Here is a 114,298-nt window from a genome sequence, read left to right on the forward strand (position 1 = left end):
GGATCGAGTCCCTGGGTGCCTTCCAGGGTTGCCGCGTGATTGTCACGTCCAAGATGGACGGAGAAAACACTTCGCTCTACCGCACGGGCATGCACGCCCGGAGCCTGGACAGCCGCCATCATCCAAGCCGTGACTGGCTCAAGGGATTCTGGGGCGCGATGCGCACGGATATTCCGCAGGGTTGGCGAGTCTGTGGCGAGAACCTGTTCGCCACGCATTCGATCCGTTACCGGGAACTGGCTTCGTTCTTCCTCGGGTTCTCGATCTGGAACGCGCGCAATGTATGCCTCGGTTGGGATGAAACGCTGGAGTGGTTTGCGCTGCTCGGTATCGAACCGGTGCCGGTGCTCTACGACGGCGTGTTCGACGCCGCGGCGATCCAGGCCCTGTGGAGCGAACGTGAGCGCGAGCGGATGGAGGGCTATGTGGTCCGGATCGCGGGCGAGTTCCCCTATGCCGGTTTCAAGCGCTGCGTGGCGAAGTTCGTGCGCACCGGGCATGTGCAGACGGACGCGCACTGGATGCACAACCACGCGTTCGAGCAGAACCACATGCGTGAACACGCAGGAGAGCCGCAATGGAAATGACCGAACTGTTGACCGCAGCGAACCTGCAATCGCTGCGCACGGCATCCGTGTTGCGGGCGCCTGCCTACGCGAGCCTGATGGCACTCGTGCCTGCCCCGGGCGTGGACCCGGACTGGCAGGCCTTGATGGCGGCACTCCCATGCCTGGAGCCGTTGCGCCGCACGCCGCAGGATCCGCGCTATCACGCGGAGGGCGACGTCTGGACCCATACAAAACTGGTGGTCCAGTCCCTGGTGGGGCTGGATGACTATGCGGCGGCCACGCCCGAGCGCCGCTTTGTCCTGTTTCATGCGGCGCTGCTGCACGACATCGCAAAGCCCGCCACCACGCGGGTAGACCCGCAAACCGGGGCGATCGGCCAGCCGGGCCACTCTGCGCGCGGCGCGGTCGATGCGCGCGTGCTGTTGTGGCGCAGCGGCGTGCCCTTTGCCTTGCGCGAAGCGGTTTGCCGGCTGATCCACGTGCATCAGCTGCCGTTCTATGCCATCCGGGGAAGCCGGTCCGGCGAGTCCGCGGAGATGGTGGTGCGGCGCCTGTCGCTGGAACTCGACGTCAGCGAGCTGGCGGCGCTGGCCGAGGCCGACATGCGTGGGCGGGTATGCGCAGACAGCGAAGACGTGCTGGTCGACATCGCGCTGTTTCGCGAGTTAGCGCGCGAGGAGGGATGCTATGGCCAGCCACGCGCCTTCGCGGACCGCTGGACTCGGATGCGCTACCTCCGGGGCGAAGACGTACATCCGGACTATGCTTACCACCGCGAGGCGGGCTCCACCGTGACGGTCCTGAGCGGCCTGCCAGCCACAGGCAAGAGCACCTGGATCAAGACATGCTGCGCCGGTCTGCCGGTTGTGGGGTTTGACGACGCACGCGAGGCCCTTGGGCTGAAGTACGGGAAGAACGAGGGCGCGGCGATGCACTTTGCCGTCGACCAGGCAAAAGCGCTGCTGCGCGAGGGCATGCCGTTCGTCTGGAACGCGACGCACCTGAGCCGGCAGATGCGCGCGAAAACCCTCGACTTGCTGTTCGCGTACGGCGCTGAAGTCAATGTCGTCTATCTGGAGGCCGCGGAGCAGACCATCCTGTCGCGCAACCGCAAGCGCGACACCACGCTGACGAATGCGGCCATCGAGAGAATGCTCCACAGGTGGGAGGTGGTGTCGCCAGTTGAGGCGCACTCGGTCACCTATCACATTGTCAATTGAACCGGATGCCGGACCGTGCCATCCGGCACGGGTGCATCAAGGCTCAGGAACCCGCCGCGGGCGCCGCCGCCTTGCGTCCAGACATGTGATGCAGATACGCCAGCAAGTCCTTCAGATCAGCGTCGGACAGCGTTTTTTCGTCGATCGCCGACATGCGCGCGTTGGGCCACCAGCGCAGCGACTGCGGGTCGCGGATCAGCGTGGCCAGCTTGTCGTCGCCCAGATAGTCGACGGCGCTGTGCGGCACATTCAGGTCGGGGCCAAGGTGCGCGTCGCCGACCCGGTTGAGGGAGTGGCACGAGAAGCAAACGCGCTGGAATGTCGCAAAGCCGCGCATGACCGCGCCGTCCGCCGGCAGGCCGGGGGCGGGCCGGATGGCCGCAAAGCGCTCCGCCGGCGGCGCGGTGATGTCGATGCGCACGATGCTGTACGTCCAGAGGCTCTCGTTGACAAGGGAAGCGGCGCGGCCCGCCGGCACTGTCCAGATCAGGCGGAACGGCCCGATGTCCTGGCCCTTGAGCGTCGGCCACGGCGCGGCAGGATTTTCCACCGCGAGCCAGGCGCGCGGCTCGTCGGCGCTTTCGGCCAGCAACAGGCGCGTCGGCAGGTGAGAGACATAGCCATCGCTGGCTGCGGTCGTCGCGCTCGCGTCGGCCGTCACCGGCATGCCGCGCAGCAAGGCGGCCAAGGGGATCGCCTTGAATGTCAGGCGGCGTTTCAGGTTGTCGTCGTCCACCGTCACATCGGTCAGGCGGCGGTCTTTCAGCAGCGCATCCCGCGTGTAGTTGCGCTGTTGCGCACCGGCCGCAATGGTCAGCGTCGCCGTGTCCGCGGCGCAAGCCGGACCCGCCAGGAACGCCATTGCGCAGCCAAGCGCGCCAACGGCCATTGCGATCCAGGCTTTCATGGGTCTTCCTCCAGAGCGAGCGAACATGGTGCGGCGGTCGTAGGCGCTCATTCTAGCCGTTGCAAGCGCGTGTCGGCTTTATCGCCGGCGTGGCGACCGGCGCGGTTGTTTGCATGATCGTTCGTCATTTCTGCGCATCGGCGCGCCTGGCGCCGAGCGCTTCGAGCAGTGGCTTCAGTGCATCGAGTTCGGCGCCAAAGCCGCCCCAGTCGCCTGCCTTCAATCGCTCCATGGCGCGGTCATAGTGGGCGAGTGCCTCGCGGGCGCGGCCATCTGGCGCGCCACCGGGCGCGGCCGCCACCGGGGCCGCTTCCTTGAAGAGCGCCGCCAGGGCCGCGCCCAAGGATTCCTCCATCACCACATGGTCGCCATAGGCGGCGATCACCCGTTTCAACTCTGGCAACTGGCCGGACTCCGCGCGCAAGTAGAGCGGCGAGACGTAGAGAATCGCGTTGTCGATGGGCACGACCTGGAGGTGGCCGCGGATGACGCGCGAACCCATCTGGTTCCATAGCGAAATCTGCTGCGAGATCTCGGTGTTTTGCTGGATGCGCGCCTCGATCTGGAATGGCCCATAGACCAGCTTGTCCTTGGGAAAGGCATAGACGACGAGCTTGCCGTAGTCAGGCGGATCGCAACGCGCCGCCAGCCACGCAATCATGTTCTCGCGCTGGCTGGGCACCATCGGCAGCATCAGCACGAATTCGGCGCGCGGCTGCGCCGGTAGCCGCACGATCATGTAGTAGGGCGTCATGGGCGAGCCAGGGCCGGTGCCCGCGTCGATGTCGGCCTGTTTGCGCGGGAACTGCCAGAGATCCTCTCTGTTGTAGAAGACTTCCGGCGTTTCCATGTGATAGGCGCGGTAGACCTGGGCCTGGATCAGGAACAGGTCTTCGGGGTAGCGGATATGCAGCTGCAGGTCTTGCGGCATCGCGCCCAGCGGCTTGAACAGGCCCGGGAAAATGCGCTGGTACGTCCGCACGACGGGATCAGCCGGATCGCTGATGTAGAAATCGGCAGTCCCGTTGTACGCATCGATCACCACCTTGACCGCATTGCGGATGTAATTGTCGCCGTCACCGGTGCCTGGCTGGGAGTACGGGAACCAGCGGCTGGTGGTGTAGGCATCCTGGATCCAGAAAAGCCGCCCGCCGCTCACGACGATGTAGGGGTCACGGTCGAGGCTGAGGAACGGGGCGATCGTGCGTACCCGGTCCTGGATATTGCGATGGAGCAGGATTCGGCTCGCGGGCGTGATGTAGCTGGTCACCAGGATGTTGGGATCGTCGAATTGCCAGGCGAAGAGGGCCTGCAGCGCCACGCTGCCGATCGCGACGCCGTCGCGCCCGTGGTAGGTCGTATAGACGTTCTCATCGCCTTTGGGGTAATCGAATTCGGGGGTGTTGCCGTTGACGATCACATAGCCCTTGCCGCCTTCACCAAAGTACAGGCGCGGCTCAACCATGCGCGGGCCGCCGTTGGAGACGGGCGGAATATCCTTCAGGTAAAGCGTAGGCAGGCCTTCCGTGGATTTCTCCGTGACCGGCGACATCACGACGCCATTGCCGTGGGTAAACAGCAGATGCAGGTTGACCCAGGTCTGGGCATTGGCAGGAAGCAGCGACGGTTCCAGCTCCCGCGCCGAGAGCATCACCTGCTGGTAACGGGCGTCGAACCGGTAGCGGTCGATGTCTGTCGCCAGGAATTTGTAATAGGTCCTGATCTCCTGCAACTGCGCGTAGGTATCCCGCAACGGCTGCAGATCCCACAGGCGGATATTGTCGATGGTTGGGCGATTGGCCTGCAGCGCGGCGAGATCCAGGTTCTGGTCGGCGGGAAACGGCTTTACCGCTATCTGCGCCAGGCCATAGGCGTCGCGCGTCAGCGCAATATTGTGGGCGATATAGGGCGTCTCCAGCTGCAATTCGTTCGGCTTGACATAGAAACGCTGGAACAGCGCCGGGTAGATCAGCACCAGTACGAATGCGCTGCCGAACACGGCCAGCGCCGAGGCGGCAGGAATGCGATAGCCCCGCCAGCGCATATTGGCCCATGAAGCGGCTGCGGCCGCGGTGGCCAGGCCGATCAGCGGCCACAGGACTGGCAGGCCCACATGGATATCGGTATAGCTGGCGCCCACCACCACGCCGTTGTCCCCATAGAGCAGCAGAAAGCGGTCGAGCCAGTAGGACCAGGCCTGCAGCAGGAAGAACAAGCCCAGCAGGGCCGAGCCGTGGACGGCGGCCGCAGGCGAAAGCCCGCGCGGCGAGCGCATGCAGGCGATGTCGCCGCGCATCCCGTACACCACGGCGGCGGCGGCTGCGCTGCAGCACAGCAGCAGTAACAGCCAGTTCCTCAGTGCAAGATAGGCAGGCAGCGAGAAGAGATAGAAGCCGATGTCCTTGCCGAAGATCGGATCGGCCTTGCCAAAGGGCACCTGGTTGAAGTAGCGAAGCACGAGGTCCCAGTCCGGGATTCCGCTGGTGGCGAGGAGCAGGCCCAGGAGGACGGCGGCACCGGCGATGGCGGCATGCCAGGGCAGGTGCGGCGCGACTTCGCCGACCAGCTCGCTCAAGACCTCCGCCTTCCAGGAGCCAGGCGGGCTCGCATAGCGGTGCGCCAGCGATCCCGATACCCAGATCGCGCCCGCCGACGCAGCGAAGACGGCGGCAAACAGAAGCACCTTGGTGACAAGGACCGTCCAGAAAACGCTGACATAGCCGATGGAGGAAAACCACAGCCAGTCGATCAGCATGCCGGTGAGGCGGCCGATGACGATCAGGCCGATGATGCCAACCGCAACCCTGGCGGCAATGCGCCTCAGGCGCAGGCCGGATATCCCTGGCGAGCGCATCGATCATGCTCCTTTGCCGGACCGTCATCCGTGGCCTGCGGCTGCCCGCAACAAGGCAAAGGTCCAAGCCAGCCCCGCCCGACAATTCATTGTAGGTGGGGAATCATCCGGCGGCTGATGGACATTGACGGGCTGTTTATGCCCGGCTGATAGCTTTCTACGCCTTTTGCATGGGCGAGTTCTTAACCTGTGGGCTGTCCAATCCGGTGAGCAACATGATGCCGCACAGCCGCAATGCACCACGCACAGGCCAACCTCATCACGGTGGCGGGTACTACCTGAAACTGACCGGATGCCTGCTGGCCCTCGGTTTGTTGTACGCCTTGTCATCGTGAATCCAGCCTGCGCCGGCTGCGCAACGCCATGCGCTGAAGCCTGGGATGAAGCTTGAGATGAAGCGCCGGCGGGCTGTCAGCCTGCTGCCTTTTGTTCCAGGTAGTCCACCAGCAGTCTTGCCGCTGGCGAGAGGCTTGCCTCGTCGCGCAAGCAGATCGCGAAGCGGCGCTGCGCCCAGCGATCGGTGAGCGGGATCACCCGTACGCCAAAGCTGGCGTAAATGGGCTCAACCACCTCGCGGGGCACGATGGCAAGACCCAGATTCGCGCGCACGCAGCGCAGGGACGCATCGAACGAGGAAACCACCACGCGGTACGCCATCGGCTTGCCGATGATGGCCGCGGCGCGTGCAAGCATGGTGTGCACAGCCGTCTGCCCGGGCAGCCCGATGTGGTCGAACTCCAGCGTTTGCTCGAACGTGCAATCCGCCTGGCTAGCGAGCGGGTGCTCGGGATGCACGATGGCCGCCAGGGCATCGCTGCGATAGGGCCGGGTCTGGAATCCTTCCAGATCCGCGGCATCCCAGCAGATACCCAACGATGCGGATCCTTCACGCAACGAGCGGACGAGATCGCGGCTGAGGCTTTCCTCGACGGTGACGCGGATGTCCCGATGCGCGGGCACCTGCAGGAAGCTCGCGATATCGTCGGGCAGCGACTCGGCCATGCACGATACGGTGGCCAGCAAGCGGACCTGCCCCTTGATGCCGGTGCCGTAGTCGGCCATGTCGCGCTCCACGCGATCAGCCGCGGCCAGCATGGCGCGAGCGTGCTCAAGCAGGATCTCACCCGCCGCGGTCGGGATCACGCCGCGCCGGCGCCGCTCGAACAGCGTGACGCCCACCGTGTCTTCCAGCTGCGCCAGCCGCTTGCTGATGGCCGAAGCCACGATGTGCTGCTGTTCGCCGGCGCGCGCCATGTTGCGCGTCTCGCAAACCGCAACAAACAGGCGCAGGGAGGTGAGGTCTAGATCACGCATCGAGAGCCTTCAACAGAGGATTTCCAATCTGGAAATTTAGTGCGGCTATCTTAACGTTTTTTGTCACAACCGGAAATTCCCCGGGCTGGACGCAAGCGGCGGCACTTGGCACCTCGTGCGCGGCAGCTGGTGGGCCGCTGGCTTGGGCACGCATCGGGATGATTCGCTTAGAAGTTCCAATCCGGAATGCTGGCGCTTCTTGATTACCGCTTCTGGCTCAGGCCGGAACAACATAGAGTGCATAGGCCAGACCGAGGCACCAACCTCCGAGGGAACACAGATCCAATGACAACGCACACTCCATCGGCACCGCGCCAAGCCGTGATCCGCGAGGTTGGGCTGCGTGACGGGCTGCAAAGCATCGCCACCATCCTGCCGACTTCCGCCAAGCGCGAGTGGATCCAGGCGGCCTACGCGGCAGGCCAGCGCGAGATCGAGGTGGGCTCCTTCGTCCCGGCGAAGCTGTTGCCGCAACTTGCCGATACCGCGGAACTCGTGGACTTTGCCAAGTCGCTGCCGGGGCTGTTCGTCTCGGTCCTGGTGCCGAACCTGCGAGGCGCGGAGAACGCCATCGCCAGCGGCGCGGACCTGATGCTGATGCCGCTCTCCGCCAGCCATGCGCATAGCCTGGCCAACTTGCGCAAGACACCCGACGACGTGGTGGCCGAGGTCGCCAGGATCCGTGCCGCTCGTGACGCGGCCGGCTCCAAGACGTTAATCGAAGGTGGCGTGGGCACGGCCTTCGGCTGCACGATCCAGGGCCATGTGCATCCGGACGAGGTGCTGCGCCTGATGCAGGCCCTGCTGGATGCCGGCGCGGATCGCGTTAGCCTGGCCGACACGGTGGGCTATGCCGACCCCGCCATGGTGCGCAGCCTGTTCGAACGCGCCACGGCAATTGCCGGCGACCGCTTCTGGTGCGGCCACTTCCATGACACGCGCGGGCTTGGCCTGGCCAATGTCTATGCTGCCCTGGAAGCCGGGGTGACCCGTTTCGATGCCTGCCTCGCCGGCATCGGCGGCTGCCCGCACGCGCCCGGCGCCAGCGGCAATGTCGCCACGGAAGACCTGGCATTCCTGCTAGGCAGCATGGGCTTCGAAACCGGCATCGACATCGGCCGCTTGCTGTCGCTGCGCGCGCGCGTAGCTGGCTGGCTGGCCACTGAAACCCTGCACGGCACACTGTGGCGCGCCGGCTTGCCCAAGACATTTCCTGCATCGATTGCCGATGCGGCTTTCCGCCTGAGAGTCGATCATGAACACTGATAATGCCTCCTTGCCGCTCGCCGGCGTCCGCGTGGTTGAGTTCACGCATATGGTGATGGGCCCGACCTGCGGCATGATCCTCGCGGACCTGGGCGCCGAAGTCATCAAGGTCGAGCCGCCCGGTGGCGACAAGACGCGCAACCTGCCCGGCCTTGGCATTGGTTTCTTCCGCTCGTTCAACCGCAACAAGAAGAGCGTCGTCATCGATATCACCACCCCGCAAGGGCAGGCCAYGGCAGCGGAGCTAATTGGCCAGTGCGACGTGCTGCTGGAGAACTTCCGCCCGGGGCTGATGGCGAAATGCGGGCTGGACTACGCCACGCTGTCCGCCAGGTTTCCCAAGCTGATCTACGTCTCGCACAAGGGCTTCCTGCCCGGGCCCTATGAACACCGCCTGGCGCTTGACGAAGTCGTGCAGATGATGGGCGGCCTGTCCTACATGACCGGGCCCAAGGGCCGCCCGCTGCGCGCCGGCACCTCGGTCAACGACATCATGGGCGGCATGTTCGGCGCCATCGGCGTGATGGCTGCCCTGCGGGAGCGCGACCGCACCGGCAAGGGACAGGAAGTGCAGAGCGCCCTGTTCGAGAATTGCGTGTTCCTGTCGTCCCAGCACATGCAGCAGTTCTCGATGACCGGCGCGCCGCCGCCGCCGATGCCGTCGCGCGTCTCCGCCTGGAGCGTCTACGACGTGTTCACGCTAGCCGAAGGCGAGCAATTGTTTATCGGTGCCGTCAGCGACAAGCAGTTCAACACCTTGTGCGACGTGCTGCAACGCCCCGACCTGGCAGCCGATCCGGCACTTGCCACCAACGCCATGCGCGTTGCTGTACGCCCGGCATTGCTGGAGCGGCTGGGCGAGATTCTCAAGGACCATCGCGTGGAGGCGCTTTCGCCGAAGCTCGAAGCCGCGGGCATTCCCTACGCGCCCATCATGCGTCCGGAGCAACTGCTGGAGGATCCGCACCTCAAGGCAAGCGGAGGCCTGGTGCCGATGCAGACCGAGGACGGCGGCACCACGGACGTTGTGCTGCTGCCGCTATTGATGGGCGGACGCAGGCCTGGCGTGCGCATGCCGTTGCCGGGCATTGGCGAGCACAACGACGAGATCCTGGCCGGCCTCGGCGCGCATATCCCGGACTGAAGCTTCGCACTTTGCCACGTGGCTTCGGACGGCCACGCGGACTAGAACGATAAACATACGGAGACAGACATGGCATTCCCCCTTTCGCGCCGGGCAGCACTCGGCATGGCCGCTTCGGCGATGGCACTCACGCTTGCCTTGCTGGCAGGCACCGTGCTGGCCCAAGGCTCGGGCCGGCCGGTGCGCCTGATCCTGCCGATCAGCGCTGGCTCGGGCGTGGACGCGATCGCACGCGCTGCCGGGCCTTCGCTGGGCAAGAGCCTGGGCCAGCCGGTGGTGATCGAGAATCTTCCCGGCGCCGGCGGCATGACCGGCGCGGCGGCGGTGGCCAAGGCGCCACCCGATGGCACCACGCTGGGGCTGTTCTCCAACAACCACGTGATCAACCCGAGCGTGTACAAGAAGATGCCGTTCGACGCGATCAAGGACTTCACGCCCATCAGCGTGATCGGCTCCACGCCGCTGGTCCTGGTGGTCAACCCCAAGGTTCCCGCCAGGAACGTGCAGGAACTCATTGCCTTGCTCAAGGCCAAGCCCGATTCGCTCAACTATGCATCGTCGGGCAACGGCACCATCATCCAGCTCGCCGCTGAGATGTTCCTCGATGAAGCGCACGTCAAAGCCCGCCACGTGCCCTACAAAGGCACCGGCCCGATGTTGACCGACCTGATCGCTGGCCAGGTGGAGATGGGCGTGGTAGCGCTGAATGCCGTGGCGCCGCATCTGAAGAGCGGATCCCTGCGCGCGATCGGCCTGTGTGGCGCGACGCGCTCGCCGGCCGCACCGGATATTCCCACCATCGCAGAACAAGGCTTGCCCAACTACGCGGTCGAGGGCTGGTTTGCCGTGGTAGGCCCGGCAGGGCTGCCGCCGGCCGAGGTCAAGCGCCTCAACACGTTGTTTGCCAAGGCATTCACCAGCCCGGACGTGCTGGAAGCGATGAAGAAGCAGGGCAACACGATCAATCCCGGCACGCCGGAGGCAGCCGCCAGGTTCTTCCAGAGCGAAGCGGCGCGCTATGCTGCCCTGGTCAAGAAGGCCAATGTGACCCTGGAGTAAGGGTAGAGGCTGCATAGCGCATCGCATTGTTCGGTGCATTGAGGCAAGCCGTGCGGTAGACGTCGGCCCACGCCGTGGCGTTCACCGCCTCTCCGGCTTCATCGAACGTTGCCGCTGCCCGTGCAGCCCGCTTGGCGTGGGGAGGCGCCGATGTCATGATGGCGAGGTGCGAGCGAGCGGCATTTCCGGCCGGCGAGCCGGCATTGCACCTACGGTATCCTTGGGTCGGCACGGTAGGTGCGACCAAGATCGCCGCGCCCTGCCGGCTCGGGACATCGAGGGGCTGCCCCGGCCAAGCGCTGGCGGCGCGGGCATCAATGCAATGACAATGAGGAGACATGGATATGCAAGGCAGGCAAACGCAGGGGATGTCCGGCGAGCGGCTTGGGCGGGTCGAACGTTTCATCGACGACGCCTATATCGCGACCGGCAAGTTGCCCGGCAGCCTCATCCAGGTGTGGCGGCGCGGCGAGTTGGTCCTGAACTCGGTGCTGGGCCTGGCTGACCGCGAGCGCCAGGTGCCCTTGGCCGAGGATTCGATCTTCCGCATCTACTCGATGAGCAAGCCCATCACCTCGGTGGCGGTCATGATGCTGGTCGAGGAATGCAAGATCGCCCTGGACGATCCGGTCAGCAAGTACATCCCGGCATGGGAAAACCTGGGTGTCTACGCCGGGGGCTTCATGGAGAGCTTCCAGACGCGCCCGGCTGCGCGCCCGATGCTGGTGGTCGACCTGCTGCGCCACACGTCCGGCCTGACCTATGGTTTCCAGCAGAACACCAACGTCGACGCCGCTTACCGCAAGCAGATGCTGGGCGAACTCGCCACCGGCGGCACGCTGGACGACATGATCGAGAAGCTGGCCAAGCTGCCGCTGGAGTTCTCGCCGGGCGAGGCCTGGAACTACTCGGTCGCCACCGACGTGCTGGGCTACCTTGTCGGCAAGATCAGCGGAATTCCTTTCGAGACCTTCCTGAAGGAGCGCATATTCGATCCGCTGGGCATGGTTGACACTGCCTTCCACGTGCCGGAAGACAAGGCCTCGCGCTTTTGCGCCTGCTACGCCGTCGGCTCGCTCGGTTCGAAGGTGGTATCCGCGCGCGCGCCGGTCCTGCAGGACGATCCCCGCACCAGCCCCTACCTGAAGCCGCCCAGCTTCCTCTCCGGCGGTGGCGGCCTGGTGTCCACCGCGGCTGACTACATGCGCTTCGCACGCATGCTGTTGCAAGGCGGCGAGCTGGATGGGGTGCGCCTGCTGGGGCCGAAGACCCTGGCGCTGATGACCGCCAACCATCTGCCGGGCGGGGTGGACCTGCCGCGCATGTCGCGCTCCATGTTCAGCGAAGCCACCTATGATGGCGTTGGCTTCGGGCTCGGCTTCGCCACCACGGTGACGCCGGCGACCACGTTGATTCCAGGCAGCGCCGGCGACTTCTTCTGGGGCGGCGCGGCCAGCACCTTCTTCTGGGTCGATCCGCAGGAGGACCTGATCGGACTGTTCCTGACCCAGCTCTTGCCCTCGTCCGCCTACCCGGTGCGCCGCCAGCTGCGCACGCTGGTCTACAGCGCTATCACCGAGCCGGGTGCCGCGGCACGCTAAGCGCCTGGCGAGCCGCAACACGGGACGTGGAGCCTGAGTCGGGACGTCCAGGCTCGGGCAAGGTCAACCGCACGCGGCGCGCAACGATGGCATTTGACCTGCCTCGGATAGCCCGCGTCATGCGTGGATGGCGGCGCCGGCGCAACCGCGCCCGGACCGCCTCAAGCCTTCCACTCCGTGGCCTCCCGAACGCTGCCCAGCACGTCCCCCTGCCCAACGTCGCAACCCTCCCATTTGAAGAACTGCAGCTCTTCCGAGCTGGCCAGGCCATTGGCCAGTACCTGCATGCCGAGCGTGTGCGCCAGCGCGATCACGGCACGCGCGATGGCAGCGCGCTTGGCATCGGTTGCCACGTTACGCACGTAGCCCTGGGGAATCTGCAGCCGGTCAGGCAGCAAGCGCTGCAGGTTGGCCAGCGAGATGGGCGTGTTGCCAACGTCGGCCAGCGTGACGGACGCGCCTTGCTCCTGGATACGGGCGCAGGCCAGGCGGGCGGCTTCCGTGGCGGTGCCCAGCAGGATGCCCGGCAATTGCAGGTCGAGCACGTTGCCGGCTTGGGCGGTCTCGCGCAGGTATTGGCGGAGCAGTTCCGGCAACGCCAGCAGTTCGGACTCCTCGGCGCCGGCCATGAGCGGCAGCAGGATGGGGACGCTGACGCGGGCCGGGCTGGATAGGGCGGCTTGCGGATCCGTGTGCCAGGCTAGCGCGAGTTCGCAGGCGCGGCGCAGCAGCGCGGCATTGATCGCGCCAATGAGGCTTGGGCTGCGCACGTGGTCGGCGATCTCGGCATGCGGCATCCAGCCGGTGGGGCCCGGCCACGCCGGCAGCAGTGCGATGGCCGTGATGGCGGCGGAGCCCAGGTCGAACTGGGAGACGGCTTGCAGCCGGTACTGGCCGCTGTGCAGCGCTTGTTCTATGGCAGCTTCGATCTGCGCGCCGCTACCTGCCTCGGAGGCTGGGCGCCCGGGCGCGCACGGCGCGCCTTGCGTGTGCGGGGCCGGCTGGGGCAGGGCATGGGCTTGCTGCAAGGCCTTCACGTACTGGTACGCGCGCAGGCCGCCGATGACGACGGAGGTCAGCTTTTGCGCGGTCATCTCCGTTTTGAGGAAGTAGCCATTGATCTCGTAGCCGGTCACCACCTCGCGCTCCGGCGCCATGCCGGGATGCCCGGTGCGCAGCACGATCTGGAGGTCGGGGTTGCGCAGTTGCTCGCGGATGTAGCGCACCGTGGCCAGGCCGGCATCGTCGGTTTCCATCACGACATCGAGCAGCACGAGCGCCGTATCGGGGTGAGCGGCGAGGTGGGCCCGGCAGGCTTCGCCGGAATAGACGCTGTGGAACTGGATCTTGCGCCCGGAGAAGGTCAGGTCCATCAGCACCAGGCGCGTGATCTCGTGCACGTCGGGGTCGTCATCGACCAGCAGGACCTGCCACGCGGGCATCGACAAGGAGGCGTTCATGGCAGAGTCCTGGCGGATACGATCGGGATGGTGGCCTTCGCCGAGGGCGTGATGCGGGGCATGCGCAGGGTGAAGACGGTGCCGCCGCCCTCCGCACGCCCCGCATGGCCCACGGCGATGGTGCCACCCAGGCGCTGGGTCACCAGGTTGTAGACCAGATGCAGGCCCAGGCCGCTGCCACCCTTGCCGCGGCGCGAGGTAAAGAAGGGCTCGAAGATCTTCTCATGCAGGGCATCTGGAATGCCGCTGCCGTCGTCGGCGTAGCGGATCACGACTTCGTCACCGGCGGCGAGCCGGGCGGCGATGCGGATGGTGCCGCGCACAGGGCCTGTGTCGCCGCTGCCGAACGCGTGCACCAGCGAGTTCATGACCAGGTTGGTGAGGATCTGCGCGATCGCGCCGGGGTAGCCGTTCATGGCGATGCCGGCTGGGCAGTCGATCAGTAATTGCACGTGCGTGTCGCGCAGGCGCGGGTCGAGGCTGACCACGGTCTCGCGGATATAGTCGCCGAGGTCGAAGCCGCGCCGTTTTTCGCTGGTCTGGTCGACCGCCATCTGCTTGAAGCTCTGCACCAGCTCCGCAGCGCGGTTGGCGTTGGACAGCAGCAAACGGGCGGATTGCGCGGCATCCGACAGGTAGCGCTGCAGCGCCTCTGGTGCCAGCCCGTTGCTTGCCACCAGCGCCTGCGTGGCGCTGGTGCGGTCCTGCAGGTAGGAGGCGGCGCTGACGGCGATGCCCACCGGCGTGTTGATCTCGTGCGCCACACCCGCGACCAGTCCGCCGAGAGAGGCCATCTTTTCCGCGTCCACCAGGTGCTTGCGCGCGGACTCGAGATGGCGCAGCGACTCCATCAGTTCCGCCTGCGCCAGCTCGCGGCTTTCGTGTGACAGCACGATCCACCACGCACCGAAAGCCAGCAGCGGCAGGGTGGCCGAGTACACGCGCAGCAGCAGGCCGCCGATGCCGTCGGCGTGGGCGGCATGGCCTTCGCCGATCAGCCGGTAGGCGAGCAGGAACACGGCGCCCATGGCCGCCGCGGCAATCACGAACAGGCCAAGGAAGCGCGCCAGCCTGCGCAGGAAATGCGGCGGCAGTATCCGCAGGAAACTGCTTTGCCACGGCGCCGCCTGCATTTGCGCGGCGGTGCCGGGCGCCTTGCAGGCATCGTGGCAATGGTTGTCCAGGCCGCAGCACAGCGAGCAGATCGGCCCCGCATAGAAGGGGCAGTGCGCCATGTCCGGCGCTTCGTAGTCGCGCTCGCAGATGCAGCAGCGGATCGGCTCGTCAGTGTGCTCGTCGAGGGGATGCGGGTCCTCCCGCGCGATGTAGTACTGGCCGCGGGTCGCATAGGCGATCAGGATGGCGCTGGCGAACGAAGCGCCCAGCGCGATAAAGGCGCAATAGGCTTGCGCCAGCGCACCAAGCAAGCCGGAGTAAGCGCCGATGCCGGCGAGCGAGGCGATCAGCATGGCGCCGCAGCCCACCGGGTTGAACGCATACAGGTAGGCCCGGCGGAACTCGATGTGCCGCGGGCTGATGCCCAGCGGCTTGAGCACGACAAGGTCAGCGGCCAGGGCGCCGAGCCAGGCGATCACCAGGTTGGAATACACGCTCAGCACGGCCTCCAGCGTGCTGAAGATGCCCAGCAGGGTGAGCAACAGCGCGATCAGCACGTTGAACACCAGCCAAACCACGCGGCCCGGATGGTAGTGCGCCAGCCGCACGAACACATTGGACCAGGCCAGTGAGCCCGCATAGGCATTGGTCACGTTGATCTTGATCTGCGACACGAGCACGAACAGYATCGCCACCGCGAGCACCACCTCGGGCCGATCGAATACCTGCCCGTATGCCCACACGTACATGTGGATCGGCTCCATCGCGCGACTGGCGGGCACGCCGGCTTGCAGCGCGAGCACCGCCAGCAGGCTGCCCGCCAGCACCTTGAGGCCGCCGATCACGATCCAGCCCGGGCCGGCCAGCAGCAGCGCGCTCCACCAGCTCCAGCGGTTCTGCGGCGTGCGCTCGGGCAGGAAGCGCAGGTAGTCCACCTGCTCGCCGATCTGGCCCATCAGCGAGAACAGCACGCCGGTGGCGGCGCCAAACGCGAGCACATTGAACGCCGGCGAGGCCGCGTCGCGCCCGGTGAATGCCGCCCATTGCGCCAGCACGCCGGGATCGTGGCGCAGGATGTAGGCGAAGGGCAGCACCAGCAGCACCGCCCACAGCGGCTGTGTCCACATCTGCAGCTTGTTGATCAGCGTGACGCCGAAGAACACCATCGGCACGATCACCAGCGAGCAGACCAGGTAGCCCACTGTCAGGTTCAGGCCGGTGGCAATGGCGAGCGCCTGGGCCAGGATGGCCGACTCCAGCGCGAAGAAGATAAAGGTGAAGGACGCGTAGATCAGCGAGGTGATGGTGGACCCGGCATAGCCGAAGCCCGCGCCGCGCGTGAGCAGGTCGATGTCCACGTTGGCCACGCTGGCGTGGTATGCCACCGGCAGCCCGATCAGGAAGATCAGCGCGCAGACCAGCAGGATGGCCGGGAACGCGTTCTGGAAGCCAAAGCTGAGCGTGACGCTGGCGCCGATGGCTTCCAGCGCCAGGAAGGACACGCCGCCGATGGCCGTGTTGGCCAGCGTGAACGGCGACCAGCGCCGGTAAGAGCGTGCCGCATAGCGCAGCGCGTAATCCTCCAGCGTTTCGTTCGCGACCCAGGATTGATATTCTCGTTTGATGCGCATGGCGTGGTGGCGTCGGGTGCGATGCGGCTCCGGGAGGGGGGGGCGATCCGGGTCGGGATGGCTGGCAGCGGGCGCTCCGATTATTGTCTGAATCCGCCCCTCGCGCAATGACATGCGCGCTGCGCTGGAAGGGGCCGAAGCGCGCCGCAACCCGCCGCGGAGATGCTGCGCGGCAGCATGGCGCGGCGCCTTGACATTTAGGGTGCCAGCGCAAACACTGGCCGGCAGTCCTCATATCGAAGAGGCCGGGAGCCGCCGGCATCGCGCTCGCTGTTGCCCGAATCCGCTGTGCCCGATGCCAAGGAGAATGCGCGGTTGCCCGCCCAGAATACCGATAGCGCCGATAGCGCCGATAGCGCCGATAGCCCCAATAGCCCCAATAGCCCCAATAGCCAGGCCGGGGAACTGATCTACCGTATCCACGCCGCGCGCGACGACGATGGCTGGCGTGGCGTGGTTGCGCTGGTGCGCGATCAGTTCGCCGCGGGCACGGCCGTGCTGGCGCGGCGGCACCTGGCCGGCGGCCAGGGCGCGGTGCTGCACGGCGCACCAGAGGATCCGGCGTTTTTTCGCACCTTTGCGCAGTACTCCGCGCGCAACCCGTGGTTCCTCTCCAGCACGGCCTACCAGCCCCTGCAGGTGATCAGCGGCGACGACATGCTGGGCAGCGGCGACCTGGTTCGCACGGACTACTACCAGGCGTTGCTGCGGCCCCATCGCTATCTGCATCGCTTGTGCGGGGTGGTGGCGCGCGAGGCGGATGTCGTCTACTACCTTGAGCTGTACCGGCGTGAAGACCAGCGGCGCTTTGCCAGCAAGGAGAAGGCGGAGTTCCGCGGCCTGCTCGCGCATATGGCGCTGTCGCTGGAAAACCGCTGGCACCGCCACAGCGCCGCCGACCTGAGCCAGGCGCTGATGTGCGTCATCGACGGCCATCCTAACGCGACCTTCCTGGTCGAGCAGGATGGGCGCATCGTCTACTGCAACCGCAGCGCGCAGGCGCTGTGCGGGCAGGGCAGCGGCCTGTACCGGGATGGCGAGTATCTTGCCGCGGTGATGCCGACCGACCACCGCACCTTGCACGAGATGCTGGCCACGCTGGCCGGGGCTGCCCAAGGACTTCCCCCCAAGGCCGGCGACACGCGCGACGCCCACCCGGGCCAGGCCGCGCTGGTGCCCACGCAGGTGCTGTCGGTTTCCGCGCCCGGCTTTGCCTTGCCCACGACGCTCACGCTGCAGCCCGCCGGCGCATCCATGCGCAACGGGCTGGGCGAGGAGCGCGCGCTGGTGGTGGTCAGCGCGCGCCGGCAGGGCGCGGAGCATGCGCACCACGATTGCCTGTTCGCGCGCCAGTTCAAGCTGAGCGAGGCCCAGGCGCGGGTCAACGCGCTGGTCTTCGCCGGCCACTCCATTGCCAGCCTGGCACAGGTCCTGCACGTGTCCGAGAACACGGTGCGCAGCCACCTCAAGCAGATCTTCCAGAAGACCAACACCCATGGCCAGATGGAATTGGTGCGCCTGCACGCGCAGCATTGCCCGCCGGCCTGAACATCCCTCACCTGGCCATCGCGCTGCCGCCTTATCCGTCGGCTCATCCAATTGGGTGAGGCCGCCTCACCCAGCCGCATGACGCGCGGAATCCTCGCCGTGAAGGATTCGCATCCGCGCGGGCCTGCTTATAGTTGACCCGTCGCCACGCGGTGCCGCGAGGCAGCCGGCGCCAACAGAAAAAGAACAACCAGAATCCGTCGCGGAGGAGATACGCCATGCTAGGCCTGACGTTGCTTTACGTAGGAGCCGTGCTGTGCCTGAACGGCTTGTGGCTGCTGGGCAAGATTGGCGACCGCGAGATCTGGGTCGTCAATATCTTTGCCGGCGGGGTGACGATGCTGGTGTCGCTGCGGCTGATCTTCGGCGGCGAGGCGGATAGCGCATCCATCAAGGCCGGTGCGCTGACGCTGCTGTTTACCTTCACCTACCTGTGGGTTGCGCTCAACCGCTTCAACGGTGCGGACGGGCGTGGCCTGGGCTGGTTCAGCCTGTTCGTGTCGGTCACGGTGATTCCCGTCGCCATTGATGCGCTGCGCCATGCCAACTCCGTCTGGGATACCTGGTTCGCCTGGTGCTGGGTCGGCTGGGGCGTGCTGTGGTTCCTGTACTTCCTGTTGCTGGCGATGCAGCGCCCGATCCTCAAGTTCACCGGCGTTGCCACTGTGCTGGCAGGCATCGCCACCGGCTGGCTGCCAGGCTATCTGCTGCTGAGCGAATCATTCAGATAGACCCCAAAGACAGCCCTCAAAGACAGCCCTCAAAGATAGACCGCAACGCGGCGGCGGGCAGCCGCACGCGACCAACGCTGATCCAGGCATGCAGCCAAGGCGGCTGCATCGTTTCACGGCCGCAATCCGGCGATTGACCGGACACACACCAAGGAGACAGGCACATGGCAGATACCCTGATCAAGGTCGATCTCGCGCAATCGGCGTACGAGAACGAACAGGTCCACAACCGCTGGCACCCGGACATTCCCATGGCCTGCTGGGTCAATCCCGGCGACGAGTTCATCCTGGAAACCTATGACTGGACCGGAGGCTTCATCAAGAACAACGAGTCGGCGGATGACGTGCGGGACATCGACCTGTCCATCGTCCACTTTCTCTCCGGGCCGGTGGGCGTGCACGGCGTCAAGCCGGGCGACCTGCTGGTGGTCGACCTGCTGGACGTAGGCGCCAAGGCAGAAAGCCAGTGGGGCTTCAACGGCTTCTTCTCGAAGAGGAACGGCGGCGGGTTCCTGACGGACCATTTCCCGCTGGCGCAGAAGTCCATCTGGGACTTCCATGGTGTCTACACCACTTCGCGCCATGTGCCCGGCGTGGAGTTCGCCGGGCTGATCCATCCCGGGCTGATCGGCTGCCTGCCCGACCCCAAGCTGCTCCATACCTGGAACGAACGCGAAACAGGGCTGATCAAGACCGACCCCGATCGCGTGCCGCCGCTGGCCAACCCGCCGTTTGCCGCGACCGCCCATATGGGCAAGCTCGTTGGGGACGCCGGCAGGCGGGCGGCAGCCGAGGGCGCGCGTACCGTGCCGCCGCGCGAGCATGGCGGCAACTGCGACATCAAGGACCTGTCACGTGGCTCCAAGGTGTACTTCCCGGTGTATGTGGATGGGGCGGGGCTGTCGGTCGGCGATCTGCACTTCAGCCAGGGCGACGGCGAGATTACCTTCTGCGGTGCCATCGAGATGGCGGGGTGGGTGCACATGCGGGTGAACGTGATCAAGGACGGCATGGCGAAGTACGGCATCAAGAACCCCATCTTCAAGCCCAGCCCGATCACGCCGACCTACAACGACTACCTGATCTTCGAGGGTATCTCGGTGGATGAACAAGGCAAGCAGCACTACCTCGATGTGAACGTCGCCTACCGCCAGGCTTGCTTGAACGCGATCGAATACCTGACCAAGTTCGGCTACTCGCGCGCGCAGGCCTACGCCATCCTGGGCACGGCGCCGGTGCAGGGGCATATCAGCGGCGTCGTGGACATCCCCAACTCCTGCGCCACGCTCTGGATACCGACGCAGATCTTCGACTTCGATATCCGGCCGCAGGCCAGTGGGCCCACTGTGCATATCAAGGGCGGTGCCGACGTCCTGCTTTCGCAGGATGTGGCCTGAATGCCGATCTGAGCGCCAGCCAGAGACGTGAAGTCACGGCGGGCGCGGGCTCCCGCTTTCCTCCTCCTTCCCCAAGGGGGCCCGCGCTTGCCACTTTCCACCGAGCGGAGAGACCTGTATGCCAATGTATGAATACGCCTGCGAGGCGTGCGGCAGCTTTACCGCGGTGCGCCGCATCGACGAGCGCGACGCGCCGCAGCCATGCCCCGGCTGCGGCCACGCAGCCCGGCGCCAGGTCACCGCGACCATGCTGGCCCTGATGCCATCGTCCCGCCGCGCCGCGCATGCGGGCAACGAGCGCAGCGCCCACGCGCCATTGAGTTCCCAGGGGCACCGCCATGGGCCAGGTTGTGGCTGTTCGGGCGGCAGCGTCGGCCTGGCCGGCAAGCCCGGCGCGGCCAAGTCCTTTCCTGGCACGCGGCCCTGGATGATCAGCCACTAGGGGACCAGCCCGATGGGAGCCGGGACGATCGCCATCCAGGCTATTCGCCAACGACGATCGAGCCGCGCACCCGGTCCAGCAGCGGCAGCCATGCGCCGCGCGCCGTGTCGCGGCACGAGAGGATGAGCAGCAGTTCCTGGTCCGGCGTATAGATGTCGAAATGCTGGACGAAGATCGTGCCTTGCGCGCCGGTGCGCACGTAGTTGATCGCAATCGCCGGCCAGCCACCGATTTTTTCGATGCGGGGCTCGTCGATGGAGAGCATCTCCCTGCCCGATGTCTTCAGGGAGTCGCGCATCCTGCGTTCGAAGCTCGCGCCATATGCCAGGAGCAGTGACCTGTCGAACCGGCGGACCTGCTCGGGCGTGACCGGCGCTTGCGCCATCGAGTTGACGATCACAGCTGCGTACGGATTCTGCACATTGGAAACGGCATGCAGGAGGTTGACCGTTTGGCCCGGCGGCGCCGGGACGATGGAGACGCCCCCCACCGCGTCCGCGATGGTGCCGTGGGTCCGGCCCTGGGCGCCGGACAGGATGGTCCAGTCCTTGGGAACCTGAACGGCAATCTGCCTGGCGAGCCTGATTTGCACGAAAGGCGCTTGCTCGCCCCCACCGGCCTGGGCGAAGCACGGCGCGAAATTCAGGGCCAGGCCCAGCGCGCAGGCAGCCGCTGCCGCCAGCACAAGCCTGCAGCATTGCGCACGCATGCTCCCTCCGTCGTGATCCCGAACAGAAACAATATAGACGCGAAGCGGCTATCCGGCACGGATCCGGGCGTCGCACCAGCGCCATCGTAGTTGTCCGGCCAGATGTCGGCGTGCACCCGAGTGGCCGCCGCGGCTGGCGGGTCCCATGCGCATGGGACAGGGCAGGGTAGGGCAGGACTCAGCCCGCCACCACATTGCGCGGCGAGCCGGCCGCGAACGCCGCGATATTGTCGATCAGCTGGTCCGCCAGCGCCTGGATGGCCTCCCGGCTCGCCCAGGCCACGTGCGGCGTGAGCAGGAAGGCGGGATGGTCGCGCAGCGCGTGGAACGGGTGGCCGGGGCCGGGCGGCTCCTCGGTGGCTACGTTGAAACCGGCCCCGGACACCTGTCCTTGCCGCAGCGCCTGGACCAGCGCCGCCTCGTCGACCAGCCCGCCACGCGCGGTGTTGATCAGCAGCGGGCGGCGCGTCATCTGCGCGAACTCCTCGCGGCCGATCAGCCCCACGTTGGCGGGGGTCAGCGGGCAGTGCAGCGTGATGATGTCGCTCAGGCGCAGCATGTCCGCGAAGGGCGTGTGTTGCGCGTCGGCGCTGTGCTGGCCCTTGCGGGCGGCGTACAGCACCTTGAGCCCCAGCAGCCGGGCGATCTCGCCCACCGCGCGGCCCAGGGTGCCGCCGCCGACGATGCCGATGGTCGAGCCGGCCAGGTCGTGGATCGGGTAGTCGTGCAAGCAGAACTGCCCCGAGGCCTGCCAGCGGCCCGCGCGCACCGCGTCGCAATAGGCATGCAGGCTGCGGCGCAGCGCGAAGATCAGCGCGAAGGTGTGCTCGGGCACGGTATGCACGGCATAGTTGCGCACGTTCGACACACAGATGCCCCGGGCGGCGCAGGCGTGCAGGTCGACGTGGTCGGTGCCGGTGGCCGCGATCGCTACCAGGCGCAGGCTGGCGGCCTGGCGCAGCACCTCGGCTGGCAGCTTGACCTTGTTGGTGATCACGATCTGCGCGCCGGCGATGCGCGCGGCCACTTCATGCGGCGCGGTGGCGTCAAAGACCGTCAGACGGTGCGCGAACGGCAACGCGCGCAGCACGGTCTCGGGGGCCAGCGTGCCGCGGTCCAGGAAAACGACTTCCGGCGTGGTCTGGGATGGGTTCATGGTGTTTGCCTGTCGGTAAGCCTGTCGGTAAGCCTGGGTGGTGAATGCGCCATGCCGCCGGCCATCGGGCGGCGCGCGCGGACCGGCCATGGTGGCCCCGGGCGCCCAAATTGACAATGCCGTTCTCGTCCACTAGCCTTTCCCGATTCTCAAACCTCGGGGCATGGCTGGATGGCCCTGGCCATCCAGCCGCCATCGATGCCGCCGCCCACCGGACGCTTTCGCGTGATCAATCCCGCCCATCTCGACCTGCAGTCCCTGCGCCTGTTCCTGGTGGTGGCGCAGAGCGGCAGCTTTACCAAGGCCGCCGAGCGCACCCACATGACGCTGTCGGCGCTCAGCCGCCGCGTTGCCGACCTGGAAAAGACCACCGATTGCGCCTTGTTCGTGCGGCTGCCGCGCGGGCTTGAGCTCACCCCGGCCGGCTTTGGGCTGGTCGGCCATGCGCGGGCCGTGCTGGATACCGTGAATCGCCTGGCGGGCGACATGAGCGATTTCGCCATCGGCGTGCGGGGGCATGTGCGCGTGTGGGCCAACACCTCGGCCATCATCCAGTTCATGCCGCGGGACCTGGGCGTGTTCCTGCACGCGCAGCCGCTGATCCGCGTCAGCCTGGAGGAGCGCATGAGCGGCGAGGTGATCGCGGCGGTGGCGGGCGGGCAGGCGGATATCGGTGTGTTTGCCGACAACGTCGCGGCCGGCGCGCTGGAAAAATTCGAGTACCGCCGCGACCGCCTGGTGGTGCTGGTGCCGCCGGATCATCCGTTGGCGGCGCGCGCCGAGGTGGCCTTCGCCGACGCGCTCGAATACGATTTCGTCGGCCTCAACCCGGGCAGCTCGCTGCTGCAGCGGCTGGCCGACGCCTCGGCCGCGCTGGAGCGCGTGCTCAAGCTGCGCGTGCAGGTCAGCAGCTTCGATGCGATCTGCCGCATGATCGAGGCGGGCCTTGGCATCGGGGTCTTGCCAGAGGGCGCCGTGCGCGCCGAGATCCTTGGCGCCGGGTTGCGCGCCATCCGCCTTGCTGATCCGTGGGCCTCGCGCACGCTGTGGCTTGGCGTGAAATCGGCCGCGGCGCTGCAGCCCGAGGCGCGCAAGCTGTTCGATCACCTGCTGGCGCCGCGCTGAGGCGGCCGCTTCAGCCTTGCGCTTTCGGAAAGGGTGCTGACGCATTCCGACATGTTCATCTGCTTGCGCGACTGCCATGATGGCTTCCGGCTAAACCGCAGAGAGAGCAAGCGCGACATGATTGACCACCTCGACCACCTGGTGCTGACCAGCACCGATGCCGGCGCCACCATCGATTTTTATACGCGCGTGCTCGGCATGCAGATGGAGACCTTTGGTGAGAACCGCGTGGCGTTCCGCTTCGGCAACCAGAAGATCAACCTGCACGTGCGCGGCGCGGAGTTCGAGCCGAAGGCGCACCTGCCGGTGCCCGGCGCGTTGGACCTGTGCTTCATCGCGTCGATCCCGCTCGATGCGGTGATCGAGCGGCTGCGCGCCGCCGGCTGGCCCATCGTTGCGGGTCCGGTCGCGCGGACCGGCGCCACGCAGAAGATCCGCTCCGTCTACTTGCGCGATCCGGACCTGAACCTGATCGAGATCTCCGAGCTGGCCGCGCCGTGACCAGCGCGACGGCGTTGAATAACGTGCCGGCGCGAGCGCTGCGCGTGCTGCTCGCGCCCGATTCGTTCAAGGGCAGCCTGGACGCGCCGGCGGTGGCCCGGCATATGGCCGAGGGCATCCGCCATGCGCTGCCGCACGCCGTGGTCACGCAGGTACCGATTGCCGATGGCGGCGAAGGCACGGCCGCCGTGGTGGCCGCGGCATGCGGCGGGCGCTGGCATGCGGTGGACGTGACGGATGCCAACGGCCAGCCGGTGCGCATGCCGTTTGCCGCCTGCGAGAGCGCAGCGCTTGGCGCCTTCGCGATCTTCGATGTGGCGGCGGTGGCCGGCCTCCCCGACGCCGCGGCGGCGCCCGGCGCGCGCACCACGCGCGGGGTGGGGCAGGCCATACGCGGGATTGCCGCGCGAGGTTTCGCCACCATCGTCATTGGCCTGGGCGGCTCCTCGACCAACGATGCCGGCGCCGGCATGCTCTCGGCGCTGGCGTTCGACTTCCTCGATGCCGCGGGCGAGCGCATCGACCCGGTGCCCGACAATCTTGCGTCGATCCGCAGCCTGCGCCCTCGCGTCGATGCGGACCTGCTGCAAGGGCTGCGCCTGGTGGCGCTCACCGATGTCGCCAGCCCGTTGTGCGGGCCGCATGGCGCCAGCATGATGTTTGGCGGGCAAAAAGGCGTGGCGGACCTCGCGCAAGCGGACGAGGTAATCGGCGAGTTCGCGGCCCGTTGCGAGCTGACGCTCGGTTGCCACGCAGCGCAAGCGCAGGGCGCGGGCGCCGCGGGCGGGCTGGGCTTTGCCATGCGGCTGCTTGGCGCGCCATTGCTGCCGGGAGGCCGCTTTATTCTCGATACCGCCGGGTTGGCGACGGTGGACGGGTACGACTGGATCCTGACCGGCGAAGGCCGCTCCGATCGCCAGACCTTGCTTGGCAAAGGCCCGGCGCTAATCGCGGCGCTGGGACGCCGGCACGGCGTGCCCGTGACCTTGCTATCGGGAGCGATTGCCGATGGCGCGCTGCTGCGCGAGGCATTCGATGGCTGCTTCTCGGTGCAGGCCGGCCCTGCGTCGCTGGCCTGGTCGATCGCGCAGGGCGGGGCGCTGCTGGAAGCCGCCGCCGCGCAGCTGGCGCGGCTCTACGCGGCCGCGCGGCGTTCCGCTTAGAAGGACGACCAGTCGGACGCCGAGGCCGGCGCCGCAACAGCACGCGGCGCCACCTGTGCCACCGGTGCGGCGCGGCGCGGCGACGATGCCGCGGGCCGGCTTGCGGCTCGCACGGCATGGGGCACAGCCGCACTCGCCGCACTCGCCGTGCCGGCTACGCCCTGGTTGCCCAGCCGGAACACCGCCACCGTGTCTTTCAGCTTGGCGGCTTGCTCTTCCAGCGATTGCGCCGCCGCCGCCGCTTCCTCCACCAGCGACGCGTTCTGCTGCGTCACTTCATCCATCTGGCTCACCGCGTGCGCGACCTGGTCGATGCCGGCGGTCTGCTCGACGGACGCGGCGGAGATCTCGCCCATGATGTCGGAGACGCGCTGGATGTCGCGGATGATCTCGGTCATGGTCGAGCCCGCCTGGTCCACCAGCGCGGTGCCGGTCGTCACGCGCGCCGAGGATTTGTCGATGAGGTCCTTGATCTCCTTGGCGGCGCTGGAGGAGCGCTGCGCGAGCGAGCGCACCTCGCCGGCGACGACCGCGAAGCCCCGGCCTTGCTCACCGGCGCGCGCCGCTTCCACGGCCGCATTCAGCGCCAGGATGTTGGTCTGGAAGGCGATGCCCTCGATGATGCTGATGATGTCGGCAATGCGGGTTGAGCTCTCGTTGATCTCGCTCATGGTCGCGACCACGTCGCGGATCACCTCGCCGCCGTGATTGGCGGTTTCCGATGCCGTGGCAGACAGCACCGCAGCCTGGCGCGCGTTGTCCGCGTTCTGCTTGACGGTGGTGGTGAGCTCTTCCATGCTGGCCGCGGTTTCTTCGAGCGACGCGGCTTGCTGTTCGGTACGCGACGACAGGTCGATGTTGCCGGCGGCAATCTGCCTGGTGGCCGCCGCGATCGTTTCGCTGCCCGTGCGCACGGACAAGACGGTTTGCGCCAGGCCGTCCTGCATCTTCGCGATGCCCGACAGCAACTGGCCCATTTCATCCTGCGAGTGGATTTCAACGGGGCGGCTCAGGTCGCCCGCGGTGATGTGGCCGAAGTGCGCGAGCGCCGCGTCGAGCGGGCGCGCAATGGCGCGGCGCAGGGCCACCCAGCTATAGATGGCCAGCGCCAGCCCCGCCAGCAGCGCGGCAATGGTGATCGCCCTGAAGGTGGCATAAGACGCCTCGGCGGCCTCATAGCTGCGCTTGGCCAGGGCCGACTGGAACTGGCTGAGCGTTTCGCCGCTGGCTTGCAGCGCGGCGTAATACGGCGTTTGCGCGACCCCCGCCTCGACGATCTTCTGGTGGTCGGCCGACTTGACGGCGGCGGTGAAGGCATCGAGCGCAACGTACAGCGCCTTGCGCTTGGCGATGACATCCTGGGCCAGCCGCTCTTCTTCCGCGTCGCGCGGCAGGGACAGGTAACGCTGCCAGGCGGACTCTGACTGCGCCAGGAATTTCTCCGTGCGGGTCAGCAGTTCGGCAGCGTGGGGAGATTCCGGCTCCATGCCGGCGCTGAACAGCGCCGTGCGGACCCGGCCCAGCCAGATATCGGCCTGCGCGATCGCCATGGCGCTCGGCATCTGGTTGGCATACGTGGCGTGGTTCGCCGCGTTGCTGCGCGACATGCCGAGCAAGCCCAGCGCACCGACGACAAGCAGCAAGACGGAAAGCACGAGCATCGCAATGGCGAGCCGTGCCTTGATGGTTAAGTTGGGGAGCATTGTTTAATCCATGGATTGAGAGGGATCTCAATGCTCGTTTACGGCGACGCCATTTGAAGTTGAAGCAAGGCTTCGATACGCGGGATGTCTGCTACAACCACGAACGCGCGGAGCCAATCGGGCGCGCGCGTGGTGGGTAGCCCCCGGGCAGGCAGGCGGGCGAAGCTGTAGGCCAAACTTGTCTACCAGGGCGAACAGAGATTCCCGCTGCCTGGACAATGACGGCCTCGCGGCTGCCCGCTCGGAACGTGCGGCGAAGCCCGAGGAAGGACGCAGGGGAAACCGCCACGCATGCCTTCAACGGCGCATGCCTTCAACGGCGCATGGCGCGCGTTGGTGCGATTGGCGTAGCCGCCACCATCTCGCGCACCATCGCGCGAAAGCGCATCACGGCTGCCGGCAGCACGCCTTGGCGCATCGCGAGGTGCAGGGGCGCGCTCAGCGGCGGGCTATCGCCCAGCGGGCGATAGACGATATCCTCGCCACCCAGGCGGTGCATGGACGCGGGCACCACGGACACGCCAAGGCCTGCTGCCACCAGGCTCAGCGTGGCCGGCAGGCGCGGTGCTTCCTGCGCCACCAGCGGACTGAAGCCCGCGGCGCGGCAGGCGGTCAGGATCGCGTCATACAAGCCGGGCCCGGCAGGGCGGCGATAGAGAATGAACGGCTCGCGCGCCAGCGCTGACAGCGGCAGCGCGCCGGCCTGCGCCGCCAGCGGATGCCCGGCCGGCAACGCCGCCAGCATCGGCTCGTCCAGCACGGCATCGAGCACCAGCCCGGCGGTGCTGCCCACCGGCGAGCGGACGAACGCGGCGTCCAGCCGCTCGTGCAGGATCGCCTCCACCAGCTCGCTGGTGCCGGCTTCCTCCAGCGTCACGGCAACGCCCGGCACGCTTTCGCGAAACCGGCGCAGCACGGCGGGCACGAAGGGGTGCAGGGCGGCGGAGCTGGTAAAGCCCACCGCCAGCCGCCCTTGCTCCCCGGCCGCGGCGCGGCGCACCACATCGGCCACGCCTTCGGCGCGGGCCAGCACGGCGCGGGCCTCTTCCAGCAACGCCAGGCCGGCCTCTGTCGGGCGCACGCCGCGCGGCAGGCGGCGCATCAGCAAAACACCAAGCTCCTCCTCCAGCCCGCGCAACAGGCGCGTGAGCGGCGGCTGCTGCATGCCCAGGCGCTCGGCGGCGCGGGTGACGTGGCCTTCCTCGGCCAGGACGACGAAGGCGCGCAGCCGGCGTAGCTCAATCATTGCCATACTCTCAGGGTATTGAAAACGTGCTCAATATGCATTGGAAATCATAGCAGTTCGGCTCTATCCTGACGGCATGCATCGGGCATCCACGGAGCACGGCCATGCAAGAACAAGATCTGGGCAAGGACGACGACAAGGACAACGACAAGGACGCCGATCTTCCCGCGTCGTCGCACCCGGGCAACCTGCTTGCGTTCCTGGCGTGGCTAGACGCCACGCCGCGCACCTTCGCCGACACCATGGAGGCATGGCGCACGTCCTGCCCACGCCTGTCCGCGTGGGAGGATGCGACGACGGCCGGCCTGGTGGGCATGGCGTCCCGGCCCGGCGTGCCGCGCGCGCAGGCCATCGTCGCGCTGACCGCCAAGGGCAGGGCCGCGTTGCGGCAAACCAGGCAGGCTGCGGCGCCAAATGCTCCAGATGCACTAGATGCGCTAGATGCGCTAGATGCGCCAGAGGCGCCCGATCTTCCGAGGCACCAGAACCGAACCCGCAAAGGAGCAGCAATGACTTGGTCAGCCAAGCAATACGTGAAATTCGAGAACGAACGTACCCGCCCGGTGCGCGACCTGCTGGCCGCGGTGCCGGGGCGCGAGCCGCGCGTCGCGGTGGACATCGGCTGCGGTCCGGGCAACTCGACCGAAGTGCTGGCCGCCTGCTTTCCCGGCGCGAGCGTGACCGGGCTGGACAGCTCGGCCGACATGGTCGAAGCCGCGCGCAAGCGGTTGCCTGGATTGCGGTTCGAGGTAAGCCGCATCGAAACCTGGTACGACCCGGGCCCCTACGACGTGATCCTCGCCAACGCCGTGCTGCAATGGCTGCCCGACCACGGCCGCCTGCTGCCCGCGCTTGCCGCGAAGCTGGCGCCCGGCGGCAGCCTCGCAATCCAGGTGCCCGACACGCTGGACACGCCCGCGCACCGCCTGATGCGCGAAGTCGCCGCCGACGGCCCGTGGGCCGGTAAGCTGGCCGCCGCTTCGCAGGCGCGTACCGGGCTGCAGGGCGCTGGCTGGTACTACGAACTGCTGCGCACGCATTGCGCAGCGGTCGATGTCTGGCACACCACCTACCACCACGCGCTGGCCGGTGGCCCGGCGGCGATTGTCGAGTGGTTCAAGGGCACCGGCCTGCGCCCCTTCCTGGACCCGCTGGATGAAGCCGAGCGCGCGGCTTACCTGGTGCGCTACACCGCGGAAGTGGCGCGCGCCTATCCGCCGATGGCGGACGGCACGGTGCTGCTGCCGTTCCCGCGGTTCTTCATCGTGGCCACGCGCTGACGGGCGGGGCCGGGGATTGTTTCAGGCGCTGGCTGTGAGCGCGCTGACGTCCATCACGTACATCTGCCGTTCGCCGTCATGGATCGAGTCAATGCAGGCGTGGCGGCCGTCGCGGCTCCAGCGCGGATGCAGGTCGCAGCGGTTCTCTTTCTTCAGGCCCGGGTCCGTGTAGAAGCTGCCCAGGTCGTGGCGCAGGCCGGTGGCCACGTCGTAGAGAAAGAGGATCCGCTCGTTGGTGGCACTGTCTGGATAGGTGTCGCTGAGCAACCAGTTGCGCGCCACCGGCGAGAACGTCATGTGGCCGTTTTCGGTCAGCACGCCCTTACCGACGACCTGCACCTCGCCGCCCACGCTGTCGTGATAGAGGTGGTAATGGATGCTGCCGGCGTGCGGCCCCCACACGATGATGTGTTCGTCATCCCGCCACAGCGGATGCGAGATCTGGTACTCGGACTTCTCGTAGTCGAACGTGCCGACCGCGTTGGGATCGAAATCCTCCGCGAGCTGCGGCAGCGGATGGTCGGAGCACTCCAGCAGGCGCAGGTCGGAGCCGTCCGGATTGACCGTGATGAGCCGGTGCAGGAAGCACGTCTCGTCCTTGACGCGCTCGGTCCAGCGGTGCAGCAGCAGCACGCGCGACGAGCCCGGATTGATCTCGATATGGCTGACCCAGTGGATGGCCTTGTCCATCGAGGCCTTCGGGTGGAAGTTGCGCAGGTCCTGGTAGCTCAGCACCAGGCGCGTCTCGCCGGTACGCAGGTCCATGTAGTGGATGCCGTCGTTTGCCGGCGCGTTGGGCAGAGGCGGTTGTGGCGTCGCGTCGCTGTAGCCGATGGTCTGGTGCGTCATGTACAGGCGGCGGTAATTCACGCAAAGGCTGTACTCGCTGCTCGGCGCGACCACATACACGGGCATGGGCAGCGTCTTGTCTTCGCCCGTCTCCACGTTGTGCAACGTTGCGCCTAAGTGCGGATAAATGGCCGACGCGTCGTCCGTCCGGCAGTTGTAGATGAGCTGCCTGCCGGGCGCGCCATCCAGCCACTGCAGTTGCGCTCCCATCTGCCAGTTCCAGGCGGTGGTCTGGCCTACGCGGTGGAAGCGGTCGCCGTCCTGCAGGTCGAAGAAGCCGATCTCGGCCACCAGGTCCGGTGTCAGTTCGGCGTCGGCCATCGGCACGCGCTGCGCCAGCACGTAGCGCTGGCTGCGGTCCCAGGTGCTCTTGTTGTAGTAGCCGAAGAAATGGTGGAGGCCGTCCGCGCCCAGCCGCCGGTAGGGCTGCGGGCTGGCAATGATGCGTGAGGAATGCATGAGGCTGGGTTTCCGTTGAGACTGGGTGTGCTGGTGCAAGGCGGGTTTGCCGCCTTGGTATTGCGCGGCTTTACTCCGTGTTATTCCGCGCTGATCTTGCCCTTGGCGATGACCTGGTCCCAGCGCGCTTTTTCCGTCGCGATAAAGCGCTGCGCGGCGTCGCGGGTGTTGGCCACGGGGGTCATGCCTTGCTCCTGCAGACCCTGGCGGAACTCGGGCGTGGCGACGATCTGCCGGATATCGGCGTTGAGCTTGTCGGCGATCGCGTCCGGCACCTTGGCGCTGACGGCCACCGTGGTCCAGGACGTTGCCACGAAGCCGGGATAGCCGGACTCCGCCGCCGTCGGCACGCCGGGCAGCGCGGGCGAGCGCACCTTGCCGGTCACGGCCAGCGCCTTGAGCTTGCCCGAGCGGATGTAGGACAGCGTGGTCGGCGGGTTCTCGAACATCATGTCGATCTGGCCGCCCAGCAGGTCGGTCATGGCCGCCGCGCTGCCTTTGTAAGGCACATGGACCAGCGGCGCGCCGGCGTTGAGCTTGAAGAGCTCGCCCATCATATGGACCGAGGACCCGACACCCGCCGAGCCGAATGTCATCGTGTCCGGGCGCTGGCGCGCGGCCGCTGCCAGCTGCTGCAGGTTGCTGGCGGGCACCTTCGGGTTCACCACGACCACGTGCGGCATCTCAGCCAGCACGGTGACGATCTTCAGGTCCGTGGCCGGGTTGTAGTTGAGCTTCTTGTAGGTGTTGTATGTGGCGTGCAGGCCGATGGAGCCAAGCAGCAGGGTGTAGCCGTCGGCAGGTGCATCGACCACGGCCTTGCCGCCGATATGGCCTCCCGCGCCCGGGCGGTTTTCCACCACCACGGATTGTTTGTAGAGCCGGCCCAGGCGGTCTGCCAGCATGCGGCCCTGCATGTCGGAGCTGCCGCCAGCGCTGAACGGCACGATGATGCGAATGGTCCTGTCGGGGTATCCCTGCTGGGCGAACGCGCTGCCCGCGAAGGTGGCGCCTAGGACGGCCGCGGCTACGCAGGATTTCCAGCCATGCTTGAACAGCAACTTTCGCAATTTCCGCTTCATCGGTGTGTTCTCCCTCATTTTTGACCACCAGGCCCGGCTATCGGCGGCGGCGTTCGTCTTGATCGTGCGGCGAGTGTAGGGGGGCGACCTTATTCTGAATAATGCTTTATCGGGAGGGGGCTATGCAGCCGTGATATATCCTCCCGATCTGATCGATCGTGACGTTTCCCATGCCCAGACCCCTGAATTTCCGTGAAATCGAAGCCTTCCGGGCGGTGATGCTCACCGGCACCACCACCGCCGCCGCCGTGATGCTGCACACGACCCAGCCGTCGGTGAGCCGGCTGCTGGCCCAGATGCAGGCCGCGGCGGAGCTCAAGCTGTTCGATATACAGAAGGGGCGGCTACGCCCCACGCAGGAAGCGCGCCGCTTGTTTGAGACGGTGCAGCATCACTTCATGGGGCTGGCAAGGATCGAGCAGGACGTGGCGGTGCTGCGTAAGTCGGGCACCGGCGTACTGCGCATCGGCTGTACACCATCTCTCGGGCTGGGCGTGATGCCGCAAGTGGTCGGCGAGTTCTCGCGCCGCCACGCCGATGTGCATGTCAACCTGCAGACGGTAGGCGGGCACCATCTGCGCGAGGGCCTGCTCAATGGTCAGTATGACCTGGTGCTGTCCACCAGCCATCTCGACGATCCCCACTTCGATGTGCGGGTCATGCATCGCACCAGCGCCGTTTGCGTCATGCATCCCGGTCACGCGCTGGCCGGGCGCGGCACGATTCACGTGCGCGACCTGCAGGGCCAGTTCCTGCTCACCCTGAACGCCGATGACGAACTACACGTGGCGTTTCTGCGCGGCATGCGGCAGTGGCAGGTGGAGCCATCGGCCACCATCGAGACCACTTACTCCGGCACGATCTGCAGCATGGCGGCTGAGGGGGCCGGCATCGGCATCGTGAACCCGTACGTGGCCGAGGTATTCGCGCATGGGCTGCGCGTGCTGCCGCTGCTGCCGGCTTGCCCGGTGGAAGTGCGCATGGCGCTGTCCAGCCAGTCGGCCAGCTCCGCAATTACCGAGGAATTCGCCGCGCTGCTGGAGACTCGCTTTGCAGCGCGCGACGCGCGCTGATCCGGCCAGGCTCAGGCCTTGCGCAGGTAGCAGGCCTTGAGCATGAAGCTGCCGGCGTCCATCTTGCAATCGACCTCGTGGTCGCCGCCCACCAGCCGGATGCTCTTGACCTTGGTGCCCATCTTCAGCGTGATGGATGAGCCCTTGACCTTCAGGTCCTTGATCAGCACCACGGCGTCGCCGTCGTTCAGCACGGCGCCGTTGGCATCTTTCACCACGGCCTGGGCGCTGTCATCGTCCTGCGCGGCGGCCACCATGGCCCACTCATGGCCGCAGTCGGCGCAGACGTAGTTGTCGCCGTCGGGGTAGGTGTTTTCCAGGGCGCATTGGGGGCAGGCGGGGATGGTGGGCATGACGGCTTCCGGTTGCTTGAGGCTTGAGATTTTTGGGGGCTAGAGTATAGCGGGCGGGGCGGCGTTGCCGCCCAAAGCCGCTTAGCCTTTCCAGCGGCCGTGTTACTCCGGCGCGCCGCGAGGCGCGACGCGCAGGACGTTCGTGCGCCAGGCCGGCCTAGTTGCCGTGGCTGGCGTCCTTCGCATCGCGCAATGCCAGAGCCTGGCGGTTGCGTGCGCTGCCGCCGCGCCGACGGTCCGCCAGCGGCAGGCCGCCGCGCGCGGCCATCTGCCGGGAGCGCTGCTCCAGCCGCATCAGCATGTCATCCAGTTGCGCGACTTCCTTGTCCTCGAGTGCATCCAGCAGTTCAAGGTTGACCTGTTTCGTCAGCGGGAAGATCTCGGCGTACAGGGCCTCGCCCGCAGCGGTCGGCGCCAGCGTGACCTGCCGTGCATCACCGGGCCGCGCCACCCGGCTGATCAGCTTCTTGTCCACCAACACCGTGATCGTGCGCGAGGCGCGGGGACGGTCCAGGTGGGCCAGTTGCGCCAGCTCGGACGAGCTCATCGCACCGTGCGCGGCGAGCAGCGCCAGCAGGCGCCATTCCCTGCGGGTGATGCCGAATTGCCCTTCGCAATAGCGGATCACGATGCCACCGGCATCCGCCAGCAGGCAGCTCAGCCGGTAGAGGAAGAGGTCTTCGATCGATTGTGGCTGGTTCAGGCGATCTACGGCTGGATTGGAAGCTGGCATGGGGGCGGCCCAGATGAATCGAATCATAGGTTCGTGATCGCGCGGCCTGGCAAGGAGGCGCGCGGGAAGCTGCATTACAGGCCTGCGGCGTCACGGCGTCAAGAAATGCAATGAATGCGGCGCGCTGCGCAAGGGCCTGACGGTGCAGCCGGTCATGGCATAGGCCTTGGAAACGCCGTTCATCGTCAGCGTGCGCGCCGCCAGGCGCGGCTCGACCGCGGCGATGGTATGGACGCGCGCGCCGTCAAACATCAGGTGCTCGTCGATGTCATCCGACAGGATCAGCACGTGCGGGTGCGCCAGCCGCATCTCGGCAAGCGCCGCCAGCTCGCCGTGCGTGTAGACCGCGCCTGTGAGGTTGGATGGCGAATTCAGGATGAGCCAGTGCGTCCTCGGGCCGATTACCCTGGGGAGGGCGGCCGGCGATGGGGGCGCTCATCGGACAGACCCGCGCGGGCCGTATCGAGAAGGATCGTGCCTGGCTTGCGCGGCGCGAGGCATCGCGTCCAACCTGTCCATCCGGGCGTGGCCGGTTGGCCGCGATGGACTGGCGATGGGGCCGGAAATGATTGAAATGATTGATTAGAACAATCGACGGCATGGCAAGTAGAGTTGTCCGGCATGACGGCGCCGTGAGGCGCCGCAGTGCGAGTGCATGCATAACAAAACAACGGAGACCACGCCATGTTCCATCGCCTTGCCGCCCCATTGCGGGCCGCAACCCTTGCGCTCCTGCTCTGCGCGCCGGGACTCGCCGCGCACGCCCAGGAGCGCTATCCGGCCAAGCCGGTGCGCTTCGTCAACTCGTTTCCGCCCGGCGGCCCGTCAGATTTGCTGGCCCGTTCAGTGGCCGAGGTGCTGCAGGGCGAGCTTAAGCAGGCCTTTGTGGTCGAGAACAAGCCGGGGGCGGGCGGCAACCTGGGCGCAGGCGCGGTGGCCAAGAGCCCGGCCGATGGCTACGCGGTGCTGTTCGGCATCGATACCACCTTTACCGTCAATCCGCATATCTACAGCACCATGCCGTTCCGGCCCGGCGAGCTCAAGCCCTTGATGATACTGGCCAGTTCGGGTTTGCTGGTAGGCGCGTCGCCGTCGTCGGGCATCGCTTCCTTGCCGGACCTGGTCAAGCAGGCCAAGGAGAAGCGCCTGAACTTCAGCTCCGGCGGCAGCGGCAGTCCGGGCCACCTGGCCATCGAGGAGTTCCAGCGTGCCACCGGCCTCAAGCTGAACCATGTGCCTTACAAGGGAAGCACGCCGGCGGTGACCGCGGTGGTGGGCAGCGAGGTGGATGGCGGCATCCTGGCCACGCCCAGCATGCTGCCCTTCGTCAATGCGGGCAAGGTGACGGCGCTGGCGGTGACCAGCCACCAGCGCTCGCGGCTGGCGCCGGGCATTGCAACCGTGGCAGAACTCGGCATGAAGGCGCTGGAGCATGAGGTACTGTATGTGGCGATGGTGCCGGCGGCCACGCCGGAGGCGGTGGTGCGCGTGCTCGAGCGCGCCATCGCCGCCGCGCTGGTGCGGCCCGATGTGCAGGCTCGCATGCAGGCGCTGGACCTGCAGCCCGAAGGCATCACCGGCGCGGCGGCAGCGCGGCGGTTGTCGGACCTGTCCGAGCGATATCGTCAACTCATCGTTGCCACCGGCATGAAAGTCGAATGAAAGCGAACCTGATCTATATCGTCGCCGACGATCTCGGCTATGCGGACCTGGGCTGCTATGGCGGACGCGAGCCGGTGTCGCCGGTGCTCGACAGCCTGGCCGCCAACGGCCTGATGCTGACGCAGGGCTATGCCAACTCGCCGGTGTGCTCTCCCACGCGTTTTGCACTGATGACGGCGCGTTACCAGTACCGGCTGCGCGGCGCGGCCGAGGAGCCGATCAACAGCAAAAGCCGTGGCAGCAACACGCTGGGCTTGCCGCCGGCGCATCCCACCTTGCCCTCGCTGCTGCGGGCGCAGGGCTACCGCACGGCGCTGATCGGCAAATGGCACCTGGGCTTCGCGCCGGCGTTCGGGCCGCTGCTGTCGGGCTATCAGGCGTTTTTTGGCCCCATGGCGGGCGGTGTCGATTACTTCACGCATTGCGATTCCAGCGGCCGTCACGATCTGTGGCACAACGAGGTGGAACACCAGGAACCCGGCTACCTGACTGATCTGCTGTCGCGGCGCGCGGTGGATTACGTGACGCGCATGAGTGGGGAGGGCGCGCCGTTTTTCCTGAGCCTGCATTACACCGCGCCGCACTGGCCGTGGGAAACCCGCGACGACGCCGCGCTGRCGCAGCAGGTCAGCAACAACCTGTTCCATCTCGACGGCGGCAACATCCACACCTACCGGCGGATGATCAGCCACATGGACGAGGGCATCGGCTGGCTGGTGGAAGCGCTGCGCCAGCTCGGTCAGCTCGATAACACGCTGATCGTCTTCACCAGCGACAACGGCGGTGAGCGCTTCTCGGACAACTGGCCGCTGGTGGGCGGCAAGATGGACCTGACCGAGGGCGGCATCCGCGTGCCATGGATCGCGCACTGGCCCGCGATGATCGCGCCGGGCGGCACCAGCGCGCAGCACTGCATGACGATGGACTGGTCGGCCACGATGCTGGATGCGGCGGGTGTGCAGGCCGATCCTGGCTACCCGCTGGACGGCGTGTCTCTGATGCCGTTGCTGCGCGATGCGGCGCACCGCTTCCACCGCCCGTTGCACTGGCGCATGAACCACCGCGACCAGCGCGCGCTGCGCGACGGCGACTGGAAGTATCTGCAGGTGGACGGACACGAGTACCTGTTCGATCTCAGCCGCGATGAGCGCGAGCGCGCCAACCTGGCAAAACGCGAGCCCCAGCGGCTGGCGGCGATGCGCGAGGCTTGGCTGGCGTGGAATGCGGGCATGCCGCCGATTCCGGAGGATGCCACAGTCAGCCTGGGGTATTCGGCGACGGATATGCCGCAGCGGTAACGACCCGGCCGAGGCCCCGATCCACACCTTGGCGCCTTGGTGTATCGTTGAAGATTGCGCGAAACGCGGCAATCTTCAACGGGAATACATCGAATGCTGACGATCTGGGGCCGTGCGAATTCGGTCAATGTGCAAAAGGTACTGTGGGGTTGCGAAGAACTTGGCGTGCCGTTCCGGCGGATCGACGCCGGCATGCAGTTCGGCGGCAACAACGAGCCCGACTATCTCGCCATGAATCCCAACGGGCGCATCCCGACGATCATCGATGGCGATTTTGTGCTGTGGGAGTCGAATTCCATCCTGCGCTACCTCGCCATGGAGTACGGCAAGGCAGGTGCGCTGTACCCGGCGGGGCCTAAGGCGCGTGCCAGCGTGGACCGCTGGCTGGACTGGGCACTGTCGACCTTGCAGCCGGCGGAACGGCCGGTCTTCTGGGGCTTTGTGCGCACGCCCGCCGCCGAACGCGATGTGGCTCGCCTGACCGCTGACGCCGGCGTGGTGGCAGGGTTGTGGCGTTTGCTCGACCAGCACCTGGAAGGCCGCGACTATATGGAAGGCGGCGTCTTCACGCTGGCCGACCTGGTGCTGGGCGCCTACGCACGCCGCTGGTTCGGCCTGGACGCCCGGATCGATCGCCCCGCGCTGCCCAATCTCGAACGCTGGTATGCGCGTGTGGGCGAGCGCGCCGGTTTCCGCCAGTACGTTGCAGCGCCCTTGAGCTGAGCCTGGATCCCCTCATCACGAACCGATATCCATGACTATCACCCTGCACACCTGGAACACGCCGAACGGGCGCAAGATCAGCGTCGCGCTCGAGGAAATGGCGCTGCCTTATGCTGTCAAGACGGTCAATATCACCAAGGGCGAGCAGCACCAGCCGGATTTCCTGCGCATCAGCCCCAACAACCGGATTCCGGCCATCGTCGATGCGGATGGCCCCGATGGACAGCCGATCAGCGTCTTCGAATCCGGCGCGATCCTGCTTTACCTAGCCGAGAAGACCGGCAAGTTCCTGCCCGCCAGCCTGCGTGACCGCGTGCCGGTGCTGGAGTGGCTGATGTGGCAGATGGGTGGCTTCGGGCCCATGCCGGGCCAGGTGCATCACTTCCGCACGGTCGAGGCGGAGGCCGACCGGCACTATGGGCTCAAGCGCTATTCGGAAGAAACGCGGCGCCTTTACGGCGTGCTGGACCGGCGCCTGGCGGAGGTGGAATACGTGGCCGGCGAGCTGTCCGTGGCGGATTTCGCGATCCTGGGCTGGGCCTGGCGCCACGAGCGCCATCAGGTCTCGCTGGAGCAGTTTCCGAATGTCAGGCGCTGGTACGACGCCCTGTTCGCGCGTCCCGGCGTGCAGCGCGGCTTTGCGGTCAAGCTGGATGACCTGGCTTGACGCTGGCAAATCCCTACAAGCGCCATACATCGGCCGCCCACCTTTGCACTACCTTCGCACTACCTTTGCACAAACCGGACGCCCATTTGACATGGGTCAAGAACCAAAATGGTGCCGCCCGCTAATATGATTTCCGTCATGGAGATGCGGGGGCGCTCTTCATGACTTGTCTACCCGTTTCCAGAATACGGAAACTTGGCCCGCGCCACGCAAGTGGGGCGGGCTTTTTTCTTGTCGCTTGTCCGCCCGGCGCTATCGTTTCCTATCGGCCCGGCTCACCCGCTTGTGCGCAGCGGCCAGCGCGTGGCAACTGCTAATATGCCAGACGGTCCCCGCAGACGGGCCAGCGACCCGCAAGTACATCTGGAGGACTCGAATGCCTCAGACAGACGCCCCTTCGCCGCATGACGCCGCCGTGCAAGACCGCGTGTTCCAGGAAGGCCGCCTCTCGCTTGGCCTGACCTTGCCGATGCTGCAATCCGGCCAGGTAGTCGCGGATTTCCGCGAGCAGGTGGCGCTGGCCAAGCTCGCCGACGCGCTCGGATTCCGCGCGCTGTGGGTGCGCGACGTGCCGCTGAACAGCGCCGACTACCCGGACCCGGTCGGGCATCTCGATCCCTGGGTGTTCCTTGGCGCGCTGGCCAGCCAGACCGAGCGCATCGCGCTGGTGAGCGGTGCCATCGTGTTGACGCTGCGGCATCCGCTGCATGTCGCCAAAGGGGCCATTTCAGTCAGCGCGTTGTCGCAGGGCCGCTTCGTGCTTGGCCTGGGCTCTGGCGACCGTCCTGCCGAGTACGCTGCGTTTGGGCAGGCTACGGCCGCACGGCGCGATCTGTACCTGCGTCACTGGGAGACGGTGGCGGCGGCGGTGGGAGGGCCTTCCCGGGTGATCCCGGATCAGTTCCATGACGACACGCCCGAGTTTTTCGTGCTCCCCAGGCTCCCCGCGCCCGTTCCCTTGCTGGCCGTGGGCTCGGGCGGGCAGAGCGTTGACTGGATCGCGCGCCATGCCATCGGCTGGATGACCTATCACCGCGAGCCTGCGGTGCAGCGGGAGCGCTATCGCATGTGGCGCGCGGCGGTTGAGCGTGCCGCGCCCGGGCAGTTCCGCGCCTTTGGCGTGGCGATGCAACTGGACCTGAGCGCCGATGCCGGCGAGCCGCCTACCGCAATCTCGCTTGGCTATCGCACCGGGCGAAATGGGCTGAGGGAGTTGCTGCGGGACATGCGCGGCAGCGGCACGCATCATGTTTCGCTCAACCTGCAGGCATCCGAACGTGCGCCGCGAGAGGTGATGGAAGAACTGGCCGCCGACGTCCTGCCGGCATTTCACGCGGACTAGGTTTTTCTCTTCGCTAAGCGATGTCGCGGCGCAGTGCCGCTTCCACGAACGCGACAAAAGCCTTGACCTTCGCGCTGGCCATGCGGCCGCTCGGAAATACCGCCCAGAGGTCGACCGGTGCCAGCGTCCATTCGGCGAGCACCTGCCTGACTTCGCCGCTGGCGCGCGGCAGGTGCGGCTGCGTCCCCTGGTGCCGCAAGGAGAGCACCGCTGGCCCTGGACTCCAGGTTGCGGCAGGAATCTAGCCCGGCTGGCGCTTCTTCAACAGGTAGCGCTGTGTGCCTTCCATCACGAGCACTGCAGACTGGTTATGCACCGTGGAACGCATGGTCAGCACGCCGGTGCTGCAAAGTCGGGTCGGGTCATGCTTCACTGCTCCTTGATATCGGCCGCCTGCGCGACGGTCCGCCATTTGGCGATCTCGCTGTCCACGTGCGCGGCGAGTGCCTGCGGCGTTGGCTCGGCCTCGAGAACCAGGCCCATCTCGAAGGCTCGCCTCTTCAGGCCGGGGTCGGCAAGCGCACGGCGCAACGCACCGTTCAGCGTGGTGATTACTGCCGCAGGCGTCCCCGCGGGGACGAAGGCGCCATTCCACGTATAGGCTTCGTAGCCGGGTACCGCTTCGGCGATGGCCGGCGTGTCCGGTGTCTGTGCAAGGCGCGCTTGCATCGACGTGGCAATCAGCCGCACTGTTCCCGCGCGGACCTGCGCGAGTCCCGTCGGCGCGCTGTCGATCATGAAGCCGATCTGCCCGCCGATCAGGTCGGTCATGGCGGGCCCGGTGCCGCGATACGGGATGTGCGTGGTTTTCAGCGCGGCTTTGAGGTTCAGCAGCTCGGTCGCGACATGAGGTGCGCTGCCATTGCCGGCGGACCCATAGTTGATCTGCCTAGGATGCGCTTTGACGTACGCCAGGAATTCGGGGAGATTCCTGGCTGGGAAGTTCTTGTTCACCAGCAGGACCAGGGGCGCCATGGCCGCCAGTCCGACCGGCGCGAAGTCCTGCGTGGTGCGGTAGGGCAAACGGGGCACGATACTCTCGTTGACCGCGTGCGCCACGGTCGTCAACAGGACCACATAGCCATCCGGCTTGGCCTTGGCCACATAGTCGGTGCCAACCACCGTGCCGGCGCCTGTGCGGTTCTCCACGATCATCGGCTCGCCCAGCTGCTTGCCCCATTGCTCAGCCAGCACGCGCGCAAAGGCATCGGTCGGTCCGCCGGCCGCATACGGCACCACGAGCCTCACGGCTTGGGCTGGCCATGCATCCTTCGCGCTGGCGCCACCTGGTTGCGCCGCGAGCAGCGCAAGGATGACGGGGGCGCTCCGGTGCAGGGTGTTCAGGAATCGCATGCGTTCACTCCGCTTCCGTTGAGGGCGATTGTTGGATGATTGTTGAAGCCGGCACGATCAGACTTGCCAGGATGGCTTGCGCTTTTCCACGAACGCGGCGATGCCTTCCTTCGCATCGTCCGTCGCCACCACATTGCCGAAGCTCTCCACCGCCGCGGCGACGCCGCGCCGGTAGTCGTTGTCATTGGCGCGCATGAAGGCCTTGCGTCCCATCTTGACGACGACCGGAGATTTTGCGCACAAGGTCTGGGCAAGTGCTCTGGCCTCGCGCATGACGTCCTGCACGGGCACCACGCGGCTGACCAGTCCGAGGGACATGGCTTCGGCGGCGTCGAACGCGCGTCCGGTGAAAAGCAGGTCGAAGGCCCGGTGACGGCCAATCACGCGCGGCAGGTGCGTGTAGTGGATGGCGGGCGTCAGCCCGACGTCGATTTCCGGATAGCCAAAGGTGGCCGTGTCGGCGGCGACGATCATGTCGCAGGAGATCGCGAGCGTCATGCCTCCGCCGCGGGCGGTGCCGTTCACGGCGGCAATGGATGGCTTGCCCAGGTTGAATTGCGCGTCGCACAGTTCGTTGTACAGCTTGTCGACCAGGCTATAGATCCGGGCCTGCGGCGCCCCATGCAGCGCATCCAGCCGCAACCCGGCGCAAAAGCGCCGGGGCAGGGCGCTGCCCAGGATGACGGCCCTGACCGAATCGTCCTGTGCCGCGCGCCGCAGCGCCGCCAGCATTTCGTCGATCATCGCCTCGCTCAAGGCATTGACCGGCGCGCTATCCAGGAGGATTTCCGCGACCCTGTCGCGCACTTCATATCTGACTGAGGGCATGGTGACTCCTGATCTCATGCGGCCGTGCAAAGGCCACCGGGTTTGCTGGCATCGGCGCTGGCAATCACGCCGCGCGCCTTGAATCGTTCAATGGACTCGGGCGTATAGCCTGTCTGCAACAGGATTTCGTCGGTGTGCTGGCCCAGCAAAGGCGGCGCGCGGCGCGCTTGCCGGCTGCCGCCGCGAAAGCGCACGGGCAAGCCCATGTTCCTCACCTTGCCCAGCACCGGATGCTCAGACTCGGCGATCAGCGCGCGCTCGGCCACTTGCGGATGCGCCAGCGCCTGGTCCAGCGTGTGGATCGGGGAGCAGGCCACGCCAGCCTTGCGCAGCGCGTCGAGCCAGTAGGCAACCGGCTGGGTCCGAATACGCGCCTGGACCATCTCGACGGTTTCGGTGAAGTGCGCGACACGGGCCGCATTGGTGGCGAACCGCGGCGCGTCGGCCACATCCTGCAACCCGGCGACCGGGCAGAAGCGCCGCCACTGCGCGTCGTTGCCGACGCCGATCATCACTGGCCCGTCGGCTGCGTCGAACACCTGGTAGGGCGCCATGGCCGGATGCGCGGTGCCCATGGCCCGCGGCACCTTGCCGCTGAGCCAATAGTTCTGGGCGAGATAGCCCATGAAGCCCATCGCGGTATCCAGCAGGGACACCTCCAGGTGCATGCCTCGGCCTGTCTTCTGCCGCTCGATCAGTGCGGCCAGGATGCCACTGAATGCATGCATGCCGGTGCCCAGGTCCACCGGCGAAAAGCTGGCGCGCGCATGCTGGCCACCGGCCTGGCCCATCGTGCTGATCATGCCGCTGAAGGCCTGCAGCATGACGTCGTAGCCGGGTTCCTGGCCCAGGGGGCCCGTGCGTCCGTAGCCAGAGATCTCGCAGTAGATCAGCGCCGGGTTCAACGCGCACAGCGTGTCGTAGTCCACACCGAGCCTGGCGGCGGCGCCACTGCCGAAGCCTTGCAGCACGACGTCCGCCTTGGCCGCCAGCCTCTGGACGATCTGCCTGCCCTCGCTGGTCTTGAGGTCAACGGCGAGACTGCGCTTGTTGTGATTGACGGCGAGAAAGGTGGCGGACTGCCCGCGCTCCTGCGGCAGCCAGGCGCGCGTATCGTCGCCGCCGCCGACCGGCTCGACCTTGATGACTTCGGCGCCAAGTTCGCCCAGATACTGCCCGCACAAGGGGCCGGCAAGCACCTTGCTCAAGTCGAGGACGCGAATGCCCTGCAATGCAATCATGGATGTGTCTCCGAAGCGGATCGGCGGCGGACGCCGCCCGGGATTGCGGGCGCGGGTCCGGCGTCGTATTGTGGCTATGGGATGCCGGTGAGTCGGGGCGGCTACTCGGGCTTGATATCGATGGAGCGGGCCAGGGCCATCCATCGCGCGGTGTCGCGATTCACATAGGCCTGCACATCGGCGGGCGCCATGTGGAACGGCTCGGCTCCCCGCGCAATCAGCGCATGGCCATAGCCTGGATCGCCAGCGCTTTGCGCCACGGCCTGGCGCAGCATCTCGACGATGGCGGGCGGCGTCTTCGCGCAAGCTTGCAGCGACAGCCAGAACTTCAGGTCCAGCGCCGGATAGCCGGCTTCCTGCAGCGTCGGCACATCCGGCAGCAGGGGCGAACGCGCAGCCGAAGTGATCGCCAGGGCCTTGAGCTTGCCGCCCTGTATCTGGCCGATGGAGGTGGTCATGCTGTCGAAGAGGAAATCCACATTCCCGGCCATGACGTCAGTGCTTGCTGGCGCGCTGCCCTTGTAGGGCACGGCCACCGCGGTGAAGCCCGCGGCCTTCTGCAGCAGCGCGCCATAGATATGCGGGGAGCTTCCCGCGCCGAAGGTGGCGTAGGTGAGATTGTCCGGCCGCTGTTTGCCGGCACGGACCAGCTCCGCCAGGGAGCTGACCCCCAGCTTGGTTGGATGCACCACCAGCACGTTCGGCACCGTCGCAACCACGCCGATGGCCACCAGGTCGCGTTGCGGGCGAAACCGCAAGTCGGGAAACAAAAGCGGGTTGACGGCATGCATGCCGACCGTGTTCAGCAGCAGCGTATAGCCATCGGCGTTGGCGTCGAGCACATTCTGCGTGCCGAGATTGCCGCCGGCGCCGGGCTTGTTCTCGATCACCACGGGCTGGCCGAGCCGGTTGCCCAGCGGTATGGCAATCAGGCGTGCCACGAAGTCACCGGGGCCACCCGCCGCGAACGGGACAACAAGCTTGATCGGCCGCGACGGCCATTGCCCGGCATGGAGCGACGGGGCGAGCAACGATGCGGCTGCGCCCGTCAGGAAAGTACGGCGGCTGAGTCCCATTGAGTCTCCGTGGATGATCTGTCTTGGCATTCCGCGTGCGTTGCGTGGAAGCTGGCGTCACTATGGGCTTCGGTACCGCTATATGTCCAAGATAGATTTTTGATATTGAGTATATTTTTATGCTATACCCAGCTGGAACTTGCCGCCATCGTGCCGCCGCCCGGCCGGCCCCGTGGTGTCACATGCGGAGACTTGCTTATGTCGATCGATGTACGTGGACTCAGATGCTTTCTGGCGGTGGTGTCGGCGGGATCGATCTCCCGGGCCGCGGAGAACATGCATCTCGCGCAACCGGCGCTGAGCCTTCAGATCAAGCACATCGAGCAGGATCTTGGCGTGGCCCTCTTCATGCGCAGCCACAAGGGCGTCGTCCTGACTGCCGCCGGGCAGAGATTCGAGAGCCACGCCAGGGATATCCTCAAGCGGCTCGACGTCGCCTGCGAGGACGTGCGCGACCTGGTAACCGATCCCGCGGGCAGGGTTGCGATCGGCCTGCCGCAATCCATGGCGAAGATACTGACCGTGCCGCTGGTGCGCGAAGCCATCCGGCGCTGGCCTAAGGTCCAGTTGCAGGTGGTCGAGCTCAGCACCGGGTACATCCCCGACCAACTGCTGAGCGGGCGCATCGATATTGGCCTGACCTTCCAGGCGGACGCTGGCTCCGGCCTGCTGTTCGAACACGTGGTCGACGAGGATCTGGTCTTGCTGGCGCCCCCGGGGCAGTTCGCCGATGCCCGCAAGCGCGGAGCCGATCTGACGAAGACGGTGCGGTTCAAGGACCTGCATCGCTTCCCCATGATCCTGCCCGCCGGCGAGCATGGCCTGCGCGCGTTGATCGATGGGTATCTGCGCGCTCATCAGGTCGTGCTCCCGGTGCTGGCGGAGGTGAATGCCATACCGCAACTCATCAATCTCGCCGCGGCGGGCGTGGGGTGCACGATCCTCTCCTACGCATCGGTCTGCGAGGAGTTGCACGATGGCTTGCTGTCCGCGGCGCGGATCACCCATCCGAGCATGTCGCGCCCGGTCTATCTGTGCCGCTCCGCCACCATGCCGCTGTCGATCGCGGTCTCGGCGGTGCTGGATCTGCTGATGGAAACGGTTCGCGCGCTGATCGCCGATGGGCAGTGGCCGGCCCGCGTGAACAGCGCCGGCCGCTGACCGCAAGGGCGGGGCGCGCAAGGCGTTCGGCACAGCGAGCGCCTCTCCCACCCCCTCCGGCATGTTCATATTTCCGTCGAATCTTATGCGGAAAACGTGCAAGGATCGGCGAAACCATTCGTTCCTTTCAGATAGGCCCCTCGGTAGTCTTCATCCCTGACGCAAGCCTTCCCACACAAGGAGGGCCATGAAACGCGGCGCGCACGCGCCATTTCACGACGAGAATACGGGAGCAGGACACATGATTCGCAAGCTGGCCATCGGACTCGCGGCACTGGCCGTCATCGGTTCCACCCAGACCGCCTGGGCCAACACCGCCCTCTTGAACGTTTCGTACGATCCCACGCGGGAGCTGTACGTGGACGTGAATGCCGCCTTCGCCAAGGCGTGGAAGGCCAAGGGCGGCGACGCGCTGACCATCCGCCAGTCGCACGGCGGCTCGGGCAAGCAGGCGCGTTCGGTGATCGATGGGCTGGATGCGGATGTGGTCACGCTGGCGCTGGGCTATGACATCGACGCCATCGCCGAGAAGGGCTTGCTCAAGCCGGACTGGCAAAAGCGCCTGCCRCASAAYKCGKCGCCCTAYACCTCGACCATCGTGTTCCTGGTGCGCAAGGGCAACCCCAAGGGTATCAAGGACTGGAACGACCTGGTCAAGCCGGGCGTGCAGGTGATCACGCCTAACCCGAAGACCTCGGGCGGCGCGCGCTGGAACTACCTGGCGGCCTGGGGCTACGCGCTGCGCCAGCCGGGCGGCAACGAGCAAAAGGCCAAGGAGTTCGTCGGCCAGTTGCTCAAGAACGTGCCGGTGCTSGATTCCGGCGCSCGCGGCGCCACCACCACCTTTGTCGAGCGCGGCCTGGGCGATGTGCTGATTGCCTGGGAAAACGAGGCTATCCTGGCGATCAAGGAACTGGGCCCGGACAAATTCGACATCGTCGCGCCGTCGATCTCCATCCTGGCCGAGCCGCCGGTGGCGGTGGTGGACAAGGTGGTGGACAAGAAGGGCACGCGCAAGGTGGCCGAAGCTTACCTGCAGTTCCTGTACACCGACGAGGGCCAGGAAATCGCGGCCAAGAATTACTACCGCCCGATCTCGGAGAAGATTGCCGCCAAGTATGCGAGCAACTTCCCCAAGGTCAAGCTGTTCACCATCGATGAGGCCTTTGGCGGCTGGCAGAAAGCGCAGAAGGCGCACTTCGCCGACGGTGGCTCGTTCGACCAGGTCTACCAGCCTGGCAAGAAGTAAGACGTAGCCGGCGGCGGGCGCGTGCCCGCCGCGCAACTTCCGTGCCTTATCCCCGCTTCCTATTTTTATTCCCATGCCGATCCGAGCCGGCGCCCCGCTGCGCCCTGCCAGGCATGTACTGCTGGTGGCGCTAGTCACCGGCGCACTGGGCGCTGCCTTGCTGGCGATCGGCCTGGTTGCGGCAGGCGAGGGCCGGACGGCCACGATCCACAAACAGCGCTGAAGAGGCACGGACATGCAGGTCTTCTGGTTTATCCCCACGCACGGCGACAGCCGCTACCTCGGTACCTCGGAAGGGGCGCGCGAGGTCAATATCGATTACCTGAAGCAGATCGCCACCGCGGCCGATACGCTTGGCTACGAGGGCGTGCTGATTCCCACCGGCCGCTCCTGCGAGGATCCGTGGGTGGTGGCCTCCACGCTGGCCGCGGTCACCACCCGGCTGCGCTTCCTGGTGGCGGTACGCCCCGGGCTGATGGCGCCCACGCTGGCCGCGCGCATGGCGGCGACATTCGACCGCCTGTCGGGCGGACGCCTGCTGGTGAACCTGGTGACCGGCGGCGATGTATCGGAGCTGGAGGGCGATGGCCTGTTCCTGGACCATGCCGAGCGCTACGAAGCCTCGGCCGAGTTCATCCGCATCTGGCGTGAGGTGTTGGCCGCCAGCCATGAAGGCGCCGAGCTCGACTATGAGGGCAAGCATCTCAAGGTCAAGGGCGCGAAGGTGTTGTTCCCGCCGCTGCAGCGCCCGCATCCGCCGGTGTACTTCGGCGGCTCCTCGGCCGCCGCGCATGAGCTCGCGGCCGAGCAGGTGGATACCTACCTGACCTGGGGCGAGCCGCCGGCGGAGGTCGCCAGGAAGCTCGCCGACGTGCGCCAGCGCGCGGCGCGCCATGGGCGTAGCGTGAAGTTCGGCATCCGCCTGCACGTGATCGTGCGCGAGACCGAGGACGAGGCATGGGCCGCGGCCGACCAGCTGATCAGCAAGCTCGACGATGCGACGGTGGCGCGCGCGCAGGCGGTGATCGGCAAGATGGATTCCGAAGGGCAGCGCCGCATGGCCGCGCTGCACGCAGGTGGCGGCGGACGCAGCCGCGCGGAGCTGGAGATCAGCCCCAACCTGTGGGCCGGCGTGGGCCTGGTGCGCAGCGGCGCGGGCACGGCACTGGTGGGCGACCCGCACATCGTGGCGGCGCGCATCAAGGAGTACGCGGCGCTGGGCATCGATACCCTGGTGCTGTCCGGCTACCCGCATCTGGAAGAAGCCTATCGCTTCGCCGAACTGGTCTTTCCGCTGCTGCCGCGCTCGGTGCGCGACCAGCTGCAGGGCAAGGTGCTGTCCGGCCCTTTCGGCGAAGTCATGGCAACCGGCATCGTGCCGCGCGCGGCGCGCGGGTAGGAGGCAACCATGTCCGCTCCCTTGACCTTGCCCGCGCGCAACCCTGACTGGCTGCGCCATGCCGCTCGCTCGGCCGCGCCCTGGATCGTGCCGGTGCTGCTGGTGGCGGCGTGGCAACTGGCCTCGCAGCTGGGCTGGCTGTCCAACCGCATCCTGCCGGCGCCGTTCGACGTGGTGAAGGCCGCCTGGGGCCTGTCCGTGACCGGCGAGCTGTGGCGCCACGTGTGGGTCAGTACCTGGCGCGCCGTGCTCGGCTTCACCATCGGCGGCGGCTTCGGGCTGGCGCTGGGCCTGCTGACGGGCACCTTCCGGCCGGCCGCGACCCTGCTCGACAGCACCTTGCAGATGGTGCGCAACATTCCGCCGCTGGCGCTGATCCCGCTGGTGATCCTGTGGTTCGGCATCGACGAGACCGCCAAGCTGTTCCTGGTTTCGCTGGGCGTGTTTTTCCCGATCTACCTGAACACGTACCACGGCATCCGCGCGGTCGACCCCGGGCTGATCGAGATGGCGAAGAGCTACGGCCTGTCGGGCTGGCGCCTTTACCGCGAGGTGATCCTGCCGGGCGCCTTGCCCAACATCCTGGTCGGCGTGCGTTTCTCGCTCGGCCTGATGTGGGTGATCCTGATCGTGGCCGAGACCATCTCGGCGCAGTCGGGCATCGGCTACATGACCATGAATGCGCGCGAGTTCCTGCAGACCGACGTAGTGCTGGTGGGCATCCTGCTCTACGCGCTGCTGGGCAAGCTGGCGGATTTGCTGTCACGCGGGCTGGAGCGGTTCTGGCTGCGCTGGCACCCCGGCTACCAGGCGCACTGAGCGCGGCCGGCCAAGGAGAACCCGATATGCAAAGCAACCCGATCGAGCAGGCCGCGCTGGCCGATGTGCCCGCCAGCCAGGATGGCAAGGGCCTCGCGCTGCGCGTGCAGCAGGTGGTGAAGCGCTACGGCGGGCGCGAGGTGCTGCACGGCATCGACCTGCAGGCCGCGCCCGGCGAGTTTCTCGCCATCGTGGGCCGCAGCGGTTGCGGCAAGAGTACCTTGCTGCGGCTGGTGGCCGGCCTGGAAGACAGCGACGGCGGTGGCGTGACGCTGGACGGCGCGCCTGGCAACAAGCAGTGCGAGGCGGTCCGGGTGATGTTCCAGGATGCTCGCCTGCTGCCGTGGAAGACGGTGCTGGACAACGTGGCGCTGGGGCTGGCGCGCGCGCAGCAGGCCGATGCGGCCAGGGTGCTGGGCCAGGTCGGCGTGGCCGAGCGCGCGGGGGAGTGGCCGGCGCGCCTGTCGGGCGGGCAGCGCCAGCGCGTGGCACTGGCGCGCGCGCTGGTGCATCACCCGCGCTTGCTGCTGCTGGACGAGCCACTGGGCGCGCTGGATGCGCTGACCCGCATCGAGATGCAGGGCTTGATCGAAACCTTGTGGCAGCGCCTTGGCTTCACGGCGCTGCTGGTCACCCACGATGTATCGGAGGCGGTAGCGCTGGCCGACCGCGTGGTGCTGATCGAAGACGGCCGCATCGCGCTGGACCAGAGGGTGGCGCTGCCGCGTCCGCGCCAGCGCGGCTCGGCGGCGTTCGCGCAACTGGAGGACGCGGTGCTGCGCCGGGTGATGCGGCGTGACGGCGCGCCGGCTGCCGATGAGAGCCAGCACGGGCAAGCATTGTTGCCCGCAGTGGACTGGTCGGTGGCGCGCACGTTCGATTCAGTGCGCTGGGCAATCTAGGGACGCAAGCAGGGATGCAAGCAGCGGCGCAGGCAAGCCCGCCGAGGAAGCAGCAAACAAGAATGAAGCAAAGGACGCGCGGCCAGCCTTGAGCGAAGCCGGCGCAACCCGCGCAAGCGGTGGCAGCCCTGGGTGAGCGGGCAACGTCACTCACCCGCGCGGGGGCCATCCGCTAAACCAGAGTTTTACGCAATTGTCATTTTCACTCACGCAAAGGAGCTTCTATCATGAGCATTCAGGCGATCAACGTACGTAACCAGTTCCGCGGCAAGGTTGCCGCCATCATCGAAGGCCCTGTGGTCTCGGAGGTCGACGTCGAGACGCCGGCCGGCATCGTCACCTCGGTCATCACCACCCGCTCGGTCAAGGATCTCGGCCTTGCCATCGGCAGCGAAGTCGTTGCCCTGGTCAAGGCTACCGAGGTCTCCCTGGCCAAGCTTTGAAGCCTCGCCCGAGGCGCAAGCGCAACGCAAAGGAAATCGCAATGGCAAGCGCGAACGAAGCAGGCGCGGCACCGACGGCGCTTACCCACTACCTGGAAGGGCTGCCGCGCCGCCCCGAGCGCGATCGCCAGCTGTGGCGCGACGAGCGTGGGCAGGTGCAGGGCCAGTTCTATCACTGCTCGCTGACCAGCGCGTTCGAGCCGCTTATCACCCTGTCCAGCCGCGACGTGGTGGCGCACGAAGGCACGCTGCGAACATACGCCGGCGATGGCGTCGGCCTGACCGCTTGGAAGCTGTTTGCGATGGCGGCGGACGATGCCTCGCTGGTCTCGCTCGACCGGCTCTCGCGCCTGGTGCATGCCATCAATTATTTCGCGGCCGATGGCGATCGCAAGCTGGTGCTCAACGTGCACAACCGGCTGCTGGCCGCCGTGGCCGACGATCACGGCGCGGCCTTCCGGCGCGCGCTGCAGTCGCTCGGCCTGCCGCTGGACCGGTTCGTGATCCAGGTGCCGGCCAGCGCCAACGACGACCTGCCGCTACTGCTGCATGTGGTGGGCAACTACCGCCGCAACGGCTTTGCGGTGAGCCTGCAGGCATCGGATCCCGCGGAGGCCGGCGCGCTGATGGCGCACGCGTTGCCCGACTGGCTCAAGCTGGACATGCGCCGCAATTGGACCGACCGCCAACTGGCGGGGCTGCAGGCCAGTGCCGATAGCGCCGGCGTGACGCTGATCGGTCGCCGGCTGGAGAACGCCGAAAACGCCGAGCGGCTGCAGGCGGCCGGCATCGTACTGGGGCAGGGCAGCTTCACCGGCGCGGCGGTGAGCGCACGCCACCTGCGTGAAGTGGCCGGCGAGGCTGGCATTCAGGAGTTCAAGGGCGGGGCGCCACGGAGCGGATCCGGCGGCATCCCGATGGCGTTGACCAAGGAGCCGATATGACGCAGACGAAGAGGCCGGCCGCGCGGGAGCAGCGCGGCGGCCAGGCGGGCGCAAGCACGCGACCCGCCGACGTACGGTTGAAGGTGCCCAAGGGCTTGCAGATCCTGACGGTGCCCGGGTTGCATGGCAGTGGCCCGGGCCACTGGCAGAGCCGTTGGGAGCAGCGCTTTCCGGACTGGCAGCGCGTGGAGCAGCACGACTGGTCGCGCCCGAGCCTGCCGCTGTGGGCCGAGCGCGTGTCGGAGAGCGTCATGCGGGCGCAGCGCGTGGCCCCGCGCGGGGCCATCCTGGTGGCGCACAGCTTCGGCTGCCTGGCCACCTTGCGCCAGGCAGCGCTCGACCCCGAGGGCATCGCGGGCGCGGTGCTGGTGGCGCCGGCCGATCCCGACAAGTTTGGCGTGGCCGGGCTGCTGCCCGCGTACCGGCTGCCGTTTCCCACCATCCTGGTGGCCAGCCGCAATGATCCCTGGATGCAGCAGCGCACCGCGTTCAGCTGGGGCACGCTGTGGGGCAGCGAGCTCCATGACGCGGGCATGCTGGGTCACATTAACGCCGAATCCGGCCTTGACCAGTGGCCCGAAGGGCTTGCCTTGCTCGATGCCTTGATCCAGCGGATCGAGGCGGACGGCAGCGCCGGCCCGTCCGGAGACTGCGCCGGGCCTTGGGAAGGCGGGCTGGAAGTGTCGTCCACGTTCCCTTATATCTAAAACGCCTAAGAACATACGCAAAGATTCGTTCTGTTTATAAGGCGGTATCTGCAGAATTTGTCTCGTAGGCCGGTGCGTTATGCGCCGGCGTCATAAAGAAGCCGCCCCCGCTGCTTCGGTTTCCGGCGAACTCCGCCCGGAAGCCATTCTCCGGAGGCGGATACGACAGTGACGGCACAGACGAGACAACATGCCACCCTCGATTTCCCTGGCGGACAATCCGCCCCCGGCGAGGCCGGATGCCCCCCAAGCGCGCAAGAGCGCGCCGCCCAAGCCAGGCAAGCAGCGCTTTACCGTGCTGCCAGGCTTTGGCCTCTCTCTGGGCTTCACGCTGTTCTACCTGACGCTGATCGTCCTGATCCCGCTGTCGGCCACCTTCCTCAAGACCTTCACCATGACCTGGGAGGCCTTCTGGGCCGCGGTGAGCTCGCCCCGGGTGGTTGCCTCCCTGCAACTGAGCTTCGGCGCCTCGCTGATCGCCGCCATCGTCAATACGGTGTTCGGGCTGGTCGTGGCCTGGGTGCTGGTGCGCTACCGCTTTCCCGGCAAGCGCCTGGTCGATGCGCTGGTCGATCTGCCCTTTGCCCTGCCCACCGCGGTGGCCGGCATTGCGCTGACCGCGCTGTTCGCCGGCAACGGCTGGATCGGCCGCTACCTGGAGCCGCTGGGCATCAAGGTGGCCTTCACCCCGCTGGGCGTGGTGGTGGCGCTGACCTTTATCGGGCTGCCGTTCGTGGTGCGCACGGTGCAGCCGGTGCTCGAAGACGCGGAGCAGGAGCTGGAAGAAGCCGCGGCCAGCCTGGGCGCCACGCGCCTGCAGACCTTTGTCCGCGTGATCCTGCCGACCATCCTGCCGGCGCTGCTGACCGGGTTTGCGCTGTCGTTCGCGCGGGGCACCGGCGAGTACGGCTCGGTGGTATTCATCTCCGGCAACATGCCGATGGTCTCCGAGATCGCGCCGCTGATGATCTATTCCAAGCTGGAGCAATACGACTACGCGGGCGCAACCGCGGTGGCGGTGGTGATGCTGGTGATCTCCTTCGCGCTGCTGCTGTTGATCAACCTGCTGCAAGCGTGGACGCGCCGTCACCACCAGGCCGTGCGTGCGTCCGTCTCGCCGGACAAGGAGAGCTGAAATGGCTGGCGTCGTTACCAAGGGCCTGGGCGGCCGTGCTGCCCCCGCCGCCACGCGTTTCCGGGATGCCACGGGTGAAGCGCCGTGGGTGCGCTACACCCTGATCGCGATTGCGGTGCTGTTCCTCGCGCTGTTCCTGTTCATTCCGCTGGCTTCGGTATTTTATGAAGCGCTGCGCAAAGGCGTGCAGACTTATTTCGATTCGCTGGTGGAGCCCGATGCCGTGGCCGCGATCCAGCTCACCTTGCTGGTGGCCGCCATCGCGGTGCCGCTGAATGTGGTGTTTGGCGTGGCGGCGTCCTGGGCCATCGCCAAGTTCGAATTCCGCGGCAAGAGCCTGCTGACCACGCTGATCGACCTGCCGTTCTCGGTGTCTCCGGTGATCTCCGGCCTGGTCTATGTGCTGCTGTTCGGCGCGCAGGGCTGGCTCGGGCCGTGGCTGGAGGCGCACGACATCAAGATCATGTTCGCGGTGCCGGGCATCGTGCTGGCCACCATCTTCGTCACCTTTCCGTTTGTGGCGCGCGAGTTGATCCCGCTGATGCAGGCGCAGGGCAGCGAGGAGGAAGAGGCCGCCATTGTGCTGGGCGCCTCGGGCTGGCAGACCTTCCGCCGCATCACGCTGCCCAACATCCGCTGGGGCCTGCTGTATGGCGTGATCCTGTGCAATGCGCGGGCGATGGGCGAGTTCGGCGCGGTCTCGGTGGTGTCGGGCCATATCCGCGGCCTGACCAACACCATGCCGCTGCACGTGGAGATTCTCTACAACGAATACAACTTCGCGGCCGCCTTTGCGGTGGCGTCGCTGCTCACACTGCTGGCCCTGGTCACGCTTGGCATCAAGACGCTGGTGGAGTACCGGGCGAGCCGCGAGCACAGGGAAGACGAGAACGTTGCGCCGGAGAACCCGAGCGCTGGCAAATTGCAAGGACAGGCATCATGAGCATCCAGGTCAAGAATGTGCAGAAGCGCTTCGGCAATTTCGTTGCGCTCGACGACGTCACCCTCGATTTCGACGAAGGCCAGCTGACGGCGTTGCTGGGGCCCTCGGGCTGCGGCAAGACCACGCTGCTGCGGATCATCGCCGGCCTGGAACGCGCCGACGCTGGCCAGATCCTGCTGGAAGGGCGCGATGCCTCGCACCAGCACGTGCGCCAGCGCCAGGTTGGATTTGTGTTTCAGCATTACGCGCTGTTCAAGCACATGACGGTGTTCGAGAACGTGGCCTTCGGCCTGCGCGTCAAGCCGCGCGCCGAGCGCCCCGGCGAGGCGCAGATCCGCGACAAGGTGCGCGCATTGCTGGAACTGGTGCAGCTCGACTGGCTGGCCGACCGCTATCCGCCGCAGTTGTCCGGCGGGCAGCGCCAGCGTATCGCGCTGGCCCGCGCGCTGGCGGTGGAGCCGCGCGTGCTGCTGCTCGACGAGCCCTTCGGCGCGCTCGACGCCAAGGTGCGCAAGGAACTGCGCCGCTGGCTGCGCCGCCTGCACGACGAGCTCCATGTCACCAGCGTGTTTGTCACCCACGACCAGGAAGAGGCGCTCGAAGTGGCCGACCAGGTGGTGCTGATGAACCGCGGCCATGTGGAGCAGGCGGGCACGCCGGAGGCGGTCTACAACCATCCGGCCACGCCGTTCGTGTTCGGCTTTCTCGGTAACGTCAACCTGTTCCACGGCCGGCTTGAGGTCGGGGAGCGGGGCGGCCTGCTGCATACCGGCGACTCGATCCTGCCGGTGATCGGCAGCGGCCATGAGACCGCCGGCGACGCCGTGGCCTATGTCCGCCCGCACGATCTCGACCTCGAGCGCTATTCGCCCGGCACCGACGGTATTGCCGTGACGCTGCGCCGCGCGCTCACCCTGGGCCCCGTGGCCCAGCTCGAACTGGAACGTGAAGACACCCAGGAAGTCATCGAAGTGGCGCTGCCGCTCGAGCGCTTCCGCCACCAGGGCTTCCGCGAGGGCGAGCTGCTCGCCGTGCGGCCGCGCCGGCTGCGTGTCTTCGTCCAACCCCATTCATCCGCCCCGGCTAGCGCCAGGGGCACGCCGGCAGGAGCCGCACAATGAACTTCCAGCAACTACGTTCCATCCGCGAGGCGGTGCGCCGCCAATTCAACCTGACCGAGGTGGCCAATGCGCTCTACACCTCGCAGCCCGGTGTCTCGCGCCAGATCCGCGAGCTGGAGGAAGAGCTCGGCGTCGAGATCTTCGAGCGCTACGGCAAGCGCCTGACCGGCCTGACCGAGCCCGGGCGCGAAATCGTGCGGATCGTCGAGCGCCTGCTGCTCGAGGCCGAGAACCTGCGCCAGGCGGGCGACGAATTCGCCGGGCGCCATACCGGCCGCCTGACGGTGGCCACCACCCACACCCAGGCGCGTTATGCCTTGCCCAAGGTGGTGCAGAGCTTCCGCCGCGCTTACCCCCATGTGACGCTTGCGCTGCAAGAAGCCTCGCCCGCGCACATTGTGGAGCTGGTGCTGAGCGGCCAGGCCGATATCGGCATCGCCACCGAGGCGGTGGCCAGCGAGGCCGGGCTGACCTCGTTCGAGGCTTATACCTGGCGCCACGTGCTGGTGGTTTCGCCGGATCACCCGCTGACGCACCTGCCGGAGCCGACGCTGGAAGACATCGCCGGCTTCCCGATCATTACCTACGATGCCGGCTTCACCGGGCGCCGCAAGATCGACGGCGCCTTTGCCGCCGCCGGCCTGCAGCCGGAGATCGTGCTGACCGCGATGGACGCGGACGTCATCAAGACCTACGCGGAGCTGGAGCTGGGCGTGGGCATCATCGCCTCGATGGCCTACGACGAGCGCAAGGACGCCGGGCTGGTGCGGATCGCGGCCGACCATCTGTTCGAGCCCAACACCACCAGCGTGGCCGTGCGCCGCGGCGCCTACCTGCGCGGCTACGCGCATGCCTTCATCAACATGTTCGCGCCGCACCTCTCGCGCGATACCGTCAGCAGCGCGCTGTCCGAGCCGGCGGGCGGGCAGGTGGTCGAGGCCTGACAACCTGGGCTAGCGGCACCTGGGCAGGCCCGGTGCCGATCGCGCCGCATCCTCGCGATTCGCGCCATCCGCATTCCATTCGTCGCACGCCACTTTCGTAGCGACCGGTGTCCGCGTAAAGTCGCTACTGTCCGTGGCGGAATACGTTGATACCGTCACATGGCTTGATGCACCGCAATATCGACGGTGCGCGGGTCCGCACGAGAGGAGAGCGCGATGAAGCAAGGCCGTGGCGGCAAGGGGCTGATCGCCCCGATCATCCTGATTGCATTGGGCGCGGTGTTCCTCGCGCAAAACGGCGGCCTGCTGCCAGCCTACCTGGTGCGGGATGGCTGGCCCGTGCTGCTGATCGCCCTGGGCGCCATCGTGCTTGTGCGCCGCCTGGCCTGGCGGCGCGTCGACCAGCGCGGCCCCAAGCCATGAGCGCGCGCCCTGAAGGGCTGCTGAGCTGGCAATGGCGCGGCTACGCCCGCAACCACAATCACCCTCGCAGCCTGTTGCTGCACATTGTCGCGGTGCCGATGTTCATGGCCGGCAATGTGCTGCTGGTCTATGGCGTGCTGTTGCTATCCGTGCCCGCGGTAGGGCTTGGCGTGCTGTGCATGGCCTTGTCGATGATGCTGCAAGGGCGGGGGCACCGGCTTGAGGCGGTCAGGCCCGAGCCGTTTGCCGGCCCGCTCGACATCGCCCGGCGGATCCTGGCCGAGCAATGGATCACGTTTCCGCGCTATGTGCTGTCGGGGCAGTGGTGGGCCGCGTTGCACGGCCACGGTGCCAATCCCGCGATGGATGACGCCAACGTGGTGCCGCGTGCCCGCGAGCCGGGCGACGGCTGTCAGCGCCTGTGATCGGCCTTTACAATAACCAATAACGCTCAGTCATCCTCGACCTTGCCCCTATGAAAGCGCTGGATCGCTGTCCCGCCGCCATCCCCTCCAGGATCTCGATCCTCGGGCGCGACCTGGTGTTCGTGCTGTGCGCGAACACCATCATCGCCGTCAGCCTGAACTACGGTTTCCGCACGGGCGGCTCGCTGTGGCACAACTTCGTCTACAGTCAGCTTATCGGCCTGTCGATCTGGCTGCTGATCGATATCGCCCGCGTACTGATCTGGTGGAATGATCGTCCCACGCGCTGGCCCTTCCTGTGCCTGACTGCCGTTGCCGTGCCGCTGGGCGTGATCATGGGCAGCTGGACCACACGCGTGGTACTGAACGAGCCGGCGAAGTCCTTCGAGGAAGCTACCGATATGCTGCGCATGTGCCTGGTAGTGGGCATGCTTGCATCGGCCAGCATGATTTACTTCTACTGGTCGCGCGAGAAGCTCGCCCATCTCGAGCGGCAGGCCGCGCTCGACGCGCTGCAGCGCGAAGAGGCCGAAAAGCAACTGGTGCGCGCGCAGCTGATGGCCCTGCAGGCGCAGATCGAGCCGCATTTCCTGTTCAACTCCCTGGCCAACCTGGACTGCCTGATTGCCACCGACCAGCAGGCCGCAAGGCGCCTGCTGCAGCGGCTGATCGGATTCCTGCGCATGTCGCTGTCGCACACGCGCGCCGAGCAATGCACGCTGCGCCAGGAGTTCGAGTTGCTGCGCAGCTACCTGGACATCCAGGCCCTGCGTTTCGGCACGCGCCTGGCCTATGAGATCGAGCTTCCGCCCGAGCTGGCGGAGGTCGAGATCCCGCCCATGCTGATCCAGCCGCTGGTGGAGAACGCGGTCAGCCACGGCATCGAGCCGTGCATGCATGGCGGCAGGATCGTGCTGTCGGCCCGGGCGCAGGGCGACAACGCCGTGCAGGTGATCATCACCGATAGCGGGGTAGGTTTCGGACATGCCGTGACCAAGGGCTCCGGCCTTGGGCTGACCCATGTGCGCGAGCGGCTGGCGCGGATTTTCGGCGCGGCGGCCAGCATGCAGATGGAAGAAAACACGCCACGCGGCGTGATCGTCCGGCTGACGTTGCCCGTTGTGCGCACGGCGGCGCTTGCCGCCGTCAACGCACCCATGCCGGTGCCCGCGTGCAAGGCCGCCGGCGCGCGCGCCATCCCCCCCGTGAGCGCTGCCACGCAAGGCATTTCCCATTCTTGAGGCACCTCGCCCTTAGCCGTTTCGACTGCTTGGACTGATTAGACTGATTAGGCTTGCCTCGACCGATCCGCCCCTTACTTCCGTTTCCATGGCCCCGACCCTGTTGATCGCCGACGACGAGCCGCTGCTCGCGCGTGCCTTGCATGCCGAATTGTCCAGCCTCTGGCCCGAGGCGCAGATCGTCTGCGTGGTCCATGACGGCGTGTCCGCGCTGGAGGCGGCCCGCCAGCACCAGCCCCAGGTCGCGTTTCTCGATATCCGCATGCCAGGCATGAGCGGCATGGACGTGGCGCGCGAGCTGATGGAGTTCGATTCGCCGCCGCTAGTGGTGTTCGTCACGGCATACGACCAGTTCGCGTTGGAAGCCTTCGAGCGCGAGGCGGTCGATTACGTGCTCAAGCCGGTGCAGCCCGAGCGGCTGGAGGCCACGGTGCACCGCCTCAAGGCGAGGCTGGCGGCCCAGGCGCAGGCCAGCGAGGAGGGCGGCGCCGCCCTCGATACCGATCGCCTGGCGCAATTGCTGGCGCGCCTGGAGACCCTGGAGTCAGGCGGGCCCGGGCAGCAAGCGCCAGCGGGCGCGTCGCAACATGGCTACCTGCGCTTTATCAAGGCGCTGGTCGGCCAGGAGATCCGCATCATTCCGGTGGATGAGGTGATCTACCTGGAGGCGACGGACAAGTACGTCAACGTGGTGTCCGCCAGCGGCGAGGCGTTGATCCGCACCAGCCTGCGCGAGCTGTCGCAGCAGCTCGACCCCGAGCGCTTCTGGCAGATCCATCGCGGCACGGTGGTCAATATCGACTGCGTGGCCAGTGCCGTGAACCAGTCGCTGGGGCGGCTCGCGCTCAAGCTGCGCAATCGCTCTGAAACCTTGCCGGTGGCGCGTCAGTACGCCTATCTGTTTAAACAGATGTAACGCGCAGGGCACCCCTGCCACGGGTGGTTTTACTCTATGATGCGGTATTTGCAGCGCGCCTCTTGAGCCTGGCAGCATGGCCAACGCGCCATGCCAAGCCCAGCCAGATAGCCGCCCGATGACTGCCGCCACCCTCGATCCCGTTCGCAATCCGCTGCGCCACGACGCCCAGGTCATCGGCCTGGTCGGCCTGGCCCACGGCGTTTCCCACTTCTTTCACCTCCTGCTGGCGCCCCTGTTCCCGTGGATCAAGGCCGAGTTCGGCCTGAGCTATGCCGAGCTGGGCTTGCTGATGACGGTGTTCTTTGCCGTGTCGGCCGTGGTGCAGACCGCGTCGGGCTTCGTGGTGGACCGCTTTGGCGCGACGCCGGTGCTGTTCGGCGGCCTCGGGCTGCTGGGCGCGGCGGCCTTGCTGCTGTCGATCAGCCCGAGCTACGCGATGCTGCTGCTTGGCGCGGGCGTGGCCGGGATCGGCAACGGCGTGTTCCATCCCGCCGATTTCACCTTGCTCAACAAGCATGTTTCCCAGCCGCGGCTGGGGCATGCGTTCTCGGTGCATGGCATCTCGGGCAACCTCGGCTGGGCCGCGGCGCCGATCTTCCTGGTGACCATTGCCGAGCTCGGCAGCTGGCGCACCGCGCTTGCCAGCGCCTCGGCGGTGGCCTTTGGCGTGCTGGCCGTGCTGCTGGCCTTCCGGCATGTGCTGGATCCCCGCGCCGCCGCTGGTGCGGCGCCCAGGGCGGCCACCGCGGCGGCCAAGGCAGGCGGCAGCATGCTCGCGTTCCTGAAGCTGCCGCAAGTGTGGATCTGCTGGGCCTTCTTCCTCGTCACCACCTTTTCGTTCTCCGGCATCCAGAGCTTCGCGCCGACCGCGCTGACCCAGCTCTACGGCATGCCGCTGACCCTCGCCACGGCGTCGTACACCGTCTATATGTTGTGCAGCGCGGGCGGCATGATCGTGGGTGGCTTTGCCGCGGGACGCACCAGCAACCACGACCGCCTGATCGCAATGAGCTTCACGTTGTCGGGCTTGGTCGCGATCGTGGTGGGGCTGGGCGTGCTGCCGGCCGTGATGGTGCCGGTGCTGATGGGCGTGATCGGCTTCGGCGCGGGCACGGCCGGGCCTTCGCGCGATCTGCTGGTGCGTGCGGCAGCGCCTGCCGGCGCCACGGGCCGGGTTTATGGCGTGGTCTATTCGGGCCTGGATATCGGCCTGGCCAGCGGGCCGCTGTTCTTCGGCATGCTGATGGATGCGCACTGGCCGAGCTGGGTGTTCTTCATGATCGGCGCCTTCCAGATGCTGGCGATCTTCACCGCCGTTACGGTTGGCAATGGCAACCGCTCCCGCCGCGAGGTGGCGGGCAAGCGGGCGGCCGCCGGCTGACAAAGGCTGACGCAGGCACCAGCAACTCATCCACTTACCGCTTTCCACCTTTCTGATTCGGGAGCCCTTCATGAGCTTTGCTACCACTGACCTGTGCGACGCCAATGAGGCTCGCCTGGCCGACGGCTCGCTGCGCGTGCTGTCGCCGGTATTCCAGCATTTCGGCAAGCGCGCCGCTTTCTCTGGCCCAGCGGCCACGCTCAAGGTGTTCGAGGACAACTCGCTGGTGCGCGAGGCGGTCGAATCGCCGGGCAACGGCCGCGTGCTGGTGGTCGATGGCGGCGGCTCGCTGCGCTGCGCGCTGGTGGGCGGCAACCTTGGCGTGCTGGCCGAGAAGAACGGCTGGGCCGGCATCCTCGTCAATGGCTGCGTGCGTGACAGCGGGGAGCTTGCGGTGTGCGATATCGGCGTGCGCGCCCTGGCCCTGCATCCGCAAAAGAGCCAAAGGCGCAATGTGGGCGAGCGCGAGGTCACGGTGCAAATGCCCGGCGCCGTGGTGCGGCCCGGCAACTGGATCTATGTTGACGCCGATGGCGTGCTGGTGGCGGACACCAGGCTGGAGGGCTGAGCATGCCGGTGGTCTTTGTCTATGGCACGCTGCGCGCGGGCGAAGTCAACGACCTCAACGCGGCCGCGCGCAGGCACGGCATTGCCGCGCCGCGCCTGATCGGTAGCGCGACCGTGGCGGGGCGGCTCTATGACTTCGGCACGTATCCCGGGCTGGTGCTGGACGCCGCCGCGCCCGGCGTGGCCGGCGACTTGTACGAGGTCGATGCCGCACTGGTGCCGGTGCTCGACGAGATCGAGGAGGTCTATCCGGGCCAGGCCTCGTTGTTCGTGCGCGAGGAGCGCGTGGTGGCGGTTGGCGATCAAGCCGTCAGCTGCCTGCTTTACCCGGTGGGCGAGGAGGCGGTCGCGGGCCTGCCGCGCATTGCATCCGGCGACTGGGTGGCCTACCGGCGCGCCCGTTAGCCGGCTTGCGTTTGAAACGCTACGCCGCGCGCTCGCCGCGCGGCCAGTCTTGGCGTAGCATCGGCAACCATTCCATCGTCCGATGTCATGGTCAAGCATGCACACTCCCCATTCCCTTCCCAACCAGCGATTCGTCCAGTCCGGCGGCGTGCGGCTTGCCGTCAAGACCTGGGGCGATCCCGCGCGCCCGGCCATGGTGCTGGTGCACGGCTATCCGGACAACAGCGCGGTCTGGCATGGCGTGGCGCCTCTGCTGGCCAATGACTATTACGTAGTGGCCTACGATGTGCGCGGCGCCGGCGGCTCTTCGGCGCCCAAGGGCGTGGCGGCCTATCGTCTGGCGCGCCTGGCGGACGACTTCAGCGCGGTGATCGACGCCGTTTCTCCCGATGCGCCCGTCCACCTGGTCGGCCATGACTGGGGCTCGATCCAATGCTGGGAGTTTGTCACCGAGCCACGCCTGCGCGGCCGCATCGCTTCGTTCACGTCGTGCTCCGGGCCTTGCCTGGACCATGTCGGCCACTGGATGCGAGGAAACCGGCGTCTGTCGTTCACGGCGCTCTCGCGCTCGCTGCGGCAGATGGCCTCGTCCTGGTACATCTATATCTTCCATCTGCCGTGGCTGCCCGAGCTAAGCTGGCGGCTCTGGATGGGCCGCGCCTGGCCGCTTTACCTGAGGCGGACCGAGGGCATCGAGGCGGATCCCAATCCCACCCAGGCGGAGGACGGCCGTCACGGGCTGGCGCTGTATCGCGCCAATATGCTGCCGCGCCTGCTTTCACCGGGCGAGCGTCATGCGCACGCGCCGGTGCAGGTGATCGTGCCACTGCTGGATCGCTATGTCAGGCCGGCGCTGTCCGAGGATCTGTCGCGCTGGGTGGAGCGCTGGTGGCGCCGGGAGGTCAGCGCGCGGCACTGGCTGCCGCTGGCGGACCCCGCCAGCATGGCGGCGATGGTGCGCGACCTGGCCGGACATATCGATGGCGGTCCGGAGCCGCTGGCATTACGCCAGGTGCGGATGGCGTCAAATCCCGAAATTTCATAATGCGGAAAGCTGTTTTGTGCGGCAAAAAATGGTGATGCGCAGCACAACGGGCATTTCTCATGATGGAAGATTGCTTGCCACATGGTGAAAAATATATTGTAAAGCATTGATTATAAAAGAGAAAAAAACTAAGCGAGGACTGCATTCCCAGCTGTTGCGACGCGAGGTGTTTTCCTACACTCTTATATAAGACACATGACCTAAACGGCAAAAAACAGGGGTGGCGAGGCCAGCAGATCAGCGCCGCCAAAACACCCCCGAAAGTGCCCCGGTCGGCAAGTCGGCACCACGGTCCGCCCAGCCTGTCGCAAGTTTCCAATGCCATCCCCGCTTTGAACTCTAGGAGAGTGAAATGTCCCGCGAAACCGAAGCAAAGAACCTGCAAAATGAGTGGGATACCAATCCCCGCTGGAAGGGCGTCGCGCGTCACTACACCGCCGATGACGTCGTGCGCCTGCGCGGCTCCGTGCAGATTGAGCACACCTTGGCCCGCCGCGGCGCCGAGAAGCTGTGGCACCTGCTGAACACCGAGCCGTTCGTCAACACGCTGGGCGCGCTGACCGGCAACCAGGCCATGCAACAGGTCAAGGCTGGCCTCAAGGCCATCTACCTGTCGGGCTGGCAAGTCGCAGGCGACGCCAACCTGGCCGGCGAAATGTACCCCGACCAGTCGCTGTACCCGGCCAACTCGGTGCCGCAAGTGGTGCGCCGCATCAACAACACCTTCCAGCGCGCCGACCAGATCCAGTGGAGCGAAGGCAAGGGCGATACCGATTTCTTCGCACCGATCGTGGCTGACGCCGAAGCCGGTTTCGGCGGCGTGCTCAATGCCTTCGAACTGATGAAGTCGATGATTGACGCAGGCGCTGCCGGCGTTCACTTCGAAGACCAGTTGGCTTCGGTCAAGAAATGCGGCCACATGGGTGGCAAGGTGCTGGTGCCGACGCGTGAAGCCGTTGCCAAGCTGACCGCCGCGCGCCTGGCCGCCGACGTGTCCGGCGTGCCGACCCTGGTGATCGCTCGTACCGATGCTGAAGCCGCCGATCTGCTGACCTCCGACGTGGATGAGCGCGATCGCCCGTTCTGCACCGGCGAGCGCACGGTGGAAGGCTTCTACCGCGTCAAGCCGGGCATCGAGCAATCGATCTCCCGTGCCCTGGCCTACGCCGAAGTGGCCGACCTGGTGTGGTGCGAAACCGGCAAGCCTGACCTGGAATTCGCCAAGAAGTTTGCCGAAGCCGTGCACGCCAAGTTCCCGGGCAAGATGCTGGCCTACAACTGCTCGCCSWSSTTCAACTGGAAGAAGAACCTCGACGACGCCACCATCGCCAAGTTCCAGAGGGAACTGGGCGCCATGGGCTACAAGTTCCAGTTCATCACGCTGGCCGGCTTCCACTCGCTGAACTACTCGATGTTCAACCTGGCCTACGGCTATGCCCGCAACCAGATGAGCGCATTCGTCGAACTGCAGGAAAACGAGTTCAAGGCCGCCGAGAAGGGATTTACCGCCGTCAAGCACCAGCGCGAAGTCGGCACCGGCTACTTCGACGCCGTGACCCAGACCATCGAAGGCGGCCAGTCGTCCACGACCGCCCTCAAGGGTTCGACCGAAGACGAACAATTCTTCGATAAGAAAGTGGCCTGAAGCTTCAGATCGCGAGATCGAAAAGCGGAATGGCTGACTGGCCCAATAGCCGGTCATCTTGAGGGGCGTGCGACCATCACGCCCTTCAATTAGGCGCCGCGCCGTCTCCCTCTCAGGGACGGCGCGGTTTTTTGCTTTTTGGGGCCGCCCTGTGAAAAAATGTTAAAAATTGTGTATTTTGGCAATTCGGTCATTTGTGGCTAAATTGAGATGTTTTTTGGCGATATGATGCTGCCCGTGTGTAAGCAGAGCCACACCGCAGGTCGCCGGCCAGCCGCCGGCACATCTCCATTCAAGTCACTGGCGAGCAACCCGGTCGGTGTCGATCCCAAGAAGGCAACAAACATGAAGCACAAACTTTCCCTGGCCGCTATCGTCGCGCTCTGCGCTGCCTTGGCCGGCTGCGCGGGCACCAATGTCGACGGCATGATGGGCGCCGGCACCTCGCTGCTCAAGGCGGCCTCGCTGAGCGACGGCGATGTCAAGACCATGTCCGACCAGTCTTGCGCCGAGCTCGACAAGGCCAACAAGATCGCTGCCCCTAGCAGCACCTACAACAAACGCCTGACCAAGATCATGGCGGGCCTGCAGTCGAGCGGCCTGCCCAACGTCAACGCCAAGGTCTACCTGACCAAGGACGTCAACGCCTGGGCCATGGCCAACGGCTGCGTGCGCGTGTACAGCGGCCTGATGGACATGATGACCGACGACGAAGTGCGCGGCGTGGTGGGGCATGAGCTGGGCCACGTGGCGCTGGGCCACACCAAGAACAAGATGCAAGTGGCGTACACCGCCATGGCGGCGCGCGGCGCGCTGGCCGCCGCCGGTGGCACCGTGGCCGCGCTGTCGGCCTCGCAGCTGGGCGAAATGGGCGAGCAACTGATCAACGCGCAATTCTCGCAAACGCAGGAAAGCGCCGCCGACGATTACTCGTTCGATGTGCTGACCAAGAACAAGGCCAATACCCGTGGCCTGGTCACGGCGTTCCAGAAGCTGGCCAAGCTGGATGGCGGCAAGTCCAGCATGTTCTCGTCGCACCCGGGCTCGGACGATCGCGCCAAGCACATCGAAGACCGCATCAAGAAGAGCAGCTGATCCAGGCCGGCCTTGCCGCAAAGGCGGCCGGTCAAGCAAGAAAGGCTGGCTGCCCCGTTCCGGGCGGCCAGCCTTTTTGTCGTTTGGGGTTTGGCGCCAGGGCGCGCTCAGCGATACACGATCACCGGGATATCGGTGTGCGTCAGCACCTTCTGGGTTTCGCTGCCCAGCAGCAAGCCCGACAAGCCACGCCTGCCGTGCGAGGCCATGAAGATCACGTCGCAGCCATGGCGCTCGGCTGCGTCGATGATGCCCAGGTAGGGCACCGCAAAGGTGGACATGTCGGCGTCAAAGCTGATGCCGTCGGCCCGGGCGGCGGTTTCCACTTCCTTCAGGTATAGCTTGGCCTGGCTTTCGATGCGGTCCCTGAAGGCCTGTGGCGCCTCCACCACGATCTCGCTGAACGGCGTGTAGGGATACTCCTCCAGGCAGACATAGGCGGTGACCCGCGCATTGATTGTCTTGGCCAGCTCCAGCGCGCCGTCGATGGCCTTCTTGGACAGTTCCGAACCGTCGGTGGGTAGCAGGATGTGCTTGAACATGCTGGACTCCTTTGGGGCGAATGGACCGGATTTACCTTTGGACGGAGGCAGGCCGCACGGCGCCTGTCAGCTTTCATTGTAGGCAGGGGTGGCGCATGGGGCATTGCCCTAAATCAAATCGAACTAGGAATTGACCGCCAGTTGCGGCTTGCCGGTGGCGGATGCCTGTTCCGCGCGGCGCCAGTAAGCCGGGTTCCCATAGGTGTTCTTCAGGTGGTCGATGAACAGCCGCACCCGCAGCGGCAGGTGCTTGCGCTGCGGAAAGACAGCGTGGATGCCGATCGGCGGCGCCTGGAACTCGTCGAGCACCGTGACCAGCCGGCCGCTGGCGATTTCCTGCCCGACTTCCCACCAGGAGCGCCATGCCAGCCCGTGGCCGTGCAGGCACCACGCGTGCAGCACCGCGCCATCGGTGCATTCCATGGTGCCGCCCACCTTGACCGTGACCGCGCGGCCTTCCTGCTGGAAGGCCCAGCCGCGCTGCACGTTGGCGCTGGCGCCGAAGGCCAGGCAGTTGTGACGGGTGAGATCCTCGGGCAGGGCGGGCACGCCATGGCGCGCCAGGTAATCGGGGGACGCCACCACCACGCGCCGGTTCTCCGCCAGGCGGATCGACACCAGGCTGGAGTCGGGCAGGTCGCCCAGGCGGATGGCGCAGTCGAAGCCTTCGTTGACGAGATCCACCACGCGGTCCGACAGGTCCAGCGTGATGGTCACATCCGGGTGCGATTCGATGAACAGCGGCACCAGCGGTGCCACGTGCTTGCGCCCGTAGCCCGCCGGCGCGGTCACGCGCAGGTGGCCGCTGGCCTTGACGCCGCCCGCCGAGACGCTGGCCTCGGCGTTGTGCAGGTCGTTGAGGATGCGCTGGCAGTCTTCCAGGAAGGCCGAGCCTTCGAAGGTCAGGCTGATCTTGCGCGTGGTGCGCAGCAGCAGCTTGACGCCCAGGCGCTCTTCCAGCGCATCGATGCGCCGGCCGATGATGGCCGGCGCCACGCCTTCAGCCGCCGCGGCCGCCGAAAGGCTGCCCCGTGCGGCTACCGAGACGAACGTCTCCAGTTGTTTGAAATGATCCACGAAGCTCGCCAGTTTTGTGCCTCATGCCGCCCAAAGCAGGGGGCGGGCGAGGCAATGGGGTGGATTTGGTGCCTTATCTTTACATCGTTAGCGAAGATTAGTGGGGTAAAAGTAAAAGATCAAGTGACCCTGACCGACTTTGCCGCACTGCAACGTCTCCCTACAATGCTATGCATTCATTGGTGTACAGGCCCACGCAGTGGCGCTGGCCTGCCGGGTTTGCCGGATTCGCCGGATTTGTCCAAGGGAACCGCTCCAGCTCATGCAAAAGATCCGCGCAGTCGTCTTCGATGCCTATGGCACGCTGTTCGACGTGTATTCCGTCACCGCGCGCGCGGAGCAATTGTTTCCGGGTAAGGGCGAGGCGCTGGCGCTGCTGTGGCGCGAGCGTCAGATCGACTACACCCGCATCCGCTCGATGGCCGCGCCCGACGGCGCATACTACAAGCCGTTCTGGGCGCTGACAGTGGATGCGCTGCGCTATGCGGCCGAGCGCCTGCAACTGGTGCTGGACCCGGCCCTGGAGGCGCAACTGCTCAAGGAGTACGCGTGCTTGTCGGCCTTCCCGGAAAACCTCGGCGCGCTCAAGCGCCTGCGGGCAGCCGGGCTGCCGCTGGGCATTCTTTCCAACGGCAATCCGCAGATGCTGGATATTTCGGTCAAGAGTGCTGGCATGCACGGGCTGTTCGACCACGTGCTGTCGGTCGACGCGGTGCGCATGTACAAGACCGCGCCCGAGGCGTACGCGCTGGGCCCCAAGGCGTTTGGCGTGCCGGCAGGGGAGATCCTCTTCGTCTCGTCCAATGGCTGGGACGCTTGCGGCGCCACCTGGTACGGCTACACCACGTTCTGGATCAATCGTGCCGGTCATCCGGCGGAGCGGCTCGATGTGAGTCCTTCCGGCACCGGGCACGACATGAATGACCTGCTCGAATTCGTCCGCGCCCAAGGTGCGGCGGTTTGACGGCGGGCACCTTTAATCAACCATCGATCACAGGAGAACACTGATGGCCATCACGCTGCCTGCGGGCATGAAGATTACCGGCGAAATCCTGCCGGCTTACGAAGACATCCTCACGCCGGCGGCCCTGGCCCTGGTGGACAAACTGCATCGCGCCTTCGAGCCGCGCCGCCAGGAACTGCTGGCCGCCCGCGTCGAGCGCACCAAGCGCCTGGACGCCGGCGAACTGCCCGACTTCCTGCGGGAAACCAAGAGCGTGCGCGAAGGCGACTGGAAGGTCGCGCCGGTGCCGCCGGCACTGCATTGCCGCCGCGTGGAAATCACCGGCCCGGTCGAAGCCAAGATGGTCATCAACGCGTTCAACTCCGGCGCGGACAGCTACATGACCGACTTCGAGGACTCCAACACCCCCAACTGGCATAACCAGTTGCAGGGCCAGGTCAACCTCAAGGCCGCCGTGCGCCGCACCCTCACGCTGGATTCCAACGGCAAGCACTACAAGCTGAACGACAAGATCGCCACGCTGCAAGTGCGCCCGCGTGGCTGGCACCTGGACGAGAAGCACGTCACCATCGACGGCCAGCGCGTCTCCGGCGGCATTTTCGACTTCGCGCTGTTCCTGTTCCATAACGCCAAGGAACAGATCGCACGCGGCGCCGGCCCCTTCTTCTACCTGCCAAAGATGGAAAGCCACCTCGAAGCGCGTCTGTGGAACGACGTCTTCGTCATGGCCCAGAACGAAATCGGCCTGCCGCAAGGCACCGTCAAGGCAACCGTGCTGATCGAAACGATCCTGGCCGCCTTCGAGATGGAAGAAATCTTGTACGAGCTGCGCGAGCACAGCGCCGGCCTGAACGCTGGCCGCTGGGACTACATCTTCTCGTGCATCAAGAAGTTCAAGGTCGACAAGAACTTCTGCCTGGCCGACCGCGCCAAGGTCACCATGACCGCGCCGTTCATGCGCTCGTACGCGCTGCTGCTGCTCAAGACCTGCCACAAGCGCGGCGCGCCCGCCATCGGCGGCATGAGCGCACTGATCCCGATCAAGAACGATCCGGAGAAGAACGCCATCGCCATGCAAGGCATCATCAACGACAAGAAGCGCGACGCCACCGACGGCTACGACGGCGGCTGGGTGGCTCACCCGGGCCTGGTCGAGCCGGCCATGAAGGAATTCGTGGCAGTGCTGGGCGACAAGCCCAACCAGTTCGACAAGCAGCGCGACGACGTCAACGTGGCGGCCAAGGACCTGCTGGACTTCCAGCCGGAAACCCCGATCACCGAAGCCGGCCTGCGCATGAACATCAACGTCGGCATCCACTACCTCGGCTCCTGGCTGGCTGGCAACGGCTGCGTGCCCATCCACAACCTGATGGAAGACGCCGCCACTGCCGAGATCTCGCGCTCGCAGGTGTGGCAGTGGATCCGCTCGCCCAAGGGCAAGCTGGAAGACGGCCGCAAGGTGACCGCCGAGATGGTGCGCACGCTGATCCCGGAGGAACTGGCCAAGGTCAAGGCTTTCGTCGGTGGCGACACCACGACGTATGACCGCGCCGGCGAGATCTTCGAGCAGATGTCCACGTCGGAGGACTTTGCCGAGTTCCTGACGCTGCCGCTGTACGAAGAGATCTGATCGGGCGGTAGCACTTGCCTGGCCGGGGCTTTTGCCTCGGCGAAAAAAAACCGCAGCCTGGTGCTGCGGTTTTTTTTATGGTGCGCCCGGCAGGGCGCACTCACTCGATCTCCTCGTCGCCGGGAAATCGATAGGCGGCGATGGATGCTCTCCGAGCATCCATCGCACGCGCCCGGAGCGCTCGCCGTCGGCCTGGCCCCAAGCCGTTTGCGCAGCGCCTTTGCACGCCGATCCCGCCTCGGATCGCTCAGATCCAGCCCCTCGAATTCTTCGTCCACCCGCGCGCCCCGACGGCTTGGCCATCCGCGCCAAAAAATACGAGAGTGAAGGCGCGTCCGCGCATGTTTACAGCCCGCTGTGCCCACATTCCGTTAGTTGCCGGCTGCGTGTCGTTGAGACGGGGCTTCGACTTTCGCGTGACGATAGGGCTGGAAGTATCCAGGTATTGATTTAATTCTTTTCCGTAAAACAAGAATTTTCTTGGGTTTATTTTATTTCATGAGATCTATGATTTGGTCACCGTCAAGTGGCCTCAGCGTCATTGCGAATCTTTCTGTGACTCCACTTTGCGTTTAATGCGTCAAGCGGGGTGCGGTTCGATTCGGAAGCCGGTGCATCGGTTCCATGTGGACCCGCATTTAAATCGGGGTGCATCTAATCGTCTAATCGATTGATTCATTGCCCCAACTACCAACGGAAGAAGGAAACCCTATGAAACGTACTATTCTCGGCTCTCTCACAGCCGGCTGTGTGGTCATGGCCGCCATGGCTCCCTCGCTGTCGCATGCGTTCGACGGCCAGCTCGACTTTACCGGCTCCATCACGGACGTCACCTGCACCATCAACGGCCAGCCGGCCGGGCCCAACAATCGCACCACCGTCGATCTGGGCCGTGTGGACCCCGTCATCTTCACGGGCGTTGGCGTGAAATCCGCCGCGGTACCGTTCAGCCTGGTACTGGGCGGCGGCACGGCCTGCAAGAATAAAACGAAGGCTTCCATCTCCTTTGATACGGGCTCCGCCAACATCGATCCCGTCACCGGCAACCTGATCCTGCAGGGCACCGCTGCGGCGAAAGGCGTGCAGATCGAGGTTAGCGACAACGGCAACAAAGCCACCGGCAAGATCGCGCTGAACCAGGCACAGGCGAGCCCGCAGGTGGCCACCATCACTGACAACACCGCAACGCTGACCTACAGCGCGGCCTATGTCCAGACCGCCGCCTCCGTCACGGCGGGCGCGGGCAACTCGTTCATCCGCTACACGATGGCCTACTACTAAATCGAGCCAGGTTAAATTGCCAGGAATGCCATGACGTCGGTCGCTCGCATCTCTTCACTTCTTGCCGCCGGTGTCGTGGCGCTCGCCGCCTGCGCCAGCTTGGCGCAGGCTTCCATTGTCATACAGGGTACGCGACTGGTCTTCCCGTCCGATGCCCGCGAGGTTACCGTCAGGCTGAACAACATCGGCAGCGAGCCCGTTCTCGTGCAGAACTGGCTGGACGACGGCCAGGCGGACGTTCCGCCCGAGAAAGTCCGGGTTCCCTTCATGGTTTCGCCGGCGGTCGGCCGGGTGGAGCCGAGCAAGGGCGCGGTGCTGCGCATCGCCTATACGCAGGAACCACTGCCGGCCGATCGCGAGACGGTATTCTGGCTCAATGTACTGGAGGTGCCCTCAACGAAGGAGGGCGCCGAGAACGCGCTCCTGTTCGCCTTCCGCAGCCGTATCAAGGTCTTCTTCCGGCCCGTGCAACTGACGGACGTCGATGCCGCTCCTGGCAAGCTTGCCTGGAAGCTGGCCACCGTCGATGGCAAGGGGCCGGGTGGAAAGATGGCGAAGCAGCTTGCCGTGGAGGTCAGCAACCCTACGCCTTACTACGTTTCCTTCGGCCGGGTCGACGCCAGGCTGGACGGCAAGTTTGTCTCCGCGGGTGGTGGCATGGTGGCCCCGCTCGGCAAGGAGACCTTTGTACTGCCCGAAGCAAAGCCCGGCAATCATCCCGGTGCCCTGGTCCGATACGAAGTCATCAATGACTACGGCGGCCGGTACACGGAAGAAAAGGCATTGGCAAATTAGCCACTAAGAGGCCGTTTCAACATGAAGCGAAGCGGTTCTGGCTAGGCGCGCGGCCGCAGACAGTACAAGTGGCACGGCCAAGGCCGCGCAACGACGCCAGCATCTTTTGGAAACGGCCTCCAATCATTCCCATCCCGATTCCTTTCGCCGCATCGGTTGTACAGCGGCCTCCAGCTTCCGCAGATAGGACAAATTCGTCGGTCTATGCAATCCTCAGTTCGCCTTGTTCGACCCGCTGGCCCGGCTCGCGCCGCCAGTGTGGCAGCGCCGCCGACCTCCAGGCCGGGGCGCCTTGCGCCTCGCCTGATCGGCGCCGTGGCGGCGATCGCGATGTCGCCTGCCGCCTGGGCGGCGGCGACCGTTGTGGGTGGGCAGGGCGCGGGGACGCGCCAGTCCATGGATCTCGGCGCGCAGATTGGCGAAACCTCGGCGCAGGAAAGCAAAGGAGCACAGGACGGCGACCGGGAGCGCGCGCGAAGTGCCGGCAGCGATGGAACTGGGCCCGCGCCCGAGCCGCGGCTGCTGTCCGCCCTGGACGGCAAACGGGTGATATTCGACACCTACATGCTGGCGCAGGGCGCCGAGGGCATCACGATCGATACCAGCCGTTTCGAGCGGCTGGATATCGTCGCGCCGGGCAAGTACCGCGTCGAACTGCATGTCAATGGCCAATGGCGCGGCACCGAGGATATCGAGTTCCAGCAGGTTGCGGGCCGGGAAAGCTCACAGGCATGCTACGACCGCGAACTGCTCACCCGCGCAGGTGTCGATCTGAACAAGAGCGCGCGCGGCCAGGATCCCGCACGGCCACCCAACCCGATGCCCGAAGGCCTGGTCTGTGCCGACATCGGCAACTATGTTCCTGGCGCCGAACTCAAGTTCGACCAGGCGGAGCAGGCGATTTATCTTTCCGTGCCGCAATACTATCTGCGGCTGACCACATCGAAAAACTATGTCGATCCGCAGCGATGGGACAGTGGCGTTCCGGCGCTGCTGCTCAACTACAACACCAATATCTTCACCACGCAGAGCCAGGGACGCAACACCACCCAGGCCTACGCGGGCCTGAACCTGGGGGCAAACCTCGGGCCGCTGCGATTGCGCCACAACGGCTCGGTTACCTGGTCGCCGCTGACCGGCACACGCTATCAGCGTGGCTATATCTATGGCCAGACCGATCTGCCCGCGCTGCGCTCGCAAGTGCTGGTCGGCGAGAGCTCGACCAGCGGCGAGCTGTTCGATTCGGTGTCGTTCCGCGGCGCGCAGATCTTCAGCGACGACCGCATGCTGCCCGAGACGCAGCGCTACTACGCACCTGTGGTGCGCGGTACCGCCGGCTCGAACGCCCGGGTCTCGGTCCACCAGCGCGGCTTCCTCGTCTACGAGACCACCGTGGCACCGGGGCCGTTCGAGATCAATGACCTGCAGGTTGCCAGCTACGGCGGCGACCTGCAGGTGACCGTGACAGAGGCCAACGGGCAGGCGCRTACCTTCCTGGTGCCCTTTGCCACCACCGTGCAATTGTTGCGGCCGGGCGTCACGCGCTACAGCGTGACCGCGGGCAGGGCTAGCGACCCCTCTTTGCAAGGCAGCGGACAGTACGTCGTGCAGGGCACACTGCAACACGGCATCAACAATATGGTCACCGGCTACGGTGGCGTGGCCTTGGCCAGCAACTATGTGTCCGGGCTGCTGGGCGGGGCGCTCAACACGCGCCTCGGTGGCTTTGGCGCCGACGTCACGTGGGCCAGGGCCACCGTGCCTAACGGCGATAGCCTGCGTGGCTCCAGCTTCCGTGTTTCGTACAGCAAGAATCTGCCGAGCAGCGGTACCAACTTCTCGCTGCTGGCGTACCGCTATTCCACGCGCGGCTATCTTGGCCTGCGCGATGCGCTGATGCTGCACGATGCCGTCGAGCGCGGCGCGGCGGCCGATTCCTTCGCGCGCATGCGCAGCAGAGTGGATGCCAATATCAGCCAGCAGCTCGGCGCGAGCGGCGGCAATGTCTACCTCAACGGCTCTTCGCTCCAGTACTGGAACCAGCGTGGCCAGGCGCTCAGTTTCACGCTGGGCTACAGCAACCAGTGGCGCGGCAACACCTATTCCGTGTCCGTGCAGCGCGTGCAGAACGCGGGGTCCGGGGGGGCGTTGTATGGGGGAGCCAGCAGCGGCAACAGCACGCTGGTCAGCCTCAACCTGTCGATTCCACTGGGAAAGTCCGCCCGCGGCGCTCCCGTCCTGAACACCTTCGTCACGCACGACGACAGTGCCGGCACGCAGGTTTCCTCCGGCGTTTCGGGGCTCATCGACCAGCAGGGCAAGGGCTCGTACTCGCTCTCCGGTACTTATGACGACCGGCGCAATGCCACCTCGGGCAACGCCAGCATCAACTGGCGCCTGCCCGACGTCACGCTGGGCGCCAGCATCGGCCAGGGCCAAGGCTATCGGCAGGCATCGGCCAGCGCGCAGGGCGGCCTGGTCGTTCATCCGGGCGGCATTTCCCTGGCACAGACCCTTGGCGAGACCATCGGCGTGGTCCATGCGGCGGATGCGCAGGGCGCCCGGGTCGGCTACGGCGGCGCCAGCGTGGACCGGCGCGGCTACGCGGTCGTGCCGAGCCTGATCCCCTATCAGTTGAACAGCATCGATGTCGATCCCAAGGGCATCCCCGACGACGTCGAACTGAAGGTGACCTCGCGCAGCGTCGCGCCGCGCGCTGGCTCGGTGGTGATGCTCACCTACGAAACCCGCAGGGCGCGCGCCGTGCTCATCAATAGCCGCATGCCCAATGGCGAACTGCTGCCCTTCGCCGCCACCGCCATTGATGCCGAAGGCGGCACGGAGATCGGCGCCGTGGGCCAGGGCAGCCGCCTGGTGGTGCGCACCGAGAAGGACCGCGGCTCGATCCGCGTCGAATGGGGCAAGAAGCCTGAAGAGCGCTGCGTGATCGACTACACCCTGCCCGCGCGCGTGCAGGGCAAACGCAGCGGCTACGAGATGCTGGACCTGCCGTGCCTTCCATTGCCGGCCGGTGGCGTGGGCAGCAAAGAGCTGGCCGCGCGTCCGTGAAGCCGAAGCAACCCGGAGCCGGGCAACTGTGCAGTACCAGGACGGCAGCGCCAGGCAATCCGGCCGGCATGCAGAACCAGGGAAGGCCGAGCCGCATGACCAATCCGATCATCCCGGGCAGAAGCGATCGCAGGCCGCGTTGCGAGCGGCCGTGGCGCCGCGCCGGGGCCATGCTGGCCTTGCTGCTGTGCCTGGCGCCGGCCGGGGCGCTGGCGGCGTTGTCGATCATCGGCACCCGCTTCGTCTACCCCGCCGAGCTGTCGGAGCTGAGCGTGAGGCTGCGCAATGCGGGCGACAGCCCGATCCTGGTCCAGGTTTGGCTGGACCAGGGAGAGGTCAATGCCGATCCGGCCAGGCTGAGCGTGCCCTTCATCTTGTCGCCGCCGTTGCTCAGGCTGGACCCGGAGCGCAAGACGGTGCTCCGGCTGCGCTACACCGGTGAGCCGTTGCCGGGGGACCGCGAGTCGGTGTTCTGGATCAATTTTCTGGAGGTGCCGCCGCTGGCCGAGGACAGCGCCAGTCTGCTGCGCCTGTCTTACCGCACGCGCATGAAGCTGCTGTTCCGGCCGGCGGGATTGCCCGGCACTGCGGACGGGGCCATCGGGCAAGTGACATGGGCGTTCGGCAGGGCAGGGAAGGCGGGCGGCGCCGTCCTGGAAGCAACCAATCCTACGCCTTACCACGTGTCGCTGGCGCGGATGGAGATCGGGCGCGGGGGCGCATCGGTGGAGCTGGACGGCCAGACCATCGCGCCGCTTGGCGTCACGCGGTTCACGCTGCCCGGCTTGAAGGGCGCCGCCGCGGACGAGGCGGTGGTGCATTACGAAGCCGTCAGGGATAGCGGCGAACTGATCGTCGGGAATGCAAACGTCAAAAGGTAGTTTCGATGCAGCTCGATGGGGCGCTCGATGAGGAATTCCAACTCCACCGGGCTGAGAGCGGCGCATGCGCATCGATTGGGCTGCTCGTGAGATGAATGGGATTGCAATGGGAAGAAATCAAGTGACTGCTGGCCGTGAAACCTTTGTTAATGCCGATGCCGATGCCGATGCGCAAGCCTGCCGGGCGGCCGGTGACAGGCCTGCGCGCCGCGCTTTCGGGCTGCGTGCCTGCGGTGTCGGCCTGATGTTGCTGCTGCCGGTCGCGGGGCATGCGCAGGTGCCCGGTGGGCCCAACGCGTCCAATGCGCCCAATGCAACCAATGCGCCGAATGTACCCAACATACCCAGGGCCGGGCAGACCATGCGCGATCTCGAAACCGTGCGTCCGGAACTGCCTGCGCCGTCCAGGCTGGAGCTGGACCTGCCCAAGGCGGGAGATAGCACCGCACCCGCCGCGCCCGCCGAGCCGGGGATACGCCTGAAGGTGCAGGGCTTTCGCATCGACGGGAACAAGGTATTCGATTCGGCGCAACTGCTGCCCCTGCTGGACGACCTGAACGGCAGCGAGCAGGACCTGGCAGGCCTGCGCGCGGCGGCGGACCGCATCACCGCGTATTACCACGAGCGCGGCTACCTGCTGGCGCGCGCCTTCCTGCCGCCGCAGGATATCGAGGACGGCATGGTCCGGCTCGAAGTGATGGAAGGCAGGTACGGGCGGATCGTGCTGCAAAACAAGTCGCGCGCGTTTGACGGCGTGCTGCGCCAGCCGCTGTCGAGGCTCAGGAGCGGCGAGGCGGTGCATGGCGCGGAACTGGAAAGCAGCCTGCTGCTGCTCAACGATATCCCCGGCGCCGAGGCCAAGGGTACCTTGCAGTCCGGCACCGAGCCCGGTACCACCGACCTGCTGGTCGAGGCGGAGCCCGGGCCGCTGGCCGGCGGCAGCCTGGAGGCGGACAACTATGGCGGCTACTACACCGGTGAATACCGCCTGGGCGGCAGCTTCTACCTGAACAACCCGTTGCGGCTGGGGGACCAACTGAGCTTGCGCGTGCTTGGCAGCGACAAGCGGCAGCGCTACTACCGCGCCGGCTACCAGTTGCCGGCCGGGCCCTGGTCCACGCGCGTGGGCGTGTCGTACTCGGATATGGGCTATCACCTCGGCAAGGACTTCGCGGTGCTGGAAGCGCACGGCCGCGCCAGCATCCGCAGCGTCTTCGTCTCGCAGCCGCTGCTGCGCGGCCGCGCCTTCAACCTGAACGCCCAGCTGCAGTACGACGACAAGCGGCTGCGCGATGAGATGGATCTCTTTGAGACCCGCGTCGGGAAGCGCGTGGGGCTGTGGACCGCTGGCGTGAGCGGCAACGGCCAGGACAACGTATTCGGCGGCGGCCAGACCATGTTCTCGGCAAGCTACAGCACGGGACGGCTTCGCATCGACGATCCGCTCACCGAGTTCATCGACCAGATCAGCGCGAGAGCCGGCGGCAGCTTCAGCAAGATGAACCTGAGCGCGGCGCGCCTGCAGCGGCTGAGCAATCGCTTCCAGCTCTATGCCCAGGCCAATGCGCAATGGGCGTCCGGCAACCTGGACGGCTCGGAGAAGTTCGGCATGGGCGGGCCCTATGGCGTGCGCGCCTACGCGCTCGGCGCCGGCAGCGGCGACCAGGGCTGGCAGGCCAGCCTGGAGTTGCGCTACGCGGTGGCCCCTGGCTGGCAGCTGAGCGCTTTTGTGGACAAGAGCGTGGTGGACATCAACAAGCAGCCCTGGACCAGGGAGCGCAATACGCGCCGGTTGACGGGGGCGGGCATCGGTGGCGCCTGGGCCGGGCAGGGACATCAGATCAGCCTCGCACTGGCCTGGCCGGTGGGCCAGCGCGACGCAAGCGGGGGGCCGGTGCGCAGCCCCAGGTTTTGGGTGCAGGGCGCGCAGTACTTTTGAGTGCGCCGTGGACCGTGTCGGTGCAGTACCCGTGCTGCCGGGATGGTTGCAGCTTTCTCAATAACAAGGAATGAGGTCAATATGAACAAAAGCTATGCACTGGTCTGGAATCAGGCCCAGGGATGCTGGAACGTTGCCAGAGAAGGGGCTCGCCGCCGCGGCAAGTCCGGCGGCGCCAGGCGCGTGATTGCCGCGGTTGTTGCACTGTTGGGTCTGGGGGCGCTTGCGCCGGCGCATGCCTTGCCGACCGGCAATGCGATCGTATCGGGCACCGGCAATGTCGCGTCCTACAACAATGGCCGGGACATGTCGATCAACCAGTCGAGCGACAAGCTGATCATCAACTGGAACGGATTCAGCGTTGGCGCGGGGGAGAAGGTCTCATTCAACCAGCCCGACAGCAACTCGATCGCGCTCAACCGCGTGATCACTGCGAACGCCAGCAATATCCAGGGCCAGATCGATGCCAATGGCCGCGTCTTCCTGGTCAACCCCAACGGGATCGTGTTCGGGCAGACCGCCCAGGTCAACGTGGGCGGCCTGGTGGCCTCGACGCAGGACATCAGCAACGCGGATTTCAACAGCGGGACCTACCGCTTTGCCGGCGGCGCGGGTGCGTCGATCATCAATGCCGGCCGGATTATCGCCGCTCCGGGTGGCAGCGTGGCGCTGCTGGGCAGCACGGTGCGCAACACTGGCCTCATCCAGGCGCAGATGGGCCGGGTGGCGCTAGGCGCCGGCAATGACTTCACCGTGAGCTTCGACGCCAGCAACCTGCTCAACCTGCAGGTGAATGGCGGCCTGGTGGGCTCGCTGGTGGAAAACGGCGGCCTGCTCAAGGCCGACGGCGGCCAGGTGCTGATGACGGCCCGCGCCGCCGGCAGCTTGCAGCAGGCGGTGGTAAACAATACGGGCATGATCGAGGCCAAGACCTTGCAGGGCAATGCCGGCAAGATCACGCTGGACGGCGGCAGCGCCGGCGTCGTGCGCGTGGCCGGCAGCCTGAACGCCAGCGCGATGGCCGGCCCGGGCAACGGCGGCACCATCGAGACCCGCGGCGCCGATGTGCAGGTGCAGTTGGCCACCCAGGTCAACACCCAGGCCAACAACGGGCAGACGGGCACCTGGAAGCTCAGCGCGATGGATGTCAACGTCGGCCAGACCGCCGCCAGTGGCGAAAATACCGCGTTTAGCGACACGCTCTCGCGCAACCTCGGCACCACCAATATCGAGCTGGCCAGCACCGTTGGCAATCTTTCGATCAACGCGCCGATCAGCTGGAACAGCGGCAACAAGCTGACGCTGGCCTCGGCCGGCGATGTCAATGTCAACGGAGCGCTGAGCGCCACCGGCGTCAACGCCGGCGTGGCCATGACCGCCGCCGGCGCCAAGGATATCAACCTGAATAACAAGGTCGCGCTCAGCGGCGCCGGCAACGGCCTTGAGTTGAACTATGGCCGTTCGCTGAACCTGAACAACGGCGCGGTGGTCACCTTGTCCGGGACGGGGGCGTCGTTCAGGTCGAACGGTTTTTCCTATAACGTGATCCAGAATCTCGCGCAGCTGCAGGGCATCAACGACAATCTGGGTGGCTACTACGTGCTGGGCAACAAGATCAGCGGCGGCAGCCTGAAGTCGATTGGCGGCGACTACGGAACGTTCTACGGCGTCTTCGACGGCCTGGGCAATACCTTGAACAATCTCTCGGTGACCAGCACCGGGCCTTTGTCCGGCCTGTTCTCGGCATCGTCCGGCAACATCAGCAACCTCGGCCTGGCGGCGTTGTCGGTCAACGCGACGTCTGCCAATGCCGGCGCAGCTGCGCTGGGTGCGCTGGTCGGTCGGAATTCCGGCACCATCTCCAACGTCACCGCCACCGGCGTCCGCCTCAATAGCAACACCGGGCGGACCCATACGATGGGTGGCCTGGTGGGGAAGAACCTCATCGACGGCGCCATCGACCGCGCTTCGGTGAGCGCTTCCTGTCTGTCTGGCAGCGGCCTGACCCAGTCGATCGGCGGCCTGGTTGGTGAAAACGCGGGCAGGGTGACACGCAGCACGTCGGATGCCACCATCGGGGGTTACATGCAGCGTACGGCCATGGGCGGCGTGGGTGGCCTGGTCGGGCTGAACGCCGGGCCTAATGCGTATATAGCCGATTCGTCCAGCCGGGGCACCGTCGGCACTTACTATGGCGGCCTGAACGTGGGCGGCTTGGTGGGCTACAACAACGGTGGCGTCATCGAGCGCGTCTTCTCCGCCGGTAACACAGGCGCTTCCGGCAACGCCGTTATCGGTGGCCTGGTTGGCCTCAACGACAGCGGCGGCAGGATTGCCGATGCCTACACCAGCGGCCGCGCCGATGGCCGCGGTGCCGCGGCCATCGGCGGCCTGGTGGGGCAGAACCGGAACGGTAGCCTGACCAATGTCAAGACCAGCGGCATCGTCACGGATAATTCCGGCATCGATGTGGGCGGCCTGGCCGGCAGCAATGAGGGCGGCACCATCTTCGGTGCAGAAGCCACCGGCGCCGTGATCGGCGGCACCAACAACCGCGTGGGCGGCCTGGTCGGCAGCCACTATAGCGGCACCATCCAGAGTTCGGTGGCGCGAGGCAAGACCACGGGCGGCAGCAACAGCCACACCGGCGGTCTGGTCGGCTACAACGGCGGCGACCTGCTGGCGGTGGAAGCGAGCGGCGAAGTCTATGCCGGTGCGAACAGCTTTGTCGGCGGCCTGGTCGGCACCAACGTCGCCACGAACGGAACCGCGATCGTGTCGGGCATGGCCAGCGGCAACGTCAAGGGTGAAAGCCGCAGCGTGGTGGGTGGCCTGGTCGGCCAGAACCACGGTGCGGTCCGCGCTTCGTCGGCTTCCGGCACGGTAAGCGGCGGCAGCTATGTGACGATGGGCGGCCTGATTGGCCTGAATCAGGGCGAAGTCAATTACTCGACGGCGAGCGGCAAGGTCAGCTTCGTGCCGAACTACTCCCAGAACTTTGGTGGCCTGGTCGGTGTGAACTTCGGTTCCATGTATGGCAACCGGGTTTCCGGTAATGCTGCCCTGCTGCCGCAGGCCGGCATCAACTACGGCACCATCATTCAATAAGGTGCTGAAGCAGTCCACTGGCCTGCCTGCCTAGCAGGCCCCTTGTACCTTGCATGCCGTGTTTCGGCATGGCATGCAAGGGCATTTCAGTACCGCGGCATGGAACACAAGGACGGATATGCGTTGCTGGTGGCGCAGGTGGCGGGTCCTGCTGGCCGCGCGCACCATGGATTTTGACGCCGCCTCGAAAGGCTGGGGAGACAGGGGTGGGGAGATGGAGAGCTGCATGAATACGAATGTACTGCCTATCGCCGGGCTGCCGGGGATTGCACGGGCGGCGCGCCAATCGGTACGCCTGTTCATTGCCGTGCTGATGCTGATGCTGGGGCTGGCGAGCGGCAGCGCCCAGGCACAATTTGAAAACCGCGTGGCCACCAACTGCGCGAACCCCAATCCGCAGGAGATCCAGCCGTGGACGGTAACCAATCCCCTGACCAGCAGTACGGCCATCGGCACGATCCTGATGGAACGGCGGTTCGCATTGTCGACGGTCTTCACCTTTGGTTCGACGCCGGCAGTGGTCGCTCACGAGCTGGTCACGGGCGCGCACTGGGCAATGGGGTTCGGGCCGCCCATCGGAGCGGATGGCATTGTGCCAACGAATATTGACGGCATCGGCTTCAAGTGGGAAGCGCTATCGTCGGACGGTGTCGCCAGGACCTTGCGCAAGGAAATCGACCCGCTTGCCGTCGAGAAGATCAACGTCTTGTTTCAGCCCAATCTGGGGATACAGACCGGGTCCACCATCGCCAGCTACAAACAGTACCTGGTGCTGACCAAGGACCCGAATGCGCTCGCCGCGGGCGAGATCAAGGTGACCAATGTTGCGGGTGGTCTCCAGGTGAAGATCTACGCAGCGGATATTCTGAAATCGGTGGGGGTGAGCTTGGGCAGCACGTTCCAGGTGCCCACCTTGGGCCCGGGATGCCATCAGTCCATTACCTACGACAGCACGGGTCTCGTCAGCATCGGCGGTGGCCCTCCGCCCCCGATTCCGAACAAATGCGATGTGGTGGCCAATCAGATCATTCCAGTCAATCTGGGGAGTATTCCCATTGATCGGTTCAAGAGGCTCAACGACACCTCCCCGCCGAAGCACTTCGAAATCGCCCTGAGCAATTGCGCGGCCAACGCCAAGCCCACGATCAGCTTCAGGGACAAGGCCACGCCCCCCAGTGCGGACAAGACGGTATTGCGGCTCAGTGCGCCGGGCGGGCAAAGCCTGGCCCAGGGGTTCGGCATCATCATGACGCGCGAGGATGGCAGCCGGGAGCGCATCGCCTATGGCGATCCGGGCGTTGCCAAGAAGTACGAGATGACGCTCGACAAGCCGGGTAGGACCGCGAAGCTTCCGCTGTCGGCGCAGTACATCCGCACCGGTGGCGACGCCGAGGTGAAGGCCGGTTATGCGGGAGGCTCTGCCGAATTCACCTTCACTTTCCCCTGAGGATGGTGTCCAGAAACCAGGGTGGCAACGCCGATCTGACCCTACGCGTGCCATCAGATGAATTCGAGGAGCCACCTCACCCGGTTTCGATGCCAAATTCGGCATGAACGTGGACGATTTCGCCAGTGTTGCGGGTCTGCGTTCCGATTAAGGGTGTCGAGAAACGTGGTGGTGGGTATAGGATGGAAGGTGGCCAATGGAAAGCAACGTATAAGTGTTGCTGTTGATGATGGGGATGATGATGTTGCTTGATATTTCCAACGTGCGTTCGACTCTTGATGATCTAAGAAAAGAATTTCAGGGGTTCGATGTAACCGGATTGTACAATTCCTTTTTGGCGCGTTGCGATTTGGTGGGCGAATGGAAATTCTCTGATGGCGATTATTTTGAGCACCTGCCACATGAAACGGAGCGTATGGGGTTTTCATCGCCTCGATTGATGAAGAAAAAATACGCAAGCGTAGAAGAGGCACGTGTGCTGGGGAAATATTGCTCTGGTTTTTATGGCGGCAGCCATATTATTACCGTTTTTCCTGGGCAAAGAGGGATCCAGGCGATCCAGGCGACGCTATACGACCACGGTGACGGCTTCTCGGAGATTCGTACAGTTGGTTTTAAAGGGATGGATCGTCCAGATAAACGCGAGTCCAGGTTGATCGGCTTGGGAAGGCTATTTCAACTTGATGACGGCGACATAGTTTACGTTGGGGTCGGTGTCGGCGACACTTTTTCCGTATTTCTTTACAAGTACGCTTCCATCGGGAAGATCCTGTCCGGCCGAGCCATTGCCAAAGGGTGGCCCGGCGAAGATGAATGGTTCTATCGCTACGACAGTGAAGGTCAACTGGCCGAGATAACGTCAAGTACTACGCCCCTTTGGACGAGGAAATAAATGACTCGGCCGGTTCTCCTGGGAAGGGCAAGCTTGGTCTGCCGAAATCGGGGGAACTTCCGTAAAGTGAGGAACGATGTCTAAAGCTCGTGTAATTGGAACATCTATAGATGCTATTCGTGCTGCCGAGACAGAATTGGGACGTACGCTACCTAGGTCTTTCTCGGATTGGATTTTAGTAAACAATGGGAGATCCTTGGGTGCATTGACCGTGTTTCCCGTCTTCGATTCCCGCGATCCGAGAAAGACATGGGAATCCATAGTCCGTCATTTCAATGAGGGATGGAAGGAATGGCTGGACAATTTTGGAGATACATCAATTGACTTCTCTCAATTGCTGCMTTTCGCGGAGTTCGGATCAGGGGATTACTATTGCTTCGACTATGCGAAGCTAGGCGGTGCTGGAGAGCCCGTCGTCGTTCGATGGTCACACGAGACCGGTGAGATGGTTCAAGATTCCGACAGCTTCCCATCATTCCTGACGATGCCAGGACGCCCCGCATAGCGTAGATTCTGCAGTCGCTGGACAACCTGCTCAAGGCATATGCCGGCACCCACTACAGCTGGGGCGAGCGCGGCAACCTGACCAATCGCGTGACCTCGCGTGACCAACGGCACGGGCGCGCGCTTCATCCGGGACAGCTTCAACCGGCTGGTGAGCGGTTTTTTTGCCCACCAATGGCGTAGCAGTGTGACTTTTTGTAGCGGGTGGTTCGGAGCGTACTTTGTGCCTTTATACTGCGCAGGTCGTTGCAACCACAGCGACCGGGTTTGACAGCCTGTTAAGAACGCGGACATGTGCCACTATACGGCCTTTGTCCGTCATGCCTTTGCGCGTCCCTACGGGCGGGCCTGGGCGGGGGAGCTTTCGAGCTCACCGGTTCCTTCTTTCCGGCTGTCAACCCTGCCTTGCGCCCRCCCACCCCGTTTGACAGCGGGGAACGGGGTCGAAATCGCTTGAGAAGGAGGCACATCCATGCCCCAGTCTTCGCTCGCCCATCCCGGGCAAATCGCACCTCCCAAGCCAGCCAATCTCTGCCAGCGCCTGCGCGCCTCCCAACGGAGGGCGCCCGATGCATAGGTACCCGCACTACAACATCACCGCCCAACGCGCCGGGCGCGACACGTTCCTCACGGCCCACGCCCCTTCCGAAAGCCCGCTCAGCCTCGCCTCCGAGAAGACCGCGCAACTCAACGCGCTGCTTTCGGTGGCTGTTGAGAATGCTGCTGGTGGCTCCTTCTGCAACATCACCGAAGAAACGCAAAGCCATCTGCTTTCGCTGGCGGCCGTGCTCGCGCATGAAACGCTGGTGCTGAGCGAGTTGGCTGCGCTGGACGATGAGGAGGAGGGTGGCGATGGATAATGGGCGGGTGCGCCACGCGTTGACGGCCTGCTGATCTGGCCTCCACGGCCAGGATGGGGCTGGCGGGTGAGGTCGAATACTGAACCGCCCCGAGTTTCGTGGAGGCCCGTTGGTTTGAGTCAGGCCGATATGGCCTGCTTGGTAAGTTGACCTTGGCTTCGGCTGGTGGGGTAGATCCGATCGGCTCGAGCAATCGATGATCGTGGAACCAGGCCACCCAATTCAGGGTGGCCAATTCCACTGTTTCTTTGGTCTTCCTGGGGGTACGGCGATGGATCGATTCGGCCTTGTACAGCCAGCGCTGCCAAGTAGAGACGTAGGTGAAATCCGAAACCCAGAGCCGATTGGGTCGTTCAAATCTCGTCGTCTGCCAAGGCCTCGCGCGGATCCATTGCAGCCCCCTTTAGCGGCCTATCTTGGGCGGATTGGATGGCAATCCGTTGCCAACGTCATGCCAGGTTAGCGCGAGCCATGGGTGCCTGGGCGTGATGAGCCGCTTTCGTCGACATCGTTCTGCGCAAACTGGACTGCAAGGCCGATCGCTCGCACGCTATACCTGTTCACCTGCCAGCCATCCCCGGTCTTCTGTGGATGATCGGGGCCAAACGGTCTCGCCAGCACCCTAGGACCCGTCCAGGGGATCTCACTGCGCGTCGTTGGCAGCACGTCTATCAATATGTCGTCCCGATGCAAGCCACCCTGCGTTTCGGAGTAAGGCTGTGCGACGGCACCCCAACGGCGTAGCCAGGCACACAGATGCGTGGCGACCTCTCTCACGTCCGAGCGCACGTACACCACGCCGGGCCGAAGTTGAGGCATCACGATATCCGGTGCATCGATGGACAACGAAAAGGGCAGCGTAGCCGAGAAGAGGCTTCCGAGCCCAGGCTCGCTTACCACCTGGATAGCGCCGCCCATCAACTGGGCAAGCCGGTGGCAGATCGAAAGTCCGAGTCCCGAGCTGGCTGTCGCCTGCCGGCTACCGCTCGCCTGATAATACGACTCGAAGATGTGCTCCTGGCTTTGCGCGGCGATGCCGATGCCGGTGTCCGCCACCTGCCACATCAGTTCGACGCCTTCCGGCCGGGTCGCCACCATTTGCGCGCGCAGCACCACCCGGCCCATCTGCGTGAACTTGATGGCGTTACTCAGAAGGTTGTTCAGGATCTGGCGCACGCGAACGGCATCGCCAAGTAAGCGCCCGGGAATGTCTGCATCGATACAGGCGTAGATGAGCAGGCCCTTGCGCTCCGCGCGTGCGGCGTACGAGGAAAGCACGTCTTCCGTCAGGTCGAGCGGCGAGAATGCCGCCGGTTCGAGCATCAGGCTCCCGGCTTCGATCCTCGATATGTCCAGCGTGTTATCCACTACCTGCAATAGCGATTCCGAGGACCTTTCGATGGCCTTGATGTACTCCCGCTGCTGCCCTGACGTGCCGCTCAAGGCCAGGAGCTCAAGTGTTCCCAGAATGCCATAGAGCGGCGTGCGAATCTCATGACTCATGGTGGTCAGGAAAACGGTCTTGGCCTCATTGGCGGCTTCCGCCCGTTGAATGGCTAGCTGCGTTGCTGCTTCCATTTCCTTGCGGGCCGTGATGTCGCTGAACGCGCAGATCACCACGTCCTCGCCCTGGTAGCGCGCTGACGCGAAAGACACATAGACGCTGCGGCCGTCATGCAGCACCAGCTCCCTCCCGGTGCTCGGATGGCGGTCCTTGGACAGCGCGGCTTCGCGCCACGAGACGTCGGGATCAAACCAGCTTCGCGCCAATCCGTTGGCAAGCGGCACGTTGCCGTCGCGGCGGCGAAGCACACACAATGCCACCGGTGCCGCCTCGATCATGGATCGGCTAAACGCTTCGCTTTCGATCAGGCTGTCAAATTGCCGCCGCGCCGGCAGTATCTGGTGCCGATTGATATACACAATGCCGATGCCCACGCCGATGATCAGCAGAAGGAAGCCCCCCAGTGCCAGCCGGATGGCCGGCATGCACGCCTTCAGCAACGCGCTCGCACAAATGAAATAAACAACGCGCCAGCCGTCGTCGCCTACCGCCTTGCTGAGCGTGAGGTACTTGGGTATTGGGCCCATTCCGTATCGAATAAACGCATCCTCGCGCGTCATTCTCGCCAGATCATGCCTAAATTCGGCATCTTCCGCGCGTTCGAGAACAACGTTGTCATGACGGTCCAGCAGCATATAGCTCAGGCCAGGCTTGGACAGCAGGAGACCCGGCTCGACATTGTCCAAGGCCAATCCAAGCCAGCCGGCTGTCTTCTCGCCAGGATCGACCCGGCCAAACATATAAAGACGATGATGAATACGATCGCTGGCCCAGATAATCGACCTGGCGTCAGCCGGTTGCGCGTGCCGCGCAACCAGGATGTTCGTCACCTCAGGCGAGAGAGCCTCCCGAATTCCACGGCGATTGCCCTCCAGCCCTACTTGAGCGGTCTGGGTGGCGGTCCAGTAGACCAGATGGGCGCCTGAGCGCGCGATGGCATCCCTGTCCCGTTCAGTAACATACAAGGTCCAGCTCTTCCCGATTTGCCGATCGATGGCGAGGGAAATCCCTTCGACGTGATGTGCCTCGCTTGTTGGCAACGCGACAGCCTCGCCGCTGCCTTCGGATATGGAGTCGATCAAGGATCTCAGCAGCGAACTACGTCGCCCCAGGAAAACCTGCGCGTTATACGCCGCAGCATTCATCTGGCGCCGATATGCAGAAATACTTCTCTCAAATTGAGACTCCAGGTACAACACCGCGGCCATACCCGCGCACAGCAGCAACGTCGCAGCCAGAAGATATAGCATCACAACGGCTACGCGCGGCGGCGATATCTTGACGCTACGGCGCCCAGCACGAAGTCGATGGGAATGCATGATCGAATAGTGCCGTCGATCGGAAGCCTTTCCTATCGGACAATTCTCAATCTTCGATTTCAGCAGCGATTTTCCATAGACCTCCCGCAATCCCGCTGGCAAGACCCCGGAGCGTCGTTATCCGCGCAGCGAACTGACTGTCTCCATCGCAGCAGTATCCTCGTTGGCAGGGGCAAACCGAAATGCGAATGCGTACTCATACAGCTCGCGGTCGTTTGCGAGTCCCAGCTTTTTCATGCCTGTGATGCGCTGCGTGCTCACGGTCTTGACGCTGCGGCCCAGTGCCGTGGCGATCTCACCGACGGTCATGCCTCGCGTATAGCGGCGCAGGACTTCGGTCTCCCGTGCTGAAATGCAGTCGTTGGCAAAGACGTCGATCGGCTCCTCGGCCATCCGCGAGTGAGCCATCAGTCTGCGCACCGATGCCGCGATGTACATTCGCCCTCGCGCGACAGCCCGGATGGCACCCGCGATCTCCCTTGCAGGATCGCTACTCAGCAGCAGGCCATGGGCGCCCGAGACGATCATGGCTCGCAGGACCAACGGGCTGGATACCTTCGTGATGATCACGACCTTTAAGCGAGGACAGGTGCCATGCAGAAGATCCAGCAATGCGATATTGTCGTTATGTCGCCCGCCCGGACGATAAAAGGCGCAGAGCAGGACATCGGCCCTGGCTCTGCCCAGYCGCTGCATCAGTTCGGCGGAATCCACGGGTTCTCCAACGATCTCGACTTCATCCATCAGCGCTAACACCTGGCGCAGCTTTTTCTGCGACGTGGAATGGTCATCCGCAAGTAGCACTCTGATTGGCACAACTATGTCCTCCGATCAACGAATCTGTGTGAAACCGATCCGGCGCCCGGCGGAACGTGCCCGGTGCGGTGCTCCCCCGCTCCGTAGAGCAGGAGTATCCGGGATACCGCGCCATCCACTGCACGTTGGCCATCGCTCGCTTCGATTGTTTCGGGTACTTGGCGTGACAAGGGGTTGTCAATCTCCAGCCGCGCAATGGCGGCACGGCAATTAGCGATGAACAGAATGGTGTGGCCATATTTCGCCCCCTGCTTCAAGACGAGCGCGCCTGACAGCAAGCCAATCCTCCTGCGGGTAGTGGCAAGGAATGGCCAAGATCGATCAGGGGCGGTGCAAGGTCTTCCGATGGCCTGCTTCCATGAAAGTGCATAGAGGCCGCCAAAGCCCCGGTGTGGCTCGCGTTCATCTACAGATATTCGCCAGAATTCCACGGTAGCGACACAGGATAGTTCTTGTTTTCGGCAAAAATAAATGAATTGAGATTATCGCGACGCTTAACGGCGCGTGCGTGCTCAGGGTGCCCAGCGGTGCAAGTCGGTCTCTCATCAAAGTCAGGCGCGGGCCAATTCACCCAACCCTTCCAGAGCCGGGTCTCGGCGGAATTTCCACCTGCGCGGTTCTTCGCACACGCCAGCCAACGATGCTTCGACCCGCACGGAATTGCAATTCGTTAATCGCCAGTCAATTTTTAAAAAATTAAAATGATGAAGTTAAAGTTAATCAGAAAAGATTATGTGGTTGACTGAGTGATTAAATGAAATGGGGTTTTGCGGTACGGATGTCCGGGCCGGTTGCGCTGGGAAAAATGTGGAGAGCGTAGCGCGTAGCTTGCGCGGCGCGGCATCGCGCCTATGCGCTGGAAACAGGTCGATCATGGCGCGCAGTACGGGCAGCACGCGATCGTGCGTTGGACCGAGAACCAGAATATTCTGGTAGAAGACGAATGTTGACTTCAGTATTCTTGACTTCGTCGGCATCAACATTCCCTGGCGATGCCGAAGCCCGATTCCGGCGAGGGTTTCCCTCCCTCTGACCGGGACTTCTACCCACCCAAGCGACCCTCGTGGGCAGCTTGGGTTTTTTTGCGCCAGGCAGGGCGCACTCACTTGGGGGTGGACGTCTCTTACACATCTCGCCGCTGGATACCCGGCGGCGCTTGCGATCTCGTTCGCCAACCGCCGTATGCGGAGCCGCACGTACGGTGGCCCGAAAGGGCTGAGGGGGGCGCCCCTCAGCCTACTCGATGCCGATGCCTGGGCGTGTCCATGGTGTCCTGCTACTGAAAAAGCTCGGTAGCAATGCAGAAGGTAATGAGCTGCTGGTCGGTTGTGACACCAAGCTTCTGCATTGCTGACACCTTGTGGCCACTCACGGTCTTGATACTGCGGTTGAAGTGCTTGGCGATATCCTGGACCGACTCCCCGCCAACGAAATGGCGAAGCACTTCATATTCCCGCGGCGACAGCGTCTTGATTCGCTCGCCAATGGACTCCGCCCCCGAATTCGCGCGAAGAGACGCCTGGAGGGATGCCGGAATGTATCTGCGGCCGCTCCGGATCGCGAACAGGGCGGTGAGGATGTCGTTGAGAGAGTCGCCCTTGAACACCACACCGTGCACGCCGGCATCGTACAGGGCTGATGCGATGATCGGGTTGGTGAGCATTGTCAGCACCAGCAGCTTGACGCCGGGAAACGTCCTGGTCAGGTATGCGATGAGCTTCAGGCCATCCCCGAAGACCGAGTCACCGGGCATGGCAAAGTCGGTGACAATAATATCCGGACGGGCAACAGGAATCTTCGCGATCAGGTCCGAGGGACCCGAGGCGGAATCAACCACCACGAAACGCAGGTCCTGCTCAATGACTTCGCGTATTCCCATGAGCACCAGGGGATGATCGTCCGCTAAGATGATTTTGGTTTTTTTCATGGAATTCAAAAATCGGATAAAGAGAAGCCGCCGCCTGGTTGATTGTCAAAACTCAGCAAGAATGGCCTCGATCTGCGAGGCAACCAGGGCTATGCCTGCCTTCTGCTTTTGCTGAAGGCCTTCGCTGCGGATGTCTTCCTCCAGGGCTTCGCAGTCTTTCACGAGTCTGAACAATTTTACGGTAGCCAGCGCTCCGCGGATACGATGCAATGTATCCAGGGCGCTGTCGGCGGACGAATTCACGATTGCCCGATCGAGCGCCGCGATATCGCTTCGCATGGTTTCGGCGAATACGTCGCGGAACCTGAGCGGCACGAACCCGGCCTCATCGTGACTGGCCGGGGACTCCGGGGCGGTTTGCGCCACGTGCCGTATGACAGCAGGGGAGCGAACGGAATGGAGATGAGACCGTAGCGCCCCCAGGTCAATTGGCTTGACCAGCCAGGACGTCATGCCTGCGTCCATGCAGCGCTGCGCCTCTTCGCGCATCGCATTGGCGGTGATCCCGATAATAGGGCCCACGTAGCCTTGCTGCCTCAACGCTTCGGCCAACTCATAGCCATTTGCCCTTGGCATGTTGATGTCCGTGATCACGACATCGAACAGATCGGTGTGCCATCGGGCCAGCGCATCCACCCCATCGTAGACCAGAGCAACCAGGCAGCCGATTTGTTCGAGTTGCTCCTTCAGGATCGCTCCATTTATCGCGTTGTCCTCGGCCACGAGGACCCGAAGCTGTGCGCCGGCAGCGAGAGGTTCCGCCGGCCTGTCAAGTGACTCGGATATACCCGGCTCCGCCAGCGCGATGGCGCTGCCGACCGCTTGAACGCTGTGCGCACTCAGGTAGCCGCGTCCCGCCGGCAAAGCAGCGTCCGCCGCAACAGGCTGGCTGCCGGCAAACAGATAATTCCCGGTCCAGTCCTCGGGAACAGGGTAGGAGACAAGAAGGTCCAGCAGACGCGCATGCCGCGCAGCATCGGCAGGAATATCGTCTGCCGTGTGAGTGGTGGCCCCCCAGCGCTTCAGCCATGCGCACACATTGTCGGTCAACTCCTTGCTCGGGGATCGCACGTAGACGGATTTCCCCGTCAGCACAGGCGCTTGCGACGGTACCTGCACCGCAGCATGCGACAAGGGGAGCATCAGCGAAAAGCTGCTTCCCAGGCCCGGGTCGCTGACCAACCGGATGTCCCCATGCATCAGCCTTGCCAGGCGCATGCAGAGGGACAAGCCCAATCCGGCGCCGCTAACCGTATGCATATTGCTGTCGATCCGGTAGAAGGGGGTGAAGAGTTCCGCTTGCCGTTCCGGCGGTATCCCGACTCCTGTGTCCACCACCTGGAACAACAGCGTCACGCCAACGCGATCTGCCGAAACTTGCCGGACGCGAAGAATCACGTGACCGGATTCGGTAAATTTAATGGCGTTGCTCAGGAGATGGTTCAGTATTTGCTGAATTCGCATGGTGTCGCCACGCAGGTGTTCAGGCAGGTCGGGCGCAACGCAGGCGTACAGGAGCAGGCCCCTTTGCCCGGCGCTGGCGGCATGGCGGCTGATGGTAGCCTCCACCAGCGATAGCAGGCTGAAGTCGTCCGCCTCGACCGACAGCTGCCGCGCTTCGATCTTGGCGATATCCAGGATGTCGCTGATGATTTGCATCAGCATTTCCGACGCATTGCGGATCGTCTGGACATACTGCCTTTGCGTGTTGCCAAGACCGGTGAGATCCAGGAGTTCCAACGCGCCCATTACGCCATACAACGGCGTCCGGATTTCGTGGCTCATCGAGGCCAGGAAGGTGGTCTTGGCCTCGCTCGCGTTGTCGGCGTCCTGCTTTCCCTTGGCCAGGGTGCGTTCGATTTCCTTGCGTGCGCTGATATCGGCAAACGCGCACAGCAGCACGGCTTGGCCACCGTAGCGGGTCGGCGAGAATGCCAGGGAGAGCGGCCGGTTGCCATCGCCCCGGATTTCCTCGATAGCGCCGGGCAGGGTAGCGGCAAGCACTTGCGTGGCCTGAGAGGCATTGTCGAGAATGCACTGCAGGTCCTGGTGCGTATCCAGGCCCGGGTCCAGGTTCAGCCATTGCTTTGCCAGATGGTTGCCGAACAGCGCCGTACCGTCCGCCTGGCTGTAAATGCACAGCGCCATAGGCGCGGTCTCGATCAGCGCGCGGCAGAATGCGGTGGTTTCCGCCAGCCGTTCGTGCGCCCGGCGCGCCGGCAATACCACGCGACGGTTGTACCAACGGGCGAAGGACAAGCCACCGCCCAGCCCGAATAGCACCAGCAGCGCGAGGACGGCTGGCAGGCCCTTGTTATGGCGGAGTAGCGTCGGATAACTAACGCGGTATAGCGCGTGCCACGACCCGCTTGGGTCCCTTAGCCGAAAGTACAGTCCATCAGCGGCATAGGTGACGCCATCCGCCCTCAACGCGGGCATCGGCGACTTGCCCGCAAAGGTGGTGCGGGCCCTGTCTTCCAGCCAGAAATCGTCGTGGCTGGGTGTTTCCAGCGAACGCCGAATACTGCCAATCCTATCCAGGCTCAGCAGCGCGGCTGCGTAGAGCGCAGCGTTCCCGGATTCCGTCGCACGCGGCATGGCCGCCGCGGCATCGAGCGGCAGGACGGCGAGCATCTTGCCTGCCCCCCCGGCCGCTGGATCCGAGCGGAGCCAGCTGACAGGCGCCGATGCAACGTTGCGCTCGCCTGCGTGCGTGCCGGCATGCTGTGCAACCGTCGAGAGCACCTCGCCGAACTCCTCGGGCCTGTTCTCCGACGTGGAGCGGAACGCCCGCATGCCGACACGGGCATCGGCATGCGCCGCGATCAGGAAGACATCTGCCGGAGGATGCTGGGACGCTGCCCAATAGGCGCTGTGGTAATCGAAAACGAAGGAACCAAACCGGAGCACGGATCTGTCTTGCGGCGGACAGTCCACCGTGCTTTTGCAGGCAACGCTGAACATGACCGATGTGCGCGGAACCCGCGCCTCGAACAGCATCGCGCCGCCATGGGCGCTCGAATCGATGCGCTGCAGCTTGACATCACCCGCATAGTCATCGGGATGCAAGCCCCGGACTCGCGTCTGCAGGCGTATCAGGAAGGCCTCCTGCTCGCGGATATAGCCAGTGAGTTCGGAAAAATGGACGGCGATCCGTTCTTCCTGATCCTCCACAACGCGGAACATGCCCCAGCAAAGCGTGCCGGCCAACATCAGCGCCAGCGGAGCGACGGCAAACAGCACGAGACTCAGTTGCCTCTGCATGCGGGCAAGGCGGCGGATCGGACTGCTTTCCATTAGCGCGGCAGGTAGTGAAAGGCATCGTGTCTACGATGGGGCCTCGGGGAACATTGGAAACCTCTACGGCGGTGCCACGCTGCGGCCCGGTGTGACCGGCATTGCGCACACGCCAAAGGACGGAGAATGRCCTGCTCTGCCCCGAGCAATACATAAGTGTCACTGGACGTGTCACTGAAAGTGGGGCAACTCGATGTGTACACCAGATCCGACAATTGCTCAATAGCCGCGGAGCATATCCCGGCATTTCGGAAGGACCCAGACGATGCCAGCCAACGGCAGAGCCGTCCGTCTCGAACGGGAACTTGTGCTGTACACCATAGTCGCGCGCATCGTTGTGGGATGGCGCGAGGCGTGTGACGATGGCCGCATCGCGTTCTCATGCATGCCGTGCAGCGAGGCGGCGAGCATCATCCGCAGATTTCCTTCGCTGCTTATCTTGGATGGATTGCCTGTCCACGGGATGCCCTACAGAATTTACGTCAAGTCTTTGTCGTGCTAGATTGGCGCCTCGATGTCTTGCCATCACGGAGTCGACCCATGCGAACGCCAACAAGGCAGCAAGCCTATGACGAGGCGAAGCGGTTTATCGAGACCATTGCCCTGCGGGATGCGCTGGCGCTACAGCACAAATTTGGCATTTCCAGCGCAGTGGCCGAAGAGATATTCGAGAGCATTGATGAATACTTCGATGAGGGGGTAATCCTATCCATTGCGCCACCGGAGACGGCCTTTGATTCGCGTACGCGGAAAAGGCCATGCATAGATGTCTATGAAACCAACGGAAAAGCATTGGGAATGGAGTGTGTGCTCTTTGAAAATGGCAGGCCCGGTGAGGCCATTCTTCATATTGAAGTTTCAGAAAATAACGAAAAACTGGATCTGTACTACAAGTACATTGGATCTTGATGAGATTTCTGGCTTGATCTCTTCAAGTTAAAAGGCCTTGTCGCGGGCGGCGGTTCAAGGATCTGGCCGCCTGCCTCGAATATTGCAACTTGCACACACCCGATATGACCGCTTCCATCCTCGATCTTGATACCGCCAGTGCTACGCAGCTCGTCCAGGCGCTGGCAGCGCGCCAGGTTGGCGCGCTGGAGCTTTGCAATGCTGCCATCGCTCGCATCGAGCAGCGTGACGGCAGCATCAATGCGGTCGTCGTGCGCGATTTCGAGCGGGCACGGGACCAGGCGCGCGCTGCCGATGTCGCTTTGCAACGGGGAGAGCGCCGCCCGTTGCTCGGGGTGCCGATGACGGTGAAGGAATCGTTTAATGTGGCAGGCCTGCCAACGACATGGGGCTTTGCGTTTGCCAGTGCGTTGCCGGTCGCCGAAGACGCGGTCGCTGTCGCCCGGCTGAAGGCAGCGGGCGCCGTGATCCTGGGCAAGACCAATGTTGCCTTCGCGCTTGGAGACTACGAGAGCAACAACCCGGTCTATGGGCGCACGCGGCATCCGCTTGACGCTGCACGCACCCCTGGCGGGTCGTCCGGCGGCGCCGCGGCGGCGCTGGCGGCAGGGATGGTGCCGCTGGAGCTGGGATCGGACATTGGCGGCTCGATTCGCGTGCCTGCGCACTTCTGCGGCGTCCATGGACACAAGCCGACCCATGGCCTGCTGCCTGTGCGGGGGCATCAGTTCCCCGGCTACCAGGCCGCCCCCGATGTGCTGTCGGCCATCGGGCCGCTGGCACGCACTGCAGCCGACCTCGAGCTAGCGCTCGACGTGCTCGCCGGCCCCGATACGGATGAGGCCCAGGCTTACCGCCTGGCGTTGCCGCCCGCGCGCTTCTCGGATATCCGGGACTTGCGTGTGCTGGCACTCAGCGAGCATCCGTCGGCCCGCACGGGCGCTGACGTTCGGCGCGCGCTCGGTGACGTGGCTATCCGGCTTGCGCGTGCCGGTGCGCATGTGGAATATGCCAGCGCGCTGCTGCCCGATATTGCGGTCCTTCATGAAGAGTATGCGAAGCTCCTGATGACGATCGTGACACGCGGCGCGCCGGATGCGCCGCCGTGTATGTCTGCTCACGAGTGGCTATTCCTGCTGGACCGGCGCATGCATCTGCGCAGCGATTGGAGCCGCCTTTTTGCTTCGTTCGATGTGGTGATCGCGCCGCCGTTTGGCACGGCGGCGTTCGAGCATATCCCCGCCCTCGATTGGGAGCACACGACGCTGAGCGTCGATGGCGAACCTTCCCTGTATCGCGAGCAACTCGCCTGGTCGGGCTTGGCCACCCTTGCGGGGCTGCCGGCAACCGTGGCGCCCGTGGCGGCGACCGCGTCCGGGTTGCCGCTCGGTGTGCAGATCATCGGGCCGCTGCTGGGAGACCGCACCACCATTGCCGTCGCGCGATGGCTGGAACATGAGGCGTCGGGGGATTGAGGGTCAGGCAGCGGAAGAGGCGCTGCCGCCGCCTCAGGCCGCCTCAGGCCGCCGCGAGCGCTGCGCCCGAGGGCTTCCAGACCGCGCCAGCATAAAACTCCGCCCCAAAATCCGCCGGCACGTCCCCGCGGATCCGCTGCTCATGCAGCGCCAGGTCGGCCAGCAGCAGATCCCGGCTGATGCGGGCGACCGAGCCCGGAATATCGCGCCGCATGCTGGGCACATCGCCCAGCGGCACGCCGACGCTGGCGAAGCCAGCAGGGTTATGCACGTGCAGATCGCGCAGCCACGGCGCGGCGCCTGGTGTTTTCTCAAGATACTCAAGGCCGCTGCCCAGATAGGGCGACGCGGCGAGCTCGTCGTCGCGCGCGTCGGCCGGGGGCTGGTAGCGGTCGCGCCAGCGCAGGATATGCGGCGCAATGTCGGCCAGTTCCGGGCGCGCCGACGGATCCACCAGGTAGCCAGTGCCGGCAATCGCGAAGTCGAAACGCAGGGTCTGTCCTTGCACCTCGGTGACGATGCGGCCGGACTCCACCTCGGCGGCGGACAGCGAGGTACTCAGGTGCAAATGGAACTGCGGGAACTTGAGCACCCGCTCCACCGAGTCGGCCGGCGGCGTGGATCCGGCGCGCCGATATCGGATGGCTTGCTCCCAGCGCGTGGCATCGGGCAGGGCGTGGTAGTTGTCGTAAAGGCCGGGGTAGGCGCGCACGCGCGATACCGGCGTGGCGGCGATATGGTCGCGGCGCGCGAACAGGTGCACGGCGGCCGCGCCGGATTCCAGCGCCACGGCGGCGGCGTCGAACGCGGAGGCCGCTGCGCCCAGCACGGCTACCGTCTTGCCGCGCAGCGCGTCGAAGTCGATGGCATCGGCCGTATGCGCGGCCAGCCCGGCGGCCACGGCCTGCGACAACACAGCGGGCACGAACGGAGCGCCATTGCCGGCCACGCCATTGGCCAGGATGACCTTGCGCGCCGTCTCGATGCGCGGCTGCCCGTTCACCTCAAGATGCAGCCGGAAGTGCGGCAGCGCGGCGCCGGCTACGGGCTCGATGCGTACCACACGCGTGGCGTAGCGCACCTGCACGCCGAGGAAGCCCCGGTACCAGTCCAGGTAGTCGGCCCAGTCCAGGCGCGCAATGCGGTCGATGGCGGCATAGGCCTCGGCGCCGTGCCGCGCTTCATACCAGGCCTGGAAGCCCAGCGTCGGCAGGCCAAGCGCCGGCCCGACCAGGTTCTTGGGCGTGCGCAGCTTCTGCATGCGGGCGCGTGTGCGCCAGACGCCGGCCAGCGCACCGTCTGGCGCGGCGTCGAGCACCGTCACGCGGCCGATGCCCGCGCGGCGCAGCGAGAAGGCATAGGCGCTGCCGCTCTGGCCGCCACCGACGATGGCCACGTTGTGGTCGATGCCGGCGTGGTCCGGCACCCAGTTGTCGGGCGCGGGGCCGAGCAGGCGCAGGGTTTCGCGCGCGAGGAAATCGGGATCGGAGCCGGGGAGGGAAGAGGTTGTCGTCATGCTGCAGCGGCAAGGGTTGAGGCGGCGGGCCTGGAGGACGTGGCTGGATGCGCGGGGCGCTTGAGCCCAAGGTGCTCGCGCAGCGTGCTGCCGTCGTATTCCGCGCGGAACAGGCCGCGGCGGCGCAGCTCAGGCAACACCAGCGCGATGAAATCGGTGAGTCCACCCGGCAGCACCGGCGACATGACGTTGTAGCCGTCGGCGCCGTATTTGCGGAAGCGCTCTTCGAGCTGGTCGACGATTTGCGCTGGCGTGCCGATCACCTGCCAGTGGCCGCGCGCACCCGCAACGCGCTGGTAAAGCTGGCGGATGGTCAGGTTCTCGCGCCGCGCAAGGTCGATCACCAGGCGCTGCCGGCTCTTGCTGGCATTGGTCTCGGGCAACTCGGGAATCGGGCCGTCGAGCGGATAGCCCGACAGGTCGAAGCCGCCCGTCAGGCCAGACACCAGCGCCAGGCCGACCACCGGGTCGATCAGCGCTTGCAATTGCTCGAATTTCTCTTTGGCTTCGCTTTCGCTCTGGCCCACCACCGGGAATACGCCGGGCAGGATCTTCAGGTCATCGGGCTCGCGCCCATAGTGGGCGAGCCGGCCTTTGACGTYGGCGTAGAACGCCACGGCATCCTCCACCGTCTGCTGCGCAGTGAACACGGCTTCGCCCGTGCGTGCTGCCAGTTCCTTGCCGGCTTCGGAGGAGCCGGCCTGCACCACGACCGGATGGCCCTGCGGCGTGCGCGACACGTTGAGCGGTCCCTGCACCGAGAAATGCTTCCCCTTGTGGCCCAGCACATGGCGCCTGGCGGGCTCGTAGTAGCGGCCGCTGGCCTTGTCGCGCAGGAAGGCATCGTCCTCCCAGCTGTTCCACAGCCCGGTAACCACATCGGCGAATTCCGCCGCGCGCTCGTARCGCTCGGCGTGGGCGAAATGGTGGTCGCGGTTGAAGTTGCGCGCTTCGTGCTCGTTGGACGAGGTGACCAGGTTCCAGCCGGCGCGCCCGCCCGAGATATGGTCCAGCGAGGCGAACTTGCGCGCCACGTGATACGGCTCGTTGAAGCTCGTCGAGGCGGTGCCGACCAGGCCGATGCGCTGCGTCACCGCGGCCAGCGCGGACAGCAGCGTGATGGGCTCGAACTGCGCCTGGTAGCTGTGCGCGGTACGGCTGAGGAACTCGACATCGTCGCCGCGCGTGCCTACGCCGTCGGCCAGGAAGACCAGGTCGAACTTTGCCGCCTCGGCGGCCTGGGCGAGCGCTATGTAGTGCTTGAAGTCGATGCCCGCGTCGGCCTTGGCATCGGGATGGCGCCAGGCGGCGATATGGTGGCCGCTGGGGTAAAGGAAGGCGCCCAGGCTGAGGAAACCGCTACGTTGAGCCATGATTGCTTGTCGGTTGTTGAGGGATATCAGGCGGCCTTGCGTGTGCTTTGCCGGCCTGGCGGCCGTGCCAGCCCCAGGTGCTCGCGCAGCGTGCCGCCTTCGTACTGCGTGCGGAAAATGCTGCGCCGCTGCAGGATCGGCACCACGCCGTCGACAAAGTCCTGCAGCCCGTCGGGCAGCGCGTCCGGCATCAGGTTGAAGCCATCGGCCGCGCCGTGGCGGAACCAGTGCTCGATGTCGTCGGCAATCTGCTCGGGCGTACCCACGAGCACGCGATGGCCGCCGCCGCCTGCCAGCTCGCGGATCAGTTCGCGCACGGTGTAGCCATGGCGCCGCGCCAGCGCGAGCGTGGCGTTGAAGAAGGTGTGGTTGCCGTTGCCGTTGGCGGGCAGTGCGAGGTTGTCCGGCAGCCGCTCGTCCAGCTTCAGGCGGTCCGGCGTGATGCCGAGCGTGCCGGCCAGCCGCGCCAGGCTGTAGTCCCAGGGGATCAGGTCGATCAGATCGTCGCGCCGCCGGCGGGCCTGGGCTTCGGTGGCGCCGATGATGGTGGTCAGGCCGGCCAGCACCCGCACGGCATCGGGCCCGCGCCCGAGCGCCTGCGCGCGCGCTTTGAGCTCGCGCCCGTAGGCCAGCGATTCCTCGAACGATTGCGACGCCGAGAACACGGCCTCGGCATGGCGTGCGGCGAGCTCGCGCCCGTCGGCGGAGCCGCCGGCCTGCACCACCACCGGATGGCCTTGCGGCGAGCGTGGCAGGTTGAGTGGCCCCTGCACGCTGAAATGCTCGCCATGGTGCGCAATCGGCTGCACCTTGGCGGTGTCGACGAAGCGGCCCGATGCCTTGTCGCCGATAAAGGCGTCGTCCTCCCAGCTGTCCCACAGGGCCTTGACCACGGATGTGAATTCGGCCGCCCGCGCATAGCGCTGCGCATGGTCCGGCGCCGCATCGCGCCCGAAATTGCGCGCCGACGGCACATCGGCCGTGGTGACCACGTTCCAGCCGGCGCGCCCCGCGCTCACATGGTCTAGCGTGGCGAAGCGCCGCGCGATGTTGTAGGGCTCGTTGTAGCTGGTGGACGCCGTGCCGATCAGGCCGATATGCGTGGTCGCCGCCGCGATGCTGGCCAGCAGCACCGTGGGTTCCAGCGCCGGGATCGGGCGGAAATGAATCTGGTCGACGATAGCGGCGTTGTCCGCCAGGAATACCGCGTCGAGCTTGCCGGCTTCGGCGATCTGCGCCACGCGGATGTAGTGCCGCACGTCGGCAAAGGCGGCGGGATCGCTGTCAGGCAGCCGCCAGGCCGAGGGCACGAAGCCCGAGTGCAGGATGTTGATATTGAGGTGGAGCTGGCGCTGGCGCGCCCCGTTGGGTGCATTCATTGGTAGGTCCCCGGTTCCGGATGGCCTTCGCCCAGCACCCAGCGGCCGACATTGCGGGTCTTGTACTCGGACGGGTTGTGCAGGGTATGGATGCGCACGTTGCGCCAGAAGCGGTCCAGGCCGGTCTTGCGCACCGCCGAGCGCGCGCCCGTAACCTCGAAGATCTCGCTGGACACCTGCAGCGCGACCTCGCCGGCCAACACGTTGGCCGCCGCAATGGCCACGGCTGCTTCACCGCGCTCCTCGGCGCTGAGCGCTTCGCCGCGTGCGATCACGCCGTCGAGCGCGAGCAGCGCGCGGTCGGCCAGCGCGGTGGCGGCCTGGGTCTTGACCCAGAGCTCGCCATATTGCCGGCGCACCCACGGGTCGTCCACATGACGCTCCACGCCAGAGTGAATCCACGGGCGCGACTGATGCACCGTGTATTCACGCCCGGCGCGCAGCGCACCTTGCGCCGTGCCGATAAACACATTGAGCAGCACGCTTTGCTGCTGCAGCGGCGTGACCGTGCGATAGGGCTCGGCCGGCGCGCCGGTGGGGTTCAAGGGCACCGGCTGCCCGAGCACTTCGCTCTCGTGCACGCGCACGCCCTGGTAGGTGACGCGGCCGCTGCCGGTCTGGCGCTGRCCGATGCCGTCCCAGTCGTCCTCGATCACGATGCCTGCGCGGTCTGCGGGAATCGCGGCAAAGCGGCGTTCGCCGCTGTCGGCGTCTTCCCAGGCAATCGCCAGGAAGTCGGCCACGTGCGAGCCGGAGGTAAAGGGGCGATAGCCGTCCAGCACGAACCACTCGCCATCGCGCCGTCCAAACAGGCTCCTGGAAAAGCTGTTCGCCGTGTTGCCCCAGAACCAGTTGCCTTCGGCCGAGCGGCGCCACAGGCTGGCGGTCTTCTCCGGCGCGTTGCGCAAGCGCGGGCTCAGCAGGCTGCTGTAGTGATAGCCGAACAGATGGCCGAGCGAGCCGTCCACCTGCGCGAACAGGCGCGTGATGCGCAGCACGGTCGACCAGGTTTCGCCCTGGCCGCCGACTTCGCGCGGCAGCAACAGCGTAAGCAGGCCGTGCGCCTTGAGCAAGCGGATCTGCTCCGCGGGCTTCCCGCCGGCCTGGTCGCGGGCGATGGCGTCTTCGGCGAAGCGCTCGCGCAGCGAGACGGCGCGGGCGATAAAGGGGTTGCTGGTGTCCGGCTCGAACAGCGCGGGCGCTGGTTCGGCCTGCGCATGGAGATAGGCGACGTTGGCGGTCATGATGGGGTCTCGGTCGGTAGCCGTCATCGAAGGCTCAATGCACCTTGGCAAAGCCATGGAACAATCGGTCGCGGCTCATGATGTTTGGCGGGGTCAGCGAGTTCAGCGGGGTCAGCGATAGAGGGCAGGCGAGGGGAACTCGCCCGTGAGCAACCACGTGCCCACCGTGCGTTTCTTGTACTCGGCCGGGTTGTGCAGCGTGTGGGTGCGCACGTTGCGCCAGAAACGGTCGAAGCCATTGGCGTTGGTGGCCGAACGCGCGCCCATGACCTCGAAGATCTCGTTCGATACGGCCAGGCCGGTTTCCCCGGCGTACAGGTTGGCGGTAGCCAGCGCGATGGCTTGCGGCCCGCGCTGCTCCAGCGTCAGCGCCTGTCCATGGCCATAAATGGCATCGAGGCTGCGCGCCGCCTGGTCGGCCAGCTCGGTTGCCGCCAAGGTGCGGATGGCGAGCTCGCCGTATTTGCGCTGGACCCAGGGATCATCGACATGGCGCTCCACGCCCGAGTGGATCCATGGGCGCGATTGCGTGGTGGTATAGGCGCGGCCTTCGTCGAGCGCGCCCTGTGCCGTGCCGACAAACACGTTGAGCAGCACGCTCTGCTGCAGCAGCGTGGTCAGCGATGCGAAAGGGGTGAGCGGATCGTCGGGCTTGCCAAGCAGTTCATCGTCGCGTACCAGCACGCTGTTGAACGTCACGGTGCCGCTGCCGGTCTGGCGCTGGCCGATGCCATCCCAGTCATCCTCGATCACGATGCCCGCGCGATCGGCGGGCACCACGCCCATCAGGCGTTGGCCCTGCGCGTTCTCCCATGCCAGCTGGATCACGTCCGCCACATGGCTGCCGCTGGAGAAGGGCCGGAATCCGGTGACCACCCAGCCATCGTTGCCGGGGGCGCGCTGCGCACTGGACGTCTTCGACAGCGCATTGCCCGAGTTGCTCCACAGCCATTGCGCCTTGGCGGCGGCGCGCAGCCAGCGCTCCTGCTGTGCCTGCGTGCCGCGTGCCTGCACGGCGTGCACGGGCAGATGGTGGTAGCCGAAGAGGTGGGCCAGCGAGCCATCGGTGCGCGCGAATTCCCGCACCACGCGCAGCAGTGAAAGCCACGAAGCACCGCCCCCGCCGTACGCGGTAGGAATGCCCGCTGAAAGCAGGCCGCTTTCCTTGAGCAGGCGGATTTGTTCGGTAGGCCGGCCGCCAGCCTTGTCGCGGGCGACGGCATCGGTATGGAAGGTCTCGCGCAGTACCACCGCGCGGGCGACGAAGGGATCGTTCAGATCCGGGCCGAAGTTGGACATGCCGCGTTGTCTTCTCGAAGTTGCACCCGAGACACGATAGAGCAAGGCTTGCGCGCCACCAACGAAGCAAACCGCGCTTGCATATCCACTTTTGTGGATGCTCTGGTGCTATCGATCCTGCAACGCCGGTTCCCTGGTTTCCTTTCCCGCTTCGGTGGCGCTATAACCGTCACCTTTCCACTCGATCAAGCAGAGCCCGTGGCCAAAAGGGTCGGACAGCATCGCCTGCCGCCCCCAGGCGAAATCCTGCGGCCAGTCCTCCAGCTCGGCGCCGGCTTCCAGCGCACGCTCCACTGCGCTTTCCAGGTCCGCCACCACAAAATCGAGATGCACCGGCGTCCAGTGCCGGCGATAGTCGCGCCGGCCGTCGGCGCGCGTGCTGGGCCTGGTGCCCGGCGCCTTGGCCAGCAGGTAGATTGGCGCGCCGCCGCCCAGCATTTCCGCCACGGAGCCGTCGAACAGCTTGCGCGCCAGGCGCAGGCCAAGGCCGTGCTGGTAGAAGCCGATGCCGTGCGCGAGGTCGTCGACGTCGATATTGATCAGCAATTGCATCGCAGTCTCCTGCATGGAATGGGGGCGCGGCACGCATGGAAGCACTCCGCCCGAAGACCAGGATTGTGCGCCAGCACTCCTGACACGTACTGTCAGGAGTGTTCTACTCGGCGCCTGTGATGCACAAGGCGGAAAGCGGCCCCGGGAGAATCCTCGTAGGGCCTCAGGCGCGCATTGGCGCCAGCAGCGCATTGACCACGGGTGCCAGCGCATCGCCCAGCGCGATGTGGCTGGCGGCGTCCAGGTGCACGCCGTCGACTTCGCTGCTATGGATAACCGTGCCGGTGTCGAAGCAGTCGCAGCCGCGCGCGCGGCAGACTTCCTGGAAGGCTTGCGCCAGCCCCACGCATTTGTGCTCGCCGCCGGCAAACTTCGGCGCCAGCGGCCCGCGCGGCGTGGTGATGGGCGGGGGCACCAGCACCAGCACCGGCGACACGGGCATGCCGGGCTCGATGGGCGCGCCGCGGATGGTGTCGAGCAGGGCGCCGATGCCTTGCGCGGCGTGCCAGGCGTTATGCGGGTGCATGGACTGGAAATCGTTGCTGCCGAGCATCAGGATCACCAGCGCCAGCGGCGCGTGCATCTCCATGCGCTGCGCCAGGCCCTGGATGCCGTTGCGGCCCGGCTTGAAGGGATCGTCCCAGACCGTGCGGCGGCCGTTGAGGCAGTCTTCCAGTATCCGCACGGGGCGCTGCCCGCTCCCGCCGCCAATCCCGCCGTTCAGGGCGAGTTCCAGCCGGCCGGGCCAGCGCACCGGCCAGGGCAGGCGCTGCCGCGTGCCCGGCACGATGCCCCAGGATAGCGAGTCGGCGTAGACCAGTACCTGCAGTGGATCGACGGCGCAAAGGCTATCGCTTCGGGTGTCGGGAGACAGCAGGGCGCTCATGGGTGGGTTCCGGGAAGTTTTGCTGCGGACCTTGGCACAGACCTTCATAATATCGGCTAACCATAGATCGGGAGAATTAAGTTGCGTTTCGAGCACCTGGTGGAGATCAACGATCCACAAAATATCCAGTTGGACACGCTCACGCCGGAGCAGCTCTGGCAAGGGCTGGTGCTGCGCAGTGCCGAGCCCGAGCTGTTTGTCATGGGGCTGGACCGCGCGGAGATCGTGGAGCGTGGCGACAACTGGGTCGAGCGCAAGCTGCATTTCGGCAAGGCCACGATTCGCGACCGCGTCGTCTTCGAGCCGCGCCGCGTCGTGCGCTATGAAACCGCCCCCACCGACGAGCACGCCGGCGGCACCCTGACCATGGCGATCGAGACGCCGGGCCCGGGCGCCTTGCTGCTGCGCTTTGTCTACGAAACCACCATGCCCGCGGTGGACGACAGCGGCGATGACCGTTTCGCCGAAATCGTCAAGTCGGCCTATCACGAGGCCGACCTCGACACCGTGCGCAAGATCCGCGAACTGGCCGCCCTCGGACGGCTGGGGTGAGCGGGCAGCCCTCGTCGCCTGCCTCCGGCAGGCAGCCGGGCGGCCCGACCCGGGAATCGCTGCGGGCACGCTATGGCAGCCAGCTGCGCTGGCTGGTGCTGCTGACGCTGATGCTGGGCACGGTCTCCTCGATCGTGTCGTCGACCATCGTCAACGTGGCCATTCCCGACCTGAGCCGGCATTTCGTGCTGGGGCAGGACAGCGCGCAATGGGTGGCGGCCAGCTTCATGATTGCCATGACGCTGTCGATGCTGCTCACGCCGTGGCTGCTTAACCGCTACGGCTTGCGCCGCACGTTCATTGGCAGCTTGCTGCTGCTGGGCATGGGCGGGCTGGTCGGCGGATTCTCGCCAACCTATGGCGTGATGATCGCCATGCGGGTGGCCGAGGGCATTGCGGCGGGGATCCTGCAGCCCTTGCCCAATATCCTGATCCTGCGGGTGTTCGAGGAGCGCGAGCAGGGCAAGGCGATCAGCATGTTCGGCTTTGGGGTGGTGCTGGCGCCGGCGCTCGGCCCCAGCGTGGGTGGCTTCCTGGTGGAGGCTTTCGGCTGGCGCTCGATCTTCTTCGTGGTGGTGCCGCTGACGCTGATCGGGCTGTGGATGGCGCGCCGTTTCATGGCGGTGGACTCGGCCATGATGGGCGAGCGCAAGCCGCTCGACTGGCAGGGCCTGGGCCTGGCCGGCATTGCCACCGTGAGCCTGCTCAACGGGCTGGTGCAGATGCGCGAGAGCGTGCTTGCCGGCATGGCGCTGGCTGGCTTTGGCGTGCTGATGCTGGTGGTGTTCGTGCTGTGGCAATTGCGCGCGGCGAACCCGCTGATGAACATGCGCCTGTACAGCTACCGGCAGTTTTCGGCCGGGGCGGTGGTGGCCTTCATCTACGGCGCGGGGCTGTTCGGATCGACCTACCTGCTGCCCGTCTACATGCAGATGGCGCTGGCTTATACGCCGTCGCGCGCCGGGCTGGTGCTGCTGCCGGCCGGCATCGCGCTGGCCCTGACCATTGCCGCGGCGGGGCGGCTGACCAATCGCATCTCGCCACACCTGCAGGTGTCGTTCGGGCTCGCGCTGCTGTCGGCTTCGTTCCTTCTGATGGCGATGGGGTCCCAAGCCACGCCTTACCTGCTGCTGGTGGGGTTTGCGGTGCTGGGGCGGATCGGGCTCGGCTGCATCCTGCCGTCGCTGACGCTGGGCTCGATGCGGGGTGTGGATTATTCGCTGATTGCGCAGGGTTCCAGCTGCATCAACTTCATCCGGCAACTGGGCGGTGCGATCGGGGTAAGCCTGGCCGGCGTCGGCCTGCAATGGCGGCTGGCGGCGCAGGGTGCGGTGCTCGGTACCGATGGCGACCCGGCTGCGCGCATTCGCGCCTTCGACGAGACCTTCCTGGCGGTTGGCCTCGTCATTGCCACTGCCATCCTGGCAGCCTGGCGGATACGGCCAAGGCCGCTTGCCCAGGCCTGAAGGATTGGCCGGCTGAGCGCCGGCCAACCCATATGGCTTCAGGCGGTGGCGCCGCTGCGCAGTTCTTCCACCAGCGCGATGTATTTCTCCTGCGCGTCTTCCTGGGCGGTGCCCTTGAGCGTTTCCCAGGCTTCGAACTTGTAGCGGCCGACGAAATCAGTGATGCCCGGCTTGTCGCCATGGGCGTCGCCCTCGCTGCCTTGCTTGAACAGCGCGTAGAGGCGCAGCAGGGTCATGTTGCTGGGGCGCTCGGTCAGTTGCTTGACGTCGATCTGGGCTTGGGCGAAGCGTGCCTGCAGGTCACTCATGGGGCTCTCCTGGCTGGATGTGGGGATGCGTTCTGGGTTTGGTGTTCGGGAAAAACCCGGTAGCCGCGATGATAGCGCCCGCCATCGCGCGTTTGAGCCGAAAGAAACCGAAGAACGCTTCGGTCCCGCGCGCCGGGGGCAAGGTATTGGCACCGCGCTAGTTCGGCTTTTGAGGTCGCTCCGGATACAATCTCGCCATGTCCTGGATTCTTGCAGTTGAAACCTCCACCGAGTGGTGTTCCGTCGCGCTCGGGCGCATTGCCGATGGCGGCGCCCTGGTGTGCCTGGTTCGTCATGAACACACCGGCCCGCGCTCGTCTTCCCGCGTGCTGCCGGCCGCTGGCGAGTTGCTGGCCGAAGCGGGCATTGCCCTGTCGGACTGTGCAGCCATCGCCTTTGGCGCCGGGCCGGGCTCCTTCACGGGCCTGCGCACCGCCTGCGGCGTGGCCCAGGGCCTGGCCTTTGGCGCCGATCTGCCCGTGATTCCCGTCAATTCGCTGATAGCTTGCGCCGAACGCGTGCGCCTGGGCGGGGAAGGGATGCCGGCGCTGCCGCCCGACGTATCCGTGCTGGTAGCGCTGGACGCCCGCATGGACGAAGCCTACGCAGGCGCGTTCCGCTGGGACGGCGCCGCGCAGGAGTGGCAAGCGGCGACCGGCATGCAGGTGTGCCCGCCAGAGGCTGTCAACCTGCCCACCGGGCCGTTCTGGCTCGCGGGCAGTGCCGCTGCCGTGTTTGGCGAACGCCTCAAGGCCACGGCGCTTGCGCTGCACAGCGTGCCCGAGGCGTTGCCCGCCGCGCCGGCCCTGGTATCGATTGCCTTGCGCGCGCTGGCCCGCAATGAAACCGTTGCGCCGTCCGATGCCATGCCGATCTATCTGCGCGACAAGGTGGCCCAGACCATCGCCGAGCGCCAGGCCGTGGCGGCGCAGCGCGCAGCGCTGGCGGCGGGAGACCAGCCGTGAGCGTGGAGCGCAACCCGCCACCGGAAACCGGCCCGGCCAATCCCGGCCAGGGCGCGCATGCAGCGTGCGGCAGCGGGTACGCATGGCCCGAGGTGCCGGTGATGCCAACCGTGCCGGCTGGCTGGAGCATTGGCCGCATGACGGCGCTGGATGTGGAAGCCGTGGCGCAGATCGAAGCCCGGGCCTACACCCACCCGTGGACCCGTGCCAATTTCGAGAATTCCGTCAAGGCCGGGCACATTGGCCTGACCTTGCGGGATAACGGGGGCGTACTGGCCGCCTACACGGTGCTGATGCCGGTTGTCGACGAGATGCACCTGCTCAATATCACCGTGGACCCGGCGCGCCAGCGCGGCGGCCTTGGCCGGCTGCTGCTGGCCGCTGCCATGGCTACCTCGCACGTGCATCATCTGCACACCATGCTGCTCGAAGTGCGGCCCTCCAATGTGGGCGCCATCGAGCTGTACCGTCAGGCAGGTTTCGCCGAGATCGGCCGGCGCAAGGGCTATTACCCCGCAGCCGGCCAGACGCGCGAGGATGCGCTTGTGCTGCGCCGCGCGTGGGCACCCACGGAGGCCACGCCATGAGCCGCCGCGCCAGGTTCCTCGAAGTGCTCGGCATTGCCGATGAATGGGTGCTGCGCCGCGCGCCAGCCCTGCCGGAGGCGGGCGAGCCAGCCGCCATGGCGGGGCTCGCCGCCCCGAGCGCCGAAGATCCCGCCGTCAACGACGACACCGCTTTGCGCGAAGTGGCCCAGGCCGCCGTGACGCTTGCCGCCGTGGCCGACGCCGGTGTGGACGAAGCCCCGGCCGAAGCCGCTGTCGCGTGCACGCCGCCAGAGCTTGCGGCGGCGGTGGCGGATACCGCCACGCGCGAAGCCGTGATTGCGCGCCTGGACTGGGCCGCGYTTGCGCAGCGGGTCTCCGGTTGCACCGATTGCCAGTTGTGCGACGGCCGCACCCAGACCGTGTTCGGCGTGGGCGACCGCCAGGCCGAATGGATGCTGGTCGGCGAAGCCCCGGGCGAAAACGAGGACCTGCAAGGCGAGCCCTTCGTGGGCCAGGCCGGCAAGCTGCTCGACAACATGCTGGCGGCCGTCGGCCTGGCACGCGGGCGCAACGTGTTTATCGCCAACGTGCTGAAGTGCCGCCCGCCCGGCAACCGCAATCCCGAGCCGGAGGAGGTCGCCCAGTGCGAGCCTTACCTGCGCCGGCAGATCGCGCTGATCCAGCCCAAGCTGATCGTGGTGCTGGGGCGCTTTGCCGCCCAGTCCCTGCTGCGCACCACCACGCCGATCGGCAAGTTGCGTGGCACCGTCCACAGCTACGAAGGCATTCCGGTGGTGGTGACCTACCACCCGGCCTACCTGTTGCGCACCTTGTCCGACAAGGCGCGTGCCTGGGAAGACCTGTGCCTGGCCCGCGAGGTACATGCCCGTGCGGGAGCCAAGGCCTGAGTTCACGCTGAGCCCCGGCGGCGCCATCGAGATGGCGCCGCTCTGGCGCCATGCCGTCTCGCAGCGCCTGCGCGAGCTCGCCTGGTGCTCGCTGTCGCCTCCGCTGCTGGCCTTCCTGCCGACGGACGACGCAGGCAACGCCATCATCAATGGCAACGCCCCCGGGCATTCGCAAGCGGCGCTCGCGCGCTGGCCGGAAGGCGCGCTGGCCGCCTGGCAGCGTTGGCTGCCCGCCGCCGACCCCGCCGCGCTGCCCCCCACCATTGCCGAACTTGCCGCGGGCCTGGAGCAGCAACGCGTGCGTGGCCCGTCGCCCGCGCCCAGCCTGAGGCTGGGCCGGCATGCGGAGCGCCTGCTGCAATTCACGCTGGAACACGCCCAGGGGCTGGAGCTGCTTGCGGCGAACCTGCCGGTGCGCCGTGCCGGCGCGCATGGTGTGCAGACGCTGGGCGAGCTCGATTTCGTCTGGCGCGACATGGCCAGCGGTGCCACCGTGCACTGGGAGATGGCGGCCAAGTTCTACCTGCTGGTCGAGCCTGCGGCGGACGGCGCGCCCCGCGGCGGCGGGCCCGGCGCTGCCGTGCTGGACCGCCATTGCTTCGTCGGCCCCAACCTGGTGGACCGCCTGGGCGACAAGCTCGAACATATCGTGCGCAGGCAACTGCCGCTGTCGCGAACCCCCGAGGCCCTGGCGCTGCTGGGCCGTCCCGTCGACCGCAGCGAGGTCTATCTGCTCGGCTGGCTGTTCTACCGGGACGGTGTGGTGCCGCTAGCCATCGACAGCCTGGGCATAGCGCCGGATCACCTGCACGGATGGTGGTCCACCTTGCCGGACTGGCTGGACTGGGCTGGCAAGCGCGAAGGCTCGCGCTGGTACCGGCTGCCGCGCTCGGCGTGGATGGCGCCGGCCAGGGTGGCGCAAGCGCACACGGAAACCGCCGAGGCGATTCATGAGGCACTGGCGCAGCGTTTTGCGGAGACGCATCACGAGAAGAATTGGCGCCGGGAAGCGCCGGTGATGCTGTGCGAGGTAGAGCCGGCGGGGCAGCCTGGTGTGTGGCGCGAGCGTACCCGCGGGTTTGTGGTGCCGCCGGGCTGGGAGGAGCGGGCGCGCGAGCGCATCGCCAGGCCGGTGGGTTGAACTGGCCTGTGGCGAAAGCGCCGCTTAGTGGTGCTTGTCCTCGCCGATCATGGCGAGCGAATTGAAGTTGCGCACGTTGTAGCGGTGCTGGCGCATCACCAGCAGCATGGTGGCACACACGAAGATGCCGAAGGCCACGATGACAATGCCGATCGGCACATTGAGCTTGATCAGCAGCGCGTACAGGCACAGCATCAGCAGCACCGAGACGTTCTCGTTGAAGTTCTGCACGGCGATCGAATGGCCGGCCGACAGCAGGACGTGCCCGCGGTGTTGCAGCAGCGCGTTCATCGGCACCACGAAGTAGCCGGACATGCCTCCCACCAGCATCAGGAAGACGTAGGCGATTGCCATGTACAGCGGCATGTGCATGCCGAGCACATCCAGCGAAATCTCGGGCAGGCTGTTCTTGGTGTAGAAGGCCATCAGCATCACCACCACACCCATCGCCACGCCAAACGGCAGCACCGACAGCGACTTGCGCAAGGGGATGCGCATGGCCGCCATGATCGCGCCGACCGCCACGCCCACCGCCACCACCGCTTGCAGCAGGGCGCCTTGCGACAGGTTCAGGCCGAGCGATTTTTCCGCCCATTTCAGCACGATGAACTGCAAGGTGGCGCCGGCGCCCCAGAACAGCGTGGTCACGGCCAGCGAGATCTGACCGAGCTTGTCGCGCCACAGGGCGGTAAAGCAATCAGCGAACTCGGCGATCAGCTTGATCGGGTTCTTTTCCTGCTGAGGGTAGCGGGCGCCCGTCTCGGGGATGAACAGGTTGAACACGGCTGCGATCACGTAGAACAGCATGATCACCACCATGGCGGCCTCGGCCGGGGTGTTGATGCCGGTGTTGACGTAGGGAACGTCGATACCGAGCAGAAGTTGCGAAATGTGCACCGAGATCAGCGCTCCGCCCACCACCGTGCCCAGGATGATCGAGCACACCGTCAGGCCTTCAATCCAGCCATTGGCGGCGACCAGTTTCTCGGGCGGCAGCAGTTCGGTGAGGATGCCGTACTTGGCGGGCGAGTATGCCGCTGCGCCGAACCCGACGATGCCGTAGGCCAGCAGCGGGTGCAACCCGAACATCATGATGGCGCACCCCGCAATCTTGATGGTGTTGGTGATGAACATCACCTTGCCCTTGGGCATCGAGTCGGCGAAGGCGCCCACGAAGGCAGCCAGCACGACGTAGGACAGCACGAAGAACAATTTGAGCAGCGGCGTCATCCACTGTGGGGAGTGCAGCTCGGTCAGAAGGGCGATAGCGGCGATGAGGAGCGCATTGTCGGCCAGCGAGGAGAAGAACTGCGCGGCCATGATGGTATAAAAACCCTTCTTCATACTTTGGACTCTGTCTCCATCGCTATCTCCGTACATGTCAGGCAGCAGCGCGCCGCTGGGCGCTGTGATTGCCTGTAGGGAACCTGGGCCCGTGTCGTTGTCAAAGTGATGCCTGGGCCAGTCTTGGGATTGCTGCGCAGCTTGCCTGACCGTGTTCGACATATTGCATCACTTTTAAAACATGGCCGGAACGTCCGGCTTTATAACACGAAAATAAGGCGATTCCGAGCTTCCACGGGCCGCCGGTTGGACAGCGCAAGCGCGCAGCGATTCCCTAAATGTTTGCCCTAATGTGTTCAAATAACGTCCGTGCGACGCGCTGCGCGTACCGGGTCTTCCCGGATATGGTGCATCCAGGCGGCGGGAGTGGTCCGGCCAGACAGCCAGGACCCCCGCCGATCCGCCGCGCCGCAAGCCACTAGAAGCAGTAGAAAGCACTAGAAAGTACTAGAAGCGATCCCATGCCAAGACCCATTCACGCCGTCATTCATCAACCGGCCCTGGCCAACAACCTGGACGTAGTGCGTCGTTGCGCACCCCAGTCGCGCGTCTGGGCCGTGATCAAGGCCAACGCCTACGGCCACGGCATCCGCCGGGCATTCGCCGGCCTGCGCGCCGCCGACGGCTTCGGCCTGCTCGACCTGAACGAAGCCGTGCTGCTGCGCGATCTGGGCTGGCAAGGCCCGATCCTGCTGCTAGAGGGTTTCTTCCAGCCGCAGGACGTGCCCTTGCTGGAGCAGTACCGCCTCACCACCGTGGTGCATTGCGAGGAGCAACTGCGCATGCTGGAAGTGGCGCGTCCCAAGGGGCCGCTGGGCATCCAGCTCAAGCTCAACACCGGCATGAACCGGCTGGGCTTCCGCCCGGAGCAGTACCGCACGGCCTGGGAGCGTGCGCGAACCCTGCCATGTGTGGGCAGCATTGTGCATATGACCCATTTCTCGGACGCCGACAGCGCGCGCGGCGTCGCGCATCAGCTGGAAGTCTTCGACGCCACCACCGCCAACCTGCCGGGCGAGGCCAGCTTGTCCAACTCGGCCGCCACGCTGTGGCATCCCCAGGCCCATCGCGCCTGGGTCCGTCCCGGCGTGGTGCTGTACGGTGCCTCGCCCACGGGCGTCGCGGCCGATGTAGCCAGCTTTGGACTGCAGCCGGCCATGTCGCTGCACAGCGAGCTGATTTCGGTGCAGGACCTGCAGCCGGGTGATACCGTCGGCTATGGCTCGCTGTTCACGGCCGAGCGGCCGATGCGCATCGGCGTGGTGGCCTGCGGCTATGCCGACGGCTATCCGCGCCACGCGGCAGGATGGGGCGACAAGCCGGCGCCGGTGCTGGTCGACGGCGTGCGCACCCGTCTGGTGGGGCGGGTCTCCATGGACATGATCTGTGTCGACCTGACGCCTTGCCCGAAGGCCAAGGTGGGCAGCGCCGTGACGCTGTGGGGCCAGGGCTTGCCGATCGACGACGTCGCCGTGGCCAGCGGCACCGTGGGCTACGAACTGATGTGCGCGCTGGCGCCCCGGGTGCCCGTCACCGTGGCGACCCTCACTGCGCCGGAGCAGCCTGCGCTGTGACCTGAGCGGCCATGCAGGGCGGGGCGTTCGTCCCGGCCCAGGGGATCGATCCCGCGCCCCCGCCATTGCCTTGCGCATCCTCTTCAGCATCCCTTTCAGCATCGTTTTCAGCCTCCCCTAGGACCTCAGTTGGCCAAGCCCAAGAACGTCTATACCTGCACCGAGTGCGGCGGCACCTCGCCGCGCTGGCAAGGCCAGTGCCCCCAGTGCCAGCAATGGAACACGCTGGTGGAGACCGTGGCGGAAACCCCGTCGACCAAGCGCTTCCAGCCGCTGGCGGCCTCGGCCATGGTGCAGCGCCTGTCCGAGATCGACGCCGCCGACGTGCCACGCTTTTCCAGCGGCATCGAGGAGTTCGACCGCGTGCTCGGCGGCGGCCTGGTGTCGGGCGGGGTGGTGCTGATTGGTGGCGATCCCGGCATCGGCAAGTCCACCTTGCTGCTGCAAGCTCTTGCCAACCTGTCCGCGCAGCGCCGCGTGCTGTACGTCAGCGGCGAGGAGTCCGGCGCGCAGATCGCACTGCGGGCGCAGCGCCTGGGCGTGGACAGCCCGCACCTGGCGCTGCTGGCCGAGATCCAGCTCGAGAAGATCCAGGCCACGCTGGAGGTGGAAAAGCCCGAGGTCGCGGTGATCGACTCGATCCAGACCTTGTTCTCGGATGCGCTGACCTCGGCGCCAGGCTCGGTCGCCCAGGTGCGCGAGTGCGCGGCCCAGCTGACGCGGATTGCCAAGAGCACCGGCACCACCATCATCCTGGTCGGCCACGTGACCAAGGACGGCAGCCTGGCCGGCCCGCGCGTGCTGGAGCACATCGTCGATACCGTGCTGTATTTCGAGGGCGACACGCATTCCTCGCACCGCCTGATCCGTGCCTTCAAGAACCGCTTTGGCGCGGTCAACGAGCTGGGCGTATTCGCCATGACCGAGCGCGGCCTGCGCGGGGTCAGCAACCCGTCCGCGCTGTTCCTTTCGCAGCATGAGCAGGTGGTGCCCGGCTCCTGCGTGCTGGTGACGCAGGAGGGCACGCGGCCGCTGCTGGTAGAGGTGCAGGCGCTGGTCGATACCGCGAACGTGCCGAACCCGCGGCGCCTGGCGGTGGGTCTGGAGCAGAACCGGCTGGCGATGTTGCTGGCGGTGCTGCACCGCCATGCCGGCATTGCGTGCTTCGACCAGGACGTCTTCCTCAACGCCGTGGGCGGGGTCAAGATCACCGAGCCGGCGGCCGACCTGGCGGTGCTGTTGGCCATTCACTCCTCCATGCGCAACAAGCCGCTGCCGCGCGGCCTGGTGGTGTTTGGCGAAATCGGCCTGGCCGGCGAGATCCGGCCCAGCCCGCGCGGCCAGGACCGCTTGCGCGAGGCGGCCAAGCTGGGCTTCTCGATAGCGGTGATCCCCAAGGCCAATGCGCCCAAGCAGAAGATCGAGGGCCTGGAAGTGATCGCGGTGGAGCGGCTGGAGCAGGCTATCGACCGGGTTCGGCATATGGAGTGAGGCGTTCAGCCCATTTCTGGTCCATGCCTGGCCCTTTTTTCTGCAACTTTGGGTATATTCCGAGGCACTTTTTTTAATCGGAGTTCATCCATGCGCACTTTCAACATCCGCCGTCACGCCGGCATGCTAGCCGCGATCGGCTGCGGCGCCACGCTGCTCTTGGTGTCGGGCGCCGCCGCCGCGGCCGATGCCAGCAAGGCGTTCTTTAACGCAGCGCTGTGCAAGCCGCCCTACACCACGAAATCCGCCACCGCGCTTTACGAGGCCGCCGAGAAGCTCGCCAAGCCGGATCTGTCCAGGCTGGGCGCGGCCATCTACAAGCTTGCGCAGCCCATCGGGCAGGACGGTTTCCAAAGCGATGAAGTGGTATTCGCCGGTACGTCGGCGGGTGTGCTGGTGCAAGGCCTGCAGGCCGAAGCGCTGGCCGCGCGCTACCAGCTCAAGCAGGAGCCTTCGACGTTGCTGGGCACCGCCACCAAGGGCTTTGCCCGCGCTCTGCCGCCCGCTCAACAGCCCTTGCCTGATCTCGGCACCGTTTCCGTTGTGGCGCGCGAAAGCGCTGCGCTGCCGGGCAAGACGCTGCTGGTCTGCGAGCTCGTCACCCACGCGGATGCGCGGGCGCTCAAAGCCTACGAACGCAGCCGGGCGGAGCAGGGCGCCGC

At 65.7% G+C, this 114,298-nt stretch carries 100 protein-coding genes and 3 pseudogenes (2 of these 103 running past the window's edge); 66 read left to right on the forward strand and 37 right to left on the reverse strand.

The annotated features are described in order from the left end of the window. Window positions 1-587 carry the 3' portion of an RNA ligase family protein gene (locus AB4061_RS01060; protein WP_441630116.1) on the forward strand. The gene continues 118 nt to the left of window position 1, outside the view, so the window shows 587 of its 705 coding nt (coding positions 119-705); its start codon lies off the left edge, out of view; the stop codon is at window positions 585-587. Between the two features lie 77 nt (window positions 588-664). After that, on the forward strand, window positions 665-1,789 hold the full coding sequence (locus tag AB4061_RS01065) for an AAA family ATPase (RefSeq protein WP_441630440.1): 1,125 nt from the start codon (window positions 665-667) through the stop codon (window positions 1,787-1,789). Between the two features lie 43 nt (window positions 1,790-1,832). On the opposite strand, the gene AB4061_RS01070 is transcribed toward AB4061_RS01065, so the two are convergent. The 3 genes from AB4061_RS01070 to AB4061_RS01080 form a co-directional block, all read right to left on the reverse strand. Continuing rightward, window positions 1,833-2,696 (reverse strand): c-type cytochrome, encoded by an 864-nt coding sequence (locus AB4061_RS01070; RefSeq protein WP_441630118.1) that lies wholly within the window; start codon window positions 2,694-2,696, stop codon window positions 1,833-1,835. A 124-nt stretch (window positions 2,697-2,820) separates the two neighbouring features. Next, complete coding sequence (locus AB4061_RS01075) at window positions 2,821-5,550, reverse strand: UPF0182 family membrane protein (protein ID WP_441630120.1); 2,730 nt, start codon at window positions 5,548-5,550, stop codon at window positions 2,821-2,823. A gap of 411 nt (window positions 5,551-5,961) precedes the next feature. Beyond that, entirely contained in the window at window positions 5,962-6,864 is a 903-nt protein-coding gene (locus AB4061_RS01080; protein ID WP_441630122.1) for a LysR family transcriptional regulator, read from the reverse strand. Between the two features lie 285 nt (window positions 6,865-7,149). On the opposite strand from AB4061_RS01080, the gene AB4061_RS01085 reads away from it, so the two are divergent. The 4 genes from AB4061_RS01085 to AB4061_RS01100 all read left to right on the forward strand — a co-directional run bounded on the left by AB4061_RS01085 (window position 7,150) and on the right by AB4061_RS01100 (window position 11,934). Next, window positions 7,150-8,130 (forward strand): hydroxymethylglutaryl-CoA lyase, encoded by a 981-nt coding sequence (locus AB4061_RS01085; protein ID WP_441630124.1) that lies wholly within the window; start codon window positions 7,150-7,152, stop codon window positions 8,128-8,130. After that, complete coding sequence (locus tag AB4061_RS01090; protein ID WP_441630126.1) at window positions 8,120-9,274, forward strand: CaiB/BaiF CoA transferase family protein; 1,155 nt, start codon at window positions 8,120-8,122, stop codon at window positions 9,272-9,274. Before AB4061_RS01085 ends, AB4061_RS01090 begins: the two co-directional genes overlap by 11 nt. A 69-nt stretch (window positions 9,275-9,343) precedes the next feature. Next, entirely contained in the window at window positions 9,344-10,333 is a 990-nt protein-coding gene (locus AB4061_RS01095) for a tripartite tricarboxylate transporter substrate binding protein (protein WP_441630127.1), read from the forward strand. Window positions 10,334-10,671: 338 nt separating this feature from the next. Next, window positions 10,672-11,934, forward strand: a complete 1,263-nt coding sequence (locus tag AB4061_RS01100) for a serine hydrolase domain-containing protein (protein ID WP_441630129.1) — start codon at window positions 10,672-10,674, stop codon at window positions 11,932-11,934. Window positions 11,935-12,095: 161 nt separating this feature from the next. Here the strand turns inward: AB4061_RS01100 and AB4061_RS01105 are convergent, their stop codons facing one another. Together AB4061_RS01105 and AB4061_RS01110 are read right to left on the reverse strand one after the other, a co-directional pair. Beyond that, entirely contained in the window at window positions 12,096-13,394 is a 1,299-nt protein-coding gene (locus AB4061_RS01105) for an EAL domain-containing response regulator (RefSeq protein WP_441630130.1), read from the reverse strand. Further along, a complete protein-coding gene (locus tag AB4061_RS01110) occupies window positions 13,391-16,141 on the reverse strand; it encodes an ATP-binding protein (RefSeq protein WP_441630132.1) in 2,751 nt (916 codons plus the stop codon). The genes AB4061_RS01105 and AB4061_RS01110 overlap by 4 nt, the downstream gene beginning before the upstream one ends. A gap of 315 nt (window positions 16,142-16,456) precedes the next feature. On the opposite strand from AB4061_RS01110, the gene AB4061_RS01115 reads away from it, so the two are divergent. The 4 genes from AB4061_RS01115 to AB4061_RS01130 all read left to right on the forward strand — a co-directional run bounded on the left by AB4061_RS01115 (window position 16,457) and on the right by AB4061_RS01130 (window position 20,259). Then, a complete protein-coding gene (locus AB4061_RS01115; protein ID WP_441630134.1) occupies window positions 16,457-17,689 on the forward strand; it encodes a helix-turn-helix transcriptional regulator in 1,233 nt (410 codons plus the stop codon). Between the two features lie 218 nt (window positions 17,690-17,907). Beyond that, complete coding sequence (locus tag AB4061_RS01120; protein ID WP_174427428.1) at window positions 17,908-18,420, forward strand: AmiS/UreI family transporter; 513 nt, start codon at window positions 17,908-17,910, stop codon at window positions 18,418-18,420. 164 nt (window positions 18,421-18,584) lie between these two features. After that, window positions 18,585-19,817: a formamidase gene (gene fmdA, locus AB4061_RS01125; protein WP_441630136.1), complete on the forward strand. Its 1,233-nt coding sequence runs from the start codon at window positions 18,585-18,587 to the stop codon at window positions 19,815-19,817. A 118-nt stretch (window positions 19,818-19,935) separates the two neighbouring features. Beyond that, window positions 19,936-20,259 (forward strand): FmdB family zinc ribbon protein, encoded by a 324-nt coding sequence (locus AB4061_RS01130; RefSeq protein ID WP_441630138.1) that lies wholly within the window; start codon window positions 19,936-19,938, stop codon window positions 20,257-20,259. Window positions 20,260-20,299: 40 nt separating this feature from the next. On the opposite strand, the gene AB4061_RS01135 is transcribed toward AB4061_RS01130, so the two are convergent. Beyond that, window positions 20,300-20,968, reverse strand: coding sequence for a hypothetical protein (locus tag AB4061_RS01135; RefSeq protein WP_441630140.1), 669 nt, complete (start codon window positions 20,966-20,968; stop codon window positions 20,300-20,302). A gap of 178 nt (window positions 20,969-21,146) precedes the next feature. Then, entirely contained in the window at window positions 21,147-22,124 is a 978-nt protein-coding gene (locus AB4061_RS01140; protein ID WP_441630141.1) for a D-2-hydroxyacid dehydrogenase, read from the reverse strand. Window positions 22,125-22,349: 225 nt separating this feature from the next. On the opposite strand from AB4061_RS01140, the gene AB4061_RS01145 reads away from it, so the two are divergent. The 3 genes from AB4061_RS01145 (at window position 22,350) to AB4061_RS01155 (ending at window position 24,913) form a co-directional block, all read left to right on the forward strand. After that, window positions 22,350-23,249 (forward strand): LysR family transcriptional regulator, encoded by a 900-nt coding sequence (locus AB4061_RS01145; RefSeq protein WP_441630442.1) that lies wholly within the window; start codon window positions 22,350-22,352, stop codon window positions 23,247-23,249. A gap of 117 nt (window positions 23,250-23,366) precedes the next feature. Further along, the gene (locus AB4061_RS01150; protein ID WP_441630143.1) at window positions 23,367-23,750 is read left to right on the forward strand and encodes a VOC family protein; all 384 of its coding nucleotides are present in this window, start codon (window positions 23,367-23,369) and stop codon (window positions 23,748-23,750) included. After that, window positions 23,747-24,913 carry a glycerate kinase gene (locus AB4061_RS01155; protein WP_441630145.1) on the forward strand — a complete coding sequence of 389 codons (1,167 nt, stop codon included), beginning with the start codon at window positions 23,747-23,749 and terminating at the stop codon, window positions 24,911-24,913. Before AB4061_RS01150 ends, AB4061_RS01155 begins: the two co-directional genes overlap by 4 nt. Here AB4061_RS01155 and AB4061_RS01160 read toward each other — a convergent pair. Together AB4061_RS01160 and AB4061_RS01165 are read right to left on the reverse strand one after the other, a co-directional pair. After that, a complete protein-coding gene (locus AB4061_RS01160; protein ID WP_441630147.1) occupies window positions 24,910-26,616 on the reverse strand; it encodes a methyl-accepting chemotaxis protein in 1,707 nt (568 codons plus the stop codon). The genes AB4061_RS01155 and AB4061_RS01160 overlap by 4 nt on opposite strands. Window positions 26,617-26,929: 313 nt before the next feature. Continuing rightward, entirely contained in the window at window positions 26,930-27,868 is a 939-nt protein-coding gene (locus AB4061_RS01165) for a LysR substrate-binding domain-containing protein (protein ID WP_441630148.1), read from the reverse strand. A 503-nt stretch (window positions 27,869-28,371) separates the two neighbouring features. On the opposite strand from AB4061_RS01165, the gene tam reads away from it, so the two are divergent. After that, on the forward strand, window positions 28,372-29,142 hold the full coding sequence (gene tam, locus AB4061_RS01170) for a trans-aconitate 2-methyltransferase (protein ID WP_441630444.1): 771 nt from the start codon (window positions 28,372-28,374) through the stop codon (window positions 29,140-29,142). Between the two features lie 21 nt (window positions 29,143-29,163). Here the strand turns inward: tam and AB4061_RS01175 are convergent, their stop codons facing one another. Both AB4061_RS01175 and AB4061_RS01180 read right to left on the reverse strand, forming a co-directional pair. Further along, window positions 29,164-30,450, reverse strand: coding sequence for a hypothetical protein (locus AB4061_RS01175; protein ID WP_441630150.1), 1,287 nt, complete (start codon window positions 30,448-30,450; stop codon window positions 29,164-29,166). 80 nt (window positions 30,451-30,530) lie between these two features. After that, window positions 30,531-31,532: a Bug family tripartite tricarboxylate transporter substrate binding protein gene (locus AB4061_RS01180; protein ID WP_441630152.1), complete on the reverse strand. Its 1,002-nt coding sequence runs from the start codon at window positions 31,530-31,532 to the stop codon at window positions 30,531-30,533. Between the two features lie 170 nt (window positions 31,533-31,702). Here AB4061_RS01180 and AB4061_RS01185 point away from each other — a divergent pair, with 170 nt between their 5' ends. Further along, window positions 31,703-32,605, forward strand: a complete 903-nt coding sequence (locus AB4061_RS01185) for a LysR family transcriptional regulator (RefSeq protein ID WP_441630154.1) — start codon at window positions 31,703-31,705, stop codon at window positions 32,603-32,605. Between the two features lie 11 nt (window positions 32,606-32,616). Here AB4061_RS01185 and AB4061_RS01190 read toward each other — a convergent pair whose 3' ends face one another. The 3 genes and pseudogenes from AB4061_RS01190 to AB4061_RS01200 form a co-directional block, all read right to left on the reverse strand. Beyond that, window positions 32,617-32,958 (reverse strand): zinc ribbon domain-containing protein YjdM, encoded by a 342-nt coding sequence (locus AB4061_RS01190; RefSeq protein WP_043347137.1) that lies wholly within the window; start codon window positions 32,956-32,958, stop codon window positions 32,617-32,619. Window positions 32,959-33,115: 157 nt separating this feature from the next. Further along, window positions 33,116-33,691 carry a MarR family winged helix-turn-helix transcriptional regulator gene (locus AB4061_RS01195; RefSeq protein WP_441630156.1) on the reverse strand — a complete coding sequence of 192 codons (576 nt, stop codon included), beginning with the start codon at window positions 33,689-33,691 and terminating at the stop codon, window positions 33,116-33,118. 147 nt (window positions 33,692-33,838) lie between these two features. Further along, window positions 33,839-34,093: pseudogene (locus AB4061_RS01200) on the reverse strand (aminotransferase class I/II-fold pyridoxal phosphate-dependent enzyme); the annotation flags it as partial. Between the two features lie 282 nt (window positions 34,094-34,375). Here AB4061_RS01200 and AB4061_RS01205 point away from each other — a divergent pair. From AB4061_RS01205 to AB4061_RS01225, 5 genes are all read left to right on the forward strand, one after another. Then, window positions 34,376-35,353, forward strand: coding sequence for a Bug family tripartite tricarboxylate transporter substrate binding protein (locus tag AB4061_RS01205; RefSeq protein ID WP_441630158.1), 978 nt, complete (start codon window positions 34,376-34,378; stop codon window positions 35,351-35,353). Continuing rightward, a complete protein-coding gene (locus AB4061_RS01210; RefSeq protein ID WP_441630160.1) occupies window positions 35,350-36,651 on the forward strand; it encodes a sulfatase family protein in 1,302 nt (433 codons plus the stop codon). Before AB4061_RS01205 ends, AB4061_RS01210 begins: the two co-directional genes overlap by 4 nt. A 93-nt stretch (window positions 36,652-36,744) precedes the next feature. After that, the gene (locus AB4061_RS01215) at window positions 36,745-37,374 is read left to right on the forward strand and encodes a glutathione S-transferase family protein (RefSeq protein ID WP_441630162.1); all 630 of its coding nucleotides are present in this window, start codon (window positions 36,745-36,747) and stop codon (window positions 37,372-37,374) included. A gap of 31 nt (window positions 37,375-37,405) precedes the next feature. Further along, on the forward strand, window positions 37,406-38,041 hold the full coding sequence (locus AB4061_RS01220; RefSeq protein ID WP_441630164.1) for a glutathione S-transferase family protein: 636 nt from the start codon (window positions 37,406-37,408) through the stop codon (window positions 38,039-38,041). Window positions 38,042-38,417: 376 nt separating this feature from the next. Continuing rightward, window positions 38,418-39,383 (forward strand): LLM class oxidoreductase, encoded by a 966-nt coding sequence (locus AB4061_RS01225; protein ID WP_441630165.1) that lies wholly within the window; start codon window positions 38,418-38,420, stop codon window positions 39,381-39,383. Window positions 39,384-39,396: 13 nt separating this feature from the next. Here AB4061_RS01225 and AB4061_RS01230 read toward each other — a convergent pair whose 3' ends face one another. The 6 genes from AB4061_RS01230 to AB4061_RS01255 form a co-directional block, all read right to left on the reverse strand. Continuing rightward, on the reverse strand, window positions 39,397-39,582 hold the full coding sequence (locus AB4061_RS01230) for a hypothetical protein (RefSeq protein ID WP_441630166.1): 186 nt from the start codon (window positions 39,580-39,582) through the stop codon (window positions 39,397-39,399). Window positions 39,583-39,624: 42 nt separating this feature from the next. Further along, the gene (locus tag AB4061_RS01235) at window positions 39,625-39,756 is read right to left on the reverse strand and encodes a hypothetical protein (protein WP_441630168.1); all 132 of its coding nucleotides are present in this window, start codon (window positions 39,754-39,756) and stop codon (window positions 39,625-39,627) included. Next, the gene (locus AB4061_RS01240; RefSeq protein ID WP_441630170.1) at window positions 39,753-40,736 is read right to left on the reverse strand and encodes a tripartite tricarboxylate transporter substrate binding protein; all 984 of its coding nucleotides are present in this window, start codon (window positions 40,734-40,736) and stop codon (window positions 39,753-39,755) included. Before AB4061_RS01240 ends, AB4061_RS01235 begins: the two co-directional genes overlap by 4 nt. A 57-nt stretch (window positions 40,737-40,793) precedes the next feature. Continuing rightward, window positions 40,794-41,564 carry an enoyl-CoA hydratase/isomerase family protein gene (locus AB4061_RS01245; RefSeq protein WP_441630172.1) on the reverse strand — a complete coding sequence of 257 codons (771 nt, stop codon included), beginning with the start codon at window positions 41,562-41,564 and terminating at the stop codon, window positions 40,794-40,796. Window positions 41,565-41,578: 14 nt separating this feature from the next. After that, window positions 41,579-42,805 carry a CaiB/BaiF CoA transferase family protein gene (locus tag AB4061_RS01250; RefSeq protein WP_441630174.1) on the reverse strand — a complete coding sequence of 409 codons (1,227 nt, stop codon included), beginning with the start codon at window positions 42,803-42,805 and terminating at the stop codon, window positions 41,579-41,581. 101 nt (window positions 42,806-42,906) lie between these two features. Next, the gene (locus AB4061_RS01255; protein ID WP_441630175.1) at window positions 42,907-43,881 is read right to left on the reverse strand and encodes a Bug family tripartite tricarboxylate transporter substrate binding protein; all 975 of its coding nucleotides are present in this window, start codon (window positions 43,879-43,881) and stop codon (window positions 42,907-42,909) included. Between the two features lie 198 nt (window positions 43,882-44,079). On the opposite strand from AB4061_RS01255, the gene AB4061_RS01260 reads away from it, so the two are divergent. The 23 genes from AB4061_RS01260 (at window position 44,080) to AB4061_RS01370 (ending at window position 64,794) form a co-directional block, all read left to right on the forward strand. Next, complete coding sequence (locus tag AB4061_RS01260; protein WP_441630177.1) at window positions 44,080-45,042, forward strand: LysR family transcriptional regulator; 963 nt, start codon at window positions 44,080-44,082, stop codon at window positions 45,040-45,042. 241 nt (window positions 45,043-45,283) lie between these two features. Continuing rightward, window positions 45,284-46,291, forward strand: a complete 1,008-nt coding sequence (locus AB4061_RS01265) for a sulfate ABC transporter substrate-binding protein (protein WP_441630179.1) — start codon at window positions 45,284-45,286, stop codon at window positions 46,289-46,291. A 73-nt stretch (window positions 46,292-46,364) separates the two neighbouring features. Further along, window positions 46,365-46,514: a hypothetical protein gene (locus AB4061_RS01270; RefSeq protein WP_441630181.1), complete on the forward strand. Its 150-nt coding sequence runs from the start codon at window positions 46,365-46,367 to the stop codon at window positions 46,512-46,514. A gap of 12 nt (window positions 46,515-46,526) precedes the next feature. Next, complete coding sequence (gene ssuD, locus AB4061_RS01275; RefSeq protein ID WP_441630183.1) at window positions 46,527-47,690, forward strand: FMNH2-dependent alkanesulfonate monooxygenase; 1,164 nt, start codon at window positions 46,527-46,529, stop codon at window positions 47,688-47,690. A 9-nt stretch (window positions 47,691-47,699) separates the two neighbouring features. Beyond that, the gene (gene ssuC / locus AB4061_RS01280; RefSeq protein WP_441630185.1) at window positions 47,700-48,509 is read left to right on the forward strand and encodes an aliphatic sulfonate ABC transporter permease SsuC; all 810 of its coding nucleotides are present in this window, start codon (window positions 47,700-47,702) and stop codon (window positions 48,507-48,509) included. 26 nt (window positions 48,510-48,535) lie between these two features. After that, window positions 48,536-49,411, forward strand: coding sequence for an ATP-binding cassette domain-containing protein (locus AB4061_RS01285; protein WP_441630187.1), 876 nt, complete (start codon window positions 48,536-48,538; stop codon window positions 49,409-49,411). 227 nt (window positions 49,412-49,638) lie between these two features. Continuing rightward, entirely contained in the window at window positions 49,639-49,854 is a 216-nt protein-coding gene (locus tag AB4061_RS01290; protein ID WP_017224957.1) for a TOBE domain-containing protein, read from the forward strand. Between the two features lie 41 nt (window positions 49,855-49,895). Then, on the forward strand, window positions 49,896-50,798 hold the full coding sequence (locus tag AB4061_RS01295; RefSeq protein WP_441630189.1) for an EAL domain-containing protein: 903 nt from the start codon (window positions 49,896-49,898) through the stop codon (window positions 50,796-50,798). Then, window positions 50,795-51,505, forward strand: a complete 711-nt coding sequence (locus AB4061_RS01300) for an RBBP9/YdeN family alpha/beta hydrolase (RefSeq protein ID WP_441630191.1) — start codon at window positions 50,795-50,797, stop codon at window positions 51,503-51,505. Before AB4061_RS01295 ends, AB4061_RS01300 begins: the two co-directional genes overlap by 4 nt. 190 nt (window positions 51,506-51,695) lie before the next feature. After that, the gene (gene cysT, locus AB4061_RS01305; protein WP_441630193.1) at window positions 51,696-52,640 is read left to right on the forward strand and encodes a sulfate ABC transporter permease subunit CysT; all 945 of its coding nucleotides are present in this window, start codon (window positions 51,696-51,698) and stop codon (window positions 52,638-52,640) included. A gap of 1 nt (window position 52,641) precedes the next feature. Then, the gene (gene cysW / locus AB4061_RS01310; protein WP_441630195.1) at window positions 52,642-53,583 is read left to right on the forward strand and encodes a sulfate ABC transporter permease subunit CysW; all 942 of its coding nucleotides are present in this window, start codon (window positions 52,642-52,644) and stop codon (window positions 53,581-53,583) included. Further along, window positions 53,580-54,704 (forward strand): sulfate/molybdate ABC transporter ATP-binding protein, encoded by a 1,125-nt coding sequence (locus tag AB4061_RS01315; RefSeq protein WP_441630197.1) that lies wholly within the window; start codon window positions 53,580-53,582, stop codon window positions 54,702-54,704. The genes cysW and AB4061_RS01315 overlap by 4 nt, the downstream gene beginning before the upstream one ends. After that, window positions 54,701-55,648, forward strand: a complete 948-nt coding sequence (locus AB4061_RS01320) for a CysB family HTH-type transcriptional regulator (RefSeq protein WP_441630199.1) — start codon at window positions 54,701-54,703, stop codon at window positions 55,646-55,648. Before AB4061_RS01315 ends, AB4061_RS01320 begins: the two co-directional genes overlap by 4 nt. A 216-nt stretch (window positions 55,649-55,864) precedes the next feature. After that, window positions 55,865-56,071 carry a LiaI-LiaF-like domain-containing protein gene (locus tag AB4061_RS01325; RefSeq protein ID WP_150983578.1) on the forward strand — a complete coding sequence of 69 codons (207 nt, stop codon included), beginning with the start codon at window positions 55,865-55,867 and terminating at the stop codon, window positions 56,069-56,071. Then, window positions 56,068-56,496 (forward strand): terminase, encoded by a 429-nt coding sequence (locus AB4061_RS01330; RefSeq protein ID WP_441630201.1) that lies wholly within the window; start codon window positions 56,068-56,070, stop codon window positions 56,494-56,496. The genes AB4061_RS01325 and AB4061_RS01330 overlap by 4 nt, the downstream gene beginning before the upstream one ends. Before the next feature lie 50 nt (window positions 56,497-56,546). Then, a complete protein-coding gene (locus AB4061_RS01335) occupies window positions 56,547-57,737 on the forward strand; it encodes a sensor histidine kinase (RefSeq protein ID WP_441630203.1) in 1,191 nt (396 codons plus the stop codon). Window positions 57,738-57,825: 88 nt separating this feature from the next. Beyond that, window positions 57,826-58,653, forward strand: coding sequence for a LytR/AlgR family response regulator transcription factor (locus tag AB4061_RS01340; RefSeq protein ID WP_441630205.1), 828 nt, complete (start codon window positions 57,826-57,828; stop codon window positions 58,651-58,653). Window positions 58,654-58,771: 118 nt separating this feature from the next. Next, window positions 58,772-60,037, forward strand: coding sequence for an MFS transporter (locus AB4061_RS01345; protein WP_441630207.1), 1,266 nt, complete (start codon window positions 58,772-58,774; stop codon window positions 60,035-60,037). 70 nt (window positions 60,038-60,107) lie between these two features. Beyond that, window positions 60,108-60,605 (forward strand): ribonuclease E activity regulator RraA, encoded by a 498-nt coding sequence (gene rraA, locus AB4061_RS01350; protein ID WP_441630209.1) that lies wholly within the window; start codon window positions 60,108-60,110, stop codon window positions 60,603-60,605. Window positions 60,606-60,607: 2 nt separating this feature from the next. Beyond that, entirely contained in the window at window positions 60,608-61,009 is a 402-nt protein-coding gene (locus tag AB4061_RS01355; protein ID WP_441630211.1) for a gamma-glutamylcyclotransferase family protein, read from the forward strand. Between the two features lie 97 nt (window positions 61,010-61,106). Beyond that, window positions 61,107-62,054, forward strand: coding sequence for an alpha/beta fold hydrolase (locus AB4061_RS01360; RefSeq protein WP_441630213.1), 948 nt, complete (start codon window positions 61,107-61,109; stop codon window positions 62,052-62,054). 352 nt (window positions 62,055-62,406) lie between these two features. Then, on the forward strand, window positions 62,407-63,699 hold the full coding sequence (gene aceA, locus AB4061_RS01365; RefSeq protein WP_441630215.1) for an isocitrate lyase: 1,293 nt from the start codon (window positions 62,407-62,409) through the stop codon (window positions 63,697-63,699). A 345-nt stretch (window positions 63,700-64,044) separates the two neighbouring features. Further along, entirely contained in the window at window positions 64,045-64,794 is a 750-nt protein-coding gene (locus AB4061_RS01370; protein ID WP_441630217.1) for a M48 family metalloprotease, read from the forward strand. Window positions 64,795-64,901: 107 nt separating this feature from the next. Here AB4061_RS01370 and AB4061_RS01375 read toward each other — a convergent pair whose 3' ends face one another. Together AB4061_RS01375 and AB4061_RS01380 are read right to left on the reverse strand one after the other, a co-directional pair. Then, entirely contained in the window at window positions 64,902-65,336 is a 435-nt protein-coding gene (locus tag AB4061_RS01375) for a universal stress protein (RefSeq protein ID WP_006161942.1), read from the reverse strand. A 123-nt stretch (window positions 65,337-65,459) separates the two neighbouring features. Beyond that, window positions 65,460-66,413 carry a LysR substrate-binding domain-containing protein gene (locus AB4061_RS01380; RefSeq protein WP_441630220.1) on the reverse strand — a complete coding sequence of 318 codons (954 nt, stop codon included), beginning with the start codon at window positions 66,411-66,413 and terminating at the stop codon, window positions 65,460-65,462. Window positions 66,414-66,675: 262 nt separating this feature from the next. Here AB4061_RS01380 and AB4061_RS01385 point away from each other — a divergent pair, with 262 nt between their 5' ends. Then, on the forward strand, window positions 66,676-67,377 hold the full coding sequence (locus AB4061_RS01385) for a haloacid dehalogenase type II (RefSeq protein WP_441630222.1): 702 nt from the start codon (window positions 66,676-66,678) through the stop codon (window positions 67,375-67,377). A gap of 43 nt (window positions 67,378-67,420) precedes the next feature. Beyond that, complete coding sequence (aceB, locus tag AB4061_RS01390; protein WP_441630224.1) at window positions 67,421-69,007, forward strand: malate synthase A; 1,587 nt, start codon at window positions 67,421-67,423, stop codon at window positions 69,005-69,007. A gap of 209 nt (window positions 69,008-69,216) precedes the next feature. On the opposite strand, the pseudogene AB4061_RS01395 reads toward aceB, so the two are convergent. Next, window positions 69,217-69,372: pseudogene (locus tag AB4061_RS01395) on the reverse strand (hypothetical protein); the annotation flags it as partial. Window positions 69,373-69,718: 346 nt separating this feature from the next. On the opposite strand from AB4061_RS01395, the gene AB4061_RS01400 reads away from it, so the two are divergent. From AB4061_RS01400 to AB4061_RS01445, 10 genes are all read left to right on the forward strand, one after another. Then, entirely contained in the window at window positions 69,719-70,288 is a 570-nt protein-coding gene (locus tag AB4061_RS01400; RefSeq protein ID WP_441630226.1) for a fimbrial protein, read from the forward strand. 30 nt (window positions 70,289-70,318) lie between these two features. Beyond that, window positions 70,319-71,083 (forward strand): fimbrial biogenesis chaperone, encoded by a 765-nt coding sequence (locus AB4061_RS01405; RefSeq protein ID WP_441630227.1) that lies wholly within the window; start codon window positions 70,319-70,321, stop codon window positions 71,081-71,083. Between the two features lie 330 nt (window positions 71,084-71,413). Continuing rightward, entirely contained in the window at window positions 71,414-74,152 is a 2,739-nt protein-coding gene (locus AB4061_RS01410) for a fimbria/pilus outer membrane usher protein (protein WP_441630229.1), read from the forward strand. Window positions 74,153-74,247: 95 nt separating this feature from the next. After that, entirely contained in the window at window positions 74,248-75,033 is a 786-nt protein-coding gene (locus AB4061_RS01415; protein ID WP_441630231.1) for a fimbria/pilus periplasmic chaperone, read from the forward strand. A 121-nt stretch (window positions 75,034-75,154) separates the two neighbouring features. Further along, entirely contained in the window at window positions 75,155-76,972 is a 1,818-nt protein-coding gene (locus AB4061_RS01420; RefSeq protein WP_441630233.1) for a ShlB/FhaC/HecB family hemolysin secretion/activation protein, read from the forward strand. An 81-nt stretch (window positions 76,973-77,053) separates the two neighbouring features. Beyond that, the gene (locus AB4061_RS01425) at window positions 77,054-80,080 is read left to right on the forward strand and encodes a two-partner secretion domain-containing protein (protein WP_441630235.1); all 3,027 of its coding nucleotides are present in this window, start codon (window positions 77,054-77,056) and stop codon (window positions 80,078-80,080) included. Window positions 80,081-80,306: 226 nt separating this feature from the next. Further along, window positions 80,307-81,527 carry a fimbrial protein gene (locus AB4061_RS01430; RefSeq protein WP_441630237.1) on the forward strand — a complete coding sequence of 407 codons (1,221 nt, stop codon included), beginning with the start codon at window positions 80,307-80,309 and terminating at the stop codon, window positions 81,525-81,527. A gap of 214 nt (window positions 81,528-81,741) precedes the next feature. Next, the gene (locus AB4061_RS01435; RefSeq protein WP_441630239.1) at window positions 81,742-82,419 is read left to right on the forward strand and encodes a hypothetical protein; all 678 of its coding nucleotides are present in this window, start codon (window positions 81,742-81,744) and stop codon (window positions 82,417-82,419) included. Between the two features lie 76 nt (window positions 82,420-82,495). After that, the gene (locus AB4061_RS01440) at window positions 82,496-82,924 is read left to right on the forward strand and encodes an SMI1/KNR4 family protein (protein ID WP_441630241.1); all 429 of its coding nucleotides are present in this window, start codon (window positions 82,496-82,498) and stop codon (window positions 82,922-82,924) included. A 568-nt stretch (window positions 82,925-83,492) separates the two neighbouring features. Next, window positions 83,493-83,783, forward strand: coding sequence for a hypothetical protein (locus tag AB4061_RS01445; protein WP_441630243.1), 291 nt, complete (start codon window positions 83,493-83,495; stop codon window positions 83,781-83,783). Window positions 83,784-83,928: 145 nt separating this feature from the next. Here AB4061_RS01445 and AB4061_RS01450 read toward each other — a convergent pair. The 5 genes and pseudogenes from AB4061_RS01450 to AB4061_RS01470 form a co-directional block, all read right to left on the reverse strand. After that, window positions 83,929-84,144: pseudogene (locus AB4061_RS01450) on the reverse strand (hypothetical protein); the annotation flags it as partial. A gap of 98 nt (window positions 84,145-84,242) precedes the next feature. After that, window positions 84,243-86,597 carry an ATP-binding protein gene (locus AB4061_RS01455; protein ID WP_441630245.1) on the reverse strand — a complete coding sequence of 785 codons (2,355 nt, stop codon included), beginning with the start codon at window positions 86,595-86,597 and terminating at the stop codon, window positions 84,243-84,245. 186 nt (window positions 86,598-86,783) lie between these two features. Beyond that, window positions 86,784-87,482 carry a LuxR C-terminal-related transcriptional regulator gene (locus AB4061_RS01460; protein WP_441630247.1) on the reverse strand — a complete coding sequence of 233 codons (699 nt, stop codon included), beginning with the start codon at window positions 87,480-87,482 and terminating at the stop codon, window positions 86,784-86,786. A 1,276-nt stretch (window positions 87,483-88,758) separates the two neighbouring features. Further along, the gene (locus AB4061_RS01465) at window positions 88,759-89,409 is read right to left on the reverse strand and encodes a response regulator (protein WP_441630249.1); all 651 of its coding nucleotides are present in this window, start codon (window positions 89,407-89,409) and stop codon (window positions 88,759-88,761) included. 45 nt (window positions 89,410-89,454) lie between these two features. Next, on the reverse strand, window positions 89,455-92,706 hold the full coding sequence (locus AB4061_RS01470; RefSeq protein ID WP_441630251.1) for an ATP-binding protein: 3,252 nt from the start codon (window positions 92,704-92,706) through the stop codon (window positions 89,455-89,457). Window positions 92,707-93,246: 540 nt separating this feature from the next. Between AB4061_RS01470 and AB4061_RS01475 the strand changes: the two genes are divergently transcribed. Both AB4061_RS01475 and AB4061_RS01480 read left to right on the forward strand, forming a co-directional pair. Further along, window positions 93,247-93,615: a hypothetical protein gene (locus AB4061_RS01475; protein ID WP_441630253.1), complete on the forward strand. Its 369-nt coding sequence runs from the start codon at window positions 93,247-93,249 to the stop codon at window positions 93,613-93,615. A gap of 104 nt (window positions 93,616-93,719) precedes the next feature. Then, the gene (locus tag AB4061_RS01480; RefSeq protein ID WP_441630254.1) at window positions 93,720-95,090 is read left to right on the forward strand and encodes an amidase family protein; all 1,371 of its coding nucleotides are present in this window, start codon (window positions 93,720-93,722) and stop codon (window positions 95,088-95,090) included. Window positions 95,091-95,133: 43 nt separating this feature from the next. Here the strand turns inward: AB4061_RS01480 and AB4061_RS01485 are convergent, their stop codons facing one another. The 7 genes from AB4061_RS01485 to AB4061_RS01515 all read right to left on the reverse strand — a co-directional run bounded on the left by AB4061_RS01485 (window position 95,134) and on the right by AB4061_RS01515 (window position 103,339). Continuing rightward, window positions 95,134-96,606: a SidA/IucD/PvdA family monooxygenase gene (locus AB4061_RS01485; protein ID WP_441630256.1), complete on the reverse strand. Its 1,473-nt coding sequence runs from the start codon at window positions 96,604-96,606 to the stop codon at window positions 95,134-95,136. Then, a complete protein-coding gene (locus AB4061_RS01490) occupies window positions 96,603-97,979 on the reverse strand; it encodes an LLM class flavin-dependent oxidoreductase (RefSeq protein WP_441630258.1) in 1,377 nt (458 codons plus the stop codon). The genes AB4061_RS01485 and AB4061_RS01490 overlap by 4 nt, the downstream gene beginning before the upstream one ends. Before the next feature lie 26 nt (window positions 97,980-98,005). Next, a complete protein-coding gene (locus AB4061_RS01495) occupies window positions 98,006-99,358 on the reverse strand; it encodes an LLM class flavin-dependent oxidoreductase (protein WP_441630260.1) in 1,353 nt (450 codons plus the stop codon). Further along, window positions 99,355-100,602: an acyl-CoA dehydrogenase family protein gene (locus AB4061_RS01500; protein WP_441630262.1), complete on the reverse strand. Its 1,248-nt coding sequence runs from the start codon at window positions 100,600-100,602 to the stop codon at window positions 99,355-99,357. Before AB4061_RS01500 ends, AB4061_RS01495 begins: the two co-directional genes overlap by 4 nt. A 111-nt stretch (window positions 100,603-100,713) precedes the next feature. Beyond that, window positions 100,714-101,901, reverse strand: coding sequence for an acyl-CoA dehydrogenase family protein (locus AB4061_RS01505; RefSeq protein WP_441630264.1), 1,188 nt, complete (start codon window positions 101,899-101,901; stop codon window positions 100,714-100,716). A 108-nt stretch (window positions 101,902-102,009) separates the two neighbouring features. Beyond that, window positions 102,010-102,453: a VOC family protein gene (locus AB4061_RS01510; protein WP_441630266.1), complete on the reverse strand. Its 444-nt coding sequence runs from the start codon at window positions 102,451-102,453 to the stop codon at window positions 102,010-102,012. Window positions 102,454-102,616: 163 nt separating this feature from the next. After that, on the reverse strand, window positions 102,617-103,339 hold the full coding sequence (locus AB4061_RS01515) for an SGNH/GDSL hydrolase family protein (RefSeq protein WP_441630268.1): 723 nt from the start codon (window positions 103,337-103,339) through the stop codon (window positions 102,617-102,619). Between the two features lie 81 nt (window positions 103,340-103,420). Here AB4061_RS01515 and AB4061_RS01520 point away from each other — a divergent pair, with 81 nt between their 5' ends. Next, window positions 103,421-103,891, forward strand: a complete 471-nt coding sequence (locus AB4061_RS01520; protein WP_150983551.1) for an SRPBCC family protein — start codon at window positions 103,421-103,423, stop codon at window positions 103,889-103,891. After that, window positions 103,888-105,357: a DHA2 family efflux MFS transporter permease subunit gene (locus tag AB4061_RS01525; RefSeq protein ID WP_441630270.1), complete on the forward strand. Its 1,470-nt coding sequence runs from the start codon at window positions 103,888-103,890 to the stop codon at window positions 105,355-105,357. The genes AB4061_RS01520 and AB4061_RS01525 overlap by 4 nt, the downstream gene beginning before the upstream one ends. A 38-nt stretch (window positions 105,358-105,395) precedes the next feature. Here the strand turns inward: AB4061_RS01525 and AB4061_RS01530 are convergent, their stop codons facing one another. Further along, entirely contained in the window at window positions 105,396-105,665 is a 270-nt protein-coding gene (locus AB4061_RS01530; protein WP_441630272.1) for an acyl-CoA-binding protein, read from the reverse strand. A gap of 197 nt (window positions 105,666-105,862) precedes the next feature. Between AB4061_RS01530 and tsaB the strand changes: the two genes are divergently transcribed. The 4 genes from tsaB (at window position 105,863) to AB4061_RS01550 (ending at window position 109,227) form a co-directional block, all read left to right on the forward strand. Further along, window positions 105,863-106,630 carry a tRNA (adenosine(37)-N6)-threonylcarbamoyltransferase complex dimerization subunit type 1 TsaB gene (gene tsaB / locus AB4061_RS01535; protein WP_441630274.1) on the forward strand — a complete coding sequence of 256 codons (768 nt, stop codon included), beginning with the start codon at window positions 105,863-105,865 and terminating at the stop codon, window positions 106,628-106,630. Between the two features lie 101 nt (window positions 106,631-106,731). Then, a complete protein-coding gene (gene rimI / locus AB4061_RS01540; RefSeq protein WP_441630446.1) occupies window positions 106,732-107,217 on the forward strand; it encodes a ribosomal protein S18-alanine N-acetyltransferase in 486 nt (161 codons plus the stop codon). Beyond that, window positions 107,214-108,086: a uracil-DNA glycosylase family protein gene (locus AB4061_RS01545; RefSeq protein WP_441630276.1), complete on the forward strand. Its 873-nt coding sequence runs from the start codon at window positions 107,214-107,216 to the stop codon at window positions 108,084-108,086. Before rimI ends, AB4061_RS01545 begins: the two co-directional genes overlap by 4 nt. Continuing rightward, window positions 108,061-109,227: a DUF1853 family protein gene (locus tag AB4061_RS01550; RefSeq protein WP_441630278.1), complete on the forward strand. Its 1,167-nt coding sequence runs from the start codon at window positions 108,061-108,063 to the stop codon at window positions 109,225-109,227. Before AB4061_RS01545 ends, AB4061_RS01550 begins: the two co-directional genes overlap by 26 nt. Window positions 109,228-109,251: 24 nt before the next feature. Here AB4061_RS01550 and lplT read toward each other — a convergent pair whose 3' ends face one another. Continuing rightward, a complete protein-coding gene (gene lplT / locus AB4061_RS01555; RefSeq protein ID WP_150983541.1) occupies window positions 109,252-110,571 on the reverse strand; it encodes a lysophospholipid transporter LplT in 1,320 nt (439 codons plus the stop codon). 461 nt (window positions 110,572-111,032) lie between these two features. Here lplT and alr point away from each other — a divergent pair, with 461 nt between their 5' ends. The 3 genes from alr to AB4061_RS01570 all read left to right on the forward strand — a co-directional run. Next, entirely contained in the window at window positions 111,033-112,145 is a 1,113-nt protein-coding gene (gene alr / locus AB4061_RS01560; RefSeq protein ID WP_441630280.1) for an alanine racemase, read from the forward strand. 129 nt (window positions 112,146-112,274) lie between these two features. Then, the gene (gene radA / locus AB4061_RS01565; RefSeq protein ID WP_441630282.1) at window positions 112,275-113,636 is read left to right on the forward strand and encodes a DNA repair protein RadA; all 1,362 of its coding nucleotides are present in this window, start codon (window positions 112,275-112,277) and stop codon (window positions 113,634-113,636) included. 90 nt (window positions 113,637-113,726) lie between these two features. Next, window positions 113,727-114,298: the 5' portion of a hypothetical protein gene (locus tag AB4061_RS01570; protein WP_441630284.1), read on the forward strand. Its footprint extends 10 nt past the window's final position; only the first 572 of its 582 coding nucleotides appear in the window; it begins with the start codon at window positions 113,727-113,729; its stop codon lies off the right edge, out of view.

Origin of the sequence: Cupriavidus sp. YAF13 (genome assembly GCF_052113425.1) — a bacterium.
Classification (GTDB): Bacteria; Pseudomonadota; Gammaproteobacteria; order Burkholderiales; family Burkholderiaceae; genus Cupriavidus.

Excerpts from the sequence above, each read along its gene's own strand:
- AB4061_RS01065 (WP_441630440.1), top strand. The coding sequence starts at position 665 with ATGGCACTCGTGCCTGCCCCGGGCGTGGACCCGGACTGGCAGGCCTTG.
- AB4061_RS01070 (WP_441630118.1), bottom strand. The coding sequence starts at position 2,696 with ATGAAAGCCTGGATCGCAATGGCCGTTGGCGCGCTTGGCTGCGCAATG.
- AB4061_RS01075 (WP_441630120.1), bottom strand. The coding sequence starts at position 5,550 with ATGCGCTCGCCAGGGATATCCGGCCTGCGCCTGAGGCGCATTGCCGCC.
- AB4061_RS01080 (WP_441630122.1), bottom strand. The coding sequence starts at position 6,864 with ATGCGTGATCTAGACCTCACCTCCCTGCGCCTGTTTGTTGCGGTTTGC.
- AB4061_RS01085 (WP_441630124.1), top strand. The coding sequence starts at position 7,150 with ATGACAACGCACACTCCATCGGCACCGCGCCAAGCCGTGATCCGCGAG.
- AB4061_RS01095 (WP_441630127.1), top strand. The coding sequence starts at position 9,344 with ATGGCATTCCCCCTTTCGCGCCGGGCAGCACTCGGCATGGCCGCTTCG.
- AB4061_RS01100 (WP_441630129.1), top strand. The coding sequence starts at position 10,672 with ATGGATATGCAAGGCAGGCAAACGCAGGGGATGTCCGGCGAGCGGCTT.
- AB4061_RS01105 (WP_441630130.1), bottom strand. The coding sequence starts at position 13,394 with ATGAACGCCTCCTTGTCGATGCCCGCGTGGCAGGTCCTGCTGGTCGAT.
- AB4061_RS01120 (WP_174427428.1), top strand. The coding sequence starts at position 17,908 with ATGCTAGGCCTGACGTTGCTTTACGTAGGAGCCGTGCTGTGCCTGAAC.
- fmdA (WP_441630136.1), top strand. The coding sequence starts at position 18,585 with ATGGCAGATACCCTGATCAAGGTCGATCTCGCGCAATCGGCGTACGAG.
- AB4061_RS01130 (WP_441630138.1), top strand. The coding sequence starts at position 19,936 with ATGCCAATGTATGAATACGCCTGCGAGGCGTGCGGCAGCTTTACCGCG.
- AB4061_RS01135 (WP_441630140.1), bottom strand. The coding sequence starts at position 20,968 with ATGCGTGCGCAATGCTGCAGGCTTGTGCTGGCGGCAGCGGCTGCCTGC.
- AB4061_RS01140 (WP_441630141.1), bottom strand. The coding sequence starts at position 22,124 with ATGAACCCATCCCAGACCACGCCGGAAGTCGTTTTCCTGGACCGCGGC.
- AB4061_RS01150 (WP_441630143.1), top strand. The coding sequence starts at position 23,367 with ATGATTGACCACCTCGACCACCTGGTGCTGACCAGCACCGATGCCGGC.
- AB4061_RS01160 (WP_441630147.1), bottom strand. The coding sequence starts at position 26,616 with ATGCTCCCCAACTTAACCATCAAGGCACGGCTCGCCATTGCGATGCTC.
- AB4061_RS01165 (WP_441630148.1), bottom strand. The coding sequence starts at position 27,868 with ATGGCAATGATTGAGCTACGCCGGCTGCGCGCCTTCGTCGTCCTGGCC.
- tam (WP_441630444.1), top strand. The coding sequence starts at position 28,372 with ATGACTTGGTCAGCCAAGCAATACGTGAAATTCGAGAACGAACGTACC.
- AB4061_RS01175 (WP_441630150.1), bottom strand. The coding sequence starts at position 30,450 with ATGCATTCCTCACGCATCATTGCCAGCCCGCAGCCCTACCGGCGGCTG.
- AB4061_RS01180 (WP_441630152.1), bottom strand. The coding sequence starts at position 31,532 with ATGAAGCGGAAATTGCGAAAGTTGCTGTTCAAGCATGGCTGGAAATCC.
- AB4061_RS01185 (WP_441630154.1), top strand. The coding sequence starts at position 31,703 with ATGCCCAGACCCCTGAATTTCCGTGAAATCGAAGCCTTCCGGGCGGTG.
- AB4061_RS01190 (WP_043347137.1), bottom strand. The coding sequence starts at position 32,958 with ATGCCCACCATCCCCGCCTGCCCCCAATGCGCCCTGGAAAACACCTAC.
- AB4061_RS01195 (WP_441630156.1), bottom strand. The coding sequence starts at position 33,691 with ATGCCAGCTTCCAATCCAGCCGTAGATCGCCTGAACCAGCCACAATCG.
- AB4061_RS01205 (WP_441630158.1), top strand. The coding sequence starts at position 34,376 with ATGTTCCATCGCCTTGCCGCCCCATTGCGGGCCGCAACCCTTGCGCTC.
- AB4061_RS01215 (WP_441630162.1), top strand. The coding sequence starts at position 36,745 with ATGCTGACGATCTGGGGCCGTGCGAATTCGGTCAATGTGCAAAAGGTA.
- AB4061_RS01220 (WP_441630164.1), top strand. The coding sequence starts at position 37,406 with ATGACTATCACCCTGCACACCTGGAACACGCCGAACGGGCGCAAGATC.
- AB4061_RS01225 (WP_441630165.1), top strand. The coding sequence starts at position 38,418 with ATGCCTCAGACAGACGCCCCTTCGCCGCATGACGCCGCCGTGCAAGAC.
- AB4061_RS01240 (WP_441630170.1), bottom strand. The coding sequence starts at position 40,736 with ATGCGATTCCTGAACACCCTGCACCGGAGCGCCCCCGTCATCCTTGCG.
- AB4061_RS01245 (WP_441630172.1), bottom strand. The coding sequence starts at position 41,564 with ATGCCCTCAGTCAGATATGAAGTGCGCGACAGGGTCGCGGAAATCCTC.
- AB4061_RS01250 (WP_441630174.1), bottom strand. The coding sequence starts at position 42,805 with ATGATTGCATTGCAGGGCATTCGCGTCCTCGACTTGAGCAAGGTGCTT.
- AB4061_RS01255 (WP_441630175.1), bottom strand. The coding sequence starts at position 43,881 with ATGGGACTCAGCCGCCGTACTTTCCTGACGGGCGCAGCCGCATCGTTG.
- AB4061_RS01260 (WP_441630177.1), top strand. The coding sequence starts at position 44,080 with ATGTCGATCGATGTACGTGGACTCAGATGCTTTCTGGCGGTGGTGTCG.
- AB4061_RS01270 (WP_441630181.1), top strand. The coding sequence starts at position 46,365 with ATGCCGATCCGAGCCGGCGCCCCGCTGCGCCCTGCCAGGCATGTACTG.
- ssuD (WP_441630183.1), top strand. The coding sequence starts at position 46,527 with ATGCAGGTCTTCTGGTTTATCCCCACGCACGGCGACAGCCGCTACCTC.
- ssuC (WP_441630185.1), top strand. The coding sequence starts at position 47,700 with ATGTCCGCTCCCTTGACCTTGCCCGCGCGCAACCCTGACTGGCTGCGC.
- AB4061_RS01285 (WP_441630187.1), top strand. The coding sequence starts at position 48,536 with ATGCAAAGCAACCCGATCGAGCAGGCCGCGCTGGCCGATGTGCCCGCC.
- AB4061_RS01290 (WP_017224957.1), top strand. The coding sequence starts at position 49,639 with ATGAGCATTCAGGCGATCAACGTACGTAACCAGTTCCGCGGCAAGGTT.
- AB4061_RS01295 (WP_441630189.1), top strand. The coding sequence starts at position 49,896 with ATGGCAAGCGCGAACGAAGCAGGCGCGGCACCGACGGCGCTTACCCAC.
- AB4061_RS01300 (WP_441630191.1), top strand. The coding sequence starts at position 50,795 with ATGACGCAGACGAAGAGGCCGGCCGCGCGGGAGCAGCGCGGCGGCCAG.
- cysT (WP_441630193.1), top strand. The coding sequence starts at position 51,696 with ATGCCACCCTCGATTTCCCTGGCGGACAATCCGCCCCCGGCGAGGCCG.
- cysW (WP_441630195.1), top strand. The coding sequence starts at position 52,642 with ATGGCTGGCGTCGTTACCAAGGGCCTGGGCGGCCGTGCTGCCCCCGCC.
- AB4061_RS01315 (WP_441630197.1), top strand. The coding sequence starts at position 53,580 with ATGAGCATCCAGGTCAAGAATGTGCAGAAGCGCTTCGGCAATTTCGTT.
- AB4061_RS01320 (WP_441630199.1), top strand. The coding sequence starts at position 54,701 with ATGAACTTCCAGCAACTACGTTCCATCCGCGAGGCGGTGCGCCGCCAA.
- AB4061_RS01325 (WP_150983578.1), top strand. The coding sequence starts at position 55,865 with ATGAAGCAAGGCCGTGGCGGCAAGGGGCTGATCGCCCCGATCATCCTG.
- AB4061_RS01330 (WP_441630201.1), top strand. The coding sequence starts at position 56,068 with ATGAGCGCGCGCCCTGAAGGGCTGCTGAGCTGGCAATGGCGCGGCTAC.
- AB4061_RS01335 (WP_441630203.1), top strand. The coding sequence starts at position 56,547 with ATGAAAGCGCTGGATCGCTGTCCCGCCGCCATCCCCTCCAGGATCTCG.
- AB4061_RS01340 (WP_441630205.1), top strand. The coding sequence starts at position 57,826 with ATGGCCCCGACCCTGTTGATCGCCGACGACGAGCCGCTGCTCGCGCGT.
- AB4061_RS01345 (WP_441630207.1), top strand. The coding sequence starts at position 58,772 with ATGACTGCCGCCACCCTCGATCCCGTTCGCAATCCGCTGCGCCACGAC.
- rraA (WP_441630209.1), top strand. The coding sequence starts at position 60,108 with ATGAGCTTTGCTACCACTGACCTGTGCGACGCCAATGAGGCTCGCCTG.
- AB4061_RS01355 (WP_441630211.1), top strand. The coding sequence starts at position 60,608 with ATGCCGGTGGTCTTTGTCTATGGCACGCTGCGCGCGGGCGAAGTCAAC.
- AB4061_RS01360 (WP_441630213.1), top strand. The coding sequence starts at position 61,107 with ATGCACACTCCCCATTCCCTTCCCAACCAGCGATTCGTCCAGTCCGGC.
- AB4061_RS01370 (WP_441630217.1), top strand. The coding sequence starts at position 64,045 with ATGAAGCACAAACTTTCCCTGGCCGCTATCGTCGCGCTCTGCGCTGCC.
- AB4061_RS01375 (WP_006161942.1), bottom strand. The coding sequence starts at position 65,336 with ATGTTCAAGCACATCCTGCTACCCACCGACGGTTCGGAACTGTCCAAG.
- AB4061_RS01385 (WP_441630222.1), top strand. The coding sequence starts at position 66,676 with ATGCAAAAGATCCGCGCAGTCGTCTTCGATGCCTATGGCACGCTGTTC.
- aceB (WP_441630224.1), top strand. The coding sequence starts at position 67,421 with ATGGCCATCACGCTGCCTGCGGGCATGAAGATTACCGGCGAAATCCTG.
- AB4061_RS01400 (WP_441630226.1), top strand. The coding sequence starts at position 69,719 with ATGAAACGTACTATTCTCGGCTCTCTCACAGCCGGCTGTGTGGTCATG.
- AB4061_RS01405 (WP_441630227.1), top strand. The coding sequence starts at position 70,319 with ATGACGTCGGTCGCTCGCATCTCTTCACTTCTTGCCGCCGGTGTCGTG.
- AB4061_RS01415 (WP_441630231.1), top strand. The coding sequence starts at position 74,248 with ATGACCAATCCGATCATCCCGGGCAGAAGCGATCGCAGGCCGCGTTGC.
- AB4061_RS01425 (WP_441630235.1), top strand. The coding sequence starts at position 77,054 with ATGAACAAAAGCTATGCACTGGTCTGGAATCAGGCCCAGGGATGCTGG.
- AB4061_RS01430 (WP_441630237.1), top strand. The coding sequence starts at position 80,307 with ATGAATACGAATGTACTGCCTATCGCCGGGCTGCCGGGGATTGCACGG.
- AB4061_RS01445 (WP_441630243.1), top strand. The coding sequence starts at position 83,493 with ATGCATAGGTACCCGCACTACAACATCACCGCCCAACGCGCCGGGCGC.
- AB4061_RS01455 (WP_441630245.1), bottom strand. The coding sequence starts at position 86,597 with ATGCTATATCTTCTGGCTGCGACGTTGCTGCTGTGCGCGGGTATGGCC.
- AB4061_RS01465 (WP_441630249.1), bottom strand. The coding sequence starts at position 89,409 with ATGAAAAAAACCAAAATCATCTTAGCGGACGATCATCCCCTGGTGCTC.
- AB4061_RS01470 (WP_441630251.1), bottom strand. The coding sequence starts at position 92,706 with ATGGAAAGCAGTCCGATCCGCCGCCTTGCCCGCATGCAGAGGCAACTG.
- AB4061_RS01475 (WP_441630253.1), top strand. The coding sequence starts at position 93,247 with ATGCGAACGCCAACAAGGCAGCAAGCCTATGACGAGGCGAAGCGGTTT.
- AB4061_RS01480 (WP_441630254.1), top strand. The coding sequence starts at position 93,720 with ATGACCGCTTCCATCCTCGATCTTGATACCGCCAGTGCTACGCAGCTC.
- AB4061_RS01485 (WP_441630256.1), bottom strand. The coding sequence starts at position 96,606 with ATGACGACAACCTCTTCCCTCCCCGGCTCCGATCCCGATTTCCTCGCG.
- AB4061_RS01495 (WP_441630260.1), bottom strand. The coding sequence starts at position 99,358 with ATGAATGCACCCAACGGGGCGCGCCAGCGCCAGCTCCACCTCAATATC.
- AB4061_RS01505 (WP_441630264.1), bottom strand. The coding sequence starts at position 101,901 with ATGTCCAACTTCGGCCCGGATCTGAACGATCCCTTCGTCGCCCGCGCG.
- AB4061_RS01510 (WP_441630266.1), bottom strand. The coding sequence starts at position 102,453 with ATGCAATTGCTGATCAATATCGACGTCGACGACCTCGCGCACGGCATC.
- AB4061_RS01515 (WP_441630268.1), bottom strand. The coding sequence starts at position 103,339 with ATGAGCGCCCTGCTGTCTCCCGACACCCGAAGCGATAGCCTTTGCGCC.
- AB4061_RS01530 (WP_441630272.1), bottom strand. The coding sequence starts at position 105,665 with ATGAGTGACCTGCAGGCACGCTTCGCCCAAGCCCAGATCGACGTCAAG.
- tsaB (WP_441630274.1), top strand. The coding sequence starts at position 105,863 with ATGTCCTGGATTCTTGCAGTTGAAACCTCCACCGAGTGGTGTTCCGTC.
- rimI (WP_441630446.1), top strand. The coding sequence starts at position 106,732 with ATGCCAACCGTGCCGGCTGGCTGGAGCATTGGCCGCATGACGGCGCTG.
- AB4061_RS01550 (WP_441630278.1), top strand. The coding sequence starts at position 108,061 with ATGCCCGTGCGGGAGCCAAGGCCTGAGTTCACGCTGAGCCCCGGCGGC.
- lplT (WP_150983541.1), bottom strand. The coding sequence starts at position 110,571 with ATGAAGAAGGGTTTTTATACCATCATGGCCGCGCAGTTCTTCTCCTCG.
- alr (WP_441630280.1), top strand. The coding sequence starts at position 111,033 with ATGCCAAGACCCATTCACGCCGTCATTCATCAACCGGCCCTGGCCAAC.